This window comes from Autumnicola patrickiae (assembly GCF_031846525.1).
In the GTDB taxonomy this organism is placed as follows: domain Bacteria; phylum Bacteroidota; class Bacteroidia; order Flavobacteriales; family Flavobacteriaceae; genus Autumnicola; species Autumnicola patrickiae.
The window spans coordinates 1-115343 of sequence record NZ_JAVRHM010000008.1 but is presented as its reverse complement, the minus strand read 5'-3'; the positions used below and the strand labels follow the sequence as shown (position 1 = coordinate 115343).

General features: G+C 36.5%; 96 protein-coding genes (1 of these 96 running past the window's edge). 26 read left to right on the top strand and 70 right to left on the bottom strand.

Annotated features, from left to right (window positions below; all coding sequences use genetic code 11):
- Positions 1-2342 carry the 5' portion of a CheR family methyltransferase gene (locus RM549_RS08700; protein ID WP_311683812.1) on the bottom strand. It extends 1297 nt beyond the left edge of the window, so the window shows 2342 of its 3639 coding nt (coding positions 1-2342); the start codon lies at positions 2340-2342; its stop codon lies beyond the left edge, outside the window.
- Positions 2343-3090: 748 nt separating this feature from the next.
- Between RM549_RS08700 and proC the strand changes: the two genes are divergently transcribed.
- From proC to RM549_RS08655, 9 genes are all read left to right on the top strand, one after another.
- Positions 3091-3900, top strand: coding sequence for a pyrroline-5-carboxylate reductase (gene proC / locus RM549_RS08695; protein WP_311683810.1), 810 nt, complete (start codon positions 3091-3093; stop codon positions 3898-3900).
- Between the two features lie 28 nt (positions 3901-3928).
- Positions 3929-4699, top strand: a complete 771-nt coding sequence (proB, locus tag RM549_RS08690; protein ID WP_311683808.1) for a glutamate 5-kinase — start codon at positions 3929-3931, stop codon at positions 4697-4699.
- 30 nt (positions 4700-4729) lie between these two features.
- Entirely contained in the window at positions 4730-5929 is a 1200-nt protein-coding gene (locus RM549_RS08685; RefSeq protein WP_311683806.1) for a glutamate-5-semialdehyde dehydrogenase, read from the top strand.
- A gap of 478 nt (positions 5930-6407) precedes the next feature.
- Entirely contained in the window at positions 6408-8279 is a 1872-nt protein-coding gene (locus RM549_RS08680) for a M61 family metallopeptidase (RefSeq protein ID WP_311683804.1), read from the top strand.
- 121 nt (positions 8280-8400) lie between these two features.
- Positions 8401-10401: a cation:proton antiporter domain-containing protein gene (locus RM549_RS08675; protein WP_311683802.1), complete on the top strand. Its 2001-nt coding sequence runs from the start codon at positions 8401-8403 to the stop codon at positions 10399-10401.
- 111 nt (positions 10402-10512) lie between these two features.
- Positions 10513-12177: an ABC1 kinase family protein gene (locus RM549_RS08670; protein ID WP_311683800.1), complete on the top strand. Its 1665-nt coding sequence runs from the start codon at positions 10513-10515 to the stop codon at positions 12175-12177.
- Positions 12178-12258: 81 nt separating this feature from the next.
- Positions 12259-13743, top strand: a complete 1485-nt coding sequence (locus RM549_RS08665; RefSeq protein ID WP_311683798.1) for a S10 family peptidase — start codon at positions 12259-12261, stop codon at positions 13741-13743.
- Positions 13744-13803: 60 nt separating this feature from the next.
- A complete protein-coding gene (locus tag RM549_RS08660) occupies positions 13804-14304 on the top strand; it encodes a hypothetical protein (protein WP_311683796.1) in 501 nt (166 codons plus the stop codon).
- A gap of 138 nt (positions 14305-14442) precedes the next feature.
- Positions 14443-14838, top strand: coding sequence for a lipocalin family protein (locus RM549_RS08655; protein ID WP_311683794.1), 396 nt, complete (start codon positions 14443-14445; stop codon positions 14836-14838).
- A 253-nt stretch (positions 14839-15091) separates the two neighbouring features.
- On the opposite strand, the gene thrC is transcribed toward RM549_RS08655, so the two are convergent.
- The 5 genes from thrC to RM549_RS08630 all read right to left on the bottom strand — a co-directional run bounded on the left by thrC (position 15092) and on the right by RM549_RS08630 (position 22710).
- On the bottom strand, positions 15092-16387 hold the full coding sequence (gene thrC / locus RM549_RS08650) for a threonine synthase (RefSeq protein ID WP_311683792.1): 1296 nt from the start codon (positions 16385-16387) through the stop codon (positions 15092-15094).
- Positions 16387-17307, bottom strand: a complete 921-nt coding sequence (locus RM549_RS08645; protein WP_311683790.1) for a homoserine kinase — start codon at positions 17305-17307, stop codon at positions 16387-16389. The genes thrC and RM549_RS08645 overlap by 1 nt, the downstream gene beginning before the upstream one ends.
- A gap of 4 nt (positions 17308-17311) precedes the next feature.
- Positions 17312-19759, bottom strand: a complete 2448-nt coding sequence (thrA, locus tag RM549_RS08640; protein WP_311683788.1) for a bifunctional aspartate kinase/homoserine dehydrogenase I — start codon at positions 19757-19759, stop codon at positions 17312-17314.
- A gap of 346 nt (positions 19760-20105) precedes the next feature.
- Positions 20106-21569, bottom strand: coding sequence for a magnesium chelatase (locus tag RM549_RS08635; RefSeq protein WP_311683786.1), 1464 nt, complete (start codon positions 21567-21569; stop codon positions 20106-20108).
- Between the two features lie 10 nt (positions 21570-21579).
- Positions 21580-22710, bottom strand: a complete 1131-nt coding sequence (locus RM549_RS08630; RefSeq protein WP_432264709.1) for a vWA domain-containing protein — start codon at positions 22708-22710, stop codon at positions 21580-21582.
- A 184-nt stretch (positions 22711-22894) separates the two neighbouring features.
- Between RM549_RS08630 and RM549_RS08625 the strand changes: the two genes are divergently transcribed.
- Both RM549_RS08625 and RM549_RS08620 read left to right on the top strand, forming a co-directional pair.
- Entirely contained in the window at positions 22895-23716 is an 822-nt protein-coding gene (locus RM549_RS08625) for a phosphatase PAP2 family protein (protein ID WP_311683784.1), read from the top strand.
- Between the two features lie 16 nt (positions 23717-23732).
- On the top strand, positions 23733-24809 hold the full coding sequence (locus RM549_RS08620; RefSeq protein ID WP_311683782.1) for an endonuclease/exonuclease/phosphatase family protein: 1077 nt from the start codon (positions 23733-23735) through the stop codon (positions 24807-24809).
- Between the two features lie 2 nt (positions 24810-24811).
- On the opposite strand, the gene RM549_RS08615 is transcribed toward RM549_RS08620, so the two are convergent.
- Complete coding sequence (locus tag RM549_RS08615) at positions 24812-26161, bottom strand: capsule assembly Wzi family protein (RefSeq protein WP_311683781.1); 1350 nt, start codon at positions 26159-26161, stop codon at positions 24812-24814.
- Between the two features lie 62 nt (positions 26162-26223).
- On the opposite strand from RM549_RS08615, the gene RM549_RS08610 reads away from it, so the two are divergent.
- Positions 26224-26970: a tyrosine-protein phosphatase gene (locus RM549_RS08610; protein WP_311683780.1), complete on the top strand. Its 747-nt coding sequence runs from the start codon at positions 26224-26226 to the stop codon at positions 26968-26970.
- Between the two features lie 8 nt (positions 26971-26978).
- Here the strand turns inward: RM549_RS08610 and RM549_RS08605 are convergent, their stop codons facing one another.
- The 15 genes from RM549_RS08605 to RM549_RS08535 all read right to left on the bottom strand — a co-directional run bounded on the left by RM549_RS08605 (position 26979) and on the right by RM549_RS08535 (position 44446).
- On the bottom strand, positions 26979-29375 hold the full coding sequence (locus RM549_RS08605) for a GumC family protein (RefSeq protein ID WP_311683778.1): 2397 nt from the start codon (positions 29373-29375) through the stop codon (positions 26979-26981).
- Between the two features lie 6 nt (positions 29376-29381).
- The gene (locus RM549_RS08600; RefSeq protein WP_311683776.1) at positions 29382-30137 is read right to left on the bottom strand and encodes a polysaccharide biosynthesis/export family protein; all 756 of its coding nucleotides are present in this window, start codon (positions 30135-30137) and stop codon (positions 29382-29384) included.
- Positions 30138-30216: 79 nt separating this feature from the next.
- Positions 30217-32190, bottom strand: a complete 1974-nt coding sequence (locus RM549_RS08595; RefSeq protein ID WP_311683774.1) for a polysaccharide biosynthesis protein — start codon at positions 32188-32190, stop codon at positions 30217-30219.
- A gap of 14 nt (positions 32191-32204) precedes the next feature.
- Entirely contained in the window at positions 32205-33353 is a 1149-nt protein-coding gene (locus RM549_RS08590) for an aminotransferase class I/II-fold pyridoxal phosphate-dependent enzyme (protein WP_311683772.1), read from the bottom strand.
- 3 nt (positions 33354-33356) lie between these two features.
- Entirely contained in the window at positions 33357-33956 is a 600-nt protein-coding gene (locus RM549_RS08585) for an acetyltransferase (RefSeq protein ID WP_311683770.1), read from the bottom strand.
- Positions 33956-34561 carry a sugar transferase gene (locus RM549_RS08580; RefSeq protein WP_311683768.1) on the bottom strand — a complete coding sequence of 202 codons (606 nt, stop codon included), beginning with the start codon at positions 34559-34561 and terminating at the stop codon, positions 33956-33958. Before RM549_RS08580 ends, RM549_RS08585 begins: the two co-directional genes overlap by 1 nt.
- A 53-nt stretch (positions 34562-34614) precedes the next feature.
- Complete coding sequence (locus RM549_RS08575) at positions 34615-35787, bottom strand: glycosyltransferase family 4 protein (RefSeq protein WP_311683766.1); 1173 nt, start codon at positions 35785-35787, stop codon at positions 34615-34617.
- A 1-nt stretch (position 35788) separates the two neighbouring features.
- On the bottom strand, positions 35789-36709 hold the full coding sequence (locus RM549_RS08570) for a glycosyltransferase family 4 protein (protein ID WP_311683764.1): 921 nt from the start codon (positions 36707-36709) through the stop codon (positions 35789-35791).
- A gap of 236 nt (positions 36710-36945) precedes the next feature.
- Positions 36946-37680 (bottom strand): glycosyltransferase family 29 protein, encoded by a 735-nt coding sequence (locus RM549_RS08565; RefSeq protein WP_311683762.1) that lies wholly within the window; start codon positions 37678-37680, stop codon positions 36946-36948.
- Positions 37670-38299: an HAD family hydrolase gene (locus RM549_RS08560; RefSeq protein WP_311683760.1), complete on the bottom strand. Its 630-nt coding sequence runs from the start codon at positions 38297-38299 to the stop codon at positions 37670-37672. The genes RM549_RS08565 and RM549_RS08560 overlap by 11 nt, the downstream gene beginning before the upstream one ends.
- Positions 38280-38966: an acylneuraminate cytidylyltransferase family protein gene (locus RM549_RS08555; protein WP_311683758.1), complete on the bottom strand. Its 687-nt coding sequence runs from the start codon at positions 38964-38966 to the stop codon at positions 38280-38282. Before RM549_RS08555 ends, RM549_RS08560 begins: the two co-directional genes overlap by 20 nt.
- Before the next feature lies 1 nt (position 38967).
- Complete coding sequence (locus tag RM549_RS08550; protein WP_432264708.1) at positions 38968-40347, bottom strand: beta/alpha barrel domain-containing protein; 1380 nt, start codon at positions 40345-40347, stop codon at positions 38968-38970.
- A 207-nt stretch (positions 40348-40554) separates the two neighbouring features.
- Positions 40555-41475: a glycosyltransferase gene (locus tag RM549_RS08545; protein ID WP_311683754.1), complete on the bottom strand. Its 921-nt coding sequence runs from the start codon at positions 41473-41475 to the stop codon at positions 40555-40557.
- A 7-nt stretch (positions 41476-41482) separates the two neighbouring features.
- Positions 41483-43228 (bottom strand): ABC transporter ATP-binding protein, encoded by a 1746-nt coding sequence (locus RM549_RS08540; RefSeq protein WP_311683753.1) that lies wholly within the window; start codon positions 43226-43228, stop codon positions 41483-41485.
- A gap of 243 nt (positions 43229-43471) precedes the next feature.
- Positions 43472-44446, bottom strand: a complete 975-nt coding sequence (locus RM549_RS08535; RefSeq protein WP_311683751.1) for a polysaccharide deacetylase family protein — start codon at positions 44444-44446, stop codon at positions 43472-43474.
- A gap of 151 nt (positions 44447-44597) precedes the next feature.
- Here RM549_RS08535 and RM549_RS08530 point away from each other — a divergent pair, with 151 nt between their 5' ends.
- Positions 44598-45308 (top strand): DUF8692 domain-containing protein, encoded by a 711-nt coding sequence (locus RM549_RS08530; protein WP_311683749.1) that lies wholly within the window; start codon positions 44598-44600, stop codon positions 45306-45308.
- Positions 45309-45465: 157 nt separating this feature from the next.
- Here the strand turns inward: RM549_RS08530 and RM549_RS08525 are convergent, their stop codons facing one another.
- The 38 genes from RM549_RS08525 to RM549_RS08340 all read right to left on the bottom strand — a co-directional run bounded on the left by RM549_RS08525 (position 45466) and on the right by RM549_RS08340 (position 83561).
- Positions 45466-46689 (bottom strand): hypothetical protein, encoded by a 1224-nt coding sequence (locus tag RM549_RS08525; protein ID WP_311683747.1) that lies wholly within the window; start codon positions 46687-46689, stop codon positions 45466-45468.
- Positions 46690-47631: a GNAT family N-acetyltransferase gene (locus RM549_RS08520; protein ID WP_311683745.1), complete on the bottom strand. Its 942-nt coding sequence runs from the start codon at positions 47629-47631 to the stop codon at positions 46690-46692.
- 125 nt (positions 47632-47756) lie between these two features.
- A complete protein-coding gene (locus tag RM549_RS08515) occupies positions 47757-48866 on the bottom strand; it encodes a glycosyltransferase (protein WP_311683743.1) in 1110 nt (369 codons plus the stop codon).
- Positions 48867-48972: 106 nt separating this feature from the next.
- Positions 48973-50007, bottom strand: coding sequence for a glycosyltransferase family 4 protein (locus tag RM549_RS08510; RefSeq protein ID WP_311683927.1), 1035 nt, complete (start codon positions 50005-50007; stop codon positions 48973-48975).
- A 49-nt stretch (positions 50008-50056) separates the two neighbouring features.
- The gene (locus tag RM549_RS08505) at positions 50057-51169 is read right to left on the bottom strand and encodes a glycosyltransferase (RefSeq protein WP_311683741.1); all 1113 of its coding nucleotides are present in this window, start codon (positions 51167-51169) and stop codon (positions 50057-50059) included.
- 14 nt (positions 51170-51183) lie between these two features.
- Positions 51184-52056 (bottom strand): GNAT family N-acetyltransferase, encoded by an 873-nt coding sequence (locus RM549_RS08500; RefSeq protein ID WP_311683739.1) that lies wholly within the window; start codon positions 52054-52056, stop codon positions 51184-51186.
- 30 nt (positions 52057-52086) lie between these two features.
- Positions 52087-52950 (bottom strand): polysaccharide deacetylase family protein, encoded by an 864-nt coding sequence (locus RM549_RS08495; protein WP_311683737.1) that lies wholly within the window; start codon positions 52948-52950, stop codon positions 52087-52089.
- Between the two features lie 6 nt (positions 52951-52956).
- Positions 52957-54105, bottom strand: a complete 1149-nt coding sequence (locus tag RM549_RS08490) for a glycosyltransferase family 4 protein (RefSeq protein ID WP_311683735.1) — start codon at positions 54103-54105, stop codon at positions 52957-52959.
- Positions 54106-54109: 4 nt separating this feature from the next.
- Complete coding sequence (locus RM549_RS08485; RefSeq protein ID WP_311683733.1) at positions 54110-54985, bottom strand: glycosyltransferase family 2 protein; 876 nt, start codon at positions 54983-54985, stop codon at positions 54110-54112.
- Positions 54986-54989: 4 nt separating this feature from the next.
- On the bottom strand, positions 54990-56003 hold the full coding sequence (locus RM549_RS08480; RefSeq protein WP_311683731.1) for a glycosyltransferase family 52: 1014 nt from the start codon (positions 56001-56003) through the stop codon (positions 54990-54992).
- Positions 56004-56022: 19 nt separating this feature from the next.
- Entirely contained in the window at positions 56023-56733 is a 711-nt protein-coding gene (locus tag RM549_RS08475; RefSeq protein ID WP_311683729.1) for a PIG-L deacetylase family protein, read from the bottom strand.
- Positions 56711-57391: a formyl transferase gene (locus tag RM549_RS08470; protein ID WP_311683727.1), complete on the bottom strand. Its 681-nt coding sequence runs from the start codon at positions 57389-57391 to the stop codon at positions 56711-56713. Before RM549_RS08470 ends, RM549_RS08475 begins: the two co-directional genes overlap by 23 nt.
- Before the next feature lie 69 nt (positions 57392-57460).
- Positions 57461-58477, bottom strand: a complete 1017-nt coding sequence (gene pseI / locus RM549_RS08465; RefSeq protein ID WP_311683725.1) for a pseudaminic acid synthase — start codon at positions 58475-58477, stop codon at positions 57461-57463.
- Positions 58478-58545: 68 nt separating this feature from the next.
- Positions 58546-59520, bottom strand: coding sequence for a hypothetical protein (locus RM549_RS08460; protein WP_311683723.1), 975 nt, complete (start codon positions 59518-59520; stop codon positions 58546-58548).
- Complete coding sequence (locus RM549_RS08455) at positions 59517-60044, bottom strand: GNAT family N-acetyltransferase (protein ID WP_311683721.1); 528 nt, start codon at positions 60042-60044, stop codon at positions 59517-59519. Before RM549_RS08455 ends, RM549_RS08460 begins: the two co-directional genes overlap by 4 nt.
- 25 nt (positions 60045-60069) lie before the next feature.
- Complete coding sequence (locus RM549_RS08450; protein WP_311683718.1) at positions 60070-60762, bottom strand: acylneuraminate cytidylyltransferase family protein; 693 nt, start codon at positions 60760-60762, stop codon at positions 60070-60072.
- On the bottom strand, positions 60749-61672 hold the full coding sequence (locus RM549_RS08445; RefSeq protein WP_311683716.1) for a Gfo/Idh/MocA family protein: 924 nt from the start codon (positions 61670-61672) through the stop codon (positions 60749-60751). The genes RM549_RS08450 and RM549_RS08445 overlap by 14 nt, the downstream gene beginning before the upstream one ends.
- Positions 61669-62565, bottom strand: a complete 897-nt coding sequence (locus RM549_RS08440) for a Gfo/Idh/MocA family oxidoreductase (protein WP_311683714.1) — start codon at positions 62563-62565, stop codon at positions 61669-61671. Before RM549_RS08440 ends, RM549_RS08445 begins: the two co-directional genes overlap by 4 nt.
- A complete protein-coding gene (locus RM549_RS08435; protein WP_311683712.1) occupies positions 62550-63386 on the bottom strand; it encodes an aldo/keto reductase in 837 nt (278 codons plus the stop codon). The genes RM549_RS08440 and RM549_RS08435 overlap by 16 nt, the downstream gene beginning before the upstream one ends.
- Entirely contained in the window at positions 63376-64581 is a 1206-nt protein-coding gene (gene pseC, locus RM549_RS08430) for a UDP-4-amino-4,6-dideoxy-N-acetyl-beta-L-altrosamine transaminase (protein ID WP_311683710.1), read from the bottom strand. The genes RM549_RS08435 and pseC overlap by 11 nt, the downstream gene beginning before the upstream one ends.
- Before the next feature lie 9 nt (positions 64582-64590).
- Entirely contained in the window at positions 64591-65607 is a 1017-nt protein-coding gene (gene pseB, locus RM549_RS08425; protein WP_311683708.1) for a UDP-N-acetylglucosamine 4,6-dehydratase (inverting), read from the bottom strand.
- A 143-nt stretch (positions 65608-65750) separates the two neighbouring features.
- Entirely contained in the window at positions 65751-66686 is a 936-nt protein-coding gene (locus tag RM549_RS08420) for a glycosyltransferase family 2 protein (protein WP_311683705.1), read from the bottom strand.
- Between the two features lie 103 nt (positions 66687-66789).
- Entirely contained in the window at positions 66790-67716 is a 927-nt protein-coding gene (locus RM549_RS08415; protein ID WP_311683703.1) for a glycosyltransferase family 2 protein, read from the bottom strand.
- 67 nt (positions 67717-67783) lie between these two features.
- Positions 67784-68632: a polysaccharide pyruvyl transferase family protein gene (locus tag RM549_RS08410; RefSeq protein WP_311683701.1), complete on the bottom strand. Its 849-nt coding sequence runs from the start codon at positions 68630-68632 to the stop codon at positions 67784-67786.
- A 112-nt stretch (positions 68633-68744) separates the two neighbouring features.
- Entirely contained in the window at positions 68745-70454 is a 1710-nt protein-coding gene (locus RM549_RS08405) for an ABC transporter ATP-binding protein (RefSeq protein ID WP_311683698.1), read from the bottom strand.
- A gap of 288 nt (positions 70455-70742) precedes the next feature.
- On the bottom strand, positions 70743-71765 hold the full coding sequence (locus tag RM549_RS08400; RefSeq protein WP_311683696.1) for an NAD-dependent epimerase: 1023 nt from the start codon (positions 71763-71765) through the stop codon (positions 70743-70745).
- 64 nt (positions 71766-71829) lie between these two features.
- Complete coding sequence (locus tag RM549_RS08395) at positions 71830-72624, bottom strand: sulfotransferase domain-containing protein (RefSeq protein ID WP_311683694.1); 795 nt, start codon at positions 72622-72624, stop codon at positions 71830-71832.
- Between the two features lie 11 nt (positions 72625-72635).
- Positions 72636-73892: a sulfate adenylyltransferase subunit 1 gene (locus tag RM549_RS08390; protein WP_311683692.1), complete on the bottom strand. Its 1257-nt coding sequence runs from the start codon at positions 73890-73892 to the stop codon at positions 72636-72638.
- A 70-nt stretch (positions 73893-73962) separates the two neighbouring features.
- The gene (cysD, locus tag RM549_RS08385) at positions 73963-74868 is read right to left on the bottom strand and encodes a sulfate adenylyltransferase subunit CysD (protein ID WP_311683689.1); all 906 of its coding nucleotides are present in this window, start codon (positions 74866-74868) and stop codon (positions 73963-73965) included.
- A complete protein-coding gene (gene cysC / locus RM549_RS08380) occupies positions 74865-75464 on the bottom strand; it encodes an adenylyl-sulfate kinase (protein WP_432264707.1) in 600 nt (199 codons plus the stop codon). Before cysC ends, cysD begins: the two co-directional genes overlap by 4 nt.
- 20 nt (positions 75465-75484) lie before the next feature.
- Positions 75485-75919 carry a DUF2061 domain-containing protein gene (locus RM549_RS08375; protein WP_311683687.1) on the bottom strand — a complete coding sequence of 145 codons (435 nt, stop codon included), beginning with the start codon at positions 75917-75919 and terminating at the stop codon, positions 75485-75487.
- A gap of 224 nt (positions 75920-76143) precedes the next feature.
- Positions 76144-77538: a nucleotide sugar dehydrogenase gene (locus tag RM549_RS08370; protein WP_311683685.1), complete on the bottom strand. Its 1395-nt coding sequence runs from the start codon at positions 77536-77538 to the stop codon at positions 76144-76146.
- Positions 77539-77691: 153 nt separating this feature from the next.
- On the bottom strand, positions 77692-77955 hold the full coding sequence (locus tag RM549_RS08365) for a four helix bundle protein (RefSeq protein ID WP_311683683.1): 264 nt from the start codon (positions 77953-77955) through the stop codon (positions 77692-77694).
- Between the two features lie 187 nt (positions 77956-78142).
- A complete protein-coding gene (locus tag RM549_RS08360) occupies positions 78143-79426 on the bottom strand; it encodes a nucleotide sugar dehydrogenase (protein ID WP_311683681.1) in 1284 nt (427 codons plus the stop codon).
- Positions 79427-79458: 32 nt separating this feature from the next.
- Positions 79459-80457, bottom strand: coding sequence for an SDR family oxidoreductase (locus tag RM549_RS08355; RefSeq protein ID WP_311683678.1), 999 nt, complete (start codon positions 80455-80457; stop codon positions 79459-79461).
- Between the two features lie 105 nt (positions 80458-80562).
- Positions 80563-81450 carry a glucose-1-phosphate thymidylyltransferase RfbA gene (gene rfbA, locus RM549_RS08350; RefSeq protein ID WP_311683676.1) on the bottom strand — a complete coding sequence of 296 codons (888 nt, stop codon included), beginning with the start codon at positions 81448-81450 and terminating at the stop codon, positions 80563-80565.
- A gap of 17 nt (positions 81451-81467) precedes the next feature.
- The gene (gene rfbB, locus RM549_RS08345) at positions 81468-82541 is read right to left on the bottom strand and encodes a dTDP-glucose 4,6-dehydratase (RefSeq protein WP_311683674.1); all 1074 of its coding nucleotides are present in this window, start codon (positions 82539-82541) and stop codon (positions 81468-81470) included.
- A gap of 12 nt (positions 82542-82553) precedes the next feature.
- Complete coding sequence (locus RM549_RS08340) at positions 82554-83561, bottom strand: LacI family DNA-binding transcriptional regulator (protein WP_311683673.1); 1008 nt, start codon at positions 83559-83561, stop codon at positions 82554-82556.
- Positions 83562-84041: 480 nt separating this feature from the next.
- On the opposite strand from RM549_RS08340, the gene RM549_RS08335 reads away from it, so the two are divergent.
- The 3 genes from RM549_RS08335 to RM549_RS08325 all read left to right on the top strand — a co-directional run bounded on the left by RM549_RS08335 (position 84042) and on the right by RM549_RS08325 (position 85873).
- Positions 84042-84362: a phosphoribosylpyrophosphate synthetase gene (locus RM549_RS08335; protein WP_311683672.1), complete on the top strand. Its 321-nt coding sequence runs from the start codon at positions 84042-84044 to the stop codon at positions 84360-84362.
- Positions 84363-84460: 98 nt separating this feature from the next.
- A complete protein-coding gene (locus tag RM549_RS08330; protein ID WP_311683670.1) occupies positions 84461-84952 on the top strand; it encodes a Dps family protein in 492 nt (163 codons plus the stop codon).
- 15 nt (positions 84953-84967) lie between these two features.
- Positions 84968-85873 carry a mechanosensitive ion channel family protein gene (locus RM549_RS08325; protein WP_311683668.1) on the top strand — a complete coding sequence of 302 codons (906 nt, stop codon included), beginning with the start codon at positions 84968-84970 and terminating at the stop codon, positions 85871-85873.
- Positions 85874-86315: 442 nt separating this feature from the next.
- On the opposite strand, the gene RM549_RS08320 is transcribed toward RM549_RS08325, so the two are convergent.
- On the bottom strand, positions 86316-90038 hold the full coding sequence (locus tag RM549_RS08320; RefSeq protein ID WP_311683667.1) for a metallophosphoesterase: 3723 nt from the start codon (positions 90036-90038) through the stop codon (positions 86316-86318).
- Between the two features lie 55 nt (positions 90039-90093).
- Between RM549_RS08320 and RM549_RS08315 the strand changes: the two genes are divergently transcribed.
- Positions 90094-91278: a Pycsar system effector family protein gene (locus tag RM549_RS08315; RefSeq protein ID WP_311683665.1), complete on the top strand. Its 1185-nt coding sequence runs from the start codon at positions 90094-90096 to the stop codon at positions 91276-91278.
- Here the strand turns inward: RM549_RS08315 and RM549_RS08310 are convergent.
- A complete protein-coding gene (locus RM549_RS08310; protein ID WP_311683663.1) occupies positions 91270-93639 on the bottom strand; it encodes a GAF domain-containing protein in 2370 nt (789 codons plus the stop codon). The genes RM549_RS08315 and RM549_RS08310 overlap by 9 nt on opposite strands.
- Before the next feature lie 151 nt (positions 93640-93790).
- Between RM549_RS08310 and RM549_RS08305 the strand changes: the two genes are divergently transcribed.
- Entirely contained in the window at positions 93791-94912 is a 1122-nt protein-coding gene (locus tag RM549_RS08305) for a TlpA disulfide reductase family protein (RefSeq protein ID WP_311683661.1), read from the top strand.
- Between the two features lie 221 nt (positions 94913-95133).
- Here the strand turns inward: RM549_RS08305 and RM549_RS08300 are convergent, their stop codons facing one another.
- Together RM549_RS08300 and RM549_RS08295 are read right to left on the bottom strand one after the other, a co-directional pair.
- Positions 95134-95814 carry an SIMPL domain-containing protein gene (locus RM549_RS08300; protein WP_311683658.1) on the bottom strand — a complete coding sequence of 227 codons (681 nt, stop codon included), beginning with the start codon at positions 95812-95814 and terminating at the stop codon, positions 95134-95136.
- A 31-nt stretch (positions 95815-95845) separates the two neighbouring features.
- Positions 95846-96493: a rhomboid family intramembrane serine protease gene (locus tag RM549_RS08295; RefSeq protein WP_311683656.1), complete on the bottom strand. Its 648-nt coding sequence runs from the start codon at positions 96491-96493 to the stop codon at positions 95846-95848.
- Between the two features lie 52 nt (positions 96494-96545).
- On the opposite strand from RM549_RS08295, the gene RM549_RS08290 reads away from it, so the two are divergent.
- The gene (locus tag RM549_RS08290) at positions 96546-97451 is read left to right on the top strand and encodes a lysophospholipid acyltransferase family protein (RefSeq protein ID WP_311683654.1); all 906 of its coding nucleotides are present in this window, start codon (positions 96546-96548) and stop codon (positions 97449-97451) included.
- On the opposite strand, the gene glmM is transcribed toward RM549_RS08290, so the two are convergent.
- Positions 97452-98837 (bottom strand): phosphoglucosamine mutase, encoded by a 1386-nt coding sequence (gene glmM, locus RM549_RS08285; RefSeq protein ID WP_311683652.1) that lies wholly within the window; start codon positions 98835-98837, stop codon positions 97452-97454.
- 115 nt (positions 98838-98952) lie between these two features.
- On the opposite strand from glmM, the gene RM549_RS08280 reads away from it, so the two are divergent.
- From RM549_RS08280 to RM549_RS08255, 6 genes are all read left to right on the top strand, one after another.
- On the top strand, positions 98953-99549 hold the full coding sequence (locus tag RM549_RS08280; RefSeq protein ID WP_311683650.1) for an acyl carrier protein phosphodiesterase: 597 nt from the start codon (positions 98953-98955) through the stop codon (positions 99547-99549).
- Positions 99550-99739: 190 nt separating this feature from the next.
- A complete protein-coding gene (gene uvrA / locus RM549_RS08275) occupies positions 99740-102571 on the top strand; it encodes an excinuclease ABC subunit UvrA (RefSeq protein ID WP_311683648.1) in 2832 nt (943 codons plus the stop codon).
- A gap of 9 nt (positions 102572-102580) precedes the next feature.
- On the top strand, positions 102581-103270 hold the full coding sequence (locus tag RM549_RS08270; protein ID WP_311683646.1) for an LOG family protein: 690 nt from the start codon (positions 102581-102583) through the stop codon (positions 103268-103270).
- Between the two features lie 77 nt (positions 103271-103347).
- On the top strand, positions 103348-106158 hold the full coding sequence (locus tag RM549_RS08265) for a gluzincin family metallopeptidase (RefSeq protein WP_311683644.1): 2811 nt from the start codon (positions 103348-103350) through the stop codon (positions 106156-106158).
- A gap of 192 nt (positions 106159-106350) precedes the next feature.
- On the top strand, positions 106351-108753 hold the full coding sequence (locus RM549_RS08260) for an alpha-ketoacid dehydrogenase subunit alpha/beta (RefSeq protein ID WP_311683642.1): 2403 nt from the start codon (positions 106351-106353) through the stop codon (positions 108751-108753).
- Between the two features lie 373 nt (positions 108754-109126).
- Positions 109127-110014: an alpha/beta fold hydrolase gene (locus RM549_RS08255; protein ID WP_311683640.1), complete on the top strand. Its 888-nt coding sequence runs from the start codon at positions 109127-109129 to the stop codon at positions 110012-110014.
- Between the two features lie 184 nt (positions 110015-110198).
- On the opposite strand, the gene RM549_RS08250 is transcribed toward RM549_RS08255, so the two are convergent.
- From RM549_RS08250 to RM549_RS08235, 4 genes are all read right to left on the bottom strand, one after another.
- The gene (locus RM549_RS08250; protein ID WP_311683638.1) at positions 110199-111707 is read right to left on the bottom strand and encodes a PH domain-containing protein; all 1509 of its coding nucleotides are present in this window, start codon (positions 111705-111707) and stop codon (positions 110199-110201) included.
- Entirely contained in the window at positions 111685-112230 is a 546-nt protein-coding gene (locus RM549_RS08245; protein ID WP_311683636.1) for a PH domain-containing protein, read from the bottom strand. Before RM549_RS08245 ends, RM549_RS08250 begins: the two co-directional genes overlap by 23 nt.
- The gene (locus RM549_RS08240) at positions 112218-113057 is read right to left on the bottom strand and encodes a 1,4-dihydroxy-2-naphthoyl-CoA synthase (RefSeq protein WP_311683634.1); all 840 of its coding nucleotides are present in this window, start codon (positions 113055-113057) and stop codon (positions 112218-112220) included. Before RM549_RS08240 ends, RM549_RS08245 begins: the two co-directional genes overlap by 13 nt.
- A 189-nt stretch (positions 113058-113246) precedes the next feature.
- Positions 113247-113387 carry a hypothetical protein gene (locus tag RM549_RS08235; protein WP_311683632.1) on the bottom strand — a complete coding sequence of 47 codons (141 nt, stop codon included), beginning with the start codon at positions 113385-113387 and terminating at the stop codon, positions 113247-113249.
- A gap of 418 nt (positions 113388-113805) precedes the next feature.
- Between RM549_RS08235 and RM549_RS08230 the strand changes: the two genes are divergently transcribed.
- The gene (locus RM549_RS08230) at positions 113806-114267 is read left to right on the top strand and encodes a hypothetical protein (RefSeq protein WP_311683630.1); all 462 of its coding nucleotides are present in this window, start codon (positions 113806-113808) and stop codon (positions 114265-114267) included.
- Here the strand turns inward: RM549_RS08230 and RM549_RS08225 are convergent.
- Complete coding sequence (locus RM549_RS08225; RefSeq protein WP_311683628.1) at positions 114264-115106, bottom strand: CvfB family protein; 843 nt, start codon at positions 115104-115106, stop codon at positions 114264-114266. The genes RM549_RS08230 and RM549_RS08225 overlap by 4 nt on opposite strands.
- Positions 115107-115343 lie beyond the last annotated feature (237 nt).

Below are 115343 nucleotides of genomic sequence, written 5' to 3'. Positions count from 1 at the left end.
TCTATGGGACGACCCGTGTCTGAATTAAGGAAACTAAAATGATCTTTAATTGAAGGAGTAAATTTTCTTATCCTTAACTCCTCATCAAGAAAAATTGTACCTATCTGGGTGCTTTCCAGAAGGTTATTCATATCTGCATTTAAAGCTGCGAGATCGTCCATTTTCTGAACGTTTTCGGCATTTACAGTATTAATTTCTTCATTTACGCTTTGTAACTCTTCATTGGTACTTTGCAATTCCTCGTTAGAAGCAAGTAACTCTTCATTTGCTGATTGAAGTTCTTCATTACTCCTCTCAATTTCTTCCAAAGAATGCTGCAAGTCTTCTTTAGTCTTCTTAAGCTCATCTTCCAGCTCTGCAATCTGTCTTTCTGTTCTATTACTAAGGGTTACTTTTTCGACCTCTTTAATCTTAGAATGATCTACTTCCTTCTCAACAAAAGTGAGCACAAAATTTACATCATCATCCAATTGTTCCTTTATAAAAGGTTTTACGATTAAATCGAGAGACTTTGTTTCTCCCTGATGATTATATATGGCATCCCGGTAAATGGTTTTTTTATTCTCTTTTCTGGCCTCCTTAACTGTGGAAAGAAGAATATGTTTAAAGTCTGTGCCAATCATATCCAAAAGATTTATAGAAAAACCATTAACCGGAAGATTAGCATATTTTCTAAACTCTCCTACTGCCTGAAGAATATTGTATTCTGAATCTATAAAAACGCTTGCCCCACCAAACTGTTCCAGAATGGCTTCATTAAGCTCATTTATAAATTTATTTTTCGAATTGTTACCTGATGAAGTATTGGTTTTTCTATTATGTTTAAGCTTCGCCTTATAAACTTTGGCTGTAGATGACCTAAGGGTTTCCACTTGAATTCTACTGCGAGGATTGACATTACGATAAATTTTCCACTTGCGGCTTACATCTTCAAAATATTCCTTGTGGCTTTCTACGCTTTCACTTGTTCCCAAAACCAAATAACCGTCTTCTTTAAGACCGTAGTGTAGTACATTTAATGCTTTTTTCTGAATAAAAGGCTGAAAATAGATAAGTAGATTCCTGCACAATACAAGATCCATCCTACTAAAAGGCGGATTTTTTATTACGTTATGTTTCGAAAAAATCACCATTCTGCGAATTCTCTCCACAACCTGATATCCTTGTGTCCTGCTTACCAAATATTTCTGCACAAGGCGGGGTGCAATATCTGCAATAACACTTTCTGGGTAAACAGCTTTACTTCCAATTTCCAGGTGTTTTTCGGCAATATCTGTAGCAAATATTTTAACCTCAACATCTTTATTCTGTCTTTCAAGCTCCTCACTTATCAGCATTCCCAAAGTGTAAGCTTCTTCTCCTGTACTGCAGGCAACATCCCAAACCTTGAGGATATCCCCGTCCTTCTTTTTGCTAAGGATATCAGGAATTATTTCATCCTCCATAATTTCCCACACCTTTGCATCTCTGAAGAATTTGGTTACTCCAATAAGAAATTCCCGGTATAAGAATTCAACCTCCTCTTGATTGGACGTTAACACCTCATAATATTCTTCCAAAGAATTGCACCTGCATACATTTACACGCCTGGCTACCCTTCTGGCCAGTGTAGAATATTTATACTCACTAAAATCCAGCTGCGTTGTTTGGTTGATAAGATCAAGAATTTTAGAAAGCGAATTTCCATCATATTCAAAATCATCTTCAGAAAAATTTACTACAGTAGGAGCATTGATGAAATTTGCCAATTCTGACCCCATAGCTTGCACAGGTAAAACGTAATCTACAAGACCTGTATTTATGGCGCTCTGCGGCATTCCGTTGAATTTGGCTTCTTCGGGATCCTGCACCATCACCATTCCATTCTTTTCCTTAATTGCTCTAATCCCTCTTGTACCATCACTACCTGTACCGCTTAAAATTACAGCAATTGCCGACTCTTTTTTAAATTTAGAAAGAGACGTTAAAAATATATCTATTGGTAAATTTAACTTTTGATCTTTTGGTTTCTCTAACAGGTGAAGCTTGTCATTTTCAATAACCAGATTATTTACCGGCGGGATCAAATATATCCTTCCGGGAAGTATATCCATCCTATCACTTATTTGTTCAATAGGTAATTTTGCCGTTTTAGACAAAATTTCGCCCATCATGCTCTTGTAGTCCGGCGAAAGATGCTGAATTACTATGTATGTATTATTATCGCCTTCAGAAAGATTTCTGAAAAAATCCTGCAAAGCTTCCAAGCCTCCTGCACTTGCCCCTACGGCAATTATCCTGGAATTCTCAACAGGCGTGTGGGTTTTGGAAATTTGCTTTAGAATATTACCATTTTTTGTCATGTGATGTAGTAGTAGTTCTTTTTAAGAAAAGATATAAAAGATCAAAATTAAAAGTTAACCCCCACAAATAACAGATGATTTCACATAATTATGAGCTTATATCAAACAACATTTGCACCATTTGTGTGTTTGGGTATTCATTATTAACAGAAAAATCTTTAAAAAAATCTAATTTACTACCTCAGTAGATGAGTTTTTGTTAATTACTTCTTAAAAAATTTCTCCGGTTCACTACATTTTATTTGCAAAAGTGTGGAATAAAACCTCTACATGGAGAAATGCGCCACAAGAATTATAATTTGCTGTATCGAAATAAAGTCCAGTTCACCCCCGCCAGGGAAAACAGGTACAAAACAGCAGGAATTCTGCCATTATTGCAGATGTCTGACATAAGTTGAGTTTACACTTCAAAATCCACATTTACATAAAATAAAAAGTACTTAAGGGAGTCTTACTATCCCGTAGCAGGAAAGTCCTGCTCCATCCTTCTTCTTTCTTCTCTTTCGCTAAGGTCTTAAAGTACGTGGGCTAAGCACAATCTAAGTTCATCCTGAAAAAATTAATAGAAGGAATAATTTAGTTTTATTTTATAATCTACTTTTGGGAATTTCCTTCAGATGAACTATCTTATAAATCGCTCATGGTAGAGAAAATTGTAAATTCTGGAATGTTCGCATGATGTTTGAACCATACGGGCAGAATTATTTTTTGAATAAAAGTTGAAAATTAATTAACCAAATAAACAAAAATGAAAGTACTAGTTATCGGAGCAGGAAATATGGGTCTTACTTATGCGGAAGGCATGGCAAAGTCCAGCATGTTAAACCGGAAAAACCTGATGATTTTTGACAAATCAGCAGAGATTTTAACATCCTTAAGCAGTATTGACCATTTTGATGTTTATGACCGCATTGAGGATTGCCTTCCTGAAGCCGACGTAGTTTTTATAGCAGTAAAACCTTACCACTGCGAGGGTCTTTTTGAAGAAATAAAGTCTCATGTAAATGACCAGCAAATATTTGTATCTCTTATGGCAGGTATTACCATTAAAAAGATTCAGGATGGTTTGGGTGTGAAAAAAGTAGTAAGATCTATGCCTAACCTGCCAGCTCAGGTAGGAAAAGGAGTCACTTCTTATACCGAAGCACGGGAAGTCTCCCGGGTAGAGCTTTTAATGATTAGAAATCTTCTCGACACCACAGGAGAATCCATAAAGGTAAAAAATGAAAACTTTATAGATGCTTCCACAGGTATTTCCGGTAGTGGACCGGCTTATGTATTTTACTTTATGCAATCTATGCTGGAAGCCGCTTTAAAAATGGGCTTTTCGCAGCACGATTCAAAAATTCTTGTAAGTCAGACGTTTGAAGGAGCTGTAGAGCTATTCAATCAGTCAGATCTTTCTCCAAATACCTGGATGGAAAGAGTAGCTTCCAAAGGAGGTACCACCAGGGCTGCATTAGATTCTATGGAAGATAACAATGTAAAAGAACTCATCAAAGATGCCGCTTATGCCGCCTTTGACAGAGCAGTAGAACTTGGAAAAGAAGAAGCATAATTTAATTATTATCTGTAAAATCGATAAAATGGATAAGAAAAGAATAGTTGTAAAGGTCGGAACAAATGTAATGACCAATAAAGATAATAGAATAGTTGGCCCGGTACTTAAAAACCTGGTAAGGCAAATTGCCACATTATATGAGCAGGACATTCATGTAGTACTCGTATCTTCTGGATCTGCCATTGCAGGTAAAGAAATCCTGGGAGAAATAAACATTACAGATGCCTCAAAAAGAAGGCAGGTATTCTCTTCAGTAGGGCAACCACGTATGATGCGTCATTATTATAGCATTTTCCATGACTACGGAATGCGCTGCGCCCAGGTTCTTGCTACAAAAAGGGACTTTAGTCCGGGAATTCACAGGGAAAACATGATTAATTGTTACGAATCTCTTTTATCTGAAGGAATAATTCCTATTGCGAATGAAGATGATGCGGTTTCAGTAACCATGTCTATGTTTTCAGATAATGACGAACTGGCAAGTCTGGTAGCAGAACTAATTGGTGCCGACTCGCTGATAATTCTAAGTGACACCGACGGACTTTACACAGGCCATCCAGATGACGAAGATTCAGAAAAACTGAATAAAGTTCAGGTTGACCAAAACGTCGAAAAATACGTACAGGAATCCGGAAAAGGTGAAGGCGAAGGCCGTGGCGGTATGGAGTCCAAAATTAAAATCGCAAAAAGTACTGCTTCCAAAAATATTACCACTTATATCGCAAACGGGAAGAATGAAAATGTCATATTAGACATTATGGACGGTAAGCCCGTAGGTACAAAGTTTACCGCATAAAAAATTAAGTAGAATTAAAAAAATATAGCAATGATATTATTAGACACAAAAACAAAGAACAATGTCTTGAAATCGATGATAAAGATCCTGGACAAAAGACGTGAAGAAATAGTTGCTGCAAATCAAACTGACCTTATCGAATTCGGGGAGACCGAAGGAGCCATGTACGACAGGCTTATTGTAAACAACAAAAAAGTTGACGGCATGATCCAGTCTGTTAAAGAAGTAATGGAACAGGACGATCCCGTAGGCAAGACAATCGAGCATAGAAAACTGGATAGCGGACTGGCAATTACCAACAAAACCGCTCCTTTTGGAAACATCATGATTATTTACGAATCCAGACCAGATGTAACCATAGAAGCAGCTGTACTTGCCTTTAAAGCAAATAATAAAATTTACCTTAAAGGTGGTAAAGAAGCTATCCATAGTAACAAAATTCTTGAGGAGTGCTGGCACCAGGCACTTCTGGAAAACGATCTGGACACCAGTTGGATCCAATTGCTGCATTTAAACCGACAGGAAACTCAGGAATTCCTTAAAAATCCACCGGAAAAATTAGACCTTATCGTGCCTCGTGGTGGCGAAAGATTAATTGCTTTTGTAAAAGAACACGCGACAGGTGCGGTGCTTGTTAGCGGCCGTGGAAATAACTTCCTTTATGTTTCTGAAAATGCCGATTTTGAAATTGCCAAGAAAGTGATGTTAAACGCTAAAATCGATAAGATTTCAGGTTGTAATGCACTTGATAAAGTTTTAGTAAGCCGGAACCTTCCGGATTATGAAAATAAACTGCGTGAACTTCAGCAAATGTTCAGGGAAAACGGCGTAAAAATTCTTGTAGACGAAGAGATTCATAAAGTACTTAACGATGAAGATAAAATTCCTTCAGAAAATGTGTGGTACGAAGAATTTTTGGCAATGAAAGTTGTGATTGGTAGTGCTGCCCAATTGGATGCGGCAATTGATACGATCAACAAATACTCAGGAGGTCATTCTGCTTCAATAATTACTACAGATGAAGTTGAAGCCCTTAAATTTATGGAACAGGTAGACAGTGCAGCCGTTTATCATAACGCTTCCACCAGGTTTACCGATGGCGGTGCGATGGGTGTTGGTGCCGAGCTGGCAATTAGTACAGATAAACTGCACCACAGGGGACCATTAGGTCTTAAACAACTGGTTACCAACAAATATTATGTATTGGGAGAAGGCCATATTCGAGCTTAATCTGATTCAAATATATTTTTCTGAAAAAGAGGTTGTCCTATGGGCAGCCTCTTTTTTTATGCTAAATCTGAAAGGATCTTTATTTTAGGTGCATGTCTGAAAATGGCAATTATCGACTTACTGAATTTGAAGCTGCAGTAATTTTGCGCATGACAGGTCTAAAACGACCTTGTATGTACTGCTTTTATATATATAATCTCAAAAAAGGCAAATTTCGACGTGATGGAGTAATTCATGTCACGGATCTGCAAATTGTTTTATAGATAAATCTAAATTTTTTTTCAAAAGAAGTAGGTATAAAATGAATATTATCGGCTTTCATTTTTCAGGAGAAGTACAAACCAGTGTTTCTTAAGTAATTCAGTAGTTATTTTCATATTAACAAGGTGTTAACAGAGTGAAGTTGTTTTAAATGCAGTTGAGATTCGTAACTTTCCGCAGAAAATTCAGTATGATTAAAACAAAACCACATTTTAGAATGAAAAAATTCATTTATGCACTGGCAATGTCATTTGCCATTTTTGGGTGTAAAACCACTCAGAATACAGTTACTGAAGAACAACCCATCATCACCAAACTCGATCTTGTGAATGTTCAGGATGACCGGGTAATGGTGAGTATCGATCCCGCAGAATTTACTACGGAAACCACTACGTTTTACATTCCTAAGACCGTACCAGGCACCTACTCTACTTCCAACTACGGGAAATATTCCGAAGATTTCAAAGCCTACGATTATAAAGGGAATGAACTGGAAATTGTGCAGCTTGATGAAAACAGCTGGAGCATTCCCGATGCCAAAAACCTGGATAAAATCACGTATTGGGTAAATGATACGTTTGATGTGCAGGGAGAAGGCGGAATTTATTCTATGGCCGGAACAAATATTCTTGAAGACCAGAATTTCCTGCTCAACCTGCACGGATTTGTAGGCTACTTCGAAAATATGCAGGAGAAAAAATATCGTGTTGAAATTAAAAGGCCTTCTGACCTTATCGCCGGAAGTGCACTTGAGATTGATCAAACGGTTACTACAGAAGGTGATAATGCAAAAACCGATATTTACAACCTAAACCGATATTTTGAAGTTACCGATAATCCAATTATGTATGCAGAGCCGGATACCGTGAGCTTCAACATCCAGGGAATGGAGGTTTTATTGAACGTTTATTCTCCAAATGATAAATTTTCAGCAGAAACTTTTGCTCCTGCCATGAGGAAAATGATCACGGCACAAAAGAACTTTTTGGGTGACATAGATAACACAGATAAATATGCGATTCTGCTTTACTTATCCGCAACTCCGGGACAAAATGATGCGGGTAATTTTGGAGCTTTAGAACATCATACTTCTACCGTTGTAGTTATGCCTGAAATTATGGAAGAGGAAGCTTTAAATGAAAGTCTTACTGATATAGTTTCACATGAGTTCTTCCATATAATCACTCCGCTGGGTGTGCATTCTCAGGAAATACATTACTTCGATTACAACGATCCAAAAATGTCGCAGCATCTTTGGATGTACGAAGGAGTTACAGAATATTTCGCGAATCTTTTTCAGGTGAACCAGGGATTAATAACCAATCAGGAATATTACGATAGAATTAATGAGAAAATTGAAGCGGCCAAGCGTTACGATGATACTATGTCCTTTACCGTAATGAGTGAAAATATTCTTGAGGAAGAGTATCAGAACAACTACGCAAATGTTTATCAAAAAGGAGCCTTAATAGGAATGGCTTTGGATATTCGTTTAAGAGAACTTAGCGGCGGAAGTATGGGCGTTCTTGACCTTATGAAAGAACTTACACAAAAATACGGTAAGGACAAGCCTTTTAATGATGATGAGCTAATATCTGATATAGTTGAACTTACTTATCCTGAAATCCAAAAGTTCTTTGATACTTACGTAATAGGAACCACTCCAATTCCATATTCGGAATTTTTCGGAAAAGTAGGTCTGACTATAAGAGAAGGTGAAGTTTCTGTTGGATACTTTTTACAAAATCAAACAACACCTTATATTACTGTAGATCCCCAGGGAAGTATTTTGGTAAGAAATGATGTGGAATTGAATTCTTTTCTTCAGGAATTAGAACTTGAAGGTGGTGATAGAATTGTGGATATTAATGGAACAAAATATACCCGAGATAACATTTATGATCTTATAACGGCTTCTCAAAATTGGAAAGAGGGAGATCCAATTACAATGACTATTACCAGAAATGGTGAAGAAGTAGTTGTAGAATCGACTATTGTTGAACCAACTGCGCCTGGTATGCGATTAGTAGAAATGCAAAACGCTGATAGCGAACAGGTAGAACTTAGATATGCCTGGTTGAAATCTTAGATGTTCATTATTTAAACAAGTTAAAAAGCGGTGGTAGATACTACCGCTTTTTTTATTTTATTTCGGGCAAATCTCCTAAATTGAATTTTCAAATAAATTTGCTAAAACTACTTATTGCTGCATGGAAATTCCTATTCTACAGGATATTGTCGTAATCCTTGGATTATCAATCCTAATTATCCTCGCGTTTCAAAAAATAAAAGTTCCTTCTATCCTGGGATTTTTACTTGCAGGAATTATTGCAGGGCCCCATGCCTTTAATCTTATAAGCTCCCAACACGAGGTAGAATTACTTTCGGAAATTGGTATTATTTTTCTGCTGTTTGTCATTGGAATTGAGCTTTCGTTGAAAGGATTGGCATCCATAAAAAATACAATTATTTTTGGAGGTGGTCTCCAGGTTGGTGGCACAATTCTAATAACAACACTGGTCGCTACTTTTTTAGGACTTCCGCTAAATACATCCATCTTCCTAGGATTTCTTTTCTCATTAAGTAGTACTGCAATTGTTCTAAAGCTTCTTCAGGAAAAAGGTGAAATGACTGCTCCACACGGCAGGATTGGTGTGGCCATTCTTATTTTTCAGGATATTATTGTTGTTCCCATGATGCTCTTTACACCGTTATTGGCGGGTAAATCTGACAATATTTTGCTGACAATTGGTATTCTTACCGCCAAAGTGATTTTAGTAGGAATTGTAATTATTCTTCTGGCTAAATATGTAGTACCAAAAGTTTTTGAATGGGTGGTAAAAACTAAAAATCAGGAATTATTTATTCTTACGGTCGTAGTTTTTTGTTTTGGGATTGCCTGGTTAACCTCCTCTGTCGGACTTTCTCTGGCCCTCGGTGCGTTCTTTGCCGGATTGATTATATCCGAATCTGATTACAGCCACCAGGCTACTGCTAATGTGCTCCCTTTCAGAGAAATATTTATCAGTTTTTTCTTTATTTCAGTTGGAACGCTGCTAAATCTAAACTTCTTTTTTAGCAATATAGTTTACATTTTACTACTTGTTGTTGCCGTTATCCTGCTTAAAATGGTTGTAGTAGGATTGACTACGCTTATTTTAAAATATAAGCCACGAACTATCTTTATGACGCTTTTTAGCCTGTTTCAGGTTGGTGAATTTTCGCTTCTGCTTTCCGGAGTTGGATTGGAGAACGGATTGATTCCGGAGAATATTTATCAGTATTTTCTCGCTATTTCAATTATAAGTATGGGCTTAACACCATTCCTTATTTCCTATTCTTCCAGGATCACCTATGCTATTCTTAAAGCACCAATCCCTTCCGCAGTAAGAAAACGGCTCAATAATATTAAGAAATCTGCTGATACGGAAGAATTTTCTGAAGAAAACCTGCACGATCACCTTGTGATTATAGGTTATGGAATTAATGGCGGGAATATTGGAAAGGCTGCCAGAAATGCCAATATTCCGTATGTAATTGTAGATATGGATCCAGATTCTTTCAATAAAGCCAAGGCCAAGGGAGAACCTGTGGTCTTTGGGGATGCAACAAATCCTACTATTTTAGAACATATTCATGTTCAGGAAGCGCGTGTGGTGGTAATTGCCATTTCAGATCCTGCTGCCACTCATAAAATTATTAGCAGTATCCGTTTATTTACCCAAACGGCTTTTATAATTGTTCGAACCCGTTATGTTAGCGAAATTGAAGAAAGTATCCGCCTTGGGGCAGATGAAGTAATTCCTGAAGAATTTGAAACTTCAATAGAAATTTTCACCCGGGTCTTGAAAAAATATTTGGTCCCTTTTGATGAAATTCAGGATTTTACAGACAGCATCCGTTCTTCAGATTATGCGATGCTTACATCTCTTAAAGGCAAACCCCATAACCCTAACTTACAGCATCTTAATATTCCGAATAAAGAAATAGCAACTCTTAGCGTTAGGCGGAACAATAAGAAAATTGTTGGTAAGACCATTAAAGAATCTGGAATGGGAAAAAATTACAGGGTGACTGTGCTGGCTATAAAAAGGGAGAATGATTATCTCACAGAAATTTCCCCCAATACTATTATTATGCAGGATGACCTTCTTTATCTTTTTGGAAATCCATCTAATATTAATCATATTAATAAAATCCTTTCCTTATAACCTGGAATCGTTAAATATTTCTCATTCTCTTGCTGATTAAGGCAAAGCCTTGTAATTTGTGAATTGTTTAAGCTAAGTCATATTATAGCCTCATTAACCTAATTGAAGTGTATGTCTGTTCTACCTGATAGTCTGGATCGTTACCGGAAGTTTATTAGCTTTATGCTGAAGTACTGGCAAAGCGACCTTTTACAAAAAACGGCTTCCAATGCGATGGAGGAAGACGAAGAAAACAAGGATTATGATTTTGAGCAGACCCCGGAAGAATTAGTAGAAGATCTCAAAAACATGGGACCAACTTATGTAAAACTTGGTCAGCTACTTTCTACACGGCCAGATTTATTACCCGATGCCTATTTAAAAGAACTCGCTACACTTCAGGATGATGTAGCTCCAATTCCCTATGAAGAAGTTCACAAAATTGTAGAAGAAGAAATTGGCACCCGTATTTCAAAAGCTTTTGACACATTTGATGAAAAACCGCTTGCCAGTGCCTCTATAGGTCAGGTACATTATGCGACCTTAAGATCTAGGCAGCCTGTAGCAGTGAAAATACAGCGACCGGGAATTAAAAAGAAGTTTCTCGAAGATCTCGATACATTAAAAGAAATTGCCGATCTGGCCGTAAGACATACCAAAACCGCCAGAAAATATTCTTTTGATCACGTTCTGGAAGAATTAAGCAGGATTGTACTTTACGAACTGGATTATTACAGGGAAGCACAAAATCTAAAAACTTTAGGTCGTAATTTAAGTGAGTTTCCAGATTTAATTGTTCCTCAACCAATTGATGATTACTGTACCGGGAAGGTGCTTACGATGGAATATATTCAAGGGAAAAAAATAACTTCCCTCTCTCCATTAAAGCAATTGGAGGTAGATTATAGCCCTCTCGTGGATCAGCTTGTGGAGGCCTATCTTAAGCAAATCATTAATGATGGTTTTGTTCATGCAGATCCTCACCCGGGGAATATTCAGTTTACTCCAGACGCAAAGATTGCTTTAATTGATCTTGGAATGGTGGCAAGGTTTACTCCACAAATGCAGGAGAATATTTTACAGCTACTCATTGCCATTAGTAATACTAACGGTGCAGAAACTGCCAATGTACTTATTGGAATGAGTGAATATGATGAAGAAACCGATCTGCGATCATTCCGCAAAGCCATAACTAATATTATTATGGAAAGCGATCACAGCACAGCAAAGGATCTCCAAACTGGCCGGCTCGTCATTCATCTTAATCGGCTTTCGGCCGAGTCTGGAATTCAAATTCCTGTAGAACTCAATATTCTGGGAAAAATCCTTTTGAATATGGATCAGATTGTCGCTGTTTTGGATCCCGACTTTGATTTAAGAGAGGCTATCAAAAGGCACGTAACCAAGATTATGCAAACCAAAGTTTACGAAGAACTGAAGCCGGAGAACTTCTTTACAATGCTTTTGCAGTCGAAAAAATTAGCTGAACATGCACCCGAAAGACTTAATAAAATTTCCGAGAACCTGGCGAATAATAATTTCAAAATAAAAATCGAAGCTATTGACGAAAAGCGGGTAACCGATGGATTTCAGAAAGTGGCCAACAGGATTACATTGGGATTAATAATTGCGGCTATGATTGTAGGTGCGGCGATGTTAATGCAGGTTCCCTCAAATTTTATGATCTTAGGATATCCCGGCCTGGCGATGTTGTTCTTTCTTCTAGCTGCTTTAGGCGGGATGTACATATCATATATCATCATCTTTAAAGATGAAAACTTAAATAATAAAGACTAGTCCTTTTAAGGAGCTAAGTATTCTTTTGCAGGTTTTCATAATTAGAAGTAATTTTCAGGTTTTATAATTATAACTCCTAAAATGAAATTTACCTCTACCCTCTTTTTACTCCTTGTAACCTTAAGTTGTTTTGCGCAAAAAGTTGAGATTCCTGTAGATACTACGGTGGTTACAAATCATTCAGTTACAATTAATGGTGAAAACATCAACTATTCTGCAACTACAGGATTCCAGCCAGTATGGAACGAAACGGGAGAACCAATAGCAAGTCTTTATTACACCTATTACCAAAGAAGTGGAATTAAAAACCAGGAAAATCGGCCATTAGTAGTTTCATTTAATGGCGGACCGGGCTCTGCTTCCGTCTGGATGCATATTGCGTATACCGGACCCAGAATTTTAAAAATAGACGATGAAGGTTTTCCTGTTCAGCCATATGGCATCAAAGAAAATCCGCACTCTATTCTAGATGTTGCTGATATTGTATACGTAAATCCTGTAAATACGGGTTATTCCAGGCCAATTCCCGATGAAGGTGGTAATGTGGAGCGTGATATGTTTTTTGGGGTAAATGCAGATATTTCTTATCTCGCTGAATGGTTAAACACATTTGTAACAAGAAATAACCGATGGTTGTCGCCAAAGTACCTGATTGGAGAAAGTTATGGAACCACAAGGGTTTCCGGACTTGCACTGGAACTTCAAAACAGCCAGTGGATGTATTTAAACGGTGTGATCCTGGTTTCTCCAACGGAATTGGGAATAGAGCGTGAAGGACCTGTAGAAGTTGCAAATCGATTACCATATTTTGCAGCAACTGCCTGGTATCACAAGGTTTTGCCTCCGGAATTGCAGAACAAAGATCTCGACGAACTTTTAGAAGAAGTGGAAGCATATACAATTACTGAAGTACTTCCCGTTCTTGTAAAAGGAGGTTTTGCTGAAGAAGCCGAACGGGAAGAGATTGCCGAAAGAATGGCTTATTACTCCGGAGTTTCCAAAAAAGTATTTCTTCAGAATAATCTTGAAGTTCCAATTAGAAGTTTTTGGAAAGAATTGCTTCGGGATAAAAGCGGTTATACTGTGGGGAGACTGGATTCCCGGTATTTGGGGCTCGATGCAAAAGATGCCGGTGATTCGCCCGACTATAATGCTGAACTTACTTCCTGGTTACACTCCTTTACCCCGGCAATAAATTACTATTTGCGCGAAGAGCTGAATTTTAAAACCGATCTGAAATACTTTATGTTTGGGCCGGTTCATCCTTGGGACAGGACAGGAAACAATTCCGGTGAGAATCTGAGGCAGGCCATGGCCCAAAATCCGAATCTGGATGTTCTTATTCAATCTGGATATTTTGATGGAGCCACGACCTATTTTAACGCAAAATATTCTATGTGGCAGCTGGACCAGAGCGGAAAGATGAAAGACCGGCTAAGCTTTAAGGGATATCGCAGCGGACATATGATGTACTTACGGAATGAAGATTTGAGGAATGCCAATGATGATATTCGGGAGTTTATTCAGAAAACGCTTCCGAAAGAAGGAGAATCTGCAAAGTATTAAATTTTTGACGCAACCTTTTCAGGTTTATAGCATCTATAAGAAAACAACCAAGCCTTAATTATGAAAAGATTGCTTAGCCTTATTGTAATTTTTACTCTGATTTCCTGCTCAAGTGACGACGAAAACATTTCAAATGAAAAAAATCTTCTGGGAGTTTGGGAAAACACCTATGAAATAAATAATGAAGATTATCCCGACCTGGAAGAAGGAAATTATGAATATGTACTGCAGTACGAATTTTTAAGTGATAAAACTTTTGAAAGTTATACTTTTTTAAGAAACACCAGTACCAATACCATTGAAGGTTATCATGTGCAAACGAAAGGAAGTTTTACTACGGAAGGCGATCGCATGTCTTTAATTTTTGACCAATGGAATTCTAACATTGAGTCTACACAATTTGTAAGTCTTGATGAGTTAATTCTAATTCAGGAAGATGGGGAATCGAGCTTCGATTATTCTGTAAATCAGGAAGAATTAGTATTCAATTTTGATCCTTGTGGACCTTTAGAAAGCTGTTTGGCTGACATAACTTTTGAGCGTGATGCTGAAGTTCAATAACATAGAATATTGTGCTGTTCGTATAAAATCTACCTCAAAAAATGGCAATTATCGATCTGATAATAAATCTCAGAAGATTTTAAAACCAGTGAGTACTGGTTTGGTCTTTTCAGAAAAACTTCAGTTAAAGCTATGATAATGAAGAAGCTACTTTTTTTATCTCTTTTCCTTTCCTTGGTTATCATAATGCTAAGTTGTGAAAAAGATGACGAAGTGAATGAAAGAGACTTAATAGGAGTACAATGGATTGAATCCTATGAGGAAAATCCGTCAGAAGAAATTGAAATTTACAGATCTGAAAGGTTCAATGCTTTTCCAACAAGTAGGTACAGGCAAATGTTTTACTTTGAGAGTAATAATGTATGTGAATATAGCGTCTTAGCTCCAAATGATGCTCACTACACGGCGAGAGGTACGTGGGAATATGATGAGGATACGGATATTCTTAAAATTTACAATTCAGGAGCAGAAGAAATATACGAATTCGAAGTAGTTGAAGTAACTAATGACGTCTTAACCTTGAAAACAAATTAGCTAAAGCTCAATTAGGTCTTCAAAGCGATCGTCCACGTGTTCCATTCACCCAATTTGCTTTAGGTAATCCACTTTCGGAAAGTTTTTTGATACCTGATTGATCTATTTATCCTTAAAAAGTCTAAGCCCAAATTTGCCAATTATCGACATACTGTTTTGGAAGTGGTTCTAACCCATGTCTTTAAAATAAACCCCACAGGTTCCGATAACCTTACTGGCTAAAACCTGTGGGGTATGGCTTTTACTTCTAATCCTATGACAATAAGTAAGATTTAAGCTCATCATAATCACTAATCTGATGAGATTTTTTCTCTTTGTGTATGATACCTTCAATGGAATCAGGAATAGCAACTTTTTGCCCTATCGCTTCTTCCACAGTGTCTAAAAACTTAACAGGATGTGCCGTTTCAAGAAATATTCCGTAGTAATCTTTATTTTGTTTGAGAAATTCTTGTAGCCCTAGATAACCTATAGCGCCGTGCGGATCCATCACATATCCTGTTTTGTCGAAAACTTCTTTAATGGTCATTTTTGTGGCCAGATCATCAAAACTATAAGAAGATAAATGCTCCTTCAGATTTCCGAATTCATTCTGAAAAAGTTCCAGCACCCTTACAAAATTGCTTGGATTCCCAACATCCATAGCATTAGAAATGGTTTGGACGCTCGCTTTAGGCTGATAATTGCCATTTGTGAGGTATCGCGTAACTACATTATTTGCGTTATTGGAAGCGATGAAATGATCTATAGGCAATCCCATTTCCCTGGCTAAAAGTCCGGCGCAGATATTGCCGAAATTACCGCTAGGCACCGAAAATGCCAATTTTCGGTCATTATTTGCCAGTTGTTTATAAGCCAGGAAGTAATAAAACATTTGCGGCAGCCAACGCGCAACGTTTATAGAATTCGCGGAAGTCAGTTGTCTTTTTTGCTGAATTTCATCATCCAGAAAAGCCCTTTTCACCATATCCTGACACTGGTCAAAAGCACCGTCCACTTCCAAGGCGACAATATTCTGCCCCAGGGTCGTTAGTTGCTTTTCCTGGATTTCACTTACTTTTCCTTTAGGATAAAGAATCACCACGTCGATACCTTCCACACCAAGAAAACCATTCGCTACCGCGCCACCCGTATCTCCAGACGTTGCCACAAGCACAGTAATATTTCCAAGTTTTCCCTTTTTGATAAAGTATCCAAGACTGCCCGCCATAAAACGTGCTCCCACATCTTTAAAAGCCAAGGTAGGACCGTGGAAAAGTTCCAGGCTGCCCACATTTTTTTCCACATCAACAACAGGAAAATCGAAGTCCAGCGTATCAGCAATAATATCTTTTAAAGCGGAATCGCTTATTTCGTCACCCACATAATTTTTAATCGCTTCAAAAGCAATCTCCGTTTTATCCATAGATTGGATATTACTGAAGAAGTATTTTGGAAGTTTTTGAATTTTCTGCGGAAAATATAAACCCTTATCTGGTGCGAGGCCTCTTACCACTGCATTTTCAAAATTGGAGGTATGCTCCCTGTTATTTAAACTGAAGTAATTCATTATAGTATTTTTATCCCCTCTGTATTAATTTTTGAAAGATGAAGTTCGAACGCTATATCTTTGGATTTATAGAAGTCATTTATTGCGGCTTTCACATTTTCAGCTTTTTCGTTGCCTTTGCAAAGGGCAAAAACTGAAGGACCCGAACCTGAAATTCCGAAGCCTAAGGCTCCTTTATCCATCACAACCTGCTTTAAATCATCAAAATAAGGAATTAAGATCGACCTGATTGGTTCAACAACCTCGTCCTTAAGGCTTCTCCCCAGCAGTTCATAATCTTCAGTATAAAGCGCGCTAACAAAAGCTCCTAAATTTCCCCACTGGGAAATAGCCTTTTTAAGGCTTACGCTCTGCTTAATGATAGACCTGGAATCCTTTGTTTTTATTTCAATTAAAGGATGTAGTACGACCATGCGCAATTCAGAAGGAGAAGGAAGATTTATCACCTCCAAAGGATCGTAACTTTTTACAAGACTAAAACCGCCCAGCAGTGCCGGTGCCACGTTATCTGCATGTGCATTGCCACTGGCGAGCCGTTCCCCTTCCATAGCAAAAGGGATTAATTCGTTTGCGCTGAATCGTTCTCCGAGTAACTTATTAATGGCGAAAACAGCACCGGCAGAACTGGCAGCACTGCTGCCAATTCCGCTTCCTGCTTTTATTTTTTTATAAATTTCAATATCAAATCCCTGCTTGCTACTTAATTCCTCAAGCAAGGCTTTAGCTGCAACCCCGGCAACATTCTTATCTGTTTCCAGAGGTAAATCCTGTCCTGTAATTTTGGTAATTCTAACCTCCCCAAGATCATTCTTTCTGATGAGCATTTCGTCACCAACGGAGTCCAGGCAACAGCCTAGAACATCAAATCCACAGGAGAGGTTGGCAACAGTGGCCGGGGAAAAAATTCTGATTTCATCCATGATCCTATTTTTTTCCTATCCGAATTACATCAGCAAAAATTCCTGAAGCAGTAACATCTGCACCCGCGCCGGCACCTTTAACGATGAGCGGCTGCTGGCTATATCTATCAGTGAAGAATAATACGATATTATCGCTTCCGCTTAAGTTATAAAAAGGATGATCTGAGCCTACTTCCTGAAGCCCCACTTTGGCCTTACCATCTTCCAGTTGTGCAACGTATTTTAGCTGAGCGTTATTCTTTTCGGCACTTTTATAGATCTGCTGGAACTCAGGTTCATCTCTTTTCAGTAATTCAAAGAATTTCTCATTATTCTCGGAATTAAGACTTTCCTGCGAAAGGAAATCTTCTCTTTCGATATCTCCAAGTTCCATTCTCAAACCACTTTCGCGGGCAAGAATTAGAATCTTACGGGCAACGTCCACTCCACTAAGGTCAATTTTTGGATCAGGTTCTGTATAACCCTCCTTCATTGCCATTTCTACTGTTTTGTAAAAAGGCTCGGTCGCATTATAAGTATTGAACACAAAATTAAGACTTCCTGAAAGTACCGCCTGGATCTTCTGAATTCTATCTCCTGAAGCTATCAGGTTTTTTAGCGTATCGATAATTGGCAATCCGGCACCTACGTTGGTTTCATATAAAAATGAAGCCCCATATTCCCGCGCCAGATTTTGTAATTGCTGATAATTGGCAAAATCATCGGCACATGCAATTTTGTTACAGGTGACCACAGAAATAGAATTAGCCAGATATTCTTTGTACCAGGAAGCAATCTCTGCACTGGCGGTATTATCTACAAAAATGCTGTTACGCAAATTCAGTTTATTTACTTTATCAAAGAAGCCCTGCTTATTTGCTGTTTCTCCATTTTCCAGTGCTTCCTGCCAGTTATTGATATCTATGCCGTCTTCATTAAAAGCCATTTTTCGGGAGTTAGAAAGCCCCAGAATTCTCACTTTTAATCTGAGTTTTTCAAGCAGATATTTTTCCTGTTTCTGAAACTGGGCGAGTAATTTGCCTCCAACATTACCAACACCGGTGATGAACAGATTTAGTTCTTTTGACGGAACCTCGAAAAACTGTTCGTGTAGCGTATTGAGTGCTTTTTTCACATCTTTCTTTGCAATTACTGCAGAAATATTACGCTCTGAAGATCCCTGTGCGATCGCCCTTATGTTTATATTGTTATTCCCAAGCGCGCTGAACATCTTCCCGCTCAATCCATGATGACTTTTCATGCTGTCACCAACCAAAGCCACGATCGCTACATTTTCTTCGATATGTACAGGACGGATTTTCTTCTGTTCAATTTCTACTTCAAAAGCTGTATCGAGTGCTTCCTTGGCAGCTTCAGCTTCATCATCTTTTACTGCGATGCAGATACTATGTTCTGAAGAAGCCTGGGTAATAAGTACTACGTTGATATTTTCCTGGAAAAGAACTTCAAAAAAGCGTTTAGAGAATCCTGGTATACCCACCATACCACTACCTTCAATATTCAGCAGTTTAATAGAATCTATATGGGTAATCCCGGTAACCCAACGGAAATTTTCTTTACTGGATTTGGAGATTACTGTTCCCTCCTCTTCAGTCTTAAATGTATTTTTTATATGAATTTTTATCTGCTTGTCAAGTAGTGGCTGCAGAGTTGGAGGATATAATACTTTCGCTCCAAAATGAGACAATTCCATCGCCTCTTCATAAGAAATATTCTTCAATGGATAGGCCTGTGAAACCAGACTTGGATTTGCAGTGTACATTCCGTTTACATCGGTATAGATGAATAACTCTTCCACATCCAGCGCTCCCGCAAAAATAGCTGCTGTAAAATCTGATCCACCACGACCAAGGGTACTTGGAACTCCCTGAAAAGTCTTTGCAACAAACCCAGGAACCACAAAAAGTTCGTTATTCTTATTTGAAAAGTAATTCTGGATATTCTTGTAGGTCTCCTCGTAACTTACCTGAACCTTTTCGTTTGTATTTCTACAAACAACGAGTTCACGGGAATCTACAAAGTTTACCTCTGCCTCAATACTCTTAAAATATTCAGCAATAATTAAAGAGGAAAGAATTTCCCCAAATCCCGAAACCACGTGTTTCGTTTTATTGGAAAGTTCATTTAATAGAAAAACTCCTTCATACAAGGTTTCCAAACGATTAAACTCGTTTTTTACTTTGCTCAAAATACCGCTCTGGGATTGTACAGGAATTAATGCCTTTACCGCATCGAGATGTCTTTTTTCATTTTTTGCAAGAATTTCCTTATAAGCTATGTCTTCTTTTGAAGCTAATTCAGCCATATAAAGGAGATCGTTGGTGACGCCACCAAATGCTGAGAAAACAGCAATGGTTGGATCTGTTTTTAAATGTTTCTGAACAGTTTCAGCTACTAATTTTATACGGTCGGGAGAGGCCAAAGAAGAACCTCCGAATTTGAGAATATTCATAATTTTTTAAAGTTGTCGTGTATGATTTTTTTGAAATCGATTTTACCAATATATAGGTACGGACGGAAGTTTATATATATAATTACCCCAAAGGGGTAATACGAGAAATAATCATCATAGTAATAGTGCCTGATGCAGAAATTGCAGGAAAGAAGAAATTGTTACTATTAATGGTATTAGTGCTCATGATTTTGGCTAAACTCGTGATAAAATTATATAATTTTATGTGTAAAAAAAACAAAAAAGCAATATTCAGTTCATAATTATGAATTTCTTTGTTAGAGCAAAAAAAAATACCTGATCTTTAACAAAATCAGGTATTTCTTAAGATTTCAAGAAGTGAATTTTATAATCCGCTTATGTAACTTCCATACAGATCTTTAAACTGGACACCTTTAGTAAATCTATGCTTACTAAGTTTCTTGTATTCTACCAAGCCCCAAAGCAGAAATTCCTTAAGAAAGTAACTTTCTTCTTTACTAACTTCCGGTTGATGCTTTTTTATAAGATCATTTAAAGGCTTAATGGAATCAAGCCTTTTTTTATACTCTTCATCTGAAAGATCATCTGGTAACTCAAAGCCACTCTCTTCAAAAAACCATTCCACCAGCTCATCGTAAGGGCTTGAATCTTCTGCTTTTTGCAGCTTCTCCACTTTAGGGAAATATAGCGGAAACAGAGTTTTTACAGCATCACCTAATAATTCCAAAGCCACCGCAGCCGCTCCTTCCTGTTCTCCTTCATACACTAATTCTACTTTTCCTGTTATTGACGGTATCACACCCAGGAAATCTCCAAACCTCAAAAGTGTCTTTTCATCTCCAGATTTAAGCGTACGTCGCTCTGCTGTACTAAGTAGATTTTCATACGCCGTGATGCTCATCCTGGCACTAATCCCGCTTTTTTCGTCAATAAATTCACTTTCCCTGGCTTCAAAACTAATTTGTTCCAGTAGATCTTTAGCTAATTCCGGAACATAAACTAAGTCACTTTGTCTCTTGTCAAGCTTCGCCTCCTGTTGGGTAATTGTTTTGGCTATCTCGATAGTTTCCGGATAATGGGTAAGAATTTGTGAACCAATCCTGTCTTTTAACGGAGTCACGATACTACCGCGATTAGTATAATCTTCAGGGTTTGCTGTAAAAACGAATTGCAGATCCAAAGGAAGTCTAAGTTTAAAACCTCTTATCTGGATATCACCTTCCTGCAAAATATTAAACAGCGCAACCTGAATCCTCGCCTGCAGGTCTGGCAGCTCATTAATCACAAAAATACTGCGGTTTGCACGGGGAATCATTCCGAAGTGGATCACACGATCATCTGCATAACTCAATTTTAAATTTGCAGCCTTTATAGGATCCACATCACCAATTAAATCGGCAACCGTAACATCTGGTGTTGCTAACTTTTCAAAAAATCTTTCTTCCCTATGTATCCACGTAACCGGAGTGTTATCTCCGTTTTCTAATATTTTTTCCCTTGCGAAGCGGGAAATAGGATTCAGTGGATCATCATTAATTTCGGAACCTTCAACAACAGGCATATATTCATCAAGCAGGTTCACCATTAACCTGGCAAGACGGGTTTTCGCTTGTCCGCGTAAGCCAAGGAGATTTATATTGTGCTTCGAAAGAATTGCCCTTTCCAGTTCTGGAATCACAGTGTTCTCGTAGCCGTGAATACCTTCGAAAGCTGACTCCTTATTTTTTATTTTCTGAATGAGATTTTGCCGAAGCTCCTCTTTTATACTTTTACTTTTATATCCTGAAGATTTAAGTTCCCCAAGCGTGCTAATATTTTTAATACTCATCTTTTTCTTTTTAACCTTTAATTCTTTTTTTGCGATTGGCTTCATAATCTTCAAATATCATTTCCCCAAGACCTTTTAACCCAGTAAAAAATGCTTTTCCCTGATTAGCATTAGTAAATTCCCTCACAAATTGTGTCAGATACGGATCCTGAGCGATCATAAACGTAGTAATTGGAACATGTAGTTTCCTTGCCTGCCTCGCTGCATTGTAACATTTGTCCACTATATAAGGATCAAGACCCATGCTATTCTTGTAGTATGAACCGTCACGTTCCCTTATGCAACTAGGTTTGCCATCTGTGATCATGAAAATCTGCTTGTTCGTGTTACGTTTTCTCCTTAGAAGATCCATAGCCAATTGCAAGCCTGCTACGGTGTTGGTATGATAAGGACCAACGTTTAAATAAGGTAAATCTGCAATAGAAATTGGCCAGGCATCATTTCCGAAAACAAGGATGTCCAGCGTGTCTTTAGGATAGCGAGTTGTAATGAGTTCGGCAAGGGCCATAGCAACTTTTTTGGCCGGAGTGATCCTGTCTTCGCCGTACAAAATCATGCTATGACTAATGTCGATCATTAATACGGTACTCATCTGAGACTTAAAATGAGTTTCCTCTACCACAAGATCATCCTGGGTCATTTCGAAGTTTCCGATACCATTGTTGATTTGGGCATTCCGGAGACTCTCAGTCATGGAGATACTATCCAAAGAATCACCGAATTGGTAATCCCGAAAATCACCAGTATGCTCGTCCCCTCTTCCAATCCTATTAGTACGGTGGTTGCCGGCAGTACCTTTCTTCAATTTTCCGAAGATTTGGTCAAGGGCCTGCTGTCTGATTGCTCTTTCGGTTTTAGCTGTTATGGCCATTCCGCCACTGCCATCTGGTTCTATTTCTTCACGGATGTAGCCTTTCTTTTTAAGGTCTTCTACAAAATCATCTATGGTATAATCCTCATCGGTGAGTTTGTACTCTTTATCCAGCTGCTCAAGCCATTCCAGAGCTTCATCAAGATCACCCGAAGTATGAGTGATAAGTTCTTTAAAGATTTCAAAAAGTTTTTCAAAAGGTGTTTTGAAAGGTTCTTCATATTTCTTGAATATAAAGCCATTCGTCTTCATTTTATTTCTCTTCATCATTTTCTAAATTTAAGGTATTTTGTACAGAAACGGAAAAACTATTATCTTGAACATGATTTAATATTTTGTTAATAGAAGGATAGAGTTTTCTTAATTCTATGGACATCCTTCTACGTATTTAATAATTTCGCTTCTCTATGTCTTTATACAGATCTACAATAAAATTTCTTTTAAATTATTAGATATGCGACACTTCTTTTGTTTAATTCTATGTCTATGCTTAAGCTTTCCGGTTAACTCCCAAAGTTCTTCTTCCCCTTATAAAACTGACGTATGGAAAGATGGGGCATGGATTACCGCGGGTCTGGGATTAAATGTAGCAGGTGTTTTACTAATTCAAAATAAGGATGAATTGACTGAAGCTGACATTGCTGCCATTGATAAGGATGATATTTGGGCAATAGATCGTTGGGCGGCAGGAAATAGTTCAAAAAGAGCAGATGAGTTAAGTTATATACCTTTTTACACCTCTTTTGCCCTACCGTTATTATTTCTGGCAGGTGAAGACGAAAGGAGTAATTTTGGTCAGATCTCTGTTTTATTCGTTGAAACAATGGCCACTACTGGCGCGCTCTTCACCTTAACAGCTGGTGCAGTACAACGAAGCAGACCTCTGGTTTATAATGAATCCCTTCCTATGGGTGAGCGAACAGATAGCGATGCGCAACGATCATTTTTTGCCGGACATACTGCAGCTACTGCAGCAGCAACATTTTTTACAGCTAAAGTTTTTCAGGATTTTAACCCGGATTCCCCTGCTTTACCTTATGTTTGGACAGGAGCGGCGGTAATTCCGGCATTTGTGGGATACCTTAGAATGGAAGGAGGGAAACATTTTATAAGTGATAACCTGGTAGGACTGGGGATTGGAGCTGCTTGCGGAATTTTAATTCCTGAAATCCACAAAACTAAAAATGAAAGCGTAAGTTTATACCCAACAGCCCAATTTAATTTAAATGGAACAGGAATTAACTCCAGGGGTATAGGTGTTTCTTATAGCTTTTAAAATCAGATACTAGTCAATGCAGATAGCAGAAATAATTCTTCTTTTTCTATCTTTTATAATGATGATTCCTACTCTAGCCTCCCTTACGAGGTTTGATCACTGGTGGATTCGAGGGTTTGATTTTCCTAGGGTTCAGATTTCTCTCTTACTCGTGCTACTCATTTTAATATCGATTATCCTTTATTCCTTTGAGGAACCCTGGCAATTTATTATTTTACTTGCGCTTTTCCTTAGTCTTCTTTATCAGATAAAAAAAATATTTCCGTTTACACCTCTGGCAAAAAAAGATGTGCTGCAATTTTCTGGTAGTAAATCCAGCAGAAACCTGTCTATTCTTGTTAGTAATGTACTTACTCAGAATACGAACTATGGTAAACTATTAAAACTGGTAAAAGATAGAAACCCGGACATTTTATTAACTCTGGAAAGTGACAAGCGCTGGGAAGAAGAACTTGAAGTACTGGAAAAAGACTATCCTTATACAGTAAAGGTGCCCCAGGATAATTTATATGGTATGCACCTTTACTCAAAACTCAAACTGGAGGAGGAAAAAGTGCGCTATATAGTTCAGGATGATATTCCCTCTATTGATGGTTACCTGCGACTCGACGAAAATTTTAGAATAAGATTTCATTGCCTGCATCCTATGCCTCCCAGTCCGTCAGAGGCAGATACTTCTACTAATCGTGATGCTGAACTTCTTATGCTGGGGAGGGATATCAGACCAGATAAAGAATCTGTTGTAGTCTTCGGCGATTTAAATGATGTCGCCTGGTCAAGAACAACTAAATTATTTAAAAAAATGAGCGGACTTCTTGACCCCAGAGTAGGCAGAGGCTTTTTCAATACTTTTCATGCAGATTACTTTCTTTTAAGATGGCCTTTGGATCATATTTTCCACAGTAATGATTTTACCTTAATTGATATCGCCAGTGAACGGCATATAGGTTCTGATCATTTTCCTATGTTCATCAAATTAAACTATGAACCCAGGGCGGAAAATATACAGCAAACACCTGAAGCCGATAAAGAAGACAAAAAAAGGGTGGAAGAAAAAATAGATGATGCTAATCCTCGTGAACAAGAGGTTTAAACCTAATAAAGTGTTTTGGTCAAAAGAATACCCGCCCCTACATTAGCCGGTGCATTAGAAATAATATCTGCACCTACCTGAATATTTATATTTAGATTGTTTAAATTATAAACCTCAACTTCCAGAAAAGAGGAAAGAATTTTATTGTCTAGGACATCATTCCCTTTATATCCGTAATTTATTCTATAGCTATTTAAAAGCTTATAAGGGTAAGAATTAAAAGCCATACCTGTTATACCTAAATGATGAGCCACAAGAGTATTATTATACACCCGGATTCTATTATCATTCATTGTTATAAATGGCATTCCTATAATCCTATTTTCGTAAGTCCATCCAGATTTGTAAAGATTATGGGAGAAATAATTATCATCTCCATCAGTGGTTCCACTACCCTCACTCTGGTCTAAGGTATAATAAAGCTCATACATAAGGGCCTTTATCCAATTATTTTCAGAGAGTTTATAAGTGTCTTCTATAAAAATACCATAACGACCATCAGGAGTATTAAATAACATCCGTCCGGATCCATCTTCAAAGAGATGATTGTATAGCAATTCGATCTTATAATCGCTCAATTCCGTTTTTAGCTTTACCTCATAGCTGCCAATCTGATTACCCTCTGCATTTTCTGCGACTCCAGCTTCATTATCTCCCTGTCCCCCCAGAAAAATACGTAAGTAATCTTCCCATCCATCTGACAATTTTCCATATTCAGGAGAAACTCCTGCCCACTGAACAAAGTGTTGTAATCCAGCAGAAAGCTGGAAGTTACCAGCCGATTTGTAAACCAGGTTAAAACTTTTATGGTGAACACGAACATTCTGAACAAAACGCTCATCATCTAAATAGTACTCACCAAAAGAACCTGTAAAACCAATTCCATGGTCATTAAAAAGAAACACAGGCTTAGTCGTTTCTATTCGAAATCCTAGAAGAGGCCTGGCATTTAAGGACCATAATATACTTTCATTACTGGCACTTAGGCCAAGGAATAATTCTTCCCTTTGTTTTCTACCCGCTGTTATATTCAGCCAGGAATTTTCAAAACTTAAATATGATTCATCAAATTTTAATTTACTATTATAACCATCGTGATATAATAGCCCCATTCCGACTTCAATTGAAGCATTTTCAGTAATAAAATATTGAGCTTCTCCATTTATCCAGCCTGTAAGGTTCGAAGATTCATTTACTCTTCCTCTTTTATTACTATGAATCCAAAAAGGTGATTCTTCCTTTGAGTATGCAGTACCATAAGAATTTATGTCCAGAGAATACTGAAGGTTCTGTGAAGTGGCCTTAAATTGTATAAAAAAAATTAAAACAAAAAGAATCTTTAAGGACTTCATAGAATAGGTGGTAAGTTCGGGCACCGCGAAAAGGTTTATCGGGATAAAATTATGTAATTTTGTTGAGTAAAAATAAAGAGATGCTTTCGATTTTTCAGAAAAAACGGTATTTAGCAGATAATTTAGATGGTTTTACTGATTTTCATAATCATCTTCTCCCAGGCATAGACGATGGTTCAAATTCTGTGGAAGAAACCATAAATTTAATTTCAGAATTTGGCAAATTTGGGGTTAAAAATTTTGTTTCCACACCCCATGTAATGGGAGAATATTATCCCAATACCCCTGAAACAATTAATGAGGCTTTAAATTTAGCTAAAACTAATCTACCTGCAACAATAAATATAAAAGCAGCGGCAGAATATATGATGGATCAGCATTTCCTTGAAATCTTAGAATCTAACCAAATTCTTTCTATTAACGACAAACATGTTTTAGTTGAGATGTCATACTTTCAGCCACCAATAAATATAAATGAAATTTTGTTTAAGCTTCAGAACAAATCATTTAAACCAATCTTAGCTCATCCAGAAAGATATCCTTATTTATATTCAAAAAGCCTTCACAAATTTGAAGAGTTAAAATCCAGAGGTTGTAGATTACAGCTTAATATGTTATCACTCACACGCCATTATGGACCTGGAATCCAGAAAATAGCTATGCAATTATTAGAAAAAGGACTAATTGACTTTTTAAGTAGTGACTGTCACAGAATGGAACATCTAATCAAGATACAAACTATACGTTTACCTTATAAAAAAATGAATCTACTTCATCCTGTTCTTGAAAACAGCAAAAATTTATTTTAATTATTGCATCATTTAAAAGGGTTCTTAAAGATTCTTTTGAGTTTACTACTATCTTCATCCTGTCCATAACCATAACCATAACCATAGGAATATCCGTATTGAGCACCATAAGAGAACTTGGAATAATCAACATCATTAAGAATAACTGCCAAACCTTTGAGTTTCCCCTGCTGCTTTAATTCCTTTGGGAAATCCAGCAACTTCTTTTCTGTATGCTCTGCTCGCGTCACATATACGGTAGTATCGGCAAGTGGGCTAATTAGGAGAGTATCAGTAACGATCATTGTAGGAGCAGTATCTACGATTACATAATCATATTCATAGACCGCAAAATCCAATAACTTCTTCATTCTGTCATTCATAAAAAGTTCTGCCGGATTAGGAGGTATTGAACCGGATAATATAATATCCACCTTTATTCCTTCTTCTTGTGAGCTTACAATTAAATCACTTTCAGAAATATCGTAATTATAAAGATAATCGGAAAGTCCTTTCTCTGAAATAAGGTTCTGTGTATAGCGATGTAACTTAGGGTTTCTAATATCTGCGCCAATAATTAATACTTTTTTCTTTGTACTCGCAAAAGTTCTAGCGAGATTATATGAAATAAAAGTTTTCCCTTCACCTTTTATAGTAGAAGTAACAAAAATCACCTCACCTCTCTCGCTATCTTTTTTTTGAATAAGATATGCCATATTTGTTCTAAGAATCCTAAAGGATTCTGCTAAAGGTGATCTATCGTTAACTTCAATTATATCACTCTGGCCAGCTGCTATTCTCGGCACTTCCCCAATAAATGGCACATGCTTAAGTAAAGGCTGAAGATCACCTTTATGATGCACCTTGGTATCCAGAATATTTTTAATAAAAATTATAAGAATGGGAATTAAAAAGCCTATTAGAAAACCTCCTACAAGAATTAGCCATGGTTTGGGGTCAACAGGTTCATTATTAGTAAAAGCAGGATCAATAACCCTGGCGACAGAAGAAGTTGAAGCAAAGGAAATTGCAGCTTCTTCCCTTCGCTGCAAGAGAAATAAATACAATTGTTCTTTAATTTGCTGTTGGCGCTCAATACCCCTCATACCCTGTTCCAGTCCTGGAAAAGTACTAAATTCCCCTCTCGCAGTTTCCCCACGACTACTTAGCTCTCTGATTCTTACATTAATTGACTGTATTGTACTTTCAATATTTTCAAATAAATTCTTTTCAATAGAATCCAGCTGGCGGGTAATTCTAGTAATAACCGGATTCTGAAGCGTTGAATTTTGTAAAAAATCATTTCTCTCCAAAACTAAAGCATTATAAGCACCTATCTGAGTTGAAATACCAGCTTCAGAAATCCCTAAACCTGATGGTAACAATGAATATTCTTGTTCCTCTATTAATCTTTCCCGGATAGAAGCTATAAGTTCAATTTGTGTTTCTAAATTAAAAATTTCCTCTTCTACCGAAGAAACACGGGATTGGAATTCTCCAGCTCCACTTGAAACATCCATAATTTCATTTTCTCGCTTAAAGCTGGCCATCCCCCCCTCTACCGAATCTAGTTCTTCTGTTATTAATTCTAATCTGTTCTGGATAAATGAAGTTGTATTCTCGGCCACTTCCCTCTTGTTTTCTACACCTCTTCGATTAAAATGAATCATTAAGGTGTTTAGAAAATCTTCAGATTTCCTGCTCGATTCCTGTGTGAAACTTAGAGAAAGTATGTCTTTGGCCTTGCCCTTTTGTCCTATAATTAATCCTGCAATATAATCATTGGCAACCTGGCGTAAAGGTGTAATTTTAATATTTACAGAATTACTTTGAAGAAAGTTATTAATTGAATGTCCATTTCGAAGAGAAAGTGTAAATGATAATTCATTTAATGTAATCACCTCTCCTAATTGATAACTACCGTAACTCTTACCATCATAATCTTCTAATTTAAAACGCCCACCAGATTGAGGAACTACAAAAAAATTTCTAGAAATCTTATGAACAATGGAATCCGGCGTAATAAAATTTATTACAACCGGACTGGTTTTATATGCCTCCACAGTTATGATATTTCCTTCAATAAAATAAGAAATATTATGGTCAAGCTCATTCACCACTCCCTCCACAAGGCTTTTAGATTTTAAAGCCACAATTTGATTCTCCATCCCTTCATCATATGCAAAAACAGCTCCTCCTGAAGGTAGAGCATTTGCCATATTCTTCTTTTCCTCATCCACAATCATCATTGATGCTTCTGTATGAAATTTTGGAATAGTATATCTATTATACAAATAAGCCAATAAAAGACCCAAAAAGACACCAAATAATAACCATTTCCAATATGAGAGGTACTTATAAAGCTCAGCTTTAAGATCAAAAGTTGATTCTTCCTGATCAATATTAAAATCCTGCAATTCTTCCATTAAGTCTTATAAGTTATTAATAAGTAAATACAAACTGATAATTGTTGTACCAACTGAAATTATTCCTTGATAATTGGTAAAAAAACCCGCAGATTTTATTCTTCGGTAGGTAGGTTCAACATAAACAATGTCATTCTGCCTTAGATAATAATATGGACTTGAAAAAAGATTTGTCTCCGTCATATCTATTCTACCAATTGATTTTATTCCGTTCACTTCCCTTATTATCAAAATATTTTCCCTCTTTCCTGTGTAAGGAATTCCTCCTGCAGTGGCCAGAAGTTCCGGCATAGAAATTCTTCCGTCAGTAACAGGTACTCTCGCATTAACCTCTCCTAATACTGTTACATTAAAATTGACTATACGAACATCTACAACAGCATCGGTAACATATTCCCTTATTTTTTCCTGAAGAAGTTTTTGAACCCCCCCTCTAGTCTTCCCCCCTACTTTAATAGGTCCTAATATTGGAAATTGTATAAATCCTTCAGGATTCGTCAAATATCCTGTTAAAGATAAATTTCCACCTCCCCCACCTCCAGAACCTCTAGATGCCTGGTTTTGAAAAGGAGCAACAATTTCCTCTATTTCAGAAGATACATTAATCCGCAAAACATCATTTGGCTGAATGACGGGCTCATAGTCCAATAAATTTTCCATTCCCTCCAGATCTTCTGCATCTTGAAAATACACAATTTGATCACGTGTGGAACAGCTACTTAAAAACAAGATAAAAAAAGATGTAACAAGTAAAAATTTCATAATAAAAATTAAAAATGCAAATATAAAACGATAATCTGTTGTAGAGGCTTTTTCAGTGGGAAAGTATTAACCTATATCTCTAGGAAGTTTTACTTTCTTGAATTTTATCCAACTTTTGGAATGAAGAGTTATTACTTATAAACTCAGGTATAAGATCTTTTAATTTAGCAACTACTTTATCACTCTTTAGTTTATTAGCTGATTTAATAACTTTATTAATCTTTTCATTTATAGCTTCATAATCCCTAACCACATCCTGTCCAATCATAATCTTTTTATGATGGGTTGGCAAAGTTTTACATTCATCATTTAACAATTCTTCATATAATTTTTCGCCTGGCCTAAGACCCGTAATTTTTATGTTTATATGTTTATTGGGTTCATAACCAGCTAATTTTATCATTTTAATAGCTAAATCCATAATCTTTACAGGTTCCCCCATATCAAAGACAAAAATTTCACCTCCTTTTCCCATAGCACCCGCTTCCAATACTAATTGACAAGCCTCAGGAATGGTCATAAAATAACGGATAATACCGGGGTGTGTTATAGTTACAGGACCTCCCTTTTCTATCTGCTTTTTAAAAAGTGGCACTACAGATCCATTAGATCCCAGAACATTTCCAAATCGAGTTACAATAAATTTTGTTGTCTCCTCTCCCTTCATCTTCTGGTTATGATAAAGAGATTGTACGTACATCTCTGCCGCTCTCTTGGATGCCCCCATGACATTGCTAGGATTTACAGCTTTATCTGTAGATATCATTACAAAATGGCCTGCATTATATTTTAGTGCTAAATCTGCCAAATTTTTTGTACCTCTAATATTAACGAATATCGCTTCATGCGGATTTTCTTCCATTAATGGTACATGTTTATATGCGGCTGCATGATAAATAACATCAATGTCATTATTTTGAAACATAAGTTCCAGCCTACGGTTGTTTCCTACATCACAGATAATACATTTGTAATCAAGATCAGGAAATTTGGACTCTATTTCCAGTTGTACATTATGCAGAGGAGTTTCGGCCTGATCGAGAATGAGCAGCTTTTTCGGATTATATTCAGCCACCTGCCTTACTATTTCCCTACCAATGGAACCAGCACCACCGGTTACAAGAATAGTTTTTCCAGTTAGCTGGTCAATTTTATTCTGCACATCCAATTGAATAGGTTCTCTGTCTAAAAGATCCTCAATCTGCAGACTTTTCACTTTTTGAGCTATAGGCTTGTCTTCTCCCCATGTTGAAACAATAGGTGCATTGTAAACGCTTACCCCATGTTCCAGACAATTTTCTATTATTTTATATTTTTCTTCCGCAGAAAATTTACTTTCAGAAAAAACTACAGCATCTGCTTTTAAAGATTTTACTTGCTCATGAACATGTTTACCATATTTTAAAACTGGTTTATCCAAGAGTCTAATGCTTTTATTATGATTTTCATTTGTCAAGAATCCAACGACTCTAAACCTCCTTGGATGTTCAATATCTAAAGCACCAGCAATGGAAATAGCATTTTCATCTGCTCCAAGAATAACTGCTTTAATGAGATTCTCGTCCTTCTGAACATATTTAAAATATTCATAGATCTGTTTGACTGCTAGTCTGAACAGAAAAAGCAAGGAAAAAGATATCCATAAATTAATTAGAAGCCCTCCAAAGAGGAAAATTTTCTGATTAATTATCAGGAAAGTAATAAGGTTAATAATTAATAGCGTAAAAAAGGAACTTAAAGTAGCCAGGAGTAGCTTTAATGCATCTATGTTGGACGAATATCGAATTATCCCGGCATAAGTTTTAAAAACATAAAAAAAGAATATATTAACCAATAGGAGAATCACCCCTTTATCTGCCATATCAACAATTCCATATACATTGGATGTAAGATCCAGCAATATAAATGCTGTAAAAACAGAAGAAAGTGCCACCAAACCAATATCAATTAAAAAAACCACCCATCGCGGAAGGTATTTAATGTTTCTCAGATTAATGGTGTTATCCGGTCCCGTAGAAAGTTTTCTAAAAGTTTTATCTAAACTATCCCTCATTTGGCTAAGGATTCCTAATTAATATAATTTTGAATAGATTTTGAAATTCGCCCTCTATCCTCTTCAGTTAAATTTGAACCAGAAGGCAAACATAGACCTCTTAAGAATAAATCTTCAGCTTCATTGGATCCATAAAAAGGAGCATCTGCAAATACAGGCTGCATATGCATTGGTTTCCACAAAGGCCTGCTTTCAATATTTTCTTTTTCTAAATGAAGCCTTAAACCCTCCTTAGAAAATTGATTTGGACCAGATTTAAAAAATATTACACTAAGCCAATGGTTACAAAAATAATCATTAGTAGGCTCTTTTTGAACTTTTATTTCCGAATTGTTTTTGAAAATTTGTTCATAAAAAGAGTTCATTTTTCTTCTCTCTTTCACTCTGTCATCTAACACTCTCATCTGGCCGCGTCCTATTCCAGCACAAATATTGCTCATTCTGTAATTATAACCTATTTCACTATGCTGATAATGCGGAGCATCATCTCTCGCTTGTGTTGCAAGATAGACAGCCCTTTTTTTATGTTCCATGGTTTTGCTAATTAATGCCCCACCTCCGGAAGTTGTAATAATTTTATTTCCATTAAAAGATAAAACTGCAATATCTCCAAAAGTTCCACATTTTTTTCCTTTATAAGAACTACCCAAAGCTTCTGCACTATCTTCTATAACAGGTATATCATACTCTGCTGCAATAGTATGAATTTCATCAACTTTGTACGGCATTCCATACAAGTGAACTGCAACTATAGCTTTTGGTTTTTTACCCTTTTTTATACGATCTATTACCGCCTCTCTTAAATACTCCGGAGATAGGTTGAGCGTATCGCATTCGCTATCTATGAAAACAGGTGTGGCACCAAGGTAAGCTATTGGATTTGCAGAAGCTGCAAATGTCATACTTTGGCATATAACTTCATCACCTCTTTTAACCCCTAAAAGGATTAAAGCCAGATGAAGGGCGGCAGTTCCAGAACTTAATGCTGCAACCTGTCCCTTAATAGTGTTTTCCGTAAATAAAAAATCTTGTATATCTTCCTCCAGGCCACTCACATTTGGACCTAGTGGAGCAACCCAATTTTTATCAAAAGCTTCATTTATATATTGTTGTTCCTTTCCTCCCATATGAGGAGAGGAAAGCCAAATTTTTTCTTTTTTCATAAGTTAATTATTATACTTCAAAATTTTTCCAGGATTTCCCACAATTACGGCATTATTTGGTACATCTTTAATTATTATAGCTCCAGCTCCTATGGTCACCCATTTACCAATTTTTATACCCGGAATAATAACTGCTCCAGCTCCAATATGGGTTCCTTCTCCTATAGTCACGTTACCTGTTAAAACAGCTCCGGGAGAAATATGAACGAAATCGGCTATATCATTATCATGTTCCACAATAGCTCCGGAATTTATTATACAATGAGATCCGATTAAAGACTGAGCATTCACGACAGCTTTGGCCATAACTACACTGCCTTTGCCTATCCTAGCAGATTCAGAGATTGTGGCTGATTTATGGCACAATGCAACTGTAAAAACACCTTCAAATCTCTGGCTAATATTTTTTCTTATCATATTATTCCCAACGGCAATAACAGTAGGAAAATTGAGCATTTCCGCAGTGATTTTGTGAGTCACTGAGTATTCAAGAATCTTCGTTATTTCTGGATTATCATCAAAAATATAATTCACATCTCTTCCAATAGAATTAATTATATCAATTAATACTTTAGCATGTCCACTGGCTCCATATATATTCATTAGTTATGACCATTAAAGGGTTCTGTTGTAGCCATGTTTTTTGCATTTATACCTTCAGAAAGCATTACTTTTTTAATTGTTTTAAATAAAATCTTTAGATCCAGCATAAAAGAAATATTTTCGACATACCAAACATCATATTTAAATTTCTGAGTCCATCCAATAGCATTTCTGCCATTTACCTGAGCCCATCCTGTTATACCAGGCCTGACTAAATGCCTCTTTTGTTGTTCGTTAGTATATAATGCAAGATATTGTGGCAATAAAGGCCTTGGTCCTATTAAACTCATATCTCCTTTTAAAACATTATATAGCTGTGGGACTTCATCAATAGAAGTACTTCTTACCAGCTTCCCAACAGTAGTTAAACGCTGATCATCAGGCAGCAAACCTCCAATCTGATCCCTCTCGTCTGTCATTGTTCTAAATTTGACGATCTGAAAAATTCTTCCATTTTTCCCAGGTCTCTGCTGAAAGAAGAACGGTTTTCCTTTATTGACAAAAGCTAAACAAATAAGAATTACCAGAAGTAACGGACTGAGAAGTAATAGTGCCGTAAACGCAACAGATTTATCTATTACTGGTTTAAAAAATCTTTTATACATATGCTTCTACTCTTTCAATCTTGATCTGAGATTTCTTTTCCAGATGTAAAGCATTACTTCTTATTATCAACTTGTAGATTCTCTTCCTGATTTTTATACTCTCTTAACATAACTGACCAAAATTCTTCACGTTCAAAGTCTTTCTTAATTTTCTCCCGTGCGCTGTTCTTAGTTCTTTTTACAAGATTATTATCTTTTGAGAATTTAAGCATTGCATTTAACAAATCTTCTTCATTTTTTAACGGAATTATAAGCCCATTTTCTCCATTTTGAACAATTTCATTACATCCGTTAATATCTGTAACAATAGCTGGTAATTCCATAGCTCCAGCTTGCATTACAACATTAGGAAAGCCTTCCCTATAGCTGGGAAAAGCTAAAACATTAGAAATAGCGAAATAAGGACGTACATCCTCCTGATAACCAGTGGTAAAAATTTTAGAATGTTCTTCTATAATCCTTACGGTTCTTTTTTCCAATGGATCCAGGTCCTCTTCGTAATCCCCTACTAATAATAGAGATATATTAGTTTGCGCTCTGTATAAATGATTAAAAGCTGCAACAAGCTCATTAATACCTTTTTCAGAGACCAATCGGCCAACAAAGATAAAAACGATATCCGATGCTGGAATTCCTAAATCATTTCTCAACTTGATTTTATGGGTGTCTGAATATAAATCGGGATTAAAATATTTTGTATCAATGCCATTAGAACTCCCTTTGCCAAGAACTTTCAGTTTTGAAGACGGTGCAAAATTTTCCTGCAAAATTATTTTCTGCAAACCTTTGGAATTAGGATAAACCTTTGTAGCCAGAGAATATGTTAATTTTTCAACCCTCTCCAGTATCTTCCTCTTGTTACCGGTAGTCTCCAGAAGAGGCAGTCCTGCCACAGTATGCAATCTAATAGGAACATTGGCTAACTTTGCGGCCATCATACCTACAATTCCGGCTTTTGGAGTATGAGTATGAACTATAAGTGGTTTTTCTCTTTTAAAGAATCTATACAATTTAAGCACAGCCCCTATATCTTTAATAGGTGTAATAGCTCTCGTCATTTCAAGCCAAAATGTCTGGACATTATTATTCTCACCATATTTCCTTAACCTATCCTTTTCAGCAGAAATTGCAGTAACTTCATAATACTGACTCATAAAAGTAAGTTGACCTTCAAGCAATTTTTCCAAAGAAAGTGGTACTGTTGTAATTCGTACTAATTTTTTCAATTTATTGATTTAATTTTTGCTGGATCTTTATAATTATATTTTCAGCATATCGCTTCCATGTATAATTTTTTTCCAAAGATCTTTTAAGATTTTTATTTCTCGAAAATCTCTCCCTCATTTGGGGGTTTTGGATTAGCATTTCGAGATTATCTTTAATATCCTTCTTTTTATCACCGGTAATTAATAAATCTATTTCATTTTGAAATATTCTGCGAACTGAGGGGATATCAGGAGCAAGAACAGGTAAACCAGCTGCCAGATATTCAAATATTTTAAGGGGATTCATGTATGTCTGGGCACTATGGTGTATTGCAAGGTTAAAACAATTTAGGTGCTCATTAATGTCATTATGATTTACCCAACCTTTAAGTATCACATTATCAGTCAACTCTAAATCCTCTATTCGATTAATTATTTGATCAAGAGCAGGTCCGTCACCTATAATTACAAGCTGTAAATCCTTATAGATTTCAGTCAATTCATGAAATACTTCAACAAGATCTACTATTTTTTTATGAAAATCTAAAGTACCAACATACCCGAGTATAAATTTATTTACATCATAGCCTAACTTCTGTTTTAATTGTTCTTTCCCCTTTATCGGAAAAAATTTATCCAGATTGGCTCCATTAGGTATTACAATATCACGAGAAATTTCAAAAGATGACTGCATAATATTATTTCTTGAAATTTCAGAAACAAAAAAATTTAAATCTGATTTTTCATAAGCTTCTTTTTGTTTTTTTATAAAATATTCTTTAAAAGCAATATTTTTGAACGGTTCATCAAAAGGAGAACCGTTTATCTGTGTACAGACAACAAGATTTGGAAATGCTTTCTTTATCCTTTTAATCTGGAGAAAATTTGAATCTATCTGAAAAAGAATGCTATCGGGTCTTATTTCAGAAATTTTCTGCTTCAATTTTTTAAGGTGAAAATTATTTCTCCTGTAAAATAAGAAAATTTGAAAAAGGCTTATTCCTTTTATGAATTTACGGATTCGGCTGTCAGATGTTTTACGGGCATTAAAGTTCCTTTCCGGTGGAAATAAATACTTTTCTTCAACAAGCTCTATATTATCAAGATTATTATAAAATTCAATTGATTGTATACTACCTCCGTGACTGGCGTAAAAAGATGTACTATAGTACAAGAGTTTCATAAGGTTTCTGTTTCCATTAGAAGGGATAAAGCTCTATCAACAACTATTTTTTTACTGGGGGATTGATAAAAAACTTCCTTAAATTTTTTAAATTCCAGATCTGGATTGTGCAATCCCTGAGTTTTTAAATGTTCTTTATTGTCTTCCATATTTTCTAAACCAGGTCTATATCCATCTGCATAAGGGGTCTTAAAAAATGTGAAGCCAGTTATAAAAACTTCCTCACATTGTGCCTGCAAAACTGAGCATAAAGCAGAAAATCCTACAGTGGGAATAAAGTTTTTAAAATCTGTAGATAATTCTTTATACGATTTTCTTTTTAATACGTAAGTTCTTCTATTGTGAAAATTCCTCTTAAAATAATTAAAGTGCGCCTGTAAACCCTTGCCTGTGAAATTAGGGTTAATTACTTTTTGAATTCCCAATTCATCGAAATATTGCCAATTAATATGCCCACCACCACTAAATTCATTTTCGTAGAAACTATGATATAAATATGTAAATTTTGACCCAATAAAAGGGGCTTTTTCTTTACTCCAAACAAGGGCTCCTTTATTAATCCTTACCACAATGTCAAACTCATCAATAAAGGAGCCATTACGTTGCTGAAAAGCAGATTCCGCAGCTCCTACAATCGCAACTCTTTTTCCGTAGTACTCCTTTTTTGGATTAAATATTTCTGTTGAACCAAGCATTAATAATCCCGCAGATATATTCCGTTTAAATTTCATTAAAAGAATAAATATAAGATTTCGCTATTTTTTCCAGTTCCAGGTTATTATACCCAAAAAAATCAATATCATTCACTTCTGCAGCCTCATGATCATTTATAGAATCTCCAATTAAGCAGGTTTCTCTCTTTAGATACTTGTTTATTGACAAAATATTTTCAACCAGCTCTATTTTAGGTTTTGGTGAGCCTTCTATAGATAAGAAAAAATCAGAAATACCTAATTTTCTGCAAAGATAGCGAAGTTCATCTCCATCGGAACCCGAAACAATGTGCATTTTAAGCCGCTTCCGATTAGCCATTATAAAGTTTATAACTTCTCCATTCAACCTTTCTCGTGAAGTAAGTTTTTTCTTCATGATATCTGAAAAAGAAACAGCACATTGGTCTAAAACCTTTTGCTCCACCTTGACCTTTCTGATTTCTTCAAAAAAATATTTAAATTTTACATAACGGGAAAGGCCTCCATTTTTTTTGTGATAATCCAATAATAAGTCTACCTCTTCTTTAGGAAAAGTTTGAAGAACCTCTCGAAATCCCTCTTCACGTATTTCCATAGAATCTAAAATCACTCCATCGAAATCCCATAAAATAATTGTTTTATCTATAAAATCTTTCATAAATTAATTCTGCTAAAAAGAAATCCTCTTCATAATCTACATCAAGAGAATTAATCTTACCCATTTCCATTAAATATGGTTTTGCTCCTACTCGTTTGCCTCTTTTAAAATTGGCCCTGGTAGTAAGAAATATTCCATTATTAATTTCAAACCAATCACTTAAATCCTGCGTTCTTGGCCAGTCAAGATTAGTAGGATTATTTACGATTTCTCCCGTACACTTGTCGAACAAAAATTCTTTGTAGTCTCTGCCCGAAATTAATGAATCATAACCAAGTTTCCTGTTTTCATTAAATAATTTAACAGCCTTTTGATAAATAGGTAAATCGCAGAATGGAGAAGTTACGTGAGTCCACAGAATATCTTCTGATTTTGAAACTTCTCCGGCGTATTGAATTAAATCTTTTAAATTAGTTGCCGAATTACCCAATTTTTCAGGACGTTTTATAACTTTTAAATTTTGAATCTCCTTTTGATAAGATAGACCTATATTTTGGCAATTTTCATCATTAGTAGATACTATTATCTCTTCTATACCTTCCAGTTTTTTTAGCTGAAGTAACTTTAACTCTAAAAGCCCACCTTCAAACCCAGCAAATTTCCGGGTATTTTTGCGAATCACTCTTTCACTCCCTCTCCTAACCGGAAGAAACACTGATACTCCCATATTAAATCAAAGAAAATATAGAATTAGTATTAACATCATACTTTGTAGAGGTAAGAGAGGAAACTTTTAATTTATTTACCTGAATAGAATCAAAAATAGATTGATTTTCATTAAATAGCTCTAGCTGTTCTTTAGTAGCACTCTGATCGTATCCATCATACCCAATTAGCATAATTTTCTTTGCTTTATAATAGTTCACGATATCCATAGCCATGGCAGTAGTGGATAATGTATAATTGGTTTGATAATGCCCTTTAGGTAAAAACCGAATATTCTGTTTAAATTTTTCTGCAAAATTTAATGCAGAATATCTTTCCTGTGACACAATGAAAATCCTGTTTTCCATTTGCTCAACAAATAATTTATTCTTTAATCTATCCATTTCCATTCCACCGATACAGTGAATTTGGAAATTTTTTAAATCTCTAAAGACTTCAAGATTTTTAGAGCTGGAATGAATTATGCCCATTTCTGGATTCTGTTTTAAGTATTCCCTAATAAAGCTGTAAAATTTCTGCGGGGATTGACCGCCACCAACCAGAACAAACTGATTTACAAGTTTCTTAGCTGGTGCAGAAAATTTGAAATCTTCCTTATTAGTAGCAACATCCTGAACTTCTGAAATTATAGAATTAAGAGAATAAAACCGTTTCTTTACCTGCCCCATTACCTCATTTTGCGGTAAAGAGTAAGCTCCCGATACCATATAGGGTAAATTTGTACCCCAACCATATTTTTTTTTTAAATTAGTAAAAGAATTACTAAGATCATTTAAAATATCGAAATCTACTTTAAGGTTATATTTTTTATGTAAAACAGTTAGATAAAGTTCAGTTTTAAGATTTCCTGCACCTCTTCCCATACCACAGACCGTTCCATCTATAATTGTTGCACCTGAATCTAATGCGGTAAGACTATTAATAAGAGCCATTTCAATATTGTTATGTCCATGAAATCCTAATTTGACATCCATTGCTCCTCTTAACTTCTCAAAAACCTCTTGCACTTCAGAAGGATGCATGCTACCATATGAATCAACCACATAGAAATAATCCAATACAGAATTTAGGCGCCGAAAACTTTCTTCTAAATATAAATTCTGCTCCCACTTGCTGGCATACATTAAGTTTACAGAAACAAGAAAGCCACGGGATTTAATATTTTCGGCTATATCCACAACTCTAGATAGATTGGAAGGCGCAACAGCTAATCGCACCATTTGAATTATATTTTTACATGGATCTAAAAGTTCGTCCAGATCCTGTAAATTAACTTCCTTTTCGTTTAGAATAATAGCTAATTTCTTGTCCGTTCTATTTTTACAGTAATTAAGAAGAAATTGTGGTGAATAGTAAAAAGCTCCCCTATATTCTGTTTTCACCTTGGATCGATACCCCAATTCAATATAATCTATGGGTAATTTGTTAGTTTTTTCGAGGTAGTGATCCAATAAGCCAGTATTAAAATCCCAATTGGTATAGTACCCACCGTCGCGGAGGGTGCAATCTAAAAAAGCAATATTCTTCTTCTGATCATTGTTCAACATAAATGGTTATTTCAATAAAGATATTAATTTCAAATTTTAGCCTTAAAATGGATCCTGTTGCTTTTTAAAATCACTCCTTAAGAAAGAGCTTATTGCTGCGGACTGAACGCCTAACATCCTTTTTCCATAATCCAACCCATGTCTGAAACCTAAAATCATTTTCCCAATAGATTTAAAAAGCAAAAAACCAAAGGCGAAATAGAAATTATTCTTATAAAATATATCGAGAAGACTTCTTGTACTATAAAATTCTCGCACCAGTAATTCTGAGTTTTTTCCGAAGGAGCTATCGCGCCACCTGTAATTATTCGCTGAATTATCATATTTATATCTTACTCTTAGCCAGGATTCGGAATGTACTAAAATAGCAAAACCTAATTGTTTTACCTTAATAGAAAAATCAAGATCTTCAAAACCAAAAAATAATTTTTCATTCGGAAGTATTCCTTTTCGGACCACCTCTGTATTCACTATTAGCGTATGTCCTCCAGGTACAAAGTCTGCTTCTGCGTACCGTTCCTTCTTTAACTTTTCATTCGTCAATGCTTTAACTCGTCCGGAATATTTATTAAAAGTACCTCCTTTGCCTCCAAATATTCCCAACTTAACACCAGAATTCTCTATCTCCTTGATGGACTTAAGCATTTCTCTAAAAACTTCCAAATCCCGGGGAGGATCATTATCGTCTCCCCAGTATACCCACTTAAACCCCAGCTCAGTTATATGCTGCAGGCCTATTTTCGCCCCTCCTGCAGGCCCGCTGTTATAACCTATCCTTAAATAATCTAGTTCCGGAGAAATTAAAGGCTTAAGAGCTTCTTCTGTTAAATTGGTGGTACTATTATCTACAATTAACAGATAGGCAGGGGGGGAACTTTGGTTCCTAATAATCTTTATAGTTCTGAGCAAAATTTCAGTCCGCTCATAAGTGATAACAAAGGCTGCAAAATCCTGGTTGACCATTTTAATTTTAAAGATTTTGAAGCGCTACCATTGCGCGAAATTCTTCTGAATTTCTATATAGTTCCTGAAATGAACCATGAGCAAGAATATTTCCCGAATCCATCAAAAATATTCTGTCTGCATCTCTCACTGTCGCCAGACGATGAGCTATTATAATAATAGTATATTCACCCTTTAAGTCCTTAATATTCTGCTGCACAACAGCTTCAGTTTCACCATCTAATGCAGATGTTGCTTCATCCATAAATAAAAAATCAATATCCTTATAAAGCTCGCGCGCAATGGAGAGACGTTGTTTTTGTCCTCCGCTTATATTTATACCGTTTGACCCTAAAACACTTTCTTCTTGTTGAGGCAAGTCCATTATGAAATTTAAAACAGCAGCTTTTTCTGCTGCCAACCGAAATTTTTTTAAATTCTCTTCAGTTTTTGGTGCCCAGAAAGTAATATTATTATAAATAGTGTCATTAAAAATTGCTACATCCTGCACAATATAGCCTATACGATGTCTAAAACTGCTAAGATGCACTTCATTTATATTTATACCGTCTATTTCATAATCTCCTTTTATTGGCTTTATTAAACCAGATAAAATGTTCATTAAAGTAGATTTCCCCGCACCACTTTCTCCGACTATGGCTACAGTTTCATTTTTATGGATTTTCAAATTAATATTTTTAAGAATGGGTTCTTTTAAGTTGAACCCAAACGATAGGTTTCTCAAGGTTAAAGAATTTGAAAAAGACTCAATTACTTTATTACCACTCTGTTCTTTGTTTGTTTTCAACTCTGCTGTAAATATCCTCATATTGTCCAGAGATCCAGAAGCAGAAAGAAAAGAATTCCATTGCTCCTGCATGCTAATAAAAAAGGTTATTCCCCTGTATAGTAATAAAAGACTTAATAAGATATTACCCAAATCTTCATTAAATAAATAAATATTAATAAAAATGGCTGCAAATATCACTAAAATTGTTAAGGGCTCGCGGAGTCCGACCAAAATGGAATCAATCATTCCCATCTTTTTCTGAACAGATTCTACTTTTAAAATATTTTTTTTAAGCTTAAGATTATAAAGACTCATTAGTCCTGTAGCTTTTAGGTATTGAAAAAAATGTACAGTCTGAACTAACAAATTCTGAAAAATATGGGACTCTGAAGTAAATTGACGAGAAAAAAATTTTGTTCGTTTATACAATCTGCGGAAAATAAAATTTAAAAAGAAAGAACCAACAATTACCAACAGTGTAAATTTCCAATCAGCTGCTAAAGCTAGAAATATATATACAATTACTAGTGCTCCTGTCTGGATGGTTTTTATATAAAACTTGTATGCACCATTTACCCGCTGTACCTCTCCACTAAATGTATTTTGGATTCTTCCTGTATCTGCTTTTAAAAAAGCATTAAAGCTAAAATTTCCGAATAATTCAATATTAGAAATTCTAATCTTTCTCATAAAAAATTGTTGGTAAATGATTCGCATATAGGCTTCAAAATACTTAGCTACACCTTTAAGACTAAAAAATATAAATATTAAAAAAAACAGACTGCCTAGAGAAGGAGTAATCCCAAGCGTATCTACTATAACAGAACTTACAAATTCTGAGTCTGAACCGCCATCAATATTATTAATAACATTTCCTTCTGAGGAGATCATCTTGAAAAGCGGAATAAACAGAGCGATCCCTATTCCGTCTAGAAGCCCTACCAATAAACTTAATGAAATGGCAATAAATATTCTGAATTTCAAGTATTCATAGAAATAGTTAAAATAGCGAAAGAATTTCTGGATTCGGAATTTGGTTGCCATAGTAAATCTTGTATATCCAAAAATACAAATACCAATTGGACTTGAGAATTTATATTTAAAGTGCGTCATTACATGTTAAAGAACCAATGACAAAAAAGATGAAAACAATTTATAATATATCCTTGTACTCCAGAAAATTTAGACTGATTTGAAGTTGATGATGGATAATTATTATCGTATTTTTTAAGTCTTTCTTGAAATTTGATTGTTTACCTCAGCCATATTAAGCGAATTGAAATTATAATCTTTTTGGCAACTTTTAAAATGTTCAAAAATTATTTTTAGATCCTGCAAATTCTCTTTAGGATTATTTCCAAAGTTGTGCGGATGCCACCACAAATGGTAAATCTCATTATTACGGGCAGCATAGGTCATCTCTGATATTATCCGCCGGAGTTTTAAATTATTTAAAAACTTATTGGATGAATAGGGTCTTAACAGTCTGCTAGCTTTTTGGGCTAGTGGTTTTTCTTTATCAATTATTAAAGAATCTAAGGCATAAGATTTATTTTTTGGGCCAATATATGCATCACCAGTCCTAAAGATTCTATTCTTTAGGAAATCTTGCTGCGTATCCTTCCAGTACCAATCTTCAGGATTTGACCGTACATTTTCTATTCCCAACCTTTTACAAACTTTTAAATAATCACTGTTGAACTGGTTCCTGGGAAAAACAAGGGATTTTAATTCAATGTTCATCTCTTTCGCAAGTTCAATGGCCTTTTTGAGGTCGGATTCAAACGATTCAAGGTCTTGTCCCTGTTCCAGGCAGTAGTAATGGGAATAAGTGTGTGTGCCAATTTCCTGGTTGGGAGCAGCATTTATTTTTTGGATGATTTCTTTGGCAAAACAGTAGAATTCAGTTTCAGCAGAATTAATAGATTTCCCATAGTTATATGCAGATAAGGAGCGATTACTATATTCTGGAATTGTTTCAGGAATATTGTAATTCCATTCCTCCCAGTTAAAGTTGAAGAGCATCCCCACTGTAGCCCACGTGCAATGTATGTTGTATTCCTTGAACAAATCAAGAATTTTGGGAATTACAAATCTCGTGTTTTCAAAATATAAGTTTTTCCTTTTGTAGTCTACTTTATCAAAAATTCCCCAAAGTAATTCAAAATCTAAAGAGATAACAAAAAATCCGTTTTGTTCCATAAAGCTTTATTTCTTCCTACACAAAGTTAAAGAAAACAAAACTGCAGTCTCTATTCCTTTTTACTTGTTATAAAAACTTTAAGAATGTATTATCGTAACATTAAGAGAATGATAAATTTATGAGAATATTTTTACAAAAAAAATATATTTTATGTTACAACTTATTTCATCTATTCAACAGATTCCGGGAACTTTAAAAATTAACAATTATTTTCCTGTAGTCCAGAAAATATTGATATTATTATTTTCTGTTGACCTATTTTTTATTCTCCTACATTTCTACAGCTTATTCCTGCCTGTAACAAATGAGGACAGATTATTGTTTAGATTGGACATGGATTTTGGCTATGCAGAAATGTTCCAGTATTTACAATTTATTGGAGCTGCTTTATTGCTTATTGCTTTCTCTGCTAGAAGAAAAAAAGGCATCTACCTTATTTGGTCTTTGTTTTTTCTCGTTTTATTCATTGATGATGCTTTTGCATTTCATGAATCTTTTGGAGCAAACTTGGTTGGTCATTTCAATATTCCCAGCACTTTAGGCCTTAGATCTCAAGATTTTGGGGAATTAGCGGTAGCGGCAATGCTTGGTGCTACTTTTGTTTTGCCTTTTATACATTCCCTGTTTTTTGGAGACAGGAAAACCAAAGAGGTTACCTTGCACCTATTAATACTTGTAGGGGTATTGGTTTTCTTTGGGGTTGGAGTAGATATGCTACACAGTTTCCTAAAAACTATGCCAGGCTCTGGTGTATTAACTATCATAGAAGATGCGGGAGAATTATTCGCCGGAAGTTTGATTGTCGGCTATACAATATGTTTGCACATGCGAGAAAACAAGATAATTTCTAATTTAAACTGAGCAATTTAAAATAAAATAAGGCTGTTATTTATCCAGGATATCCCGAAGTGTAGCATTTCAAAATGCTACACTTCGGGATATTTTTTTAATTCAATTTGAAAATTAAAGAATTTTTGAACTTTTATTGGCTAAGTGTTCTCCTCAATCCAAACCTATATCATTGTTGAACTTGAACCTTGTTTAACTCAGCTACCTGCTCTTTCCTCAATCGAAGTTTCCGAAGTTTCACAATTTTCTTGTATTTCTTTTCTGCCATATAATAATAGATCACGAAAAAGAGGAAGTACATCACCATAGATTTTTGACGCATGATAATTCCTAAATTGGACATTACAAAGGTCATGGCCAGAGAGGTCATAAAAAAAACGACAAAACTTGTCTTTACAAGAGGAGGCGATTTTCTAATAAATGAAATAAAGTCCTTCTTTAAAATTTGAAATGTAATCAAAAGATAAAGTAAGTTTTCTGCAGACACAATTAATCCTAAGACTCCCGGAGCATCAATAAACAAAGGTCTAAACCAAAAAGTAAATAATTTTACCGGTAGCGGATAACTAGCCATATCTACACCAGATCCAGCATCTTCGCTCAGCCCTTGTGCTCTTGTAGATGTAAAATCCTGGAAATCGGATACTACATTCTCAGATCCTCCAAGATTTACCACCGCCAAAACTTTGTCCTGTATCAGCACCAACAAAACGATCATTGCCAAAAAGGCCCCTGCTTTTTGTCCCATTGAAATCCTTTTATTTCCACTCATAAATCCTAAACCAGTTCCTACTACCATAAACATAAAAACATGTGGTCTTACATGATAAATAATTAATGCTCCCAAAATCAGAAAAAACCACCTTTTCTTCCACACTTTCAGTGCATAAACAAACATCATAATTCCCAAGAAAATTACAGAACCTTTTCCTAAAGAAGAAGTCCAAAAATGCATATTAGGCAAAAACATAAGTATAAAAAGAAAATCCCAGCGCTTGAACAATTTAATTTTTACTGGAATGTTTTCCCTGAAGAACAAATAAGTAAAAATGAAGCCTAAATAACCTATCCACGCAAAAATAACCATCACCACAACATAGGGTAAATCCAAACTAACTGTAAATGGATAAGCTATAAACTCTAAAAAGGTAGTACTGGTGCCATATAAATCAAGCCATTCACCGGTATATCTACGGGTATTGTAATAATAATTTTTGGAATCTGAAGGATTATTAAGAGCATAAATGTAATAGGTTAGCCAAAAAATAAAGTGGTAGAAGTATAATCTATTCATTAAGGAAACAGAGAAAAACTTATGCCTGTTCTTGAAAAAACGAAAAATCCCCTGGTTTACCAGGTAAAGGAATAATATCAAAAAAATTGCTCCTACCATTTAAAATAGTTCTAAATCGCCCAAATTATAATTAAAATGATTCAGTTCTAACAAATTGTTAAATTCCTCATCAGGAAGGCTTAACTTTCTCACTGTCATTACGGGGCCAAAATTCCCTTTTATAAAAAAAGTACCAAAACCATCTTCATTGGCCATTGAAATAAATGTTGCCCCAAATTTTTTAGCCCACTTGGAAATAATTTTCTTGATAGTGCTATATGTCCTATCATCTCCAACCATAACTTCCACAATCCTCAATTCCTTGAAATATTTATGCTCCTTTACATAACCTGCCATGTAAAATGAACTGTCGGCTATTACTTCATATTTCTGTAACGGGTTATCCTCATACCTCCACCTGAGATATTCAGCAGATTTTGGAGTAAAATATTTGTCTATTTTAGACTTATTAGTGTTGATGCTATGGCATAAATTCTTAATATCCTGAAAATTGATGTTTATTTCCGTATCATAATTAGTTGTTTTCTGAGATAACCAATTTAACGGAAAAGTAGGTTGGATTTGCACTTTTAGTTTGTCAACTTTTTCCCACCCCATTTTCAGGTAACCGGGAAGGCTTAGTTGATTTGGGGTATTGAAAATAAAATGTCCACCTTCTTGTTTTGCCAACTCTATTGCTTGTAATGTTAACTTTTTAAAGACTCCTTTACCCTGATGTTCCGGATGGGTAGCAGTATCAACCGCCCGAAAAGTTATATGGATTTTATCTCCTTTTTGCCATTGCCAACGCATAAAAGCCCTAACTCCAATTATTTTATTCTCTTCAATAGCTACCAAAACAAGAGACCTCCCAAAAGGATTATTTATATGCTTAAACCTCCAGACTTCTTCTGTTTTTTTGGAAGAAGTTTCACCCAGACTTGCCTTGAGTACTTTTAAAATTTCAGGAATATCTTTCTCTGTCCCTTCCCTTATCTGCATTTCTTATATATTTTGAACTTTTTCTGAACAAGTGCTTCTGAATATGAACTTGAACAATTTATTCCGGAAATTAGTGGTTTTAACGTTTTCTTCCGTAGCTATATCAGCGTATCATTCTCATAAAATTAGCTTCCATGCATGGAAATATAATTATCTTCAAGTGCTTCCACCATAGTTTTTAGGCTAAAAGCATCAATGACCCTTTTTCGCGCAGCAACCTTATATTTTTCAAGTTTTGTAGGGTCATCGAGTAAAACCTGCACCAGTTCAACTAATTTCCCCCAATCTTCAACCTTACAAGTGAGCCCAGTTTCACCATTGATCACCACTTCTTTAATCCCTCCAGCATCTGTTGCTACAACAGCACACTCCATACTCATAGCTTCCAAAAGTGCAATAGGCAAGCCTTCAAATGAAGAACTCATCATAAAAATATCCATGGCTTCGAAATACGGCTTCACTTCGGTTTGAAGTCCAGGAAAAAATACTTTTCCTTCCAAATCCAAATTATTGAATTCTTCCTTGATTTCTTCTTCAAGTGGTCCCGTCCCTACAATGATCCCATACACATTAGTATTAGTAGCTTGCACTTTGGCAAAAACCTGAAGCCATTCCTTTAATCTTTTCTGAAACCTGAATACGGCCACATTGCCTAAAACTATTGCGTTCTTTGGAATTCCAAATTTTTCCCGAATAGATTCGTCTCCTTTTCTAGTGAAGGAACCGGTATTAACCCCATTAAGAAGTGTCTTTACAGGAATGGAAGGGTGAATGTTGTTTTTTATGGAATTGGTTACATCTTCAGAAACACCAAAAGCCATACTTTGATAGTTAAACGTTGATTTATTAATCTTTTTCGTGACCACATGGTAACGTTCCTGCATATTATGTTCTGTATATAATACAGGAATCCCAGTTTTTTTGAAGACTAGCCTGCCCAAGAACCCCGCCCATGGCAGGTGGCAATGTATAAGCTCAATTCCCTCCCTTTTACAATAATCAATTACATTGTTGTAACGCAAGAAAAGATAAATATTGTTTTTGGCTTCCATACAAGTCACCTTTCCTCCTGCATCTTCCAACGCATTTACCATTTGGTCCTTCCATGGCAAAAAATAAATATAATGAAATTCGAATTTATGGGTGTCATGGATTTTAAGAGTCTCGGGAAGTAGCATTTCTGCCCCTCCCCTTCCCAAGGATTTAATGATATGAAGGATTTTGATCTTGCGCATTTACAATATGATTAGTGACCACAAATTTACTTCATTGCAGGTGGTCGACAAGCTTTTAATAAAAATTAACAGCCTCAGGGGATTATGAAAAAAAAATGGAAGATTTTCATGAACGAATTTCAGCATATATCCGCAAAAATTGTTTGGCTATCTCACTATTCATAAATTTTTCTGAAACTAAATTAAAAGCATTTTCAACTTTATTTTTATCGGAATTTTCCAATTCTTTTAAAACAGCAGCTGCAAAAGAATTTTCGTCATTCTTTTCGATTAAATAGCCAGTGTTATTATTTAATATTTCGGATATACCGCCCACATTATAAGCCACTACCGGTAATTTTTGATACATAGCTTCTACAACAACAGCAGGAAGCCCTTCTATCAAACTGGGCAAAATAAGGACATCAGAAAATTCAATATACAAGGTAGGATCCTCTACTTCTCCATGGAAATAAACTGAACCTTCAAGATCTAATTCATTGGCCTTTTCCTGAATTTTATTTCTTAATACCCCCTCTCCCAATAAATGAAGTTCTACTGAAGGTTCCGAAGATAAGATCCGCTGAAAAATTTTTAAAATCCCATAATGGTTTTTTTCTTTAGTAAAAGACCCAATATGGAGCAGTTTTTTTTTGTGCTGGGACTCTGGTCTCAAAGGATTACCTTCTAAAAATCTTTTTTCTTCAACCCCTACTGGAACAACAGAGGTGATCGTGGCAGTAAAAGGAAATAACTTGTTCAAATCATCCTTGGAAGCTTCTGAAACCGATACAATTGCATCTACCCGCTTCAATAAAAATTCATTGATTCTTTTTGAAAATCGCGTTTTCACATAAAAACTGGAGGCACTTGCATTCCTATAAACCAAAGGCTTCTTCCAGTTAAAGATAATTTTTGACAATACAGCATATTTTAGCGTATCTGCAGCATTAGCCTGAATAATATCTGGTTGGAATTCGTCAATGATACGTGCAAGTTGAAACCAACCTTTATAATCTACAAACCTCCTTTTCCTAGGTCTGGCAAGGGTTTTTACCTCTTTATGAAGAAGTGGCAGTGAAGCACTACCATCGTAAATACTGTACACCTCAACTTCGTGCCCCAACTTTATCAAATGATTGGAAAGTTGGCAACAAAACACTTCTGCCCCCCTATATTGTTTTTTCTGTATTAATTGAAGTATTTTCAATTTAAGCTCTATTTAAAATCAACTGTCTATAAAGGGTTTCAAAACGAATTGCATTTTTTACAGGATTAAAACTTTCCTGTACAAGATTAAATGCCTTGTTCCCCATTTCTTCCCGCAAATCGAAATCATTCATTATACTGAGCAATTTTTCTTTAAATTGGTTTTTATCAAAATTGTCTATCATAAATCCCGTTTCGCCATCTTTAAGCACTTCAAAAACACCACCTACATTTGTGGCAACAGATGGTACTTTCTGTGCAGCGGCTTCCAGTATCACCCCAGGAACACCTTCCACCTTGCTTGCAAGGACAAAGCATCCTGCTTCAGAAAGAAGTTCTGGAATATCTTTCCTGAAACCTATTAGATATACAGTTTTATCCAAAGCCCTAGCGGAAATTTCATTTTTGATTTCTTCATAAAGAATTCCATTTCCTACACAAACCAATTTCAGATCAGGCTGCTCTGTTTTTAATTCCGAAAAAATATCCAGTAAAAACAAATGGTTTTTTTCAGGACTAAAATTGCCAATATGCATTGCGATTTTATCTTTTTCAATAAGGTTCAATTCTTCTTTAAGGCTTTGCCGCAACAAAGTTTTGACTTCTTTAATTGGGATGCCCCTCCTAATCACCGAAGTTTGATTTGCGGGATAATCAAAAGTTCTAATAAAATCCTCTATTGCCTCTTCCCCAACAGAAGAAACATGGTCAATCCTGGAAAATATTTTTTTGTAAAGTAGCTTTTTAGGGGTGTTGGACAACCATTCACTAATAATACTAATATTACGATAAACCAAAGGGGTTTTGGGAGTAAAAAAGGAAGTGGCAACCATATATTTGAGTGTATCAGATCCGTTACACTGAATGACATCGGGTTGTGACTGTTTTACAAGCCGCACTATTTTTTGAACAAGGGCTGGGGAAAAAGCACCCCTTTTCCTCAAACTTAGATCCAGATTCTCCGCACCGTCTACCTCCAGTACATCTTTTTCGTTTTTATATAAGCCTGCAAATATTATTTCGTGACCCAATTGTAGAAGTTCGGTGCTCAAGTTTGCAGCAAAAACTTCCGCTCCACGATACTGCCTCTTGGTTACTAATTGAAGTATTTTCATTAAAAATTGTTTCTTTAAATCCTACCCTCTAAATCCCCTACTGAAAAAGCTATTTTCCCGCTTACCCCAATCTCATCATCCTTACTGACCACTGCCTGTGAACCACGATCAAATTTAAGTAGGAATTTAAGGTGTTTATTTTTTTCGTTATCCAAAAAATAAACTGCTTTTGCTTTATTTTTTGAACATACAGAAATTAGTCTCTGGGTACTCTTTTGTTTACCTCCAAAAGAATCCACTAAAATAATACTTTTAATTCCTTTCAATTTTGTCAACTTATAAACAATGGTACCCCCATCCTTAAATTTGGCTATTTTATATTGTTGGTCTGCATATCTCCATGTAAAGTAATCTTTAGAAATATTTGTTTGACAGGAAAGTTCTTCCAACCAGGATTTTTGAAAATCCATCTCCTTTGATGTTATTTCCTCAAAATTTTCTGCTCCTTTCAGGAAGTTTATTAGCCCCACTTTATAGCTAAAATTGCCATCTATGGGTTTCCATCCCATTTTCAAATAGCCAGGTTTGCTGTTCTCATTTGGCGTGTTAAACACAAGATCATATTCCTCTTTGATATTTTCCAGTCCCTGAAGGGTTATCTTTTTAAACAAACCTTTTCCCCTGTAATCATGATCTGTACAGGTGTCAACAGGACGAATTGCTTTTATGACTTTGTTGTCGCACAAAAATTCCCACCTCATAAACATACGTAATCCCACAATCCTATGGTTATCAACAGCCAATAATCCGTATGATTGTCCGAAAGGATTTTCAAAATGTTTCCAAAGAAAAGCTTCTTTGGTATGGTCGGTTTCAAAATTTGCATTTAAAAGCTTGATTATTTCATCGACATCTTTATCGTAATCTATTTTCCTAAACTTCAGCATATTTACAGATGTTGATTTTATTTGATTTTTCTACTTTCTCAGATGGAATAAAAACGGATGTGCCCCGGAAACTTTCGCTTTAAATTCCGTCATTTCAGTATCGCTATCAACCATGATGCGCGAAATGTTCAGCGGATCCATATTTTTTTTATTGATTTTGTGGTCAAATAGGAATACAAGTTCCATGTTAAATTTTTTCAAAACCTCAGTAGTTTGTTCATCGGCATTACCATTGGGATAAGCAAACACATCGAACCCCGGGAACTGCAAGGTTTCAAAGACTTTTTTTGCTTCCGTTAGCTCTTCTGAAATTTCTTCGGGAGTACATTTATCGAGCATGGGATGGGTGTGGGTATGGTTTGCTATAAACATCCCACTTTGAATCATTTCTTTTAAATCTTGGGTGGTCAATTGTGGTTTCGATACCTCCAGATATTCTTCCATCCTCCCCACCCGTTCAACGTTGGATATTTCTTTAAACTGCTTTACCACTTCCCTCGCCTGAAGATAGGTTTTACCTTCTTTCATTTCTTTGGCTTCGATCCTCTTGATCCAAACATCTTTTGAGGTGTTTATCAAACCTGTGATGATAAACAAACAACTACTGAGATTATGCTGTTTGAGTACTGGCAAACCTTTTTGGAGTACTGTTATATCCCCGTCATCGAAAGTGATCAATAACGGATTTTTAGGCAATGGTTGGTTTTCCCTGAAATGAGATTTCAAATCCTCTATACTAATAATATTGTATTGAGACTTAAGGTAAATTACCTGCTTCTCAAAAGCCATTTTATCTGGTACTGTATGATAGGCAAGGACTCTCAACCTTTTGGCATACCTCTTTTTAAAAAAGAAATGGAAGCTGCTTAATGCTGAATACAATTTATCCCTCATACCCTTTTAATGTTTTTTGGATGCTATCAATTGCCCGTAGGTCTTTTCATATTCCATTGCTATTTGATTAATATCAAATTTTCCTACAGCAATCTCCCTGGCATTTTTCCCCAATGCTTTAAACTTCTGCTCATCCTCCATAACAGCCAAAACTTTTTCGGTGAGGTCCTTCACGTCCCCCCTTTTAAATATTATGGCAGAATTTTCATCTACACATTCCATATTTTCAGGAATATCGGAGCAAACAATAATTTTTTCCGTTAACATCGCTTCTATTAATGCACCCGGCAAACCTTCAAAATAACTGGGGTACACAAAAAGATCTGCAATAGACAGCAGTTGCGGCACGTCTGGTCGTCTTCCCAATACTTTGATTTCATCTTCAAGACCCAGTTCCTCTGCACGGTTCTTCAATTTTTCTTCAAAAACACCGTGCCCAGCGATAAGGAGTACAGTATCAGGAAACTTTTTAAGAATAGCCGGCATGGAATTTACCATATCTAACTGCCCTTTCCTTTCAATGAGTCGGCTAACATTTAGCAACACCTTTTTGTTTTCGATTCCCAAGGATTTTTTTAAAACTTCTAAATCTTCAGTTTGCCCTACGTTTGTGAATTTATCAATATCTCTCCCCCTGTAAATCACTTTGACTTTATCTAAATTCACCAGCGTAGATTTCGCCTTTGATTGCTTTATAGTTTCAGAATTTGAGATAAAGAAATCTACTTTCTTAGATGTATAGGTATCATAAAACTGCACCAATTTCAATTTGATCTGCATTGAAAGTGGTTGATTCTGGAAACGTAGTCTATTGTAAGAATTATTTACAAAACTACTTATCAAAGGAATGTCATAGTTCGATTTTAACTTACGTGTTACAGCATCAGATCTGAACAAAGTGGAATGGATAATATCCGGTTTCTCCTTTTCATAGATTTTTTCCAGTTCCTTTGCTGCCTTTGAAAAATTTCTGGGTCCCGGGATATTCAACGAATAAACTTTTATTCCCGCTTCCTCCAAATTTGGTTTTAATTGGTCGCCTTTGTATAGGTGTACAAAAACAGGAGTATAGTTCTTGAAATGCTGAGATATTTCAACCAAACTCCGCTCTGCACCCGATCCATTTATAGTATCAATTACAAATAATACTTTCATTAATCTACTCTTTATTAGGAAATTTTCTAACCCACAATTTTTTTCTTACGAATGGAATTTCGAAAGCTATTAAGTTAGCCACATTTTTTAATGAAAAATCTTCTTTTAATAGCTTGTGGAATACCTCTCTACTTTTTTTTATTTCACCTACCCTCACATAATTTATTGCTGAAGATTTTAAAAACCCATTTTTTCTAAAATGAAGAACTCCTGAATCTTTATACTTATTATGTAAATATAAAGTAGCTTCTGCTCTTTGTCTATCCCGTGCTTTTTTCCTCACAGGATCATTATGTACATTGTATTCAAAATTGCAGTTATTTGTATAGTCAATGCCGAGGTTTTGTTTTTTACAATATTCAACAGCACGAGCAGTCATTTCCCAGTTTGTACTTTGTGATAATAAGGTATCATAACCGTCTATTTGATTAAAAACATCTCTTCTTATGGAAAAAGTTCCTGCTAAAGAAGAATATTTTGAATCTGAAATTTTATTTTTTATTCTTGGGAACAATTTCTCACCTCTTATAATGTAACCACAACTTATATAACCTGTATCAGCCTCCTTCACATCATAAAAATCTTTTAACCAATTCTCGCTTACCTGGTCATCGCTATCGAGAAAACAAATAAATTCTCCAGTTGTTACGGAAACTCCGTGGTTCCTGGCTACAGTAACTCCCTGGTTCTTTTGTTTGACATACTTTATCCTCTGATCTTCTAAAAATGGAGCAATTTGCTTTTCTGTATCGTCCGTTGAACCATCATCTACAATAACTAATTCCCAATTGGTGAAGGTTTGTTTCAAAACACAATTAATAGATTTAATTACTGTAATTGCATTGTTGTAGGTAGGTATTATTACTGAAAAATCCCTCATAAATTTATTTATCTAATTTTAATTCCTTGAAATTATCCCTTTTCATTTTATTGAAATTTTCTTCCAACATATCATAACGGTCTTTGAATTTAGTCCCTTCAGGAATATCCCCTTCACCTAAGGAAAGGTAGTAAAACTCCAATTGTGGGTATACCTGCGGCAGGTTTATCAATACTGAAGATATGTAAGAAATTACCATGCCTGGCAATTCATTTTCCACTTCCATTCTTTCCTCAAAGGGTATGTTGTCACGAACAATCTTTCCAAAGAATTCATATTCTTTCAAATTTTCATCTTTTTCCCGGCGATGGGAAAAGTAGGAGAATTCCCCATCTGGAAACCGACTCCTGATCATTTTTAGATAAGCAAGGTGTTTTTCTTTATCAAGATAACCAAGTTCTACAAGCGGACTCCCTACAAAATAAATTTTATCTTTTTTGATTTTTGTATTAGCGGAAGATTTAAAATTAAAAACCTCTACAGAATCTGATGCTGCAATATCCAGCTCCCAGGGCGAATAAAAGTGCAAATTTTCTACAGGGGATAAACCGAGGATTTTGTTAATGAAAAATTTACTGCCCTTAAATGGAATGGTTTTGTCCTCTTTCCTCAAAGAAGCAATAGGTATGATCCCAGTACCATCACTAATCAAAACTGTTTTCTGGGGATTGTACTGCTTTAAAATGTAATGCTGAATCCAGGAATTGTAATTAGAAAAAAAGACATTATCGAAAGATTTTTGCTTCCCCTTTATTTGTTTCACCTTGAACATTGTCGAAAAAATATCAAGGTAATGGAACGGAGGCTTTCTTTGTTTATCTACATAGATTACATCCAATAGTTCAATTTCGGGATCCTGTTTTATTCTATTACAAAATTCTTCATGGCCAGGAAACCTTCTAATGTTTAGCACCATATAATTATCTGCATCAGCATGGGTGTCAATATAAGTTTTGACATTTAAGAGATGTGTGGTATTGGTGATTAAAAAAAGGTTCCTATTTCTTTTCGATGCCATTCAGTGCATTTTTAAAATCTTAGTTTATGCTTCTCACAACTGTAAAGGCTTCTGCAAAATCTTTGCCCACAGCAATTCCCCACCGTTGTGCCTGGATTTTTAAAGCTTCAGGAGAACGTGGGTGCGGATACTGCCTTTTTTCAAATTCGTAGCTTTCCATTCCCTTTATTTTTGCTTCAATTGCTTCTTCACTTACACTTACGTACATGTTTGGCACAAAGTGCCGTGGATCTGTAGCGGCACGCCATTCGGTTCCTGAAGGGGTTTCAAATGTGATCACTGTTTTCACCCGCTCATCTTTCATAGGTCGGGTAGCTGTTACCACAGCCTCAAAGGTGCGTTGGTGATCAACATTCACATCCCCACCGTGGTGTGTAAAGACCACTTCCGGATCAAAATCCTGCTTTTCCTTTTCAATAACTTTGATGATGTCCAACAAAGAAACAGTATCAAAACGATTATCGGGAAAATCATAAATACCTACAGAGCCATACCCTATTGCTTCCTGTGCATTTTTTATATTCTCCCTATGAATTTTTAGCTCTTTCTCCCATTTTTCAGGATCCCTCACTTCTGCCCTCGAAGTGATGCCTTCCCCAAGGATAATCACCCTGGTTTCACAGGAATAATCTTTATTTAACTGATACATTGTAGCCCCCAAACCTAGAAGTTCATCATCGGGATGAGCTACTACGACTAAAATTTTTTTATTTCTTAATGATTCTAACATCTGCTATAATTTCTTTTTCTGATTTTAATGAAGCCCTGGTAAACTCGAACCGAAAATGCTCATTTTCAATATAAGCCGCCGGATATCCTTCACAGTCCAGCATCCTGATAAAATCGTACACCTTTCCTGTTTCAGACAGCCGGTTAAGGTCACCGTCTTCAGGCTTTCTCCTTTTGAATTCCACTATATCCCCTTCCTGCGGAACAGGTTTGATATCTTCCTGAATAATTTCTTCGATCATTTCTTCAATTATCCCGGAGCAACGCAGAAAAATTTCCTTTGTGGTACCATTTAGGTTTAAATCCTTTTTCAAATATATGGGTCCGGTATCCAATCCTTTTCCCGCTTTTAAAGCTGAAATTTTAGTATTGTTTATACCTCGTGCAATTAAATTCTGAATAGGGCTCCCTCCCCTTCCGTGAGGAAGATCTGTTTCGTGGAAAACCACGCACTCGAACTTTTCATAGATCGAAGCCGGAATAATATAGGACCAATGTGGAATGAATATTTTACCGGGTTGAAGTTCTTCTAATTTATCTAAAGCAAACCGGTCTTTTTCATCTATTAAAACCCAATGATACTCCGAAAGTTTTTTTTTCAGGGATTCATAGAGGGGTTTATGCCAACTTTTCTCCGATAAAATAATAAAAGTTTCCATTTCCGGTACTATCGTTTAACTTTAAACAAAGAATCAATGAACATCATGGTTAAAAATCAATAAAGAATTCTATTCAAAATGTTCTTTGGACAGAGGCTGACCACGTTTAATATCCTGTGTGGCTTTTTTTCCTAATACAGAAGTATAATATTTTGGTGCTAAGCCATGTCCTGGCCGTATAGATCGTATATTCTTTTCAGAAAAAACTTCTCCTTCTTTAATATCTTCTACCACAAAAAGCGATCTTCTTCTTGTTTTGTTGGGTTCGGTTACTTCATAAACCACTTGCCCCAATGCTTTTTCAGCTTCCCGGGCAGCTTTCACCATTGCAGCAAATTCATCAGGTTCCATTGAAAAAGCTGAATCGGCACCTCCTTGTGAACGTTCCAGGATAAAATGTTTTTCAATCACTTGCGCTCCGAGGCTTACTGCAACCACTGGTACGGTGCTTCCCATTGTATGGTCTGAAACCCCCACCTTAACACCAAACCTTTCCTTAATATCCGGCATAGTCAAGAGGTTTGCATCTTCAACAGTGGCAGGATATTGTGAAGTACATTTTAATAAGGTAATATCATCATTACCAACTTCCCTACAGGCTTGCACTGCCAACTCAATATCCTCGATCTCTGCCAAACCTGTGGAAATGATCATAGGCTTCATCTTTGAAGCCGCATGTTTGATCAACGGAATATCTGTGATTTCAAATGAAGCAATTTTGTACCGTGGCACATTAAGTGTTTCCAGGAAATCCACGCCATCTATATCAAACGGGGAACTAAAAAATTCCATTCCTAAATCTTCCGATATTTTTTGAAGTTTTGGTTGCCACTCATACGGCATGGAAGCTTCTGTATATAAATCATAGAGCCTGTAGCCTTTCCATAATCCTGAATCTTTTGGTTGAAAATAAGGATTATCTTCATCCTTCACGTCTATGGTCATGGCATCTGCAGTATAAGTCTGAACCTTTACAGCGTCGGCTCCTGCTTTTGCCATTGCCTCAATGGTTTTTACAGCCAAATCAAAATCATTGTTATGGTTGGCAGATAATTCTGCTATGATATATAAATTACTCTCTTTCATTTTGTCTTTATTTGGTTTATTCCATAAAAATAGTTCTCAGTTAAGTTAACATTTGTAATGTTACTTTCCTATGCTTTGTCCCATTTCTTCTCTGTATACTCTACTACTCTTAATGCTCCTTTATAGTCTACAATATTATTTCCTCTTGCAGTACGTTCCATCCGCATGGAAAGATCTTTCATATCGATTATTGAATCTTCCAACTCCTTCGGAAAATCCTCAGAACCTAAATTTATATTATTCTTTAACACACCCAATTCGTTCCAGGTTTGTAGATTCTTGTTTTGGTTATCGACTACAGAAATACCTATTGCTGGAATGCCCAACAAAATCACCTCATTAAGGCTTTGTCCTCCATTCGTGACCACCAGGTCTGCCGATTTGTATTCCTTCAGCAAATCTGATGGATTTAAAAACCCCAACATTTTAACCCTGTCCGGAACCTGAATATCGGCATTGCCAAGTATTTTTATAGCCGCATTGTTCAAGTGAAGTGATAAAGTTGCGATCACCCTCTCGAGCACATGGCTATTTGCATGCCCTCCTAAACTAATGAGAACTGTTTCAATAGTATTTTGCAGTTTTCTTTTTTCAATGTTCCAAAATTTTTTTCTGAAAAGCACATATTCTGGTCCTGTCAGGAAATCAATTTCATTGTTACCGAAAGAAGAAAAGTCCATTTCTTTTCCATACACACTTCCAAGTACCACAACACCTTTGTTTGAAAAATTCAGCTTTGAATCAGCTATGGATAATACATAGCGAAATTCTGCAGCTATGTTGTCAAGGGTTTCCACGGGGACCTTATAAGAATCGAAAACAATAAGATCTTCTTTTAAAACCAGCGTCCTTATTTCGTCAATATTTTGCCATTCCACCTTTTTCTTTGGGTAATCCAGGTTCAATGCTTCATCTTTCCACTCCCTGATCAAAAAAACAACCTTATAACCTTTCTGCAGAAAAGCATCTGCCAGGGAGGAACACCTGCTCAAATGCCCAAAACCTACGTTCCTGGAATATTCGCTTAGAAAAAAGACTTTCATTGCTGAAGTTTTTTATCCAGAAAATCCTGTTTTTTTAACCTGAGCATAATGAAGTTTCCTTCTTCTTTAAATCTTTTAAAACCCCAACCTTCATTAGATTTTATTACTTTATCATTGGACAATTTATTCCTCACAAAGATTTCTTCCTTGTTCAATGTCAAAAACCAATATTTAAAAATCAATAACTTTACCTGAGAACCCAGCCCTTTTCCCCTATAATCGGCCTCGCCCATTATGGCTCCATACTCCGGATGGCTTTCAAAATTTTTAATGTTGAAAACTCCTACAGGTTTATCTGCAGAGAGGATAATGTCCACCCGATCAAATGCATCGTAATTCTCCAGGAAATTCAGTTGATCTTCAAGTTTCAACTTATTGTCCATTTCCATAAAAGAAAGAATTGCAGGATCGTTCCTCCATTTTACTACTGCCGGTGCATATTCCTTACTAATAAGGTTCCAGGAAAAACCTTCAGGAGCTTCCAATTCGGGCAATCTCTTAATAAATTCTTTCTTGGTTTCCATAGCAGGTATTTATTGAGCGGCGGATTTACAAAAGGCTTTTTAAAGCTGTAGCCAGTTCCAAATCTTCATAATTATCTATATCCACCGCTTTTTTCCAATCCATTTCCCAGAAAATATGATCTTTACCATAAAAGGTTTTGTCCCTTTTTAAGTCCTCAATATTGGCAATCCAGATGGCTCCCGTTGGGGAAAAAAGATCCGGCAGGTCCTGGGACCTTTTCCTGGTATCTTTCAGGATCCAGTTGGGCTGATTTTTTTCATTCAGCGTCACCGCCCACCACGGATTCATCCAAACATATTTATAACAAGATAACACGAAAGGAACCTCTTTATCTTTAAAAAATTGGTAACTCTCTTTAATATCTGAAGCATCCCGGAGAGGACATACAGCGAAAAGCTGTACTACCTCGTCAAAATATTCCCCGTTCTCTTCCAACTGCAGGATTGTTCTTAAAGTGGCTTCACTTACGGGACTGTGGTCATCTGCTGCAGTATCCCTCAAAAAAGGAACTTCAGCACCGTATCTTTTGGCTACTTCTGCAATTTCAGAAGAATCTGTGCTAACCACAATTTTCTCAAACAATCCGGATTTTTTTGCAGCTTCAATGGTCCAGGCAATCAATGGCTTGCCATTGAAATCTACAATGTTCTTTTTCGGGATCCTTTTGGAACCTCCCCTCGCCGGAATTATCGCTACTACTTTTTTATCTGTTTTCAACTTGCTCAATAATTTTTAAGACATTAATACCATCTTCTAAGGTCGCATTTAAACTTTCCTTTCCAGAAGCAAACCGGCAAAAATCTACCATCTGGTCCTGATACATCTGCGTATATGCATCATCTGGTGAAGAAAATACTTTTTCTTTTTCGCTTCCTTCATACGCTGTAAAAAAGACATCGTTGGAGCCCCACTCATATTTGCCTTTATTTGTAAATGCCTCAAAAACTTTTACATTGACCGGGGAAAAGAAATCCAATTCAAAATTTAATATTGTGTCTTTGGTTTTTGTAGTGAAAAAAGCATAATCATCTGTATCAAGTTCCAAAAAGGAAACTTTATCTACCACTCCTGATACTTGCGAAGGTTCCCCAAACCAATCCAGCGAAAGGTCAATTTCATGGCTTAGGGTCCTAATGACGCCTCCTCCGAGAGCTTTCTGCGCTGTATATTCTTTTCGGTAATCTGCATAAGGATGCCATTTTGGTAAATAAAAAGACCTTTTAAAACCAACTTTAAACGGAACTTCTTTATCAAACAGATTTTTTAGAAAATGGTTAACCGGATGGAACCTCATACAGTAAGCAATCCTTATTAAATCGCTGTAAGGGCGCAGCCTTTCCGCATTTTCCACAGAGGTATCAATAGGTTTTTCGATAAGAACCCTGATGCCTTTTTCCAGGAATGGTATGGCCGTTTCCACGTGCAACGAGGTAGGATTGGAGATAAGTACACCGTCAGGATTAAAATCCAGCGCATCATTAAGGTCATAGAATTCCTTTATTCCCTTTTCCTCTTTCAACACCCCTTTTTTGGTCCGTAATGCAGCCAGTTCTAGTCCATCTATTTTCTCTAGATGACCTAAATGCCTTCGCCCTATAGAACCCAATCCTATCAACAATATCCTCATACCCTTCCCTGTTCAATGATTTTTACCAACTCCAGCGTTTCTTCCAATTCTATTCGTTGTTCTTTGTTGATCACCTGATGCACAAATTCGTAGAGTGATCTTTTAAAAGAAGCGAACGTACTACTGAATTTCTTGGTAATGCTGCTTTCATCCCCATAAAAAGTAATGGCAAAGGGTGATTTCACTTTTCCGGTTACTTTAATATAAGCATTTAGGTTTTCCCATTGAACCAGTCCCTGGTGGATATCCCCATTCCTAATGCTCTTTACCTGCACCAATTGACCACGCTCCGGAAATTGTGCCACAATAGGTTCCAGCACATGGATTGCATAGGTATCCCAGTATTTGCCGATAGAAGCTTCAACATACTGGATGCTGCCCAATTCCTCTTTTTCTTCCTTGTTCAGTTTCAATTCTTCAGCAAAACGAATGGCAGAACAGGAGTAGATTTGAGTATCGTATGTTCGCCAGGACAACATTTCTTCCGCGTCCTCTATACTTAATGCAAATGGTTTATCAATAAAAACCGGAAGTCCGGCTTTAATAAAAGGTTCTGCCATCTGCTTATGGTTTTCAGCATCGTCGCGAGCCAATAGGATGGCATCTACCGCGCCAACCATATCTTCTAAATTATCAACAACATTCGATATTTTTGAAGCCGCAGCAATATGTTCAGAAATCTTCTTGTTTTGTGTCCAAATGTGGGTTACCTCTCCATATTTCCCAAGGCTATCCTCCGGAAAATCCTGTTTGGCAAGGTAGTCAGGGATCACAGGAAAAGGACAATCCTTCATCGCTTCGGGATTGTAACCATTAAAAATGGCGCTCCAGGAATATGGATGTCCATTTCCTTCGCTCATTCCTATTACTCCTATTCTTAACTTTTTGCCCATCTGGAGGGTATTAAAACATTGTCTGATACAGTTTCTGTGAGTTTTGGTAAAGCAGGTGCTTTTTCAATACTGTCGATATTTTGCAGTAATTGAGCTTCATTCTCTACCCCTGTAATCACCTTATCTATAAAAGGTCTTTCCAGTACAAACTTTAATAAAGCACCATTTAATAATTCTATTTCCCGAAGCTGCTTTAGAAGGGATTTTACTTCGTCAAAATATTCACTCAGTTCATTGGGATCCATAAAAAACAAACCCTGCAAAAAGGCAGATCTTGTATGGATTTCACAACCTTGCTCCTTCAATTTCTGAATTGCAGATTCAAACCTCCTGTCAAAATAATTGTATGGCACCTGCACCAAATCAGGTTTGTACCCTTTTTCCAAAAGCTTTTCCAGTTCTTCAGGTTCATTTAGAGAAAATCCGATCTTTTCTACTGTTCCTTCAGCTTTAAAGTTTTGCAACTCCTCCCACTGTTCCGGGTGGTTTAAAAGTTCAATTGGACGATGCGCTAAATATCCATATATATGATCCAAGCGCAGGTTTTCGAAACTTTTTCTAAGTTGATCTAAAACTTTTTCTCCTTCCAAAGGAGGCAAAAATTTGGACACCAACTTAAAACTGCTGATATGACTTGTCCCAAGCACTTCTTCTGCATTTCCATAAGCAGAAGCAGAATCCAGCATTTCAATGCCATTCTCCCGGGCTGAACTTAGGATTTTTTGTACTTCCTCCTTTGAAGTTTTCCCATGTTTGTTGGATATCCCATAAGATAATCCAAATTGAACTGTACCTAAACCTAACTTTTCACTAACCTTCATAAAATGAATTTACCTTTTCAATAACAAAAGATTGTTCTTCATTGGTAAGGGTTGGAAACATAGGTAAACTTATACAATGCATATAATATTCTTCGGAATTGGGCAGATCACCTTCTTTCCAGCCAAATTGCCTGTAATAAGGCATCAGGTGGCAGGGAATATAATGGATTTGGGCAAAAATGTTTTGCTCCCGCAAGAAGTTGTACAATCCCATCCTATCTTCCACTTCAATGATGTAGAGGTGGTATGCATGGCCTTCCACTACGCCAGATTGTCCTTTAATATAGCCTTTATCCTGAAAAGCTTTGTAATATTGTGAAGCCAGCTCCCGACGTCGTTCCAAACCATCATCTGCCCTTTTTAATTGACTCGAACCTAGAGCAGCCTGAAAATCGGTTATTCTATAGTTATATCCAAGATCCTGCATTTCCATATACCAGTTAGGATATGTCTCGACTCCCTTCGACATGACAGAAGATCCTGTAGCAAATTCTATTGAATTTTGATATTTTTCGTCGCCCTTCACAATTCCGTGGGTCCTTAATTGCAGTAACTTCTCATAAAGTTCCTCATCATCAGTAGTGATCATTCCGCCTTCCCCACTGGCGATATGCTTCACTGGGTGAAAAGAAAAAATGGAAAGTTCTGCAAATTTTCCATTTCCACAGATTTGCTTGTTTCCTTTGGAATCTTCAAAATATCCACCGGGCGCATGACAGGAATCTTCAATAATCCACAAACCGTGTTCATCTGCTAATTTTCTGAAAGCTTCAAGGTTGACAGCCCTTCCTGCAAAATCTACAGGAATAATCCCTTTATAGGTACCTTTAGGAGCATTTTCAAGAAGTTCGCGAACTTTATTTATGTCGAGCAAATAAGAGTCAGGATCTATATCAGCAAAAACCACTTCCCCACCGCAATACCTTACGCAGTTTGCAGAAGCAGCAAAAGTGATAGGTGTCGTAATGACTTTATCGCCTTTTTGAACATCTAACGAAAGCGCACAGAGATGAAGCGCAGCCGTGCCGTTGGAAACGGCAACTGCATATTTGCTTCCACAATATTCAGCAAAGGCTTCTTCAAATTCTGCAATTCTGGGACCTTGTGTTAGGTAATCAGACTTTAAAGTCTCGACCACGATATTTATATCTTCCTCAGTAATATCCTGCCTTCCGTATGGTATAATTTCCCTCATAATTTTTGGTTATGCTTCAAAAGTAGGATCTACATGTTCTTTAATAAGCTCCCTTAGTCTTTCTACCGATTCCCATTCGGTGTTTTCACCAGAATTATAACGGAAGCCCATTGGGACCTTTTCCGCATTAAATTCTTTTACAAAATCATCTACTTTCCAACGGTGCGTTGTAGGAACGATGGCATAATATTTACCGAGGTCATAGGTGTAAAAAGAATCGGAAGATGTAATCATTTCCTCATGGATCTTTTCCCCCGGACGAATTCCGACCACCGGCTTCTCACAATCTGGTCCAATTGCTTCTGCCACATCTGTTATTTTATAAGATGGGATCTTCGGAACAAAAATTTCACCGCCCCACGCATTTTCGAGTGCATGCATTACCATATCCACGCCCCCTTGCAACGAAATATTAAAGCGGGTCATGGTAGGATCTGTAATTGGCAAAACACCTTCTTTTCTTTTCTTCAGGAAAAATGGAATTACCGAACCATTAGAACCCATAACATTTCCATATCTAACTACAGAAAAACGAATAGGATTGGATCCCACGATATTGTTAGCAGCTACAAAAAGTTTATCTGATGCAAGCTTGGTAGCCCCATATAAATTCACAGGGGCCGCCGCTTTGTCGGTAGATAATGCCACCACACTTGTAACCCCAGAATCTGTACAGGCATTAATGATATTTTCTGCACCAAGAATGTTGGTCTTCACACATTCCATAGGATTATATTCTGCAATAGGAACATGTTTCATAGCCGCAGCGTGGATTACATAATCGACCCCGCGAAAAGCTCTTTTCACCCTTTCGTAATCCCTTACATCACCAATAAAAAAACGAAGTTGAGGGAATTTGGAGGAGGGATACTCCTGAGCCATTTCAAATTGTTTCTGTTCATCTCTTGAAAAGATCACAAGCCTTTTCACCTGTGGGGAGTGTTTTAAAATATGTGCAGTTAAAGCTTTTCCCAATGATCCTGTTCCGCCCGTAATCAGGACAGATTTACCAGATAAATCCAACATATATGAGTTTATATTTTTTAGAATTGTTAAAGATAAAAACTTTAAAGAGCCTAGCAGGGCAACAGCCTTTATTTTAATTATACTTTAACAGGAACAATAGAACAAAAATGCCACCTGATTATTCGGCTTACTTACAGAAAGAACTAATTTTCTTGTTTAGAAAGGTAATTACTAGTAAAGCTTTTTAAATAGCTATCCTTTTGCAGCAAAGAAAGAGTCAGCTGTGAATAAAAAAATATTCTCCGTTTCCAATTACTTTCGAGAAGTTTGCTTTGGGCACGAAGAATTTCTTTTAAATGATATTTTTTTTCAAAGCCATACATATTAGCCACTCCCACGTTTTCAATAAATACAGCATACATTAGCAACCTTGATTTAACCGTTCGAGAAGTGATTCTATTGTCTTCATGTTCCCGAATCACTGCTACAGGTTCTTCTAATTTCCCTGCAAAAAAGTTACCACGTCTCAAAAATCGTCTCCACAGTTCCGAATCCTGATGTAATCTAAGCCGCTCATCGAATAGTTTATCTTCGAGTAGAAATTTTTTTCTAATAGTTAAACTGTTCGTATGAAAAGAAGGATGTTGTTGTTTTACGAGAAGAGAAAACTTATAAAATTCCTTTGGTGTTGCATTTTCACCAATAATCTTTCTTGGATCCCCAATTTTCGCATTCTTTAAAGGAGCATTGTTATTTTGTCCCGATTGCACTGAAGAGTAAACAACATCAGCATTTGCATGTTTTAAAAACATCTCCTGATCTTTCTTAAAACGGTTGGGAAGATACCAGTCATTAGCATCTAAAAAAGCAACATAATCAAAGTTTGATCTTGTAATTCCCAAATTAAGATTAGCTGAGACATTTCCAATCTTTTCAATGGAAGGAGTTATTATCTTTACTTTGTCATTTTGATTTTCTATCTCTTCACATATCTCAAGAGCATCATTTTCCACCAGAAGGATTTCTCCGACTTCGTCCTGACCTAAAACTGAATTTATTGCCTCCCGAACAAAGTGGTTTTCTCGAAAGACAGGTATGATCCCTGAAACCTTAAATTTAAGTTCTATATTATTTATCATAGGTTGCTTATTGTCCCAGGAGGCACTACTAGCTTCAGGTAAGCACCTCTACTTTTTAACTCCTCAAGTTTAGAAAAATTACTCCAAAAGATGCATTAATAATTTATTTCAAATTAGCTACCACAAATTCCCTCAAAAATTTATTAGACCCTGTTTTGGCTTTAATCAAATTTAATCTAAAAAAGAATCTTCTCGCCCAATTGTTAGATTTAGTCCTGCTTTTAGTACGTGCAATATCTCGTATTGAATGTTTCTTTTCAAATCCGTATAAATTTTCTATTCCAATGTTGTCAATGAAAACCGCGTGCATTTTTAATCTCGAATTGAGAGTTCTGGATGTTATTGTGTTTTTGTCATGTCTCCTAATTATAGTTACAGGATGTAAAATTTCACCAGGCATGAATTTTCCTCTTCTTATTAATCGCTTCCACAATTCAGAATCTTCATGTAATCGAAGACGTTCATCAAATAATTTATCCTTCACCAAAAATTCCTTTTTTAATGTAATACTATTAGTGTGAAAATCCGGCCACCTCTTTTCTAAAGCATATTTATAGAACTCTTTTATACCTGCATTACCTATCTCCTCACGAATATCTGGTTTGGTCTTTTGGTTTTTATGCGTTCTTTCATGATTCTCTTCCAAAACGGAAAAAGAATAAACAGCATCTACGTCATGAGAGTTAGCAAAGGAGATTTTATCCTTTTTAAAACGTTCGGGAAGATACCAGTCATCAGCATCAAGAAAAGCTATATATGAAAAACGGGAATTCTCAATACCAAGATTTCTACTAGCTGATACACCTCTATTATCTCCTCCCGGATGTCTCAACAGTTTTATCTTCTCATATTTCGCTTCCAATTCACGACAGACTTCTAGGGCATTATCAGGAGAATTATCTTCAACAAGAATTATTTCGCCTACTTCCGGTAAATCAACTGCAGATTGCACAGCCTTAGCTACAAAAGGACCGGCATTGTAAACAGGTATAATTACTGAAACTTTAAATTCGGTAAGATCGTTCTTCATTATATTGATCGAAAATTTTAAAATTGTTCTTCACGGATTTAAAACTCTGTTCATCTATATTAAATTATCACCCGTTAATCGTTTGGTGCAAGTTTTCAAAAGCGCTTATCAAATCGCCTTTTAATTTCTCCAACTTCTTAGGATCTTGAAGAACTGTGTGAGAAATAAGTTCATCTGGCGATTCACTTCCGTTAATAATTAAAGGCTGAGGCTCAACACCAAAAACGGAATAATAGTCTTTAAATTTAAAATCATTTCCCAATAATTGGGAAAGTTTAATCCATTTATTAGGAATACCCAAAGAATCTGCACATATTAAACCATGTAAGGATGAGGATAAAATATATTCACACTTATCCATGTGAGATAATACATGAACAGGTTCGTTCCGGACATCTATAATGGTAATTTCAGAAGGATTATTTTTTTCCAGATTACTCACCGAAGGATTCTCTAAATCTGAAAAGTGCGGGACAATACCAAGCCTGAATTCTTTTTTACATCTTTCCTTAAGAAGGATCGAGGAAATTAAACCGGGATCTCCAAGAACTATTTCTTTTTGAACATCAAGGTTCTCTTTTGTAAATTCACCTCTCAATCCTAAAATTTTGGCATTAGGAAAAAAATTTTCAGTTTTCTCATTTATAGCGCCCGTTCCCAAAATATAGCCCTTAAAATTCGGTTTAATATGCTCTATTAAACTACCTGTTGAAATTAGTTGTGCTTCTTTATCAGGTTTGGAAAAAACAGGAACATATCCAAATTTTATTAATAGGCTTGGCGTGATCAAATCACCAAAATTCACCTTTTTTTTCCAATAGTAAACTCTTATTGGTTTTTTCCCTCTTAATCCTAGCCATCTAAATTTAGACGCACCAATAAATTTTTTGATTTTAGAAACTATTCGTTTTCTCATAAAAATATACTATTTTATACAATCCCTAAACTCAAGGAAAAATGGATCTAACTTGGACGACAGCATCATTTAGCCTCAAATGGTCATAATTTTAGGAAAATTTAGAATAGCTCTAAACTTCCTGCAGTTCTACTAACTTCTTAAAGTACGGTGATGACTCCATTAAAAGTTTGAAAGCTCCAACATTCGATATTTCCCCCTGACTCATAACCACAATTCTATCAGCATTTTTTATGGTAGAAATTCTATGAGCCACAATAAATATCGTATATTCCCCTTTAAGTTCATCAATGTTTTCTTGGATTGCCCTCTCGGTTTCAGAATCTAAAGCAGAGGTAGCCTCATCCAGGATCAAAATTTCAACATTCTTATATAGTTCCCGGGCAATGGAAATTCGTTGCCGCTGCCCACCACTTAAATTGGTTCCATTATTCCCAAGAATTGAATCCTCCTTATCAGATAATTCATTAACAAAATCCAAAATTGCAGCTTGTTTAACAGCTTTCCAGAACTTATCCAGGTTCTCTTCTGTTTTTTCATCCCAAAAACTTACGTTGTTAAAAATAGTATCATTAAAGATAACCGGGTCCTGGGTTATGTAGCCTGTTCTCTCCTGCAAAGTGGAAATATTCAAATCAGAACTTTTGTGCCCATTAATAAAGAAGTTCCCGTTATCTACAGGCAATAAACCTGCAATAACATTGACAAGGGTGGTTTTCCCACTCCCACTTTCGCCTACAAAGGCTGTCGTTTGCTTTTCCTTTATTTCAAGGGAAATGTTCCGCAAAACAGGCGAATCATCGTAGTAAAATGAAACATCCCGTAGTTCAAATTTCCTAATTGGACCTTCCAACTTTTCCTTGCCCCCAAATTCTTTATTGGCCTTTAACTCTTTGCCAAAATCTGTAATGTTTTCCAAAGACCCTGAAACAGAAAGGAATTTGTTCCACCTTACCTGCATTTGCATCAGATAATTCAAAGCTCTATAAAAGAAAACCAAACTTATAAGAATTGGCGCCAATGAAGACCCCAAATAAGTGGTTTGAACAAAAATAACAGCCACAACTACAGCGATTAAAATGGGTTCCCTACCAGCAGTAAGCAGAGCATCGAGCTTTCCTATTTTTTTATTGCTACGTTCAATACTTTCCACAGATTCGATCAGTTTATTACCATACCTTTTTAATGAACCTGTGGCCTTTAGGTATTTATAATTCGCAACATTTTGTATGATTAAGCCTTGAAATATATTGCTCTCACCCGTTAGTGTACGGGAAATCCCTTTGGTGTTTTTGTACAATTTCTTATATAAAAAATTGGTCAATATTCCTCCTATTGTCACCAAAATAGCAAATTGTGCATCAACACTAAAAGCGAAGATCATGTAGACAACCACAAGAATGGCATATTCCAATGCTTTAAAATAATTTGTAAAAGCTACGGAAATACGACCTACTTCCCCGGTAAGGGTGTTTTGGATCCTCCCAACATCTGAGGTTACGAAATATTTATAAGAAAGATTGTTGAGGCCTTTAATATTTGTAACCCGAAGTTTCTTGATAAACCACTGTTGAACATTTACCCGATAAACTCCTGCAAAATACTGCGCTATACCTTTTGCAAAAAAGAAAATTGTCATAAAAGACAGCACAATAAACAAGCTCATAGGTATGTTGGACTCTTCCAAAAAGTCGGTTAAGAACCGTAATTTTCCCATACTTTCCGAATCCACAGAGGAGGAGTCATCTACCATTTGCAACAATGGCAAAAACATAGTCAAACCAAAACCATCCAAAATTCCTATTAATAGATTAAAAAGCACTATTATAAAGATTCTGTAGCGAAGAAAAGAATAAAAAAAGGCAAAGCTTTCGAAATATTTCTTTATGAAGTTTTTTATCAATTATTTTTTTATTTAATGCAATTTTTAATCAAAACATTTTCATCTGGTTCAAAGATAAAGCTTCTGATTCACTAGGCTGCTTAGCTTATCTTAAAGAAATGCAAAAACTCCTCATCTCATAAGAATCATTGCTGATTAAAAATTCAAATTCGCTTTTTAAAGATATGCACTAATTGTTTATTTAAATATCAATTCCCCAGGACTTCATCACTTTTTGTAATAGCTTTTATACCATTTAACGAAATTACCAACCCCTTCAGAAACCGATGTATGGGGATTGTAGCCAAAATCTTTCTTAAGTGAGGTAACATCTGCCCATGTTCTTTCCACGTCTCCTGGTTGCATAGGTAACATATCCTTCTGCGCCTTCTTTCCAAGATGCTTCTCTATTTCCGTTATAAAATCCATTAATTTAACCGGACTGCTATTTCCTATATTGTATAATGAATATTTTGGGGTATTGCTTGTAGTCTCCAAATTAATAACCGGCATTATTCCTTCTACAATATCATCAACATAGGTAAAATCCCTCTCTAAATTTCCTTCATTAAAAACTTTAATTGGCCGTCCATTATCTATGGCATCTGTAAAAAGAAACATAGCCATATCTGGCCGACCCCACGGACCATAGACAGTAAAAAATCTTAGACCAATTGTTTCAAAATCATACAAATGACTATAAGTATAAGCCATCAGCTCATTAGATTTTTTTGTAGCTGCATACAGACTTATCGGCTCATCGACCTGATCCCCTGTTGAAAAAGGCACTTTCTTGTTTTGACCATAAACACTGGAACTACTGGCAAAAACAAGCCGCTTAACATGATATTGTCTACAACATTCTAGTAAGTTAGCAAAACCAACAATATTACTGTCAATATAAGCATTGGGATTTTCAATACTGTACCTCACCCCTGCCTGCGCTGCCAGATTACATACAATATCAAATTCTTCAGTATGAAACAACAACGGAAGCTCTTGCCGGTCTTGTAAATCTAAATTAGTAAATTTGAAATTTTCATAAGTAGCACTTTGTACAGTCGCACTATATTTTTCAGAATGCTCCTTTATTACCCCTAATTCTTTTAACCTGTCATACTTCAGGTTTGGATCATAATAATCATTTAAATTATCTAAACCAACTACATAGTAGCCATCAAGAAGTAATCGTTTTACAAGATGAAAACCAATAAAACCTGCCGCACCAGTAATTAGTATTTTCTTTTTCATATATAATAACTTTTTTGTAAAATCACGTATTTACAAGGGCAAAATACTGCTTATCCTATTTCTGTTAAAATTTATAGCCATAAAAAGTCCGTATTGGCCAGGTTGAAATATCCACCAATCCTTTTTGATAACCGTTCAAGTCTTTTCTCCAGCTTTTATTTACTTTTATTGCTTTGCTGTAATTCAACCTACCCTTTGCTCCATACACTATATGGTTTTCCAGAAAATCTTCACCTTGGGAAACACCCATTTTTTGAAGAAAGTCATTTATTTTTTCTGGAAGTTCGGTTTCAAAAGAATCATAGGTCAAATTTAAATTTCTTTCTTTCTCTTTGACCTTTTCCATCCAGTAATTATGGTAAATCCATTCAAAACTATCATACAAGGCCATTAACGTATATTTGTTGGCCAACTGAGGTTTAGGATGCCTGCCAGCTTTAATTCTCCTCATCCGGTTATTCATTCTAGAGAGGATTACTCCTTTTGGATTACGTTTTAAATGAATGGTATAAAAGTTAGATCTAAATATTTTTTTGAAATTCTTAATATAGTCAAGATTTTTAGACGAATCTACAATTATAGTTGCTCCAGTTAACTCTTGAATTTTGTCAAAAATATATTCCAGATCAATATTTTCCCTTCTTATCCCCGGAAGGATTTTGCTCCACACGGGGCATTCTTGATATGATTTGCCACAACTACAAAGGGAAGGTCTATCTGTAAGATATTTCTCTATTCCTTTATCAATCTCCCCGGCATAAAAAATTTTTTCACCACAATAACTGGCGTATGTTCCCAGAAAAGTAGTTCCACTCCTGGCATACCCCATAATAGAAATCAACTTAATATTTTTATCCATTTTAAATCTTATTATATGACCATTCCCGCCGCTACAGTCTCATTGGTGTTTTCATCAATTAAGATAAGACTTCCGGTATTTCGGTTGTCCCTGTATGAATCGAGCATCAATCTGCGGGTGGCTCTTATCTTAACACGAGCAATATCATTCATGTTCAAACCTTTGTCTTCGCTGTCACGCTCAAAAAGGTTTATGTCCATTTTATAAACCACTTCTTTAATTATAGCACGTTCTTCTTTTGAAGTGTGTAGAATTCTATATTTCGCCCTTGGTTTTGCTGAATCGTTATTCAACCAACATAGCATTACATCAAATTCCTGCTGCATTTCGGGTTGGTTATTTTTCTTAACAATCATATCCCCCCGGCTGACATCTATATCATCCTCTAAAGTCATTGAAATGGACATAGGGGCATAAGCTTCCAGAAGCTCCTGTTCCCCGGCATTAATGGATTTTATCTTTGAAACAAATCCTGAAGGCAATACCGCTATTTCATCCGCTACTCGATATATTCCACTGGCAATCCTTCCTGTATACCCCCTATAGTCGCGGAATTCTTCACTTTGAGGACGGAGTACAGTTTGAACAGGAAAACGACCATCAATTTTATTGATATCACTGCTAATATGGAGGGTTTCTAAGATGCTCAATAATGTTCCTCCCTGGTACCAATCTGTTTTCTCTGAACGATTTACCACATTGTCTCCAAGTAAAGCACTAATAGGAATAAATCGCACATCTTTCATTATTAATTTTGATGCAAATTCTTCGAATTGGCTCATGATTTCATTAAAACGTTCTTCAGAAAAATCCACCAGATCCATTTTGTTTATGCAAACAATAAGATGTGGTATATTTAACAAAGAAGCTATAAAAGAATGCCTTTTGGTTTGCTCTATAACCCCATGGCGGGCATCAATGAGAATAACTGCAGCATTTGCAGTAGAAGCCCCTGTAACCATATTTCGGGTGTACTGGATATGTCCTGGAGTATCTGCTATAATGAATTTTCTCTTAGGTGTTGTGAAATAGCGGTAAGCTACGTCAATGGTAATTCCCTGCTCTCTTTCATCTCTCAAACCATCTGTGAACAAGGCAAGATCTACACCTTCATGGCCTTTTTTGGCACTTGTTTTCGTTATGGACTCCAGTTGATCTTCGAAAATTGATTTTGAATCATACAAAAGTCTTCCTATAAGTGTACTCTTACCATCATCCACACTTCCGGCAGTGGTAAACCGTAATAGCTGATTGTTGTTTATTTCCATGTTAATTCAAATTCTGGTTTTCATTCTCCATCCTTTTAATTCTTTTTAAAAAGCTAAATTTTCAATGGAATTAAAAGTATCCTTGTTTCTTCCTATCTTCCATTGCCGTCTCTGACCTCTTATCATCTGAACGATCACCACGCTCTGTTCTTCTCATTGTAGAAACTTCCTGAGCCACTTTTTCTATGCTGTCAGCTTCAGATTCTATCCCCCCTGTTATTGTTATATCACCCAATGTCCTGAACCTTATTTTCTTGGTAACAACCTGTTCCCCTTCTTCCAGTTTAAGGAATTCAGAAACAGGGATCCACGAGTTACTCCTCCAAACTACTCCCCTTTCATGTGCAAGATATAAAGAAGGAATGTTTATATTCTCCCTTTTTATGTAATTCCATACATCCATTTCGGTCCAATTACTGATTGGAAAAGCCCTAAAATGTTCTCCTTCAAAATGTTCTCCATTAAGTAAATTCCATAATTCCGGACGTTGGTTTTTTGGATCCCACTGACCAAAATCATCACGATGTGAAAAGAATCTTTCTTTTGCCCTGGCTTTTTCTTCATCTCTTCTACCCCCACCTATGGCACAATCTATCTTATTCTCCTCAATGGCATCCAAGAGGGTAGTGATTTGCAAAGCATTCCGGGTTGCATTTTTTCCTTTTTCTTCGGAAACTCGTCCTTTATTGATCGAATCCTGAACAGAGCCTACAATAAGTTTCACTCCTAATGATTCTACCAGGTCATCTCTAAACTTTATGGTTTCTGGAAAATTATGTCCGGTATCCACATGCATTAATGCAAAGGGGATTTTGGAAGGATAAAAAGCTCTTTTTGCTAAATGTGTGACAAGAATGGAATCTTTTCCTCCCGAAAAAAGAATTACCGGATTCTCAAATTGAGCCCAAACCTCCCTTAAAACATAAATGGCTTCAGATTCTAATTCGTCTAAATAATTCAAATAATACTTGCTCATTGTACTGAAATTTTCAGTTTGTCTTGTAAATGTAAAACTATCCTTTTTATTGCGTCTTCCAAATTTTCTTCTTCGGTATTGATTTTTAATTCAGGATCAATTGGGTTTTCATAAGGTGCATCAATGCCTGTAAAATTTTTAATCTCTCCCGACCTGGCCTTTTTATATAATCCTTTTACATCACGACGTTCACATTCCTCAAGCGAAGTATTTACAAATACTTCTACAAAATTTTCCACTCCCACAATTTCTTTCAATCTATCCCTATCTTTTTTTAAAGGAGAAATAAAAGAAGCAATTACCACCGTACCAGCCTTTATAAAAAGTTTGGCAACCTCGGCTATTCTACGTAAATTCTCTTCCCTCTCCTCAGGAGAAAATCCTAGATCTCTGTTAAGGCCAGATCGTATATTATCACCATCTAAAGAAAAAGTTTTAATTCCTTTTTCAAACAATTTCTTTTCCACCTGGTTAGCAAGTGTGGATTTACCGGATCCTGAAAGCCCAGTAAACCACACCACCAAAGAATTATGCCCATTCTGTTTATTACGCTCTTCTTTATCGATATAAAAATTATGGGGAGTTATATTTTTCATAATGCAAAATTGATTAAATATTATGTGCTTGTTCCTTCTTTTCTTCTTTTGTCTAATCCAAAGTCCAGTTGATACCACATTCGTTCATGAAGATAATATAAAATCATTTTTGTTACTACTTCTGCTCCACCAACCTGTAGACCAACCATTGCATTTCCAGAAATAAACCAAGCTAACAACATAGTATCAATCGTGCCCACAACTCTCCATGTCACTGTTTTTGAAATATGTCTCCTTTTACTATCTCCATTTTCGGTAATTCCAGCTCTTATTTTAAACCACACTCTCTCGTGCAAATAATAAAGTAGCATTTTTGTTACCACTTCAGCTAAACCAATCTTGATTCCGGTATAGGGATTTCCGGAAATTAACCACGATAGCAAAATAGTGTCGAGAGTGCCTATAATTCTCCAGGTAATAGATTTAGCGATATGTCGCTTGTAAGATTTACCCAAAAGTGGAAGACGAGAGAGAATTATAATTGTTCTTTTCCAGAATGTTTTTCATGAACGCAAAATTTTTAAACAAAAATGTTTAATCCTACAGCAATGCTTACTTATAATCTCCTAATAATTGTTTCGTGGTATTTTCTGAACTTAAGAAAATGTTTAGGAGGAAAATAACATCTAGCCTAAAAAGACAGAACGTCTTTTAAATTTCTGCCTCAAAAGTAATTTGATCAGCTTCCAATTGCATAAAACTCAAATCCAATATCTTCCTTTGTTTTTCTATTCAATAATCTTCTCCCGTCAAACAAGAATGCCGGTTTTAGCATATTTTCGTAAACTTCTTTCCAATCCAGCTCTTTAAATTCATCCCATTCTGTTAAAACAGCAATTGCATGAGCATCCTTACAGGCTTCTTCTGCACTTGTCACCACTTTTACCCTTTCGCGAATTTCTTCATTGCTATGGGTGCATAAATATTCCAAATCGGCATAGACCTGTTCCGAATTTACTTTAGGGTCATAAACCACAACCTCTGCCTGCTCATTTAACAAATAATCGGTAACATAAATAGCCGCTGATTCCCTTGTGTCATTTGTGTCTTTTTTAAAGGCCCATCCCAAAATGGCAATTTTCTTCCCGGAAACGGTATTATAGAGAGTTTTTACAATATTGGCAGCAAATCTTCTTTTTTGGTGGTCGTTCATAATAATTACCTGTTCCCAGTAATCAGCCACTTCATTTAACCCAAAAGTCTTAGCTATGTAAACAAGGTTCAGAATATCCTTCTGAAAGCATGATCCCCCAAACCCCACAGAAGCTTTTAAGAATTTTGGACCTACCCTGCTGTCCATTCCTACCGCTTTTGCAACTTCGTTGACATCAGCGCCAGTTTTTTCACAAAGTTCAGACATCGCGTTAATACTGGAAACCCGCTGTGCAAGAAAGGCGTTGGCAGTAAGCTTAGATAATTCCGAAGACCATACATTTGTGGTTAAAATATTTTCTTTAGGCACCCAGGATGCATAAATATTAACTAAAGCCTCCATAGCCTCTTTCCCTTCCGGAGTATCTATGTCACCACCTATCAGCACCCTATCCGGCTTTTTCAAATCCTCTACGGCAGTTCCTTCAGCAAGAAATTCCGGATTAGAAAGGATCTGGAATTTCACACCATTTCCTGTATTATCGAGTATATCTTTTAATGCAGCAGCTGTACGTACAGGAAGTGTCGATTTTTCAACAATAATTTTATCATTCTTAGCTACTTCAGCGATTTGTCGGGCACATAGCTCTATCCACTTTAAATCAGCTGCCATTCCTTTTCCTATTCCGTAAGTCTTGGTTGGTGTATTTACCGAAATAAAAATCATATCGGCCTTATCAATAGCAGCATTCACATCTGTTGAAAAGAAAAGATTTCTATCCCTTGCTTCCTTAACGATATCAGAAAGACCCGGTTCATAAATTGGAATATTCTCCACGTCTGGATCATTCCAGGCAGCTATTCTTTTCTCATTAATATCAACCACAGTAACATCCACACTAGGACATTTTTGAGCGATTACGGCCATTGTTGGCCCTCCTACGTAACCTGCACCGATGCAGCATATATTCTTAATCTTCATATTTCGTTAGTTCGTGAATTCATTAGTTCGTTCTTTAAATAATTGTACGTATCTACTCATTTGATTTTCGTAAATATCTAATATAGCCATTACCTGAAGGCATCGGGTAGTTTGACTACGGATTTCCTTTAAAGTATCTTCATCAAAATAATTTCAGGATTCAGCTTCTATTGAATGATCTAAAATTTCAGCTATTGATCCACGTGCATTCACCAAAAATTTTATATTATCTTTAAAATGGTATCTGCCCCATCCTTCAGCTATATTAGCAGTGGACGATCTGGACGCCCGTAAAATCTGACTATATAATTCATATCGCTCTGAAGCTGGTAATTTGGAAAGAACATTCTCTTTTAAAAACATCTTCAATTCTTTACATCTTTGCCAACACTCCAGACTTTCGAAACTGTCAGCCATACATTATTCGTTAGTTCGTGGTTTCGTTATTTTATCTACTCGTTGTTTTGTTATCCGCATATTTTGATAATTAGTAGTTTATTTAACCCCGTCCCTATTTGTACATTATCAATATGGCAATTAAGATTTACCAATCCCGAATATATGGCTCCCTAATTAACGGTTCCCGAATAAACGAATCCCGAACTTATAACTTCTTATCACACCTGTCTCCAAGCACTCCTTTTACATCATATACAACAGCATTTCCTGCTTTTAAAGAGTCAAAATCTAATTCAAGAAACTCTTTATGGGCTACTGCCAATACAACTGCTTCAAATTTACCTGAAGGTAGTTGTTTAACCGTATCCAGATTATATTCATGCTTAACTTCGTCCGGATCTGCCAATGGATCATAAATAGTAATATCTACTCCATATTCACTTAAATTCTTAATGACATCTACAACTTTGGTGTTTCTGACATCCGGACAGTTCTCTTTAAAAGTAACCCCTAGAACAAGAACTTTTGAACCTTTTACCTTTTGGTCATTCTGAAGCATCAATTTCACAACTTCTCCTGCCACATATTGTCCCATAGAGTCATTCATGCGTCTGCCTGCAAGAATAATTTCAGGATGGTAACCTATTTCCTGAGCTTTTTGAGCAAGATAATAAGGATCGACCCCAATACAATGTCCCCCAACTAAACCTGGCTTAAAAGGTAAGAAATTCCATTTCGTGCCTGCCGCTTCCAACACATCCTGGGTATCAATATCCATCATGTTGAATATTTTAGCCAACTCATTTACAAAGGCTATATTTATATCCCTCTGGGAATTCTCTATAACTTTTGCTGCTTCAGCAACCTTAATAGTTGGAGCTAAATGCGTTCCTGCAGTTATTACTGATGCATACAAGTCATTTACCTTTTTTCCAACTTCAGGTGTAGATCCTGCTGTTACTTTCAATATCTTATCTACAGTGTGCTCCTTATCTCCCGGATTAATACGTTCCGGAGAATATCCTACGTAAAAATCTTCATTGTATTTAAGTCCGCTATTTTTCTCCAGAACAGGCACACATTCATCCTCTGTAACCCCTGGATACACGGTAGATTCATAAATTACAATATCTCCTTTTTTTAAGACCTTCCCTACAGTTTCACTACTCTTATAAAGAGGAGTAAGATCTGGACGATTATTCTTATCCACTGGGGTTGGCACCGTAATAATATAATAATTACAATTTACAAGCTCATCTAAATTTGCAGTACAGTAAAGACCTTTTTCTCCCGAAGGCTCCTGTTTAAGTACCGACTGGAGCACATCGTTCTCTACTTCTAAAGTAGAATCCACGCCAGTCATTAATTCGTTTACTCTTTTCTGATTAATATCAAAACCAATAACAGAAAATTTTTCAGCAAAGAGCCTGGCCAAAGGAAGGCCTACATATCCCAGACCAATTACGGCAATATTTGTATTGTTGTTCATTTATTAAAAAATTATATTTTTATAAAGAAAAATTATCTTAAGTTATTCCAATACCAGTCCACAGCTTCTTTTAAGCCGGACTTAATATCGTATTGCGGATCATAACCTAAAAGATTTTTGGCTTTTTCTACTGAAGCTAAAGAATGAGGAATGTCACCAGGACGATTAGGTCCATGCTTGACCTCCACATTTTTAATTTCAGAATCATACTCTGAAAGGAATTCCTTTAAATATTGCGTGAGCTCTACTAAATTAGTACGATCCCCAACAGCTGTATTGTAAACTTCATTAACCGCTTTGTCGTTTTCTGCTGTAAGTGCCAGCAAATTCATTTGAATAACATTGTCGATATAAGTAAAATCCCTGGAATATGTACCGTCTCCGTTAATTACCGGACTTTCATGTTCCATAAACTGCATGACGAATTTTGGAATTACAGCCGCATAAGCTCCATTAGGATCCTGTTTCCTCCCAAAAACATTGAAGTAACGAAGACCTATAGTATCGAGTCCGTACGCATCCTGAAAAATATCTGCATAAAGTTCATTTACATATTTTGTTATTGCATAAGGAGATAAAGGTTTTCCTATTTTATCCTCAACTTTAGGTAATCCTTTAGAGTCACCATAAGTAGAAGAACTTGCTGCATACACAAATCTTTTAACTCCCGCATCTCTTGCTGCGACGAGCATGTTCAAAAAACCGGTAATGTTTACATCATTTGTAGTTAACGGATCATTTAAAGATCTTGGAACAGATCCTAAAGCGGCCTCATGCAGAATAAAGTCTTTTCCTTCACATGCTTTTTGACAAATATCTGCATCGCGAATATCCCCTTCAATTAATGTGAAGTTAGAGTTATCTATAAATGCATTTAAATTATGTTTATGCCCGGTAGAAAAATTATCCAGACAGGTAACTTTGGCGTTTAGACTAAGAAGTTTTTCACATAAATTGGAGCCTATAAAGCCAGCTCCACCGGTAACTAATATTTTAGCAGAATCTAATTTCCGAAATTGATCTTCCTCCATGTAATAATATCGTTTTTAAACAATTTGAGAAGCAAAGATAGAACTTCCTGTAAAAGCTAAAGACTTTAGGGTCTTAAAGAAATGCAAAATGTTAAAGAGTGACTTCTATTTTTGTTTCCTTTCAGCAAGAAGAGCTTTCAGATATCCGCCATATTCATTTTTATCCAGTTCTGAAGCCAACTTCTTTAGACGTGCTTTATTTATATATCCTTTACGAAAAGCTATTTCCTCCAGACAAGCAATTTTTAAACCCTGACGCTTCTCAATTGTTTGTATAAAATTTGAAGCTTCTAAAAGGGAATCATGAGTACCTGTATCTAACCATGCAAAACCCCGACCCATCATTTCTACTTTCAACTTATTCTGCTCAAGATAAAATTGGTTAACGGTGGTTATTTCCAACTCACCACGGTTACTTGGTCTGCAATTCTTAGCAACATCAATAACCGAATTAGGATAAAAATACAAACCGGTAACCGCAAAATTACTCTTTGGCTTTAAAGGTTTTTCTTCAATACTTTTTGCGCTGCCATCCTGCTCAAACTCCACAACTCCATAACGCTGCGGATCATTAACATAATAACCAAAAACAGTAGCCATATCCTGTTTGACACAGTTCTGACGTGCGTTTTCAAGTAAATTACTAAAGCCTTGTCCGTAAAAGATATTATCTCCTAATACCAGGCAAACATCATCCTCTCCTATAAAGCGTTCTCCTATTATAAAAGCCTCTGCCAGCCCATTAGGATGTGCTTGAGATTCATAGCTGAAATTTAATCCAAGGTGACTACCGTTTCCAAGAAGCTTTTCAAAATTAGTTAAATCCTGTGGCGTGGAAATTATCAAGATATCTTTTATTCCTGCCAACATAAGTACAGATATAGGATAATAAATCATTGGTTTATCATAAACAGCCAATAATTGCTTTGAAGTTCCTTTTGTTATAGGATAAAGACGACTTCCAGTTCCTCCTGCCAGTACTATTCCTTTCATCTATTTCTTTATTTCTATTAGATGTATTGTTTCTTATAGTATTCCAAATAATCTCCTGAAACAACATTTTTAAGCCATTCATCATTTTGGAGGTACCAATCCACCGTTTTCTCAAGTCCTTCTTCAAAAGTTACAGATGGCTTCCAATTTAACTCCTGGTTAATCTTGCTGGCATCTATAGCATACCTTTTGTCATGGCCAGGACGATCTTTTACAAAACTGATGAGTTTTTCTGATTCATTTTCAGAACGGTTCAACTTTTTATCCATAACCTTACAGAGCAAACGGATCAAATCAATATTCTGCCATTCGTTAAATCCACCAATATTGTAGGTTTCCATATTCTTCCCTTGATGAAAGATAAGATCAATTGCTGCCGCATGATCCTTTACATAAAGCCAGTCACGGGTATATTTTCCATCTCCATAAACCGGTAGTGGTTTTTCATTTATTATATTATTAATAAACAACGGAATTAATTTTTCAGGAAATTGATTGGGTCCGTAATTATTTGAACAGTTACTAATAACATAAGGTAAATCATAAGTTTCACCATAGGCTCTTACAAAATGATCTGACCCTGCTTTAGATGCCGAATATGGCGAGTTAGGGTCATATGGGCTTTCTTCTGTAAATAATCCGGTTTCCCCAAGACTTCCATAGACTTCATCCGTACTAATATGATAAAAAAGTTTATCATCATATTCATTATTCCAAATCTGCTTCGCTGCATTTAGTAGGTTCATAGTCCCAAGTATATTGGTCTTAACGAACGCAACAGGATCTGTTATAGACCTATCTACATGTGATTCTGCTGCTAAATGAATAACACGCTGAAAATGGTATTTTTTAAATAGATTAATTATTACTTCAGCATTATTAATATCTGCCTTTATAAATTTATAATTTCCTTCATTTTCTATATCCTTCAAATTTTCGAGATTCCCTGCATAAGTAAGGGAGTCCAGATTATAAATTTTATAATTAGGATATTTCTTTACAAAAAGACGCACTACATGGGAACCAATAAATCCCGCTCCTCCTGTTATTAAGAAATTGTAATTTTTGGAATAGGACATTTTCTGAAACATTAAAATTAATTATTAAAACCCTGTAGATTCGAGATGAACCAGTTCGGTATTAATAATTTTATGAGAATTCTTTTCCGGAATAAGTTGTCCTTTCATACGCTTGATTAGCATTTCCATAGCTTGTTTTCCCAATTCTTCAGGAAACTGTTCAATAAAACTTATAGACGGAGTTAGATATTGAGCAACATCTTTGTTTAAGAATCCGATCATTTTTAAATCTTGCGGAATTTTAATATTAAATTCATAAGCCATACGGTAAACCAACATTGCACTACCAAAGTCTGTACAAAGCATTGCCTCTACTTTTTTGTTCACCAAAAGATCTTTAATCCCATCCACAAGCACCTGATGCCTGGAAGATGCAGCTACGAAACGCTCCATACCTTCCAAAAGAGCCTTCTCATATCCCTTTATCCTCAATTTCCCCACTCCTAAATGATGAATACCAGAAGCAAGTCCTATTTTCTTTACACCCTTGGAAATTAATAATTGTGTAGCTTCCTCAAAGCTTTTCTCATCATCTATTCCGATCTTGTCTACAGGAATATCAAAATTTGTACGATCATATAATACCACCGGAATCTCATATTCCAGAATACTAAAAATATGATCATAATTTCTGGCTCTATGCGTAGCCTCAGAAATGGCAATCAATACCCCATCCACAAAACCAGAGGTGAGCATATCAACTATTTGTTTCTCCCTTTCCAGCGATTCATTAGAAATATAAGTAATTACCTGCAGTCCTTCCTTTTGTGCTTTAGCCTCAATTCCCGAAAGAACCTGCGCAAAAAAATTATTGGAAATATTTGGAATCACCACTCCAATTGTACCACTCTTACTATTTTTAAGATTAACGGCAACAGGATTTGGCCGGTACTTATGTAGCGCAGCAAGTTCTTTTACCCTTTCTACTGTTTTTGGGCTTATTTCAGGACTATCATTAAGTGCTTTAGATACTGTTGAAACAGAAACATTTAAAAGTTTCGCCAGTTCTTTAAGGGTGATTTTAGTCTTCATAATTTAAAGGGACAAAAAATAATTCAACAAATTTAAGATATTTGCATATATTTTTCAGGATTCTGCAGAGCTATTTAAGATCGGTCGCTATAAATGCAAATTACCGACTTCGATTTTTTTAATCCCCTCAAGGGTATTCCATAATTTATTCTGAAAATGAAATGAAATATTTATTGCTTTATTAGAATTCCAACATCTTCAGAAACAGATAATTTATGAGATTTTTTAATTCATACTGGTTTTATATTATTGCAGCTATAGTTACCATTATTGGACTTGTTACCGGGTGGTATTTTTTTATTTTTCTCTTTATTCCATTTGGTTTTTTTCGCTCAGGTAAAAAAGACAATGAGCACTAAATTTATTTCCGAAGAAAACACTTCTTCCTTCTGCCGTTAAACTTATCCTAAACCCCTTAAACAATTTGCAAATATGGGGCCTGAGCAGTAATTTGATTTTGCAATTAATCAAATACAAAAAATGAAAGACTACGGAACATTATCGCAGGCATTAAATAAATTAAAGTTGGAAGAAGGCTATGAATTTGATTTTAATCTTCTGGATGAAAAAATTGAAATTAAATCCCTGAACGAAACTTATGGAGTAGAAGATTTTGACGTGGATAAAGTGCTAAGATTTGAAGGCATGAGTAATCCAGACGACAATGCCATACTGTATGCAATCACCACAGATAATGGCAAAAAAGGGGTTCTCGTTGATGGCTATGGTATTTCCGGCGGACAGGTTTCTAAAGAAATGCTTAAAAAGCTCGATCTTAAAGAAAACCGGCCTATAAATTAATGAGGTTAAACTTCTATTAATTTTAATAACTATGATTGCGCAACAATAGTAATTATCATATTTTCGAATACTATTATTAAACACGATAAACAAAAACTATGAGCTACTTAGGTTTAGATAACGCTAAAACAGAAAAAACCGTTGAACAATTAAATGTTTTATTAGCCGATTATCATTTATATTACCAAAAACTTCGGAATTTTCACTGGAATGTGATTGGAAAAAACTTTTTCGATCTTCATGAGAAATTCGAAGAGCTTTATGACGATGCCAAACTAAAAGTAGATGAACTCGCAGAGCGAATTCTCACGCTACGTCACCAACCAACCAGCAATTTAAGTGAGTACCTAAAATTGTCAAACATCAAAGAATCGGAAAGTCAGTTAACAGATTATGACATGATTAAGATACTTTTGGAAGATCACCGTATTCTTCTTAACCAAATGCGACAGGTAATTGAAGTTGCCGAAGCAGGAGGAGACGAAGGTACTATAGATCTCATTGGTGCTTATATTAGAGAACTGGAAAAAACAAGCTGGATGTTAGATGCCTGGAAAATGAAAACCAGCGACAATCACAAGCAAATTTAAATTACAACTTACTAAATGTTTGAAGACTTTAGTTTTAGAAATTCCATAAATAAAATTGGGACGAAATTGGGCGAATGGCTGGATAGTATTATCCTGAATTTGCCCAATTTTATTATGGCCGTACTGGTCTTTGTAATTTTCATTTTTATTGCCAAGTACGTTGGCAATTTTATTAATAAAATCCTTAGAGGAAAAGTAAAGCAGGCTTCCATAAGAGAAATGTCTGTAAAGGTCCTTAAGGTTGTTATTGTTCTTATAGGCTTCTTTATAGCCCTGGGCCTTCTAAATCTCGATACAGTTCTAACCTCTGTACTGGCAGGTGCAGGTGTGGTTGGTTTGGCTATAGGTTTGGCACTACAAGGCACCCTTACCAATACATTTTCAGGATTAATATTAAGTTTTCTTCCGGAATTGCAAATTGGTGACTGGATCGAAACCAATGGATTTGCCGGCGCAGTGACTGAAATTAACCTTCGGAACATTGTCATCAAACAATCAGACAATAATTATGTAGTCATTCCTAACGGAAAAATTATTGAAGAACCTTTTAAAAATTACACAAGGACTTTGCGCTCAAGGGTAATGCTTACCTGCGGAGTAGGTTATAGTTCTGATCTTGAATTTGTTCAAAATCTTACTAAAGAAACTATAGCAAAAGCATTTAAACAACGATCAAATGAGGAAGTCGAATTTATGTATGAAGAATTTGGCGACAGTTCGATAAATTTTGTGGTACGGTTCTGGACAGATGTTTCTAAGAATAAAGATATTCTCATGGCTAAAAACACAGCAATTATTGAAATTAAAAAAGCTTTTGATAAAAACGGAATAAACATTCCATTCCCTATCAGGACTATCGATTTTACGAATAATCTTTCCATTGAAAAGAGCAATACGTTAAAAGGAGGAAGTGAAGAATAGGAACTACGCATTCTAACAAACAACAATAAATTCACTACTCAACGAAATTTCATCTGGTCGTGGTAAACTGAGGCCGATAATTGCAATTTTTGAACTCTCTCTTTCCAAAGTATTACACATCAAAAATTCATTCATAAAACGTATTCCTGCATGCATTCTCTGGAAGAATTTCAATTTGCGAGCCAATAATTGCCATTCCTCTTTTACTTCGGAAGAAAATAATTTTTAAGCAAATTATACCTCTGTCAAACAGAGCCTGTCGAAGCCTTTTAAATAATCGCCGGATCGATAATTGACATTTTTTTCATACCACCATTTTCTGCGGAAATAAGCGTATTCCGCGGGAACAGAAATCCCATTCGTTACGTAATTCCAAACTCTACCAGTCGATAATTGCCTTTTTTGGTCAACCATCTTAACTTCTGAAAAAGAAACGTCGTAGTTAAAATCTAAATCCGAACGCAAAAGAAAAGCGTGCCCCTTCTGCCCCGGAAAACAGACTAAAAGTACCATTAATAGCTTCGGCGCTGTTAATCCACAGTCCGCCTCCATAACTGTCGTGCCAGAGAGAGCTTTCTTCAACATCTGTCCATACGCGACCAAGATCGTATCCACCAAAAATTCCAATTTGAAAAGGGAGAAAACTGGTTTTAACGGTATTAAAACTGTAACGGAGATCGGCTCCCGTAGCAAAAGCACTTTTTCCAATAAATCGCTCCTGCCGGTAACTGCGAAGACCGGTATCTCCTCCTAATTCTGCAGCCTGATAAAACTCATATCCTTCTCCCAGATTGAGATGCGCCTGCACTTTCGTTTTCAGAACAAATTTTCTGTTTGTTGATACAGCATTATAAAAACCCATATACGGTTTAAAATAACCAAAATGGCGATCTGTATCTGCTGTATTTATTTTCCCCCCAAGGTTGAGCTCAAAGCGCATACCTCTGGTAGGATTTAACCTGTCGTCATAGCTTTCATACCTGTACAAAGCATCCACTCCCGCAAAATACTTTCTATTGAAAAAATCGTGCTCATCATCGGGATTAAATCCTTCTGAAATAAATCGTCCTTCTGTGGCTTCCACTTCTATAGCTTCAAAATTTGCTTTATATTCAAAATAGCTTCCGAAGGGCGTAGCATTTACAAAACCGGCATTAGTTCCTATCCTACTTATTCTTGTTCTATTATAATCCATTCCGAATTCATCCTCGAAATTTGGAGTTTCATTACCGTATCCAAAGAAATTCCTGGCATAATTAGGACTTGTAAAATGTGCTCCTACCTGCAAATTAAAATCACCAAGGATATTAGCAAATTCTCCCTCATAACTAAGGTCAAAACCTTTAGTAGCAAAATAAAATCCAGCACCAAAAGTATGTTTTGCAGTAAAAGGATTTCTTTTAAATCCATACTTGGCAAAACTGGTCTCTAATCCTATTTTCAAACCTTCATCGGGGTTATAGCCTATTCCCGGAGTAATATTTCCAGATTTATAATTCTTTTTATCCTTATCGTAGGTATTGGTTTCATACCTATCCGAAAATCTCCATTTTGCGTCCGCTCCTTCTTTAATGGTATTTGGTTTGGATTTATAATCATAAATTTTCAGCTTCTTCTTATTCTTTATAGTATAAACATCATTGTTTTGTCCACCAATAATGCGTAAAAAAATGAAATCATCTCCTTCTCCTTCTACAGTAATTTGGTCATCATCATCTAAAGCATATATCCAGAGATCTTTAGTGTCTTTCTTATTGTAAATTTTATCACTGACAATTTCTGCCCGTTCACCACCCTTGTTTCTGGAAATCGTAACGCGGGTGCGACCTTCAGGCATACGAATCACATCAACAAAATCATCTTTATCTGTACCCGTAACAATAGCCAGTTTTGCAAAATGTTTATAATATCGCTCTGCTATATCCACAATATTGTCCCGACGTGCTTTTACATTCTCAATTAACTTTTCTGTAGTCTCGCCAGTTGTTTCCGGAGGCAGCTTTGAAAAAGCTTCTTCAATTACCTCATCGGTTACATTTTGCTGGATAAATTGTGCTTCTTCTAACCAGGCTTCTCTTCCTGTATTTTGAAGTAAAGATCTATCAAGGCCCGTAGCCGCAATATTAAACCACTGGGTGTCGGTAATATCAGCTCCATAAACCGCAAATTGATTAGCAAACCCTGCCAAAGCCCGAAGGGTTCCAAAGAAAGCACCATCAAAATTCGAGAATACCTGGTCACGATCGCGTGGAATAGGTTTGAAAATCCTGTTCCCATCTTCGGTTTCTATTTCTGCCCATCTCCACTGGTCCTGATGCCGGTCCCAATCCCCTATCAACATGTCAAACACCCGTGCCCTTACATAGGCAGATTCATCGAGCATGTATTTCTCGTCCCTTCTCAGACGCTCAAACATTCCTGAAGTGCTTACAATATCATGATCTGGGTTTCCAAAACTTTTATAGTTGAGCCAGTTCTCTTCGGGCCGTTCTACCAACATATAAACCTCGTCCCCATGCTCTTCATTGTATTTTCCCAGCTCTTCTTGTTTAGGTAAATAATACACTTCCGGATTGGTATGGTAAACATTTGCCGCTCTAGAAAGATCGGGAATTGCCAGAAAAGCATAGGGATGCGCTGAGGTATAAAAATCCTGAACAAAACGTTCTGCTATAGTATTTTCCAGTTGATCTTCTACAGGTTTATCTTTATAAGCTACCGTCTGTAGAAACTGAACTGCTTCTTTTCTTATTCTTCGGAAATTATATTCCCTGCCCAGACTATCTTTAACACGAAGGGATACCGTTTGATGCCCCCCTCCTTCCCGCATTACATTAAGACCACCATAAAGGGTATCCAGGTCTGCAACTTTAAATTCTACCTGTTTGCCGTAAAGTTCCCTGTATCGTTCTCCCCAAATTGTTTCAAATGCGGCCCCTTTCTCAGTTTCCTCTTCAGGATATATGGAGGTTGTTATTTTCTCCGGAAAATCATCAGGTAATTTTGATGTATCATATTCTACAGGAGCAGGAAAGACTTCCCGCTGATATAGCAAGGTTGGCTGGTCGTTCTCATTTCCGTAGAAACTCACCCAGGACGAACCATCTGTAAAGACATCGTAAACCCCAAATCCCTGTCCTTCATAAGCGAATATCCCATCATTACTTAAGGTCACATAAGAAGCCTTGGAACCTGATCCTGATACAATCTGGTTCACATTGTTGTTCTTTATATATTGCAGGGAATGTTCGTGACCCGAAATAAATAACAGCCGGTCACTTTGTTGTGCCAGGGTTGTTAACCGCTTTACGAGAGATTTGTATCGCTCATTTTGCGCATCCTGGATCGAAACTCCTCCCGTTGTCCTCACCAGGCTCACCAGTGAACCTAAGATTGGCACCGGAATCTTCTTTTGGGAAGGAAACAAATGTTGATCAAAATCATATTGCCCTCCATGAGTTCCATTGGTGAGCAAGGGGTGATGTAAAGCAAAAATTATTGTTTTATCCTGATTCTTTTTAATCTCAGATTCCAACTCCAGAAATAGTGCTTCCCGGGTTTTTATACCGTCACAACCATCATTTATATCGGGATGTCTGTCCCAATCTTCGAGGTACCACTGGGAATCAATAACGATCATCTGGATACTTTTGGAAATCTCGAGAACATCAAAACTACAGCCCGGATCCGGAATCCAGGTTATTTCATTATCAAATTGTTCTTGTAAATAATCCTTCTGTCTGTCGAGGCCACCTATACCTTTGCTATACCAATCATGGTTCCCGGGAATAAAAAGAACATTCCCGTCATAATTCCTGATGGCGTCAAGCTGAACATCCAACCGGTATTCTGCTTTTTCACGACCCGGGTCATCTTTGGTAGGCATTCCTACGGGGTAGATATTATCTCCAAGAAAAATGGAATAATTCCCGCTACGATCAACAGAATCTAAATATTTTTTAAATGCAGTGAGACCTGTAGAACTTCCACCAACCGGAGAATATCCTCCATCTCCTAACAGGTAAAAAGATTTTTCTACCTCTTTATCCTTTGGATATTCAAAATTATCTGTTGGTTCACCTTCCCGAAACTTTGCACCTGTAGAAGAACATGATTGAAGAAGGATTACCGTTAGCAGGCCAACGATTGCAAATTTGATTTTCATAAACAGTTTGGGATTATTTTTTGTAATTTGGCAAGAAAAATTAAGCATCCGGTACATGAATAACCTCGTTGAGAAAGCAGATAGTTTTGTGCAAAATCTTTTTAAAGAAAAGCTCCCAAACACCTATATATACCACAACTACAAGCATACTGAGCGTGTAGTTAAAAGTACTAAAGAAATAGTCGAAAATTCTGAAATTAATGTTAAAGAAGAAGAGGCTCTACTACTCGGAGCCTGGCTTCATGACACGGGTTACACGAAAACATATTATGGTCACGAAGAAGAAAGTGTAAAAATTGCCACTAATTTTCTTAAGGAAAATAATGCTACCAATGAGCTTATTTCTGAAGTCGCAAAAATAATAAATGCCACAAAGTTTGATAACCAACCGCAAACTGAAGCTGAAAGAATTATCAGGGATGCAGATACTTCTCACTTCGCCAAAGAGTATTTTGAGGAGGCCAGTGAATTTTTAAGACAGGAACTCCAGCTTCACAATATAAAAAATTTCACCGGAGAAGAATGGATTCAGGAAAATATAAGGGTTTTTACAGAAAAGCATCAGTATTATACCACATATGCTCTGGAGAACTGGAAACCAAAGAAGGAAGAAAACCTTTTGGAGCTTATTGAAGATCAGAAAAAAAGACAAAAGAAGCTTCAGAAAGAAGAGCATAAGGCGAGGCTCAAAGCTCAATATAAAAATGATAATCCCGAAAGAAGTATACAGACGATGTTTCGGGTTACCCTAAGAAACCATATTAAATTAAGTGATATTGCAGATACCAAAGCCAACATTTTATTATCTGTAAACGCGATAATAATTTCCCTGGCTCTTGCGAATCTTATCCCCAAACTAGACGCGGCGTCTAATAAGCACCTGCTTATTCCCAGCATGATTCTTATTTTATTTAGTGTGGCTTCTATTATTCTCTCAATTATGTCCACAAGACCTAATGTAACCAGTGGAGAATTTACAAAGAAACAGGTGGAAGACAGGGAAGTGAACCTGTTGTTTTTTGGCAATTTTCATAAAATGCCATTTGAACAATTCCGTTGGGGAATGCAGGAAATGATAAAAGATAAAGATTATGTATATGAATCCCTGATGCTGGATTTACACCTGCTGGGTAAGGTCCTGCACAGGAAATATTTTTTGCTAAGAATTACCTACACAGTTTTTATGGTAGGTATAATTGTGTCGGTAATAAGCTTTATTGTAGGCTTCTATCTAATGTAGTTCCTGCATCAGGTTTTCGTAAGTTATATTTTCCTCTTCAGGATTATCTCCGGTAGAGTAAAGTATATTTACCCTTATCGCCTTTAGCCCAATAACTCCCTGAACATCCTGCAATTCCAGCAGTTCTACTTCTTCTCCCAGGTATTTCTTGGCCTGGAGGTATTTTATATATCTCAAATACTCCCTTTCGTCACTTCTCTGGGAATATATAATTGCTATTTTACCCTTTTGGGTGATCCTTTCTTCCGTATCTTTTATGTAGGCTTTATCAATCCGCTTTTTAATAATTTCATAACGCGCATTATAGGTGCCGTCAACATCAAATTTCTTTTCATCCATACGGTACCTTATAGACATTGTACTGTTGTAAACAAGTATTAAAGAAGCCGCATCAAGTTTTATAGGAGTAGTTTCCTGGAGTTGATAAAACCGGTTTTCCATTTCGCACATTGTACTTAGCTGCCATAGCCTTAAATTGTAAAGGTAAATCTTATTAAAAGGCTTATTGTTCGCCATCGATGGTCCAATATAAATGTTGTGGTCTACCCCATCTGTTTTATATCTCTCAAAATAATGTGGATAGATTTTTTGCGCCTGTACCTGCTTCCTGTCAATATAACGGGACATCGTCCTATTTACATGCTGGACGGTATCATCGTATTTTTTTCTTTCATCATATACTAGCCCCGTTTCAGAATTAAGCAGGGATTGATACTCCTCTACCTTTTGCTTTAATTCTTCAGATTGTCTTCTAAGGTGCGACATTATAGGATTTACTTCCTTCTGAAGCAGATTTGAGATTTTCTGCTCACTGGAAGCGTTTAAACCTTCGTTAAGCTCTTCTTTAAATTCAGAAATCCTGAATCTTACCTGTTCGTAAATTGATAGTTCTTCTATTTTAGATCCTTCTTTAAGAATATCCAGAATACTGTCCAATTGAATTAAAAGATCCTTCTGAATGGCAGTATTCCGGGCTTCCGAAGATGCTACAATATCAATCTGCCCATATAAGGGATAAACATTTTTAAAGCTGATATCCTTAAATGAGGCCAAACCGTCATCATCAAGATCATGTATAAATTTTCTCGCTTCCTTCTCAAAAATCCAAAGAACACTAGGGTGAATAGAAGTACATTCGCTTTGAATAACTGCTTTTACACGATTTTCAAAGTCTGACCGGTTACGCTCTACGGCTGTTACAATGTATGGGAGAATTTCGTCCAGTTTCAGTGCATTTATGCTATGCAGCTCATTTTTTCTTTCAGAAACCAATTCCAGGATACCGAGTAACCGATTCTTTTTTGCTACTGGCGCCAGAATGCAGCTCTTTACATTATTTGCTTTAAGATTTTGGGAAAGCACATTATCCCCGGTTTTTCTTGCATAAGAATCTACACTGGAAATTGAAAAATAACTATGTCCTTCAATCAGCTTTTTATATGCTTCCTTACATAATCCTTCCTCACTTTTAACAGATGTCCTGTCATTCAAAAGAAAACTTTTGGCTTCGTTGCTCTCCAAAGGCTCAAAACTTTTTTCTGAAGAGTCAAATACTGTAAACCCAACACGCAGATCTGGAATTTTATAAATAGAACGAAATATTTCTTCAAGGCTTTTTAGCTCATCTTTCTCTGAAGATTCATTGTACAACAATGTTGTTTTTAACTTCGAAATAGAATCGTCTATGGTAACATCTGTTAAATTAACAATTGTAAATCCTTTAAAAATATAGCTACAAGGAGGGAATTTCTCCTTCCAAAGCTCAATGTCATCTATATTCTGAATAAGAAGGTCTACATCTTCCTGAGTAATTTCAGGTGCATTTTCCTTAGGAATCACATCAACAAAATCACCATTTACTGCTATTCTGTAATGCCGGAGCACACCATTTTCATCTGGGATATCATAATAAAGCGGTCGAGAGAAATCAATTTCATATCCATATTCCTCCTTCAGGATATTAATACAGGCATTAATGTAATGCGTATCCTGGTCTATATTTCTTGTCTCCAGCACAAAATCTTCACCGGCGAGTTTCAGGATGTTCTTTAATCTTCTGGAAGAATTAAATAAAATATTGTGAAAAGGTATAGATGCAGCTTTAATTTCATTATTGGTGAGCACTGTAGGAAAAAGATCATTCAACAAAATCTTTATTGGCTCTTCATATTTTTTAAGATCCCCTGCATTCCTAATTCCTTCAGTAAGTTCAGGAAAAGTAGAAATATATTCCATTACCTCCTTCATATAGTTGTCGGCAATCTTGTTGTGATCCTTTTTTAATTCAGCTTCATACTGTTCAATTACCTTGTGAAAACTTATCTTAATCTCTAAGGGAAAATCTTCCTTTTGTTCCTTCATAATGCTTTAATATCTTACAAAATTACCTGTTCTATATTTTACTGAATCTTACAAAGACTTAAATTAACAAATATTAACAAGATTTTACTGGAAATGCTAAATTTTGCCACTACAGTTGCTTATTTTTGCAGTAAAACAAACTCTATTTTTTATGCGGAATTTAATAATCTTATTTGCTTTTGCCCTTTTGGCGGCTTCCTGTCAAGAAGAAGATGAAAAAGGCTACTACCTTAGCGGAAGCATTAAAGGTGTTGAAGATGGCACCGATGTATATATTTCTGAAATTAGCGAGGAAACTGAAAGACCTGCAGTAATAGACACAACGCAGGTTCAAAATGGCAAATTTGAAATTGATCTTGAGGATAATGAACAGCCAAATATGAGCTTTATTTCCTTCCAGGGAATAGGTGGTAATATTATTTATATTTCTGAAAACGAGAAAATAAATATTGAAGCTTACAAAGACAGCCTGAGGAGTTCCAAGATAACCGGGGGTAAAGAAAACCGTGCTTTAAACCAGTACATGACCCATTTAAAGGAAGTTAATCGTAAGATAACTGCCGGTCGTGCAGAAATGCAACAGGCGTACAACGAGCAGGATTCTTCCAGGTTTGAGACTTTACAGGCAACAGAACAGGAAATAAAAGATAATGACGCTGTCGCCAAAAAGAAAATCCTTGAAGAAAATCAGGATTCTTACGTGTCGCTCATGATCCTTATGGACATGCTTAGTATGAAAGTTCATCCGGTAAAAGAGATTCAGGAAATGTACAGCAATCTTTCTGAAGATTTAAAAGAAACTACCCTTGGTAAAAGTCTGAAGGAAACTTTGGAAAAACAAGGTACTGTGGCTATAGGAAGTAAAGCTCCCGAATTTACTGCCCCAACACCAGATGGGACTGAACTTTCCCTTTCAGACGCTATGGGAAAAGTGACAATTATCGACTTTTGGGCCGCCTGGTGCAAGCCTTGTCGTGTGGAAAACCCCAATGTGGTAAAAATTTATGATAAATACCACGAGGAGGGTCTAAATATCATCGGGGTTTCTCTGGATCGTCCTGGTCAAAAGGATAAATGGTTACAAGCCATTGAGGAAGACGGGCTGGAGTGGCAACAGGTTTCCCATTTAGAATTTTGGCAGGATCCTGTAGCAAGACTTTATAATATTGAAGCTATACCGGCAACGTTTATTCTTGATGAAAATGGTGTAATTGTAGATCGCGATTTGCGCGGAGATGAATTGGAGGAAAGAGTGCGTGAACTATTAAATTAAAATTGGAAGTTTTAAAGCTTTCTTGAAGTTGTTTCAAAAGTTTAGTCCAAAATTCACCAATTATCGACCTGTTGCTGAACATATAAATTCAGAAAAAAAGCATGAACCCAAAAATGTCTTTCAGGAAAAATCCCGAAAGACATTTTCTTTGACTTAGTATTTCCAGGAGCACGAAAATTGCCATTTTAAGGCATGCTCTCTAAAATGCTGACTTGGCTGAATTACTTCAGAAGAAAACCGACATTTACATTTACGGTGATTTCCATTTCACCCGGAGCTATGGATTCGGGACTACTTTTACTGCTATCCTCCATCATCGCCATCCTGTACATTGGTTGCGGACTGTTAATTGTCCCTTCAGTTATAGCGACTGCCTTTCCAATTTCCTGATCTAAGGGAGCTACTAGTTCTTCTGCCTTTCTCTTAGCATCCAAAACTGCTTTTTTACGGGCTTCAGTTTCATATTTTTTAGCTTCCGAAGATTTAAATTCCACGCCATCAATTCTATTAAGCCCTTCCTCCAGTAATCCCGACATGATCATTTCGTAATCTTTAATATCTTCCAACGTAATGGAAATCGCCTGGTTTGCTGAAAAAGAATACGTCTTCTCATTGTAATTGTATGATTTATTCAGTCTTATATAATCTGTATTTATATTTTTCTCCTGAACACCTGCTTTTTTTAAAAATTTAATTACATTATTTACTGCTTCGTCATTTTGTTTCTTGACGGCGGTTGCGCTCTCCCCCTCATGCTCAATGCGAGCCTTAATAACTACTTGGTCCGGTACGACATTCACCGTACCTTCACCCGTAACGTTTACAAGGTTGGATTGGTTTTCCTGCGCCCCTGCTCCTACAGCGATTAAAATTGCCATCAGGATAAAAATTTTCTTTATCATATTCATATTAATTGTTACACTTAGTTAAACATCAAATTTTTCCCATTTTCTGCAATACAAATAAAATTACCAGTGGAATTGCTAAAAGCACCACCATTAGTAAATGACTTTCAAAAACCCACGGAGCCAATACCAGTGTGAGAAGATATCCTCCCGCTGCACCACCAAAATGGGCATCATGCCCTATATTTCCAATCTGCTTTTTCATGCCCCAGATCGTGTAAAGTAAATAACCAATTCCAAATACATAAGCAGGAATAGGAATTACAAAAAACAGACCAAGCATCATATCTGGCCGTAATAAAATTGCCGAATATAAAATCCCCATTACTGCACCACTGGCGCCAACTGCTCTATAATTTAATTCATTTTTATGAAAAAAGTAAGAAAGTAAATTTCCCAGGATTAAACTGGCGATGTAAACAAGCACAAATCCCGTACTTCCCAATCCGTAAATAACCACATTTGCAAAGAAATAAAGGGTAAGCATATTCACAAAAAGGTGGGTGGTATTTACATGCAAAAAGCCCGATGTTATTATTTGATATTTTGCACCGCTCTTAATATCCCCAACATTAAATTTATATTTTTCAAAGAAGGCATCATCATTAAATCCCTTAAATGAAATTATTACATTTGCTGCAATTATTATGATAGTCACCAGACTCAAATCTCCCATATCTGCTTAAGTTTAGTGCCAAATATACCATATATTTGCTGAAACTTTTTTTATGCAGGCCCTCGTTTTTTGGTTGGTTTATCCCCTGTTGTGGATTATTTCCATTCTTCCGTTCAGGTTGTTTTACGCAGTATCAGACGCAGTATTTTTCCTGGTTTATCATATTATAGGTTACCGTAAAAAAGTAGTTGAAGAAAACCTGAAATTGGTTTTTCCCGAAAAGTCTGAAGAAGAACGCTTAAGAATAAGGAAAAAGTTTTATTCCCACATGTGCGACATGTTCCTGGAGATGATTAAAACCCTTACTATTTCTGAAAAAGAACTGAGGAAACGCTTTAAATTCACAAATCCTGAAGAAGTGCTACGTCTTCAGGATAATGATAAGAGTATAATGATGATGTGCGGACATTATGCCAGTTATGAGTGGATGATTGCGCTACAGTTGTATGGACTCAAAATAACCGCCTACGGCATATACAAAAAAATTAAAAATCCTCATTTTGATAAATTAGTAAGGGATATTCGTGGAAGGTTTAAGGGCAAACTTATCTCGACTACAAAAGCGACTATGACTATTACCAAGCATGAAAGTGAAAACAAACGTGCTATTTACGCTATGGTTGCCGACCAATCCCCAAAATTGATAAAGTCCAAATACTGGGCAGATTTTATGAATATAAAAGCTCCTGTTTTTGTTGGGGCCGAAAAACTGGCAAGGGAATTCGACATGGCTGTACTCTATCTGAACGTAGAAAAAGTTTCGAGAGGACATTATGTTGCTACACTAATTAATATAACAGATTCTGCAGCACAAGAGCCTGCGCATAAAGTCACACGTACTTATCTTGATTTACTCGAAACTCAGATACGCCAGAAACCCGAATTTTATCTTTGGACACATAAGCGCTGGAAACACAGTGGTAATCCAATTCCTGAAGGTGCACAAATAATTGATTGATCAGGAAACTATATCCTGAATTTCTTTGATCATCTTCTGCGCTAATTCATCTGCCTCTTTCTGGCTTTTTGCTTCTGTATAAATCCTGATTATTGGTTCTGTATTTGATTTTCTTAGATGGACCCAATTATCCGGAAAGTCTATTTTCACACCATCAACAGTAGATATTTCTTCATCTTTATGTCGCTTTTCGACTGATTTCAAAATTCCGTCTACATCCAGATCTGGCGTCAGTTCAATTTTATTTTTGCTCATAAAGTATGAAGGATATTCCTTCCGAAGAGCTGAAACGCTAATTTGTTTTTCTGCAAGATGTGTAAGAAACAGGGCTACTCCCACAAGACTATCTCTCCCGTAATGTGATTCAGGATAAATAATTCCGCCGTTTCCTTCTCCACCAATAACTGCATTGGAATCCTTCATTAATTGGACAACATTTACTTCTCCAACAGCACTTGCTTTGTATTCTCCATTATGTTTATTAGTCACATCTCTTAAAGCTCTTGAAGAAGACAAATTGCTTACCGTATTACCTATTGTTTTACTCAACACATAATCTGCACAGGCTACCAGTGTATATTCTTCACCAAACATTTCCCCATTCTCATCTATAAAAGCCAACCTATCCACATCTGGATCTACTACAATACCAAAATCTGCTTTTTCCTTTTTTACAAGTGCGCAGATATCTCCCAAATGTTCTTTTAACGGTTCAGGATTATGAGGGAAATGTCCGTTAGGTTCACAATAAAGCTCTGTTACTTCCACGCCCAGTTTTTTCAGTAGTTTTGGAATTGCTATTCCGCCGGTAGAATTTACACCGTCTACCACAACCTTAAATCCTGCTTTTTTAATCTTCTCTACATCTACAAGTTTCAGTTTTAAAACCTCCTCGATGTGGATGTCTATATAATTTTCTTTTTTGGTAATTGTTCCGAGGTTGTCTACTTCAGCAAAATCAAACGATTCATTTTCGGCAAGGTCAAGGATTTTAGCTCCTTCCTTCCCATCCAGGAATTCTCCATTTTTATTCAGCAGTTTAAGGGCATTCCACTGCTTTGGATTGTGGCTGGCCGTAAGAATAATTCCACCGTCGGCTTCTTCCAAGGGTACAGCTATTTCTACAGTTGGGGTTGTAGACAGACCAACATCAATAACATCTATCCCCAGACCCGTTAAAGTGTTCATTGTCAACTCCTGAATCATTCTTCCGGAAATTCGTGCATCTCTTCCAATAACAACTTTAAGTTTATCTTTTTGGCTTTCATTTTTAAGCCAGGTTCCATAAGCTGCAGCGAATTTAACAGTATCTATAGGAGTTAGATTTTCAGAAGTTTTCCCTCCTATTGTTCCCCTTATTCCTGAAATCGATTTTATTAAGCTCATGGTATTCCTTTTTATATTGATGATTTTTACTGCCCAAATATACAAGGCTGAATGCCGAGCTACCAAAACTTAACAAAATTTAAACAGTACAACCAAAAATTTGTAACTTCAAAAAATGAATTATTTGGCACATATTTACCTTTCCGGAAATGATGATAATCTCAAAATCGGAAATTTTATCGCAGATTCAATTAAAGGAAAAAACTTCCTGAAATTCCCTGAACCTATACAAAAGGGTGTTGTTCTGCACCGGGCCATAGATCAATATACCGACACCCATCCGGTTGTCAAAAAAAGTGTGACCAGATTGTTCAGCAGGTACAGTCATTATAGCCGTGTTATTGTAGATATTCTTTACGATCATTTTCTTGCTGTTAACTGGAAAAATTACTCCCAAACACCTTTGGAAGAATATACTGAAGAATTTTATGACCTCCTCCGGGAAAACAAATCAGATCTCCCAAAAGCTGTTCAGAAGTTTATGCCGTATATGTTTCGCGATAATTGGCTTTTAAGTTATGCCAGTATCGATGGTATTACAAAAATTCTATATCAAATGAACCATCGTACAAAGGGTAAATCCAATATGGACCTGGCTGTGGAGGAGCTGGAAATGTTTTATGACGAATTCCAGGATGAGTTTACCGAATTTTTTGCGGATCTGATCAACTTCAGCAGTGAGAAAATAAAGGAGCTGAATCAGGCTAATTAAATTGTACTGACTTAGGCTTTAGCTTCACAAGAAGTAAATTTTCTTATCTATAATCGTTTTTTTCCACCTTCTTCTAATACCGGCTTGTAATTTGGAACAAATTTTTTTACATCTAAATTAACAATGCAGAAATACCGCTTGCTTTTTAATTAGCAACACTTTAAGTACCTTTGCCACCTTGAATAATTTTATGACGGAAAGCGAAGATAATATTGAGGTATTAGGGGCAAGAGTCCATAATTTAAAAAATATTGATGTTAGTATTCCCAGGGAAAAATTAGTGGTAATAACAGGACTTTCTGGTTCTGGAAAATCTTCCCTGGCATTTGATACCATTTATGCTGAAGGACAAAGGAGATATATAGAAACTTTTTCTGCTTATGCCCGCCAATTTCTTGGTGGACTCGAAAGACCCGATGTGGACAAAATTGAAGGTCTTTCCCCTGTTATTGCTATTGAACAAAAAACCACCAGCAAAAATCCCAGAAGTACGGTAGGTACAATTACAGAAATTTATGATTTCCTGAGATTACTTTTTGCCCGTGCTGCCGATGCGTATAGTTACAATACGGGTGAGAAAATGATAAGTTATACCGATACCCAGATTAAGGATCTTATCATCAAAAAATTTAACGGTAAGAGAGTAAATATCCTTGCACCGGTGATTAGGTCCAGAAAAGGTCATTACCGCGAACTCTTTGAGCAAATCTCTAAACAGGGGTTTGTTAAGGTGAGAGTAGACGGAGAAGTGAGGGATATCGTAAAGGGAATGAAACTGGACAGGTACAAAACCCACGAAATTGAAATTGTAATTGACCGACTCCAGATTGATGATAAAACAGATGGACAGAAGCGCCTGAGTGAAAGTATTAAAACTGCAATGTATCACGGTGACGATACGTTGATGATTCTGGATCATGAAACAAATGAGGTACGGTATTTTAGTAGAAACCTAATGTGCCCCACTACTGGAATTTCCTATCCAAACCCTGAACCTAATACTTTCAGTTTTAATTCCCCAAAAGGTGCATGTCCAGATTGTAACGGGATTGGAACGCTCCATAAGGTTAATATTAGCAAAATTATTCCTGATGAAAAAAAGTCTATTAAGAATGGTGCTCTTGTACCTCACGGTCCTCAGAAAAAAAACTGGATTTTTTCGCAGCTCGAACTGATCGCCGAAAGATTTGACTTCAAACTTACTGATCCTGTTTCTAAAATTCCGAAGGAAGCAATGGATATGATTCTCTATGGCGGTAAGGAAAAATTTTCTAAAGAATCCAAATCGCTAGGTATTACCAGGGAATTTAAAATTGATTTTGAAGGAGTTGCAACTTTTATTGAGACAACTTTTAACAATAATGACTCTACTTCCCTAAGACGGTGGGCTAAAGAGTACATGGATAAAATAGAATGTCCTACCTGTAATGGCAGCCGGCTGAGAAAAGAGTCTCTTTATTTTAAGGTTAACGACCAAAACATTGCCAAACTTGCTCATAAAGATATTACAGATCTTGCTAATTGGTTTGAAGGCCTGGAAGAGAAACTCAGTGAAAAACAGCAATTAATTGCAACCGAAGTTATTAAGGAGATAAGAACCAGACTCAGCTTTTTAACAGATGTTGGTTTAACCTATCTTTCCCTGAACAGAGGGTCCAAATCCCTTTCTGGTGGAGAAGCACAAAGGATTAGACTGGCTACACAAATTGGTTCGCAACTGGTGGGTGTGCTCTATATTCTGGATGAGCCAAGCATTGGGCTGCATCAGCGGGATAATGAAAAATTAATTAACTCTCTTGTTTCCCTTCGGGATCTTGGGAATACTGTAATTGTTGTAGAGCACGATAAAGATATGATTGAAAGGGCAGATCATGTTATAGATATTGGCCCTTTTGCTGGAAAACACGGCGGTGAAATTATAAGTGAAGGAACTCCTTCAGAAATAAAAAAGCATAAAACACTAACAGCTTCTTACCTAAACGGTACAAAACAAATTGAAATTCCGGAAAAGCGAAGGAAAGGAAATGGAAAAACCATCACTTTAAAAGGAGCAACCGGAAATAATTTAAAAAATGTTTCCATAAGTATTCCGTTAGGTCAAATGATTGCTGTAACAGGGGTTTCAGGTAGTGGAAAATCTACTCTTATTAACGAGACGCTATACCCAATCATGAATGCCCACTACTTTAATGGAGTAAAAGTTCCTAAACCCTATAAGAGTATAAAAGGGCTGGAGCATATCGATAAAGTTATAGATATCAACCAATCCCCTATAGGTAGAACTCCAAGATCCAATCCTGCGACTTATACCGGAGTATTTTCGGAAATAAGAAGTTTATTCACTAAAACACCAGAAGCACAAATAAGAGGATACAAACCGGGACGTTTCAGCTTCAATGTAAAAGGTGGAAGGTGCGAAACCTGCAAAGGCGGCGGATTGAGAGTGATTGAAATGAATTTTCTGCCAGATGTTTACGTGGAATGCGAAACCTGCCAGGGTAAGCGGTTTAACAGGGAAACCCTCGAAATCAGATACAAAGGAAAATCTATTGCTGATGTCCTGGAAATGACAATAAATGATGCTACGCCATTTTTTGAATTAATTCCGAAAATTTACCGGAAACTAAAAACCATTCAGGATGTGGGGCTGGGATATATTACCCTTGGCCAACAAAGCACCACTTTATCTGGAGGTGAAGCACAACGAATTAAATTAGCCACAGAGCTTTCGAAAAGGGATACAGGCAATACTTTTTATATTTTGGATGAACCTACAACAGGACTCCATTTTGAAGATATTCGTGTGCTTATGGAAGTACTCAACCGGCTGGCCAATAAAGGAAATACTGTCTTGATTATAGAGCACAATATGGATGTAATAAAAATGGCAGACCATATAATAGACATAGGTCAGGAAGGTGGTAAAAATGGTGGAAAAGTATTAGCCACCGGAACTCCGGAAGAAGTCGCAAAACACAAAACAAGTTATACAGCAAAATTCCTTAAAAAGGAATTACAATAAAAATTAAATATGAAAGCAAAGCAAGGCAATAAAGCCTGGAATGAGATAAAGACCAACGACTCCTGGGCGATTTTTAAAATAATGGGAGAGTTTGTTAATGGTTACGAGAAATTAAGTCAAATTGGCCCATGCGTTTCTATTTTCGGTTCGGCACGAACCAAACCCGATCAGAAATATTACAAACTGGCCGAAAGTATTGCTAAAAGAATCGTAGACCATGGATATGGTGTGATTACTGGTGGTGGACCTGGAATAATGGAAGCAGGAAATAAAGGTGCTCACCTAGGCGGAGGAACTTCTGTAGGTTTAAATATTGATCTTCCCTTTGAGCAGCATGACAATCCTTATATAGATAATGATAAGAGCCTGGATTTCGATTACTTTTTCGTGAGAAAAGTAATGTTCGTAAAGTATTCTCAGGGTTTTGTGGTAATGCCAGGTGGCTTTGGAACACTAGATGAGCTGTTTGAAGCCATAACCCTTATCCAAACCCATAAAATTGACAAGTTTCCTATTATTCTTGTTGGAAGAGACTTTTGGAGCGGACTCGTAGAATGGATCCAGACCACCTTATGCGATAGTTTCCAGAATATAAGTGCTGCCGATATTGATCTTGTACAGGTTGTTGATACTGAAGATGAGGTGATTGAAGCCTTGGATAAATTTTATGATGAGTACAATTTGAGTCCTAATTTTTAGTTATTATTTACTAAATGTTGTCATTAAACTTTAACTATATTAGCCCAAATATTCTTATTTAAATATTATATTTTCCTTTGAAGCACTTCCTCTTCCCGATTTTCCTGCTTGCCTGTACATGTGTAAGTTTTGCACAACATTCCATTTCCATTGAAGCTAAACTGGACGCAGAGGTGGATTCCATCTTTTTTGATCAGGTAATTGAATATGAGAATCAGAGCAATGAACCTTTAACAGAGATTTATTTAAATGACTGGATAAATGCTTTTAGCAGTAAAAGCAGCTATTTGGGAAAGAGATTTTCAGAAGAGTTTGTGCGACGCTTTCATTTTGCGGGAGAAGAGGAACGTGGAGGTACAGTAATAAATGCTGTGACCGGTGAGAATAATAATCCTCTACAATGGGAAAGACTATTAGGACGTGTTGATATTATCAGAATACCTCTTTCCGAACCTCTTGCCCCGGGTGAAAAAACAACTATAAACCTGGATTACGCGATTAAAGTACCTCAGGATAAATTTACACGGTACGGCAAAGACGGCCAGGGAAATTATAAATTAAGGTACTGGTACATTACACCTGCTGTTTATAATGACGGCTGGAAAATTTACAGCCATCAAAATCTGGATCTGGATTACACGCCGCCGGCAGATATTGAAATATTACTAAATATACCAAACGCTTATTATGCTGCTTCTGCACTTAATATGCTGAACATTTCCAGTAAAGAAGATAGAAAAATAGTTGAGTTTGTAGGGCAGGACCGGGTGGAAACAAAGCTATATCTAACTAAAACTTATTTATTCGAAAATATCTATGCTCACTCACACGAAATAATCACCAATCTTACAGATGACAATCTTCAAACTGAAATAAAGGAAGTTTTACTTAATCGTATTCTCTCTTTTCTGGAAGAAAGATTGGGATCTTATCCTCACAATCACATTTTTGTAACCCAGGAAGATTATCATAACAGTCCGCTTTATGGGCTCAATCAGTTACCGGGATTTATCCGTCCGTTTCCTGATGGATTCCAGTACGATATTAAGCAATTTAAGACCATCACCAATAATTATTTAAAAAATACCCTCTTATTAGATCCACGAACAGATCAATGGGTGAATGATGCTATTTTAGTTTCCCTAATGATGGACTATGTAGATCATTATTATCCTAAAATGAAACTCATTGGGAATTTGAGTGACATTATTGGTATACGCTGGTTCCATGCCGCCGATCTGGAATTTAATGATCAGTACCAATTTATGTATATGAATTCTGCCCGTTTAAATTTTGATCAGGCACTTACCACCCGTCAGGATTCGTTGGTAAAATTCAACAAAAACATAGCTAATTCATATAAAGCAGGGATCGGATTAAGGTATATCGAGGATTATCTGGGATCTGACGCTGTAAAAGAATCAATAACTGAGTTCTATCGCGCAAACAAACTTCAACCTACTTCTAAGGAAGAGTTCAAGCGGGTTCTTCAGAAGAATGCCGCAAAGGATATTTCGTGGTTTTTTGAGGATTACGTTAATACCAACAAGAAAATTGATTTTTCAATTAAAAAGGTAAAAAAGAAGGACGATTCGCTCGTGGTCACTGTCAGGAACAGACGGAATAATGATATGCCGGTTTCCGTTTACGGAATTAAAGACGGGGAAATAGTATCCAAAACCTGGGTCGAAGAAGTAGAAAAATTGAAGAAAGTAACCATCCCCAGAGAGGGTGCAGAACGCGTCGCTGTAAATTACGAACAGGTAATCCCGGAAATTAACCAGCGAAACAATTATAAAGCTGTTACCACCTTGTTCAATAAACCTATTCAGTTTCGTTTACTGGAGGACGTGGAAGATCCAAGGTACAACCAGCTCTTTTTTATGCCGGAATTTGATTACAATCTCTATGACGGTATTTCTATAGGGCCAAAACTTTATAATGCATCTGTCTTAAACAAGAATTTCAATTTTAAAATCTCACCAAAATATGGATTTAACAGCGAAACCATTGTGGGATCTGCTTCTATTTCTAATGCGCATCAATACGAAAACTCAAAACTATATGCCGTAAAGTATGGATTTAGCGGTACACGTTTTTCTTATGGATATAATTTATTTTACGAGAAATTTACTCCATTCCTAACCTTTGCCTATCGCAGTAATTACCTGCGGAGTAATGAAAGGCAATTTCTTATGATACGAAACATAAATGTAAAACGGGATATCGATCCGGTGGATCCTATCAATCAGCCCAATTACAATGTCTTTAATGTTAACTATTCCTATAATAATCCAAATATTGTAAATTTTTATAAAGGTTCTTTTGATTATCAACTGGCAGAGAAATTCAGTAAAATCTCCCTTAGCCTGGAGTACAGGAAACTCTTTAAAAATAACCGCCAGGTAGACCTTCGTTTTTTCGCAGGGACATTCCTTTATAATGATACTCGTGATCATGACTATTTTAGTTTCGCACTGGATCGTCCTACAGATTATCTTTTTGATTACAATTACTATGGAAGAAGCCAGGGCAGCGGATTATACAGCCAGCAAATAATTCCCGCTGAAGGAGGATTTAAATCACAGTTAGAGCCAGAATTTGCCAACCAGTGGATCACTACCTTCAATGCAAGCACTAACATCTGGAACTGGATATATGTTTATGGGGACGTTGGGCTGGTTAAAAACCAATATGACTCACCGGCATTTCTTTACGATACGGGAATAAGAGCAAGCCTGGTAGCAGATTACTTCGAATTATTTTTTCCTGTTTATTCCAACCTTGGCTGGGAGATAGCGCAACCTTCCTATGATGAAAAAATCCGGTTTATAGTTTCTCTGGATATCAATACCCTGCTGGGTTTATTTAAAAGAAGATGGTATTAATAGGATTACTTTCGGCTTCTTCAGTTAAAGCAATTAAACAATCCTCAGTCTTCAAGCTCATAATTTACTGTTAATTTATCTAATAGCAACAATACGCTTCTTTGAATGCATAATTTTCAATAAAATTGGAAATTAATGAATTGTATACAATCATAGTTTTCATTATATTTGTGAGTATCCAAAAATAAGTTCATGCATAGCGAAACACAAACAAAGGATTCCATTTCATTTGAAGACTTTAAGGCTCAGGTACTGGAAGATTATAAAATTGCCGCTACCAGCCGGGAATGTAGTATTCTGGGAAGACGGGAAGTTTTAACAGGGAAAGCTAAATTCGGAATTTTTGGAGATGGTAAGGAATTACCGCAACTGGCTATGGCCAAAGCTTTTAAAAATGGGGATTTTAGATCTGGGTATTACCGTGATCAAACCTTTATGATGGCTATTAATGAGCTTTCCATTCAGGAATTCTTTGCAGGTCTTTATGCAGATACAGATATAGAAAACGAGCCCATGTCTGCCGGAAGACAAATGGGAGGGCATTTTACAACACACAGTTTAAATAAAGATGGAAGCTGGAAAAATCTAATTCAGCAAAAAAATTCCAGTGCAGATATTTCTCCTACTGCGGGACAAATGCCACGTTTACTTGGCCTTGCCCAGGCATCCAAAATTTACAGACATGTTGAAGGTATTCCTTCAGAAAAATTTTCAGATAATGGGAATGAAGTTGCCTGGGGAACAATTGGTAATGCCAGCACCAGTGAAGGTCACTTTTGGGAGACCATTAATGCCGCAGGCGTTTTACAGGTCCCACTGGTAATGAGTGTATGGGATGATGAATATGGAATTTCTGTTCATGCCCGGCACCAGACCACCAAAGAAAGTATTTCCGAAATTTTAAAAGGTTTTCAACGGGATCAGGAAAACCATGGATACGAGATCCTGGTTGTAAAAGGATGGGATTATGTCGCTCTGGTGGAGGCTTTCGAAAAAGCTTCAAACATTGCAAGAACAGAACACTGCCCTGTATTAATTCATGTTACAGAACTTACCCAGCCACAAGGTCATTCTACTTCAGGATCCCATGAACGGTATAAGACTGAAGATCGCCTTAATTGGGAAAAGGAATACGATTGTAATGTAAAATTCCGGGAGTGGATTATTGAGAACCAGTTTTCTACTGCTGAAGAGTTAGATCAAATTGACAAAAAAATAAAACGCAAGGTTAGAGAAGGTAAAAGAGAAGCATGGTTGAGCGCTCTTGCCCCGGTTCGAAAAGATCATAAAGAACTGGTAAAACTTCTTACCAAAGTTGCGAAAAACAGCCCGAATAAAAAGACTATAACTGAGATTAAAGATAAACTGGCGGCAAATAAAGAATCCATAAAAAAGGATATCATGTCTGCCGCCAGAAGAGTACTCCGCTCTCTTATTGGTGAAGATACCCCTGAAAAGCAGGAATTACTTGAGTGGACAAATAAATTTGCGTTGCAAAGCCAGGAGGAGTATAACAGCTGGCTTTATGAAGAAAACGATTCTAAAACTCAACACGTAGAACCGGAATATGAACCAGGCGCAGCCGAGGTTGATGCGAGGATCATACTACGGGATAATTTTGATGCTATTTTCGGTTCCCGTCCGGAAACTTTAATCTTCGGGGAAGATGCCGGAGAAATTGGAGATGTAAACCAGGGGCTGGAAGGTCTGCAAGCCAAATATGGAGAACTACGCGTTGCAGATGTTGGAATACGCGAAGCAACAATTTTAGGACAGGGTATAGGAATGGCTTTGAGAGGATTAAGGCCAATAGCCGAAATCCAATATTTGGATTATGTGATGTATGCACTTCAAACCATGAGTGATGACCTTTCAACCCTTGTTTACCGAACCAAAGGAAAACAAAGAGCACCACTTATAGTAAGAACAAGAGGTCACCGTTTGGAAGGAATCTGGCATAGCGGCTCTCAGTTGGGAGGTTTGGTGCACCTGCTTCGCGGCATGTACATTCTGGTTCCCCGCAATATGACAAAAGCAGCAGGTTTTTACAATACTTTGCTGGATATAAATACCCCGGCATTGGTAATAGAATGTTTGAACGGTTATCGTCTCAAAGAGAAATTACCTAGTAATCTCGGAAAATTAAAAACACCTATTGGAGTAACAGAAACCGTTAGAAAAGGGAAAGATCTTACCATTGTCTCTTATGGCTCCACCCTAAGAATAGTTGAACAAACTGCTCAGGAATTGCAGGAAACAGGTATAGATGTAGAAATTATAGATGTACAGTCGCTTCTTCCTTTTGATCTGGATCATAATATTGTCAAAAGCGTAGAAAAGACAAACAGACTACTGGTTATAGACGAAGATGTACCGGGCGGCGCTTCAGCATATATTATGCAGAAAATTCTCGAAGAACAGGATGCGTACAGGTTCCTGGACAGCAAACCGCAAACACTTACAGCCAAAGAACATCGTCCAGCTTACGCTACAGATGGTGATTATTTTTCAAAGCCATCTTCTGATGATATTTTCGAGAAAGTCTACGGAATTATGCATGAAGTAAACCCGAAGAAGTTCCCGAAATTAAGATAAAATACTAAAGAACTAAATTATTACAAGCCACGAATCATATAGTTTTCTATGTATTTCGTGGCTTTTTATATTTATTCAGTTAAATACTTATTCTGAAGAAAAATCTTGCGCTAATATTGGGAATCCTTTACGCTGAAGTTTTCAGTAGGTCAATAATTGCCATTTTTAAGCCTCTCCTTTTAAACTGAATTCTGCTTCTGCGGAATAAAATTTCAGGACAGGAAATTCCCTTTTTTGGGAAAACCCTTTGAAGATCAAAATAAAAAATTAACCCGGAATTATAATTCTGTATTTGAATCCCGCTAATAAGTGTTGTAATTTTAAGAGGAACGTCTGTGGGTTTCCCAGTCCGCTTCATTCTTAAAACCGAACCATGTCTGAAAGCACAAACAGTAAAATCGAAAATGTGATTCATAATCACGAGCAGTCTGGAAAATACTTTGAAGTAGACGGACAAAAAACCTTTGCTCTGGATTACGGAAAAGGTGAAGTTGTTTTGTGTATCCATGGTGTTCCCACTTCCTCTTTTCTATACCGAAAAGTGCTGCGTTCCCTTGCAAATAAAGGCTACAGGGGAATTTCTATAGATCTTCCCGGACTCGGACTCTCCTCCCGTCCTGAAAATTTCGAATATACCTTTTCTAAATTTGCTGAATTTCTTACCAAAGCGATTAAAGCTTTGGATATACAGAAATTTCACCTGGTCGTGCACGATATCGGCGGGCCCATTGGATTTGCCCTTGCTGCCAGGCAGCTTGAAAACGTCCTTTCACTCACAATTTTAAATACCTGGGTAGATGTAGTTAACTTCAAAAAACCGCTGCCTATGCGTCCTTTCGAGAAGAAAATTTTAGGTGAAGCACAATTAAAAATGATGACCCGTGACACCTGGCCCATCATGTTCTCACAACTCGGAGTTTCAAACACCGATAATATACCTTCAGAAGAAATAAAAGCTTACGTAGATCTGCTAAAAAGGGAAGACAACGGAAAAGCATTTTTAAAAATAATGCGGCAATTTCCAGACTCTCCTGAATTCCGTGATATCTGTTTACAGGCTGTTCAGGGTACGCCCTACCCTCTCCAGGCGATCTGGGGAGAAGAAGATCCGGGGCTAACCTACGAGCGATATGGCAAAGAAATTCAAAAGTTTGCAGATCTGAAGGAAATGATCCTTCTCCCTTCAAAACATTTCCTTCAGGAAGAAATCTGGGAACAAATCGCAACTAAAATAGACGAATTAGCTAAAACAGCGTATTAGAAGTCTCTACAGAAAAAGTCTCTGAGAGACTTTTCTGCTCACTGCACATTGCTCACTTCTCACGACTTTCAGAAGATGCTATTAAAGTGGCAATTTTCGATCTTGAACTTTTAAAAACTCTTTCTTCTTACAGCGCAGCGGTCTTTTCTCTTGGTTCTTGTTTCCTTAAACTCTTCACTCACATTCACATCCACGCCTTCCGCGAAGTTTCAATCCTGAATAACGTGTAATTCATATAACTCAGGATTTCTTCATCCACCGCTCTAAAGCTAATATCGCCTCCTGCAGTATGAAAACTGACATTTACAAGGCCTCTCCTTCTGTACCAGATTGGTCTTTTAATGCTAACTGACTGTAACTTATAAATTTCAGCGGTTTGTTCCACAAGGTTCCAGACTCCGTAGGATTTAATGATAAAATCTTCAGTAATAGTCAGTTTCAAAGATTTATACATCCTGAAATTGTAAAAAATCATACAAAAAAGATAAATAACAGCGAAAACGAGCCATTCTGAAACACTCACCTCCTCAACAGAAAAAGGAATTATATAACTAATAACTAACGGAATAAGCCCAAAATTAACCCTCCTGAAAAAATCAACAATATCGGGTTTAAAAACTGCTCGTTGCTCTTCCTCCCGTTTACCGTACAAAAAAGATTTTATTCTTTTCGCAGATTCCTCCTCAAGACCGGGAATACTTATTTTACTCTTGGAATTTTTCTCCCGACTGCCAGCCAGGGTAATTTTCGTCTCATAAATATTCAGCCATTTTTGCAAAGGATTGGTGATAATACTTACAATCTGTACCCGCCGTGGCTGCAAAGAAACTTTGGTATTTGTTCTAAGGCCCATTTCCAGGTGCAAACGTTCTGAAGTCTGTACCAACTTCAAATTATAGTATTTAATAAATACTTCAGCGACTGTGATAAACACGCTTAAAAGCAGTACCAGAATGCTCAGAATTACAAAAAGAAAAAAGGATTCCAGTGGCAACGGAATATTACCTGCTTCTTCCAAAAAATCCTCTTCTCTTTCAAAAAATAACCGGCTAAATTCATTATAAAGTGTACTTAAAAAGGCAATTATCAATCCAAAACCACGAAGAAAATTGGAACTGATTCCTATTTTTAGTAGCCTTCCAATACTTAATCTATAGGTCCATTCCGTATTGTCAACTTTGGGAATATCTTCTGAATCTGCCGCACCAGTATTATTTTGCTGCTCTTCCTTTTTTGACAGGAGAATAACCGAAAGTTCTTCAGCCTTCTCCTTTTCTATTGCATGAATCTTTATTTCTTTTTGATCACTTCCCGCCGTATCTATCACCAGGCTATAAACGCCAATTATCCTTTCAAGGATTCCTCTTTCGAAATTTACCTGCTGAATTTTATCAAAAAGAATTGCAATGTAGTCTGTGGAAAACACGCCTTTGGTCAGCACAAATTCATCCTTCTCATAATCTATATGAAATCTGAAGTTTCTGTAACTAATATAGCTGTGAACAATAGCCAGAGCCACTACGATTGTGGGAATTATTGCATATAATACTGAAAATGGAGTGGATTGCTGAATTATAAAATAAAGCACCACCGCCCAAAACATGCGGAAAATTTTATACAGCGTTCCTGCGAAAATAATTATTATACCAGTCACCGACTGCCGTTGCGGACTACTGAATGGTTGCGTCTCCATCTTCTGAAATCTTAATTACCAGCGCCTCCTTTAAAGTCTGTGCCAGTTCTGGTTCCAGGCCGGGGATACTAATATCACTGCCACTTCCCCCTGCTGTAAAAATGCTTAGGGTAGAAATTCCCAGCATCTTGTCCAGTACACCTCTTGAGATGGAAACATGCTGTATCCGATTAAAAGAAATCACAGTGGTATTGGTAATCAAAAAACCTTTTCTGTAAATTATATCTCTTTCCCGAATGGCATAGCCATAAATTTTCTGAATTTTCCACGCATTAAAATAAAGAAAAGAGAAGAGCAAAAAACCAGCTGCCGCAACGATTGTGATCAGAAATCTTTCTTCTGTATAGAAGAACATATAGCCACAAAGAAGCAGGAAAGCCAAAAACCAGACACTAATCTGAATCAGGTTTTTAATCAGAAGTTTTTTAGAAATACCGTTAAGGCCTACCTCCTGATAGCGCGGCAACGTATCTATGGCTATAGGCTTGTTCTCAAATGAACTTTCCGCTTCTACGGAAGCCATTTTTTCTCAAAATTTGGTTTCCGTTTTTCCAGAAAAGCATTTCTTCCTTCCTTGGCTTCATCTGTCATATAAGCAAGTCTGGTCGCTTCTCCGGCAAAAACCTGCTGCCCAACCATTCCGTCGTCGGTAAGGTTCATTGCAAATTTCAGCATTTTTATGGAAGTTGGTGACTTTGCGAGGATTTCCTGCGCCCATTCATAAGCCGTATCTTCCAGTTCATCATGCGGAATAACAGCATTCACCATTCCCATTTCAAAAGCTTCTTGTGCAGAATAACTTCTTCCGAGGAAAAAGATTTCCCGCGCCTTCTTCTGCCCTACCATTTTCGCCAGGTATGCAGAACCATAACCGCCGTCAAAACTGGTAACATCTGCATCGGTTTGTTTAAAAATCGCATGTTCTTTACTGGCTAGCGTAAGGTCGCAAACCACGTGCAGACTATGCCCGCCACCTACTGCCCAGCCGGGAACAACAGCAATTACAGCCTTTGGCATAAACCGAATAAGACGCTGTACCTCAAGGATATTTAACCTGTGCATACCGTCTTCTCCCACATAGCCCTGGTGCCCCCGGGCTTTTTGATCGCCACCGCTACAAAAGGAATAAACACCATCCTTTGTTGAAGGCCCTTCAGCAGAAAGCAATACTACTCCAATAGAAGTATCTTCCTGTGCATCATAAAAAGCATCGTAAAGCTCGCTGGTAGTTTTTGGGCGGAAAGCATTACGCACATTTGGGCGGTTAAAAGCAATCCGTGCCACGCCATCACTTTTCCTATAGGTTATATCTTCGTATTCTTTAGCTGTTTTCCATTCAGTTTTAGCCATCGTTGTCTATTTTGAAGTAAAAATAAAGTTTTAAACCCACATCAGAAAGAAGAAACCATGAAGAGGTTGAGCTTTCTGTTTTAAATTGAAATATTGAAGCTAAAGATCGATAATTGCCATTTTTGAGTTACCTCTTTAACGGATAGAAATAATTCTGTTTCAGTCCAGCCACTAATTCACGAATAATTTCTAAACCAATTGTGCTTCTGTGGTCGATAATTGCCATTTTAAGTCATCGGCTTTAAAATCTGGTACTTCGGAATTATGGAAGCTCCTTCCAAATTCAAATTCGTATGTTCGTGGCAAAAACTGAAAGTCGATAATTGGCATTTTTCTGCATCGACTTATAATATTCACTTCGATTGACCTCTTGATAGTTGTCACGTCGAGCGCAGTCGAGACGCTTTCATTAATCATTTACTGTTCGAACTGATATAGAAAGCTCGTTTTAAAACCAACCACTAATTCACGAATAATTTCTAAACCAATTGTGCTTCTGTGGTCGATAATTGCCATTTTGTAGCACCGGCTTTAAAAGTTCAGGATTTTCATAATGCTGATGTAGCATTCGTGTATTTGTGGCAACAGCAGACAAACAACAGACAACAAACTCTAAACCAATTTTAAGTTCCTCTCCCCAGCACCAGAATAACAAAAATGAGCATCAGGTTATCAAACTTTTTATTACTATTTTAGCCAATATCTTTAGTTTAGCATCGTTTTTGATATTTTACTGAAAATAGAACTAATGAAAATTCGTTTCCTGTTATTCTTTGTTTTTTCTATGAGCATTTACACTTCTAATGCTCAGGAATACTGGGATCCTGAAGATTTCGAAATCGGAAACCGCGAGATTCAGTCTGCTTTAATGGAAGTGGGATTTATTTGGGTTCAGGAAAAGCAATTCAATTTACCCAGCGGAGAATATTTAAATAAAGATCCTTTTGAGAAAAAAACTGTGGATTTAAGAGCTGTGCTTGCGCAACAGAAAAATCAAAAGCCAAGAACAGTAGAAATTGACCTTCGTTTACCACAAAGGGAGAAAAAAGCAGTAGAAATTAGTGGCGGACAAAATGATTTCTCCCGAAACCAGAATTTTTCTCAAAATCCTTTCTACCCCTACTCCAATACATTTGGTCGTTCAGATTACCTGAGATACGGAAATCCCTCTAATCCGCATTACAACAATTTTCGCAGAATTTACTTCTAGTCCTGGTCGTTCAGAAGATAAATTCCGTCATCTTTAATTTCAATACGTCGCTGCTTATACAAAGTTCCGGCCGCTCTTTTAAAACTTTTCTTGCTCATTTCCAGCATTCGCTGTATTTCCTTGGGATCGGACTTATCGGTGACCGGTAAATAGCCATTATTTCGCTCCAATTCATCAAGAATAAGCTGCGCATTAGGTTCTATACTGCGATAACCGGGACGTTGTAGCGTAATATCAATTTTGCCATCGGGGCGTGTCTTCTTCACAAACCCCTTCATACGATCCCCAATATTTACCTGCTGAAAAATGTCATCTTTATAGATCAGCCCAAGGTGAATTTCATTTACAATCACGTTGTAACCCAGATCAGTTTTATTACTAATAATAAGATCTACCTCTTCAAAAGGTTCAACGGTCAATTCTGAATTATCCAGAAAAGCATGCACCTTGCTGGACGCCACTAAACGGTCGGTTTCAAGATCGAGGTAGCAAAACACCAAATATCGGCTTCCTATAGTCATAGGATAAACCTGTTCCTTAAAGGGTACAAAAAGATGTTTTTCCAGTCCCCAATCTAAAAATGCACCAAAGTCTGTCACCTCAACACATTTCAACATGGCAAATTCATCGAGTTTTATAAGCGGATTTAAAGTAGTCGCCACAGGTCGCTCCTCATGATCCAGGTAAACAAATACCCTGATTTCATCTTCAAGTTCAAATTGCTCCGGAATATATTTATTCGGAAGCAACACATCATTTCCGTCATCATCCCGCAGGAATAATCCCGGTTCTGTTTCCCTGTCTATCGTAAGGACGTGATATTCGCCAATTCTAAGCATATTTCTAATTTATTTCGCAAAGGTAGGATATATTTTTGCACTGGGCGAAAAAGCTGAAAGTGATTGAAAAGAAGCTAAAGAGTTAAAAAGTCAAAAAGCTAAAATGAGGGGTATCATCTGCGAAAATCTGCGGGAGTTCTTTTGAGAGAGATACTCAATATTCGTGGATTCGTGGCAGAACTACAGGTCGATAATTGGCATTTTTTGAGCTCCTCTTTGTCTCCTATGTGAACAACT

What these genes read in the sequence shown, in the direction of transcription:
- proC (WP_311683810.1), top strand. Translation starts at nt 3,091, where the DNA reads ATGAAAGTACTAGTTATCGGAGCAGGAAATATGGGTCTTACTTATGCG.
- proB (WP_311683808.1), top strand. Translation starts at nt 3,929, where the DNA reads ATGGATAAGAAAAGAATAGTTGTAAAGGTCGGAACAAATGTAATGACC.
- RM549_RS08685 (WP_311683806.1), top strand. Translation starts at nt 4,730, where the DNA reads ATGATATTATTAGACACAAAAACAAAGAACAATGTCTTGAAATCGATG.
- RM549_RS08680 (WP_311683804.1), top strand. Translation starts at nt 6,408, where the DNA reads ATGAAAAAATTCATTTATGCACTGGCAATGTCATTTGCCATTTTTGGG.
- RM549_RS08675 (WP_311683802.1), top strand. Translation starts at nt 8,401, where the DNA reads ATGGAAATTCCTATTCTACAGGATATTGTCGTAATCCTTGGATTATCA.
- RM549_RS08670 (WP_311683800.1), top strand. Translation starts at nt 10,513, where the DNA reads ATGTCTGTTCTACCTGATAGTCTGGATCGTTACCGGAAGTTTATTAGC.
- RM549_RS08665 (WP_311683798.1), top strand. Translation starts at nt 12,259, where the DNA reads ATGAAATTTACCTCTACCCTCTTTTTACTCCTTGTAACCTTAAGTTGT.
- RM549_RS08660 (WP_311683796.1), top strand. Translation starts at nt 13,804, where the DNA reads ATGAAAAGATTGCTTAGCCTTATTGTAATTTTTACTCTGATTTCCTGC.
- RM549_RS08655 (WP_311683794.1), top strand. Translation starts at nt 14,443, where the DNA reads ATGAAGAAGCTACTTTTTTTATCTCTTTTCCTTTCCTTGGTTATCATA.
- thrC (WP_311683792.1), bottom strand. Translation starts at nt 16,387, where the DNA reads ATGAATTACTTCAGTTTAAATAACAGGGAGCATACCTCCAATTTTGAA.
- RM549_RS08645 (WP_311683790.1), bottom strand. Translation starts at nt 17,307, where the DNA reads ATGGATGAAATCAGAATTTTTTCCCCGGCCACTGTTGCCAACCTCTCC.
- thrA (WP_311683788.1), bottom strand. Translation starts at nt 19,759, where the DNA reads ATGAATATTCTCAAATTCGGAGGTTCTTCTTTGGCCTCTCCCGACCGT.
- RM549_RS08635 (WP_311683786.1), bottom strand. Translation starts at nt 21,569, where the DNA reads ATGAGTATTAAAAATATTAGCACGCTTGGGGAACTTAAATCTTCAGGA.
- RM549_RS08630 (WP_432264709.1), bottom strand. Translation starts at nt 22,710, where the DNA reads ATGATGAAGAGAAATAAAATGAAGACGAATGGCTTTATATTCAAGAAA.
- RM549_RS08625 (WP_311683784.1), top strand. Translation starts at nt 22,895, where the DNA reads ATGCGACACTTCTTTTGTTTAATTCTATGTCTATGCTTAAGCTTTCCG.
- RM549_RS08620 (WP_311683782.1), top strand. Translation starts at nt 23,733, where the DNA reads ATGCAGATAGCAGAAATAATTCTTCTTTTTCTATCTTTTATAATGATG.
- RM549_RS08615 (WP_311683781.1), bottom strand. Translation starts at nt 26,161, where the DNA reads ATGAAGTCCTTAAAGATTCTTTTTGTTTTAATTTTTTTTATACAATTT.
- RM549_RS08605 (WP_311683778.1), bottom strand. Translation starts at nt 29,375, where the DNA reads ATGGAAGAATTGCAGGATTTTAATATTGATCAGGAAGAATCAACTTTT.
- RM549_RS08600 (WP_311683776.1), bottom strand. Translation starts at nt 30,137, where the DNA reads ATGAAATTTTTACTTGTTACATCTTTTTTTATCTTGTTTTTAAGTAGC.
- RM549_RS08595 (WP_311683774.1), bottom strand. Translation starts at nt 32,190, where the DNA reads ATGAGGGATAGTTTAGATAAAACTTTTAGAAAACTTTCTACGGGACCG.
- RM549_RS08590 (WP_311683772.1), bottom strand. Translation starts at nt 33,353, where the DNA reads ATGAAAAAAGAAAAAATTTGGCTTTCCTCTCCTCATATGGGAGGAAAG.
- RM549_RS08585 (WP_311683770.1), bottom strand. Translation starts at nt 33,956, where the DNA reads ATGAATATATATGGAGCCAGTGGACATGCTAAAGTATTAATTGATATA.
- RM549_RS08580 (WP_311683768.1), bottom strand. Translation starts at nt 34,561, where the DNA reads ATGTATAAAAGATTTTTTAAACCAGTAATAGATAAATCTGTTGCGTTT.
- RM549_RS08565 (WP_311683762.1), bottom strand. Translation starts at nt 37,680, where the DNA reads ATGAAATTTAAACGGAATATATCTGCGGGATTATTAATGCTTGGTTCA.
- RM549_RS08560 (WP_311683760.1), bottom strand. Translation starts at nt 38,299, where the DNA reads ATGAAAGATTTTATAGATAAAACAATTATTTTATGGGATTTCGATGGA.
- RM549_RS08555 (WP_311683758.1), bottom strand. Translation starts at nt 38,966, where the DNA reads ATGGGAGTATCAGTGTTTCTTCCGGTTAGGAGAGGGAGTGAAAGAGTG.
- RM549_RS08545 (WP_311683754.1), bottom strand. Translation starts at nt 41,475, where the DNA reads ATGGTCAACCAGGATTTTGCAGCCTTTGTTATCACTTATGAGCGGACT.
- RM549_RS08535 (WP_311683751.1), bottom strand. Translation starts at nt 44,446, where the DNA reads ATGGAACAAAACGGATTTTTTGTTATCTCTTTAGATTTTGAATTACTT.
- RM549_RS08530 (WP_311683749.1), top strand. Translation starts at nt 44,598, where the DNA reads ATGTTACAACTTATTTCATCTATTCAACAGATTCCGGGAACTTTAAAA.
- RM549_RS08525 (WP_311683747.1), bottom strand. Translation starts at nt 46,689, where the DNA reads ATGGTAGGAGCAATTTTTTTGATATTATTCCTTTACCTGGTAAACCAG.
- RM549_RS08520 (WP_311683745.1), bottom strand. Translation starts at nt 47,631, where the DNA reads ATGCAGATAAGGGAAGGGACAGAGAAAGATATTCCTGAAATTTTAAAA.
- RM549_RS08515 (WP_311683743.1), bottom strand. Translation starts at nt 48,866, where the DNA reads ATGCGCAAGATCAAAATCCTTCATATCATTAAATCCTTGGGAAGGGGA.
- RM549_RS08505 (WP_311683741.1), bottom strand. Translation starts at nt 51,169, where the DNA reads ATGAAAATACTTCAATTAGTAACCAAGAGGCAGTATCGTGGAGCGGAA.
- RM549_RS08500 (WP_311683739.1), bottom strand. Translation starts at nt 52,056, where the DNA reads ATGCTGAAGTTTAGGAAAATAGATTACGATAAAGATGTCGATGAAATA.
- RM549_RS08495 (WP_311683737.1), bottom strand. Translation starts at nt 52,950, where the DNA reads ATGAGGGATAAATTGTATTCAGCATTAAGCAGCTTCCATTTCTTTTTT.
- RM549_RS08490 (WP_311683735.1), bottom strand. Translation starts at nt 54,105, where the DNA reads ATGAAAGTATTATTTGTAATTGATACTATAAATGGATCGGGTGCAGAG.
- RM549_RS08485 (WP_311683733.1), bottom strand. Translation starts at nt 54,985, where the DNA reads ATGAGGGATTTTTCAGTAATAATACCTACCTACAACAATGCAATTACA.
- RM549_RS08480 (WP_311683731.1), bottom strand. Translation starts at nt 56,003, where the DNA reads ATGGCATCGAAAAGAAATAGGAACCTTTTTTTAATCACCAATACCACA.
- RM549_RS08475 (WP_311683729.1), bottom strand. Translation starts at nt 56,733, where the DNA reads ATGTTAGAATCATTAAGAAATAAAAAAATTTTAGTCGTAGTAGCTCAT.
- RM549_RS08470 (WP_311683727.1), bottom strand. Translation starts at nt 57,391, where the DNA reads ATGGAAACTTTTATTATTTTATCGGAGAAAAGTTGGCATAAACCCCTC.
- pseI (WP_311683725.1), bottom strand. Translation starts at nt 58,477, where the DNA reads ATGAAAGAGAGTAATTTATATATCATAGCAGAATTATCTGCCAACCAT.
- RM549_RS08460 (WP_311683723.1), bottom strand. Translation starts at nt 59,520, where the DNA reads ATGAAAGTCTTTTTTCTAAGCGAATATTCCAGGAACGTAGGTTTTGGG.
- RM549_RS08455 (WP_311683721.1), bottom strand. Translation starts at nt 60,044, where the DNA reads ATGGAAACCAAGAAAGAATTTATTAAGAGATTGCCCGAATTGGAAGCT.
- RM549_RS08445 (WP_311683716.1), bottom strand. Translation starts at nt 61,672, where the DNA reads ATGAGGATATTGTTGATAGGATTGGGTTCTATAGGGCGAAGGCATTTA.
- RM549_RS08440 (WP_311683714.1), bottom strand. Translation starts at nt 62,565, where the DNA reads ATGGGCAAAAAGTTAAGAATAGGAGTAATAGGAATGAGCGAAGGAAAT.
- RM549_RS08435 (WP_311683712.1), bottom strand. Translation starts at nt 63,386, where the DNA reads ATGAAGGTTAGTGAAAAGTTAGGTTTAGGTACAGTTCAATTTGGATTA.
- pseC (WP_311683710.1), bottom strand. Translation starts at nt 64,581, where the DNA reads ATGAGGGAAATTATACCATACGGAAGGCAGGATATTACTGAGGAAGAT.
- pseB (WP_311683708.1), bottom strand. Translation starts at nt 65,607, where the DNA reads ATGTTGGATTTATCTGGTAAATCTGTCCTGATTACGGGCGGAACAGGA.
- RM549_RS08420 (WP_311683705.1), bottom strand. Translation starts at nt 66,686, where the DNA reads ATGATAAATAATATAGAACTTAAATTTAAGGTTTCAGGGATCATACCT.
- RM549_RS08415 (WP_311683703.1), bottom strand. Translation starts at nt 67,716, where the DNA reads ATGAAGAACGATCTTACCGAATTTAAAGTTTCAGTAATTATACCTGTT.
- RM549_RS08410 (WP_311683701.1), bottom strand. Translation starts at nt 68,632, where the DNA reads ATGAGAAAACGAATAGTTTCTAAAATCAAAAAATTTATTGGTGCGTCT.
- RM549_RS08400 (WP_311683696.1), bottom strand. Translation starts at nt 71,765, where the DNA reads ATGAAAAAGAAAATACTAATTACTGGTGCGGCAGGTTTTATTGGTTTT.
- RM549_RS08395 (WP_311683694.1), bottom strand. Translation starts at nt 72,624, where the DNA reads ATGGATAAAAATATTAAGTTGATTTCTATTATGGGGTATGCCAGGAGT.
- RM549_RS08390 (WP_311683692.1), bottom strand. Translation starts at nt 73,892, where the DNA reads ATGGAAATAAACAACAATCAGCTATTACGGTTTACCACTGCCGGAAGT.
- cysD (WP_311683689.1), bottom strand. Translation starts at nt 74,868, where the DNA reads ATGAGCAAGTATTATTTGAATTATTTAGACGAATTAGAATCTGAAGCC.
- cysC (WP_432264707.1), bottom strand. Translation starts at nt 75,464, where the DNA reads ATGAAAAATATAACTCCCCATAATTTTTATATCGATAAAGAAGAGCGT.
- RM549_RS08370 (WP_311683685.1), bottom strand. Translation starts at nt 77,538, where the DNA reads ATGAAGATTAAGAATATATGCTGCATCGGTGCAGGTTACGTAGGAGGG.
- RM549_RS08365 (WP_311683683.1), bottom strand. Translation starts at nt 77,955, where the DNA reads ATGGCTGACAGTTTCGAAAGTCTGGAGTGTTGGCAAAGATGTAAAGAA.
- RM549_RS08360 (WP_311683681.1), bottom strand. Translation starts at nt 79,426, where the DNA reads ATGAACAACAATACAAATATTGCCGTAATTGGTCTGGGATATGTAGGC.
- RM549_RS08355 (WP_311683678.1), bottom strand. Translation starts at nt 80,457, where the DNA reads ATGGAGGAAGATCAATTTCGGAAATTAGATTCTGCTAAAATATTAGTT.
- rfbA (WP_311683676.1), bottom strand. Translation starts at nt 81,450, where the DNA reads ATGAAAGGAATAGTACTGGCAGGAGGAACTGGAAGTCGTCTTTATCCT.
- rfbB (WP_311683674.1), bottom strand. Translation starts at nt 82,541, where the DNA reads ATGTTTCAGAAAATGTCCTATTCCAAAAATTACAATTTCTTAATAACA.
- RM549_RS08340 (WP_311683673.1), bottom strand. Translation starts at nt 83,561, where the DNA reads ATGAAGACTAAAATCACCCTTAAAGAACTGGCGAAACTTTTAAATGTT.
- RM549_RS08335 (WP_311683672.1), top strand. Translation starts at nt 84,042, where the DNA reads ATGAAAGACTACGGAACATTATCGCAGGCATTAAATAAATTAAAGTTG.
- RM549_RS08330 (WP_311683670.1), top strand. Translation starts at nt 84,461, where the DNA reads ATGAGCTACTTAGGTTTAGATAACGCTAAAACAGAAAAAACCGTTGAA.
- RM549_RS08325 (WP_311683668.1), top strand. Translation starts at nt 84,968, where the DNA reads ATGTTTGAAGACTTTAGTTTTAGAAATTCCATAAATAAAATTGGGACG.
- RM549_RS08320 (WP_311683667.1), bottom strand. Translation starts at nt 90,038, where the DNA reads ATGAAAATCAAATTTGCAATCGTTGGCCTGCTAACGGTAATCCTTCTT.
- RM549_RS08315 (WP_311683665.1), top strand. Translation starts at nt 90,094, where the DNA reads ATGAATAACCTCGTTGAGAAAGCAGATAGTTTTGTGCAAAATCTTTTT.
- RM549_RS08310 (WP_311683663.1), bottom strand. Translation starts at nt 93,639, where the DNA reads ATGAAGGAACAAAAGGAAGATTTTCCCTTAGAGATTAAGATAAGTTTT.
- RM549_RS08305 (WP_311683661.1), top strand. Translation starts at nt 93,791, where the DNA reads ATGCGGAATTTAATAATCTTATTTGCTTTTGCCCTTTTGGCGGCTTCC.
- RM549_RS08300 (WP_311683658.1), bottom strand. Translation starts at nt 95,814, where the DNA reads ATGATAAAGAAAATTTTTATCCTGATGGCAATTTTAATCGCTGTAGGA.
- RM549_RS08295 (WP_311683656.1), bottom strand. Translation starts at nt 96,493, where the DNA reads ATGGGAGATTTGAGTCTGGTGACTATCATAATAATTGCAGCAAATGTA.
- RM549_RS08290 (WP_311683654.1), top strand. Translation starts at nt 96,546, where the DNA reads ATGCAGGCCCTCGTTTTTTGGTTGGTTTATCCCCTGTTGTGGATTATT.
- glmM (WP_311683652.1), bottom strand. Translation starts at nt 98,837, where the DNA reads ATGAGCTTAATAAAATCGATTTCAGGAATAAGGGGAACAATAGGAGGG.
- RM549_RS08280 (WP_311683650.1), top strand. Translation starts at nt 98,953, where the DNA reads ATGAATTATTTGGCACATATTTACCTTTCCGGAAATGATGATAATCTC.
- uvrA (WP_311683648.1), top strand. Translation starts at nt 99,740, where the DNA reads ATGACGGAAAGCGAAGATAATATTGAGGTATTAGGGGCAAGAGTCCAT.
- RM549_RS08270 (WP_311683646.1), top strand. Translation starts at nt 102,581, where the DNA reads ATGAAAGCAAAGCAAGGCAATAAAGCCTGGAATGAGATAAAGACCAAC.
- RM549_RS08260 (WP_311683642.1), top strand. Translation starts at nt 106,351, where the DNA reads ATGCATAGCGAAACACAAACAAAGGATTCCATTTCATTTGAAGACTTT.
- RM549_RS08255 (WP_311683640.1), top strand. Translation starts at nt 109,127, where the DNA reads ATGTCTGAAAGCACAAACAGTAAAATCGAAAATGTGATTCATAATCAC.
- RM549_RS08250 (WP_311683638.1), bottom strand. Translation starts at nt 111,707, where the DNA reads ATGGAGACGCAACCATTCAGTAGTCCGCAACGGCAGTCGGTGACTGGT.
- RM549_RS08245 (WP_311683636.1), bottom strand. Translation starts at nt 112,230, where the DNA reads ATGGCTTCCGTAGAAGCGGAAAGTTCATTTGAGAACAAGCCTATAGCC.
- RM549_RS08240 (WP_311683634.1), bottom strand. Translation starts at nt 113,057, where the DNA reads ATGGCTAAAACTGAATGGAAAACAGCTAAAGAATACGAAGATATAACC.
- RM549_RS08235 (WP_311683632.1), bottom strand. Translation starts at nt 113,387, where the DNA reads ATGCCAATTATCGACTTTCAGTTTTTGCCACGAACATACGAATTTGAA.
- RM549_RS08230 (WP_311683630.1), top strand. Translation starts at nt 113,806, where the DNA reads ATGAAAATTCGTTTCCTGTTATTCTTTGTTTTTTCTATGAGCATTTAC.
- RM549_RS08225 (WP_311683628.1), bottom strand. Translation starts at nt 115,106, where the DNA reads ATGCTTAGAATTGGCGAATATCACGTCCTTACGATAGACAGGGAAACA.